The sequence below is a fragment of the Sutterella wadsworthensis genome (assembly GCF_003315195.1).
Taxonomy (GTDB): domain Bacteria; phylum Pseudomonadota; class Gammaproteobacteria; order Burkholderiales; family Burkholderiaceae_F; genus Sutterella; species Sutterella wadsworthensis.
Genome location: NZ_QNRV01000003.1, coordinates 1 through 115,343, shown reverse-complemented (window position 1 = coordinate 115,343; position 115,343 = coordinate 1). Strand labels below are relative to the sequence as shown.

The window sequence follows — 115,343 nt, the reverse complement described above, 5'->3', positions numbered from 1 at the left end:
CAGACGATGGAAGCGTACGGCGAGGCCAAAGGACTTCTTTTTGCTTGGCCGGGTCTGAAGGCTGCCGTGTTGAATGCCTCGGATGCCTGGAGCCGGAAGTACGCTGATGCTGCTCAAAAGAACGGCTCCGAGATCTGGGTGACTGGATTGGAGGGTGAGGCAGCCTCTTTCGGGCAGGCATTCGGCGCTGCTCACGTGCTTGAAGCTAAGCAGATTGAGCCGTCGCACCGCGGCATGCGTTTCACGCTGGTCTGTGACAAGCGCGAATTTCCTGTTGAGCTGCATGCGCTCGGCACTTTCAATGTTGATAATGCGCTTGAAGCGGCTGCGGCTGCAGCCGCTTGCGGCCATCCCATCGAAAAAGTCGTGCGGGCTTTGGAAGCCCTCACTCCGCCTCCAGGCCGCATGCAGATTTTTGAGTCCGATGGAATGCCGCTCGGAGTTGTGGATTTCGGCCACACGCCGGATGCGTTGGAAAAGGCCATTGAGTGCCTCATTCCCAATGCGCGTGCTCGGGGCGGACGGCTATGGACGGTTTTCGGCTGCGGCGGTGACCGCGATGCCGGCAAGCGGCCGATCATGGGCGAAATTGCCGCACGGCTTTCCGATCAAGTCATCGTTACGAGTGACAATCCTCGGACGGAAAATCCTCAGGCGATTGTCGATGCGATCATGCAGGGCGTACAGGCTGTACCGGGTGCTGATCAGCGGACAATGGCCGTTGTTGACCGCCGCGAGGCGATTCATCGTGCCGTTTTTGCCGCTGACGCTAAAGACATCATCCTCGTTGCCGGCAAAGGGCATGAATGCGAACAGATCCTCAATGACGGGCCGCACCATTTCGTTGACGGAGAGGTGCTTCGCGAGGCTTTTAATGAATGCCGCGCAGTCCGCAGCCGGAAGTAAAAAGAAATACCCAATTGATTGCAAAGGCGTTCTGGCCTAAAGGTCAGTCAGACACTTTGCTTCTTGATGACAAACAATAGAAACCATGCAGGCAGAAACCGAAGTAATCCCGTCCGAACACGAGTCCTTTAAGTGGCTTCTTGAAGCCTTGTGCGACGAATTGGTTGAAGTTCACGGAGATCCCGCGAATGAAGACGCATCGTGGATCCGTGTCGTTACCGACAGCCGCATCGTCCGAGCGGGCGATGTTTTTGTCGCGCTCTCTGGAGAGCGCACCGACGGGCACCGCTATCTTTTACAGGCTGCCGAGTCAGGCGCATTCTGCTTGGTGGTCGAACACGTAGAGACTGGACTGAACGTTCCTCAGCTTGTGGTGGAAAACAGCCGTCGGGCTTACGGACTGATTGCGCGGGCTTGGCGCCGCCGTTTCGGTATTGCGCTCACAGCGGTGGGCGGCAGCAACGGCAAAACAACGACCACGCAGATGATGAAGGCGATTCTCGCAGCTCATTGGGGTGTGCAAAACATCCATGCTACGGAAGGCAATTTCAACAACGACGTCGGCGTGCCGCATACGCTGCTCGGTCTTCATTGCGGCTGTCGGGCTGCCGTTGTGGAAGCCGGGATGAATCACCGCGGTGAAATGGCCCGGCTGGCTGACTGGATTCGCCCGACGGTCGTGCTGATGACTAATGCGCAGCGCGAGCATCAGGCGTATTTAGAAACTGTGGCTGAAGCGGCTTTTGAAAACGGCCTTTTAATTGCTGCGCTCCCGAACGACGGGGTTGCAGTGTATCCCGCTGACGATCCCTGTGCCGACGTCTGGGCTTCCTATGCGCTTGCCCGCGGTGTGCGTACGCTTACCTACGCTACCGCTGAAGGGGTGGCGGCCGATGTCCGCGGCGAACTGGTGCCGGGCAAGGGGCTGCGGCTTCTTGCCTACGGCATTGACCGTGTCATCGGGCTGCAGGTTCAAGGCGCGCACAACATTCACAACGCCGTAGGCGCAGCTGCTGCTGCACTGGCGCAGCAAATTGATGTCGACGCCATCGCCGAAGGTCTGGCCGCCTTTAAGGCGCTCCCCGGGCGAGGAGCCCGCATGGCGTCTCCTGCGGGCTTCACGCTGATTGATGATGCATACAACTGCAATCCCGACAGTGCTATCGCGTCGATCGCGATGCTCGCAGAGGAAAAGCCCGCACGCATTTTCCTTTTTGGCGACATGGGTGAGCTAGGTCGTGATGCTGAGCTTTGGCATGCTGAAGTGGGCGGTGCCGCGAAGACGCTGGGCATCGACTATTTCTGGGCGGCAGGACCGCTCTCTAAGCACGCGGCAGAAGCGTTCGGCATTGACGGCGTCAGAGGACGGTGGTTTGCCGATCGAGATGAATTGATTGCGCATCTGCCTGAACTGCCGCTCAAAGGGGCAACGGTGGCCGTCAAAGCAAGCCACTCGTCAGGCTTTGGGAAGGTTGTTGAGACGCTGAAGCATTTCCCAGCGTTCTGATTTTTCTTTTTTTCTTTTTTTTCACGAGCTTCTGCCCGACTTTTCGCATCATGCTCAACTTCCTTTTTTCTTCTCCTGCCGATTCGCTGGCGCTGCGCGCACTTTTGGCGTTTTTGACAGCACTCGTGATTGGACTGGCCTGCGGTCCAGCCCTCATTAGAGAACTAAAGAAGCTTCATTTCGGTCAGGCCGTTCGCACGGACGGTCCTAAAACGCATCTGGCCAAGGACGGTACGCCGACAATGGGCGGGGCACTGATTCTTGCTGCCATCACCCTTTCAACGCTTTGCTGGGCAGATCTTGGGAATCGCTTTATTTGGGTGGTGCTTTTTGTTACGTTGGGCTACGGCGCCATTGGCTGGATCGATGATTACCGCAAGATCGTGCACCACGATCCACACGGTATGAGCGCTCGTGAAAAGTTCTCCTGGCAGTCCGTGATTGGTTTGGCGGCAGCTTTTTATCTTGCCTTGGCGCTTGCCGTTGAGCCAGGCGGAACATTTGCTGAAGCGATTGGCGCTTGGTACGACGCTCGTTTTCCGCTGGACGTAACGGCCAATATTCACCTCTACTTGCCGCTTTGGACTGACTGGGCTTTCCCGCTGGGGCTGATCGGCTTCATTGTCTTCGTCTACATCGTGATCGTCGGATCGAGCAATGCGGTGAACCTCACCGATGGGTTGGATGGCCTGGCCATTCTGCCCACGGTGCTGGTCGGCTCTGCGCTCGGGCTCTATGCCTATGCGGCGGGTAATCCTGATTTTGCCGGCGCTGCCTATGCAGCGGCTGCGCCTCATATTCCTGGCGCTGAAGAGCTTGCAGTTCTCGCGGCGGCTTTGGCTGGCGCGGGACTGGCCTTTCTGTGGTTCAACGCTCATCCGGCACAAGTTTTTATGGGCGACGTGGGAGCTCTTGCGCTTGGCGGCTGTTTGGGCACGATGGCGGTTGTCGCGCGGGTGGAGCTTATCCTCGCCGTTATGGGCGGTATTTTCGTGGTGGAGACGCTTTCCGTCATGATTCAGACGACCTATTTCCGTTTTTCTCACGGCAAGCGAATTTTTCTGATGGCGCCCATTCATCATCACTTTGAACTCAAGGGGTGGCAGGAAACTCAGGTCGTGGTTCGATTCTGGATCATTACTTTTATTCTGACAGCGCTTGGTCTTTCGGTGCTTGCGCTTCACTGAGTGAGACGTTCACTGAAAAACAGCGGTTTTCGCAGGTTAGTCAAAAAATGCTTGAAGCTGAAGACAAATCCTTCATTACATTGAATGCCGCCGAAGGGGCTGGCCGCAGTGCCTGGGTACTCGGGCTTGGCGCTTCTGGACGTGCTGCCGCTCAATACCTCAATGACCATGGTTGGCGCGTTCATGCTTTTGATACGCGTGAGGCGCCTGCGGGCCTTGACGCTTTTTGCAAGGCGGTTCCGGGCTGCGAGATGACGCTGGGCGGCTTTCCTGAAACGACGGCGCCCGGCGTAGAACTTGTGGTGATGTCGCCGGGCGTTTCGCCTTACTTTGGTGCGGCAGCCTCCGTCTGTGCTTCAGCGCGCAAAGCGGGCATTCCTATCGTCGGCGAGATTGAGCTTTTTGCGCAGGAGCTCGCCTATCTGAAGCGTACGCAGGGATATGCTCCCAAAGTCATCGGCATTACCGGCACAAACGGCAAAACGACGACGACAACGCTTACCACCAAAATGGCTGCGGCAGCAGGACTGTACGCAGTTGCTGCGGGCAACATCGGACCTAATGCCGTCGCGGAGCTCAGTAAAGCCGAAGCGGCCGGAGCGCTCCCTGACATTTGGGTGCTTGAGCTCTCGAGCTTTCAGCTGGAAACAACGCATACGCTCAACTGTACGTCAGCTGCCCTTTTGAACATCACCGAGGATCACCTTGACTGGCACGGTTCTATAGAGGCCTATGCGCACGCCAAAGGGCGTATTTTTGCACCCGATACCGTACGCGTCGTCAATCGTGAAGATCCGCTCGTCATGGCTGAACTTGAAAAAGTGGATGATCGTGAGCACTCAGCGGCTCGATGCTTCTCATTCGGCGCGACGAAGCCGCAGAAAGAGGGTGAACTTGGTCTGATGATGGCGGCCCATGCCTCACAGGGCTACTGGCTGGGACTTCGCGATCAGATGGAGGTCGACGTGCTGTTTCTGCCGGAATTCGAGCTCCTCATCCGCGGCCGGCACAATGCCATGAACGCACTCGCAGCTTTGGGACTTATTACAGGCGCCGGCATTGAAACTCGGCCTGCGATTGGCGTGCTCCGTACTTATCGAGGGGAGCCGCATCGTGTGGAACTCGTACGCACGATTGAAGGCCGCGATTTCATTGACGATTCCAAGGGGACCAATGTCGGCGCAGTGGCTGCCGCCGTGTGCGGACTTGCTGCTCAGGGACGCCGAATTCTGATTTTGATGGGCGGCGACGGCAAAGGGCAGGACTTCACGCCGCTTGCCAAAGAGCTTAAAGGGCGAGTGGCGTTTGCGGCCTTGATTGGGCGTGATGCAGCCAAAATCCGCGAAGCCGTTTCGCCCGCCGGTGTTGCAACAGAAACTTTTAAGACGCTTGAGGCCGCGGAGGACTGGCTTTGGGAAAAGAGCCGTCCGGGTGATCAGATACTTTTGTCACCGGCTTGCGCTTCATGGGATATGTTCCGTGACTATGCCGAACGCAGTGAACGATTCAAGGCTGAGGCCGCCAAAATCGCGGATCATGTTGTTCCGAAGGCCGATGAAGCCGTACAGGGCTGATGGCGTAAGAGAGGTTTTCTGTGAGGCGTTTAGATTCCGACTGGGGTGCAGATCAACGTTCATCGCCCGGCCTTAACTGGGAAGTGATCATCTGTACCACCGCGCTCGTCTGTTTTGGAACGGTCATGGTCTTTTCGGCCACGTCCTCCATGGGCGCGGGCGGGTTGGGAGATTCTGCCAATTTCGGCGAAGTCAAGCGCCACTTGATGAGCATTCTCCTTGCGCTATGCGCCGCAGCGGTGGTTTACCGCGTGCCGATGAACTTTTGGTATCGTCACTCCACCTGGCTGCTGCCGGTCGGTTTGCTGCTCCTTGCCAGTGTGTTTCTTCCCGTTATCGGCAAGAGCGTCAACGGCGCTCGCCGATGGCTGCAGCTCGGGCCCCTTTCGATTCAGGCTTCGGAAATGGTGAAGCTCTGCGCTCTGATTTATGCCGCAGCCTTTACCGTGAAGCGTCAGGAGTACATGCACTCCTTTTCAAAGGGGTTCTTCCCCATGGCGATTGTCATGGTGATCATCGCCTTCATGCTGATGCAGCAGCCCGACCTAGGGGCGACGGTGGTGGTATCGGTAGTCATCATGGGCGTGCTCTTTCTGGGCGGTCTGTCGATGAAGATCTTTCTTGCCGTCGGCACGGTGATCGTCGCTTTCGTGGCACTGATGATTTTTATGACGCCGTGGCGCCTCTCGCGCGTATTGGCGTATTTGGATCCATGGTCCGATGAGTATGTTCTGGGGCAGGCCTACCAGCTTTCACATTCGCTCATCGCCTTCGGCCGCGGTGAACTCTTCGGCGTAGGGCTCGGCGGTTCCGTCGAGAAGCTCAACTACCTGCCCGAGGCTCATACCGACTTCATCATGGCTGTAGTGGCGGAGGAAACCGGACTGGTCGGTGTTATCCTCATCCTCTTTATTTTTTACTGGCTCATTCGCCGCACATTCGAAATCGGTCGGCAGGCGATCAAGCTGGAGCGCTTTTTCCCGGGCTTGCTGGCGCAAGGTGTGGGACTTTGGTTCGGAGTTCAGGCGATTATCAATATTGGCGTAGCTTCCGGGGCGTTTCCGACGAAAGGGCTCACGCTTCCGTTTGTGAGCTTTGGGGGATCCTCCATGCTCTCATCCATGATCGCCATTGGACTGCTTTTAAGAGTAGACCGAGAAAACAAAATTTTGATGCGAGGAGGTCAGGTGTGACCGCTGACAACAAACAACAAACTGCGGCCGACGGCCGCACGCTCGTCATCGCCGCTGCAGGGACTGGCGGACATGTGATGCCTGGTCTGGCCGTCGCTCGCGTAATGGCCGATCGAGGATGGAAGATCGTTTGGATTGGCACGACCACCGGCATGGAAAAAGGGCTTGTAGAGCGTCAGGGGATCGAATTCCATCCGCTTAACTTCCAAGGCATGCGCGGACGCGGCATTACAGGGATGATTACGGGCGGCATCAAGATGCTCAAGGCTATCTGGGATGCCCGCAAGCTGCTTAAAAAACTTCGTCCGACGGCAGTGTTTTCCACGGGCGGCTACATCGCTGTGCCGGTATGCTTTGCGGCGCAGAATCTCAAGCGTCCCATTGTGCTGATGAATTGCGACGCTGACCTCTTGATGTCCACCAATACTGTGCTGCCTTTTTGCGATGCGCTGGCCTGCGGGTTTGCGGGCGGTGCCCGCACGTTTGCAGGCATCAAAGGGCATACGACAGGGAATCCCGTGCGCGCCGAAATCGCGGCGCTGCCGGCGCCCGCAGAGCGTTTTGCCGGGCGTACGGGGCCGCTAAAACTCTTTATTTTCGGCGGTTCGCTGGGCGCTCAGGTACTCAACGACGTGCTGCCGCAGGCTTTGGCAATGATTCCTGAGAGTGAGCGTCCTATTGTCCTTCATCAGACTGGGCGCGATCGTGATGCGGCTGTGCGCGAAGCGTATGCCAAGGCAGGCGTTGCGGCTGAAGTCGTGCCTTTCATTGACGATATGGCAGCGCGCTACCGCGAAAGTGACCTGGTGCTGTGCCGATCGGGTGCAACGAGCTGTTCGGAATTGTGCGCAGCGGGCGCCGCTGCAGTGTTGGTGCCTTTTATTGCCAAAACCACTAAGCACCAGCTCGGCAATGCCAAATATCTTGCGGATCGGGGGGCGGCCTGGTTGGTGAATCAAGCGGACTTTACCCCGCAGGCTGTGGCCAAGCTCATTTCAGGCATGACGCGTGAGTCGCTGCTCGAGCATGCTCAAGCAGCACGCGCCATTGCCGCGCCGGATGCGGCGGCTAAAGTCGCTGACTTGATTGAAGAAGTCGTCGCACGTCGGGCGCCGAAGATCCCGAAGGCCTGACGCTCGCACGCGAATATTTGCCCCTTTTACGGAGAACCACCTTGAAGTTTCTGGTCAATCATCTGCATTTCGTCGGGATCGGCGGTGCTGGCATGAGCGGCATCGCCGAAGTGCTCCTCAATTTAGGTTATGTCGTCAGCGGCTCGGATATCGCTGCGTCGCCCGTGACTGAACGTCTGCAGTCTTTGGGGGCGCGCATTTCGCTCGGACACGACAAGAAGAACATCCGCGGCGCGGATGCAGTGATCGTTTCTTCGGCCGTAAAGGCTGACAACCCAGAAGTTACCGCTGCTCGTGAACTCGATATTCCAGTCGTCCCGCGCGCGGTGATGCTTGCTGAATTAATGCGGCTGCGCCGCGGCATTGCAATTGCAGGCGCTCATGGGAAAACGACGACCACCTCGCTTACCGCATCACTGCTCGCCGCAGGCGGACTGGATCCGACTTTTGTCATCGGCGGAAAACTCAATAGCGCAGGCGCGAATGCTCGCTTGGGAACGGGCGAATTTCTGGTGGCCGAAGCCGATGAATCTGATGCGTCGTTTCTGAATCTCACGCCGGTTATTGCTGCCGTTACCAACATTGACGAAGACCACATGGATACCTATGGGCACGACTTTGAGAAACTAAAGAGTGCTTTTGTGGACTTTCTCGGACGTCTGCCTTTTTACGGCGTAGCCGTGCTCTGCATGGACGACGATAACGTTCGCTCGATTCGTCCGCGCGTAACGAAACCCGTGATTGGGTACGGTCTTTCTCATGACGCTACCGTTCGCGCAATTGATGTGACGGCCGATGGCACGCGCATGCGTTTTACGGTTCTTCGCCCTGATCATCCGCCGCTGCCCGTCGTACTGAACCTGCCGGGCGTACATAATGTGCGCAATGCCTTGGCGGCGGTCGCAATCGCGACCTTGGCGGGCGTTAAGGACGAAGACATCAAGCGCGGCTTGGCAGAATTTAAGGGCGTAGGCCGGCGCTTTGCACAGTGGGGTGATATTCCTATTCAGGATGCGGATGGCCGCATCACGGGAACCTTCACACTGATTGATGACTATGGTCATCATCCGCACGAAATGGCGGCAACCCTCGCGGCAGTACGCGGTGCGTGGCCCGGCCGCCGCATTGTCGTTGCTTTCCAGCCGCACCGCTACACTCGTACGCGCGACTGCTTCAATGATTTTGTGAAGGTCCTTGAGGATGTCGACGGCGTCGTGTTGGCCAATGTTTATCCTGCGGGGGAAGCCCCCATCCCCGGTGCAGACAGTCACCATCTTGCCGAGGCCATCAAAGCCTCTGGCCGCAGTGAACCCGTTGTGGTGGATGTTGATCAAGTGCCCGATGCCGTGCGCTCGCTCGTAGAGCCCGGTGACGTTGTCGTAACGATGGGTGCGGGCTCAATTGGCCGTGCGGCGCCGAAACTCGCCGGTCGTCTCTGATGGAATAAAAAATAGGAGTCTGCAAATGACCCAAGCAGAAGAACCGCGTCTTGAACGCGTTGTAGTGCTCGAGGGAGGCATTTCCTCTGAGCGTGAGGTTTCGCTTCTATCGGGGCGCGGCGTAAAGGAGGCGTTGGCTTCAAAGGGCCTGGAGGTTGAAAGCTGGGATCCGGCTGTTGACAGCGTGGGCGGTCTGGAAGAGGGCGCATATGATGCCGCCTTTATTGCGCTTCACGGGACCTTGGGCGAGGACGGCTCCGTACAGGGACTCCTCAATTGCATAGGTCTTCCCTATACCGGTCCTGGCGTGACGGCTTCGGCGATTGCGATGGATAAGGAGCTTACGAAGAACATTTGGCGTGCCAACGGCATTTCCGTGCCTGCGGGCGTGCGTTTGACGGCAGCCGCATCGGATGCTGAGCTCGAGCGTGCCATTGCCGAGTTTGGTGCTGACGGCGTTGTCGTTAAGCCCGGTCATGACGGCTCCTCGATTGGTGTTACCAAGCTCGATCGCGATGCGCTTTCCCTTCATTCGCTGCGAGCTGCGCTCAATGCAGCTGCTGAGCGTGATGCCGCAGAGGTGTTGGTGGAGGAGTACATTCACGGGCGCGAGTTTACGGTGGCCATTCTGGATGGCAAGGCGCTCCCCGTGATTGAGATCTGTGCTCCTGAAGGCAGTTACGATTTTCAGAATAAGTACTACACGGATGTGGTGCGCTACGAGTGTCCGGCAAAGCTTCCAGAGGCTTCGGCGAAAGCGCTTGCTGCTGCTTGCGAGAAAGCCTTCGCAGTGCTCGGCTGCCGCGGATGGTCGAGAGTCGACGCGCTTGAACGTGCTGACGGAACATTTGCACTGCTCGAAATCAATACGTCGCCGGGCATGACCCCGCACTCGCTCGTGCCGATGGCGGCTCGTGCTGTAGGGCTGTCCTATGCCGACCTCTGCCTCAGAGTGCTCGGACTCGCCCGCACGGACATTGCTTGATCTGATCTGCGCTTTGACCGAAGATGGACGTACCGCAAACTGAACGGACCGACGCTGCCGGCAATCCTTTGCGACAGATCCCCCTGCCTCAGGACAGTCTGGGGCGGCAGGAGCCGACGCTTGCTGCCAGAGGAAAGCGGGCAGCTGCGGACAATCTGCATGTAGGGAGCCGCACGCCTGAATTTGCGGATGAACTTCCTCCTGTGCCGCGCGAACGTCTCGGTGCGGCCGAACGCATGCGTTACGGTCTTCGGCGATGGGGGCTTCCTGCGGCGCGAGTGGCGGGACTCCTGACTGTGCTCATACTGGGCGCGCTTGTCGTGCGAGAGGCCGCTGATGGGCGGATCTTCATGCTTCAGCGGCTGGAGATGACCGGGGACGTCCAGAAGGTGCCGTTGGCGAGGTTAAAGGAAGCAGTGGAGCCCGCTGCTGCAGGTAAAACCTTTTTTACGGTTGATTTGAAGGCCGTCAGAGATGCCGCCGAAACGGTGCCCTGGGTGCAGTACGCCGCAGTGCGCCGTGTTTGGCCCGACGCGCTGATGATTGATGTGACGGTATACGAAGCCGCGGCTGTCTATGAAGACGGCCGGCTCGTCAGCGGTGAAGGTCAGCTTTTTTCGGCCAATCCTGATGAAGGATCGGAAACGGCCGGGGCTCCAACGTTTCGCGGGGAGGCTCAGGCCGTACCGGAAATGCTTCGCCGCTGGCGCCGATTCAGCGGACTGACGGAACATATTCCCGCCAAGATTACCGAACTGGAGCTTTCAGACCGAGGCAGCTGGACGCTTACGATAGAAAGTCCGACGATTCCCCCCACAAAGATTGAACTCGGACGCGATGCTAACGGCGCAGCCGTTGAGGAGCGTCTGCGTCAGGTGGTGGAAGCGTATCCGCGAATTGTGGAAATTATGGGCGGACCGCCGGCTTCGCTCGATGCCCGCTATCGTCGGGCGATTGCAGCCGGCAAGGTCAATCGCGAACAGGTGGCGGAATATCTGGCATCCGTGCAGGCCGCGTCCGCTCAGAGCAGTGCTCGTCCATCGCTTGGGGATGCCGATGGCGCGGCGGATGCGGCGGCAGAAGCGGAAGCGTCATCAAGCAAAGACTCAGTGGACGATATTGAGGCAGCATCGGCTGCGGATGATGCCGCGGATGCGGCATCGAGCGAGTCGCATGAGACTGAAGGCGGTGCAGCTGCCCGCTAAATGCTCACTGCGTCATATGACGTCCTACAATATCCTTCTTTCGAATCCTTCCTTTCCCATCCATTGCTCTCATGAAGTCTCAGGATCACGGCCGCGAGTTCTTTGCCGCCCTCGACATCGGCACGGATAAAGTGCTTTGCATCGTCGCGCGACCTGGCGCAGAACCGGGTTCCATGCGGGTGATCGGCATGGGGAATGCACGCTCTTCGGGCGTACAGGAAGGGTGCGTCGTTGATGTACAAGAAGCTGTTCAATCGATTCGCAAGGCTGTGCAGGAAGCGCAGTACACGGCTGAAGTTCAGCTTTCCGGTGTGTGGGCGGCCATCGGCGGCAAGTACCTGCAGAGCGCCAACTGTGTTGGACAAACGGTGCTTCGCGGGCAAGAAGTTTCTCGGGAAGACGTTGAACAGGCCGAATCAAATGCTCGGCTCGCCGCCATGCGAGAAGGCAAAGGCAGCACTGTCATCAAACTGATTCCGCAGGGGTTCCGCTGCGGCGACGTGATGACTGCCCGTCCCATCGGATTGGTGGGGCCTAAGCTTGAGGCTTATGTGCATGCACTTTACGGCTCCAAAACCAATGCCGACAATCTGAAGCGCTGTATTCAGCGCGCCGGAGTGGAGGTCATCAACTATGAGCCGCATCCCTGGGCAGCGGCTCAGGCCGTTCTCTCCGAAACCGAAAAAACATGCGGCGCAGCGGTAATCGATATCGGTGCGCAGACGACATCGATCATTGTGATGGCTGAGGGACGCGTACAGTTCACTGACGTGCGTCCTTGGGGCGCTGAAATTTTCACCCGCGATTTGGCTATGGTTCTCGGCATCAGTCTTGAGGAAGCCGAGGAACTAAAGCGCAATTCGGGGGAGTGCCGTCTGTCGCAGGTTATTGCCGGTGAAGTTGTACAGTTTGAATCTCACGGTGCGCTTTCACGCCTTTATTCCCGGGATCTGCTCGTGAAGACCCTTGCGGCGCGCGCACAAGAATATTTCCATCTCTACCGACAGCTGCTTATTGATGCAAGAGCTTTTGACCATGTCGAACTCGTGGTGCTCACCGGCGGCGGAGCCATGCTCCCGGGCATCGCTGATGCGGCTGCGGCGGAAATGGGCAAACGTGTGCGTATTGGACTGCCCCGGCGCGCAGAAGGCGAGTCGGCGCTGCTGCAGCGGCCTGATTCGGTAGTGGCTGCTGGCTTAGTGCAGTGTGCTATCGACGCCGGTGCGCTCGGTGTAGAGAATGCATGGGGCGTCAGGCGTCGGCAGGGATTCCGTGAGCGCCTGAAGACATTCTTCATTGGCGACTATTGACGTGTCCAACGCTTTCTCTGTCCGCAGAATGGCCAAAAAGAACGGATAATTCACCAATTCCATTAACGAGGTTGACATGCCTTTTGAAGTTCTTCCTGAATTTGACCCGCTCAAAACCGTGATCAAGGTGATCGGCGTGGGCGGCGGCGGCGGAAATGCCGTCGAGCACATGATTACCCACGGCGCCAAGAGCATTGAGTTCATCGCTGCCAATACGGACCATCAGGCACTGCAGCGCTCCAAGGCTCACGTCAACATCCAGCTCGGCAGCACCGGACTGGGTGCGGGAGCGCGTCCGGAAATCGGTGCGGCTGCCGCACAGGAAAAGCGCGAACAGGTGGCGGAAGCGATCCGCGGAGCCAATCTGCTCTTTATTACGGCCGGCATGGGCGGCGGTACGGGAACGGGCGCTGCGCCGGTGATTGCTGAGATTGCGAAGGAATTGGGCATTCTCACGGTGGCCGTGGTGACGAAGCCCTTCAGTTTTGAAGGCGCTCGCCGTATGCGTACGGCCGAACAAGGCATTGAAAATCTCAAGAGCAAAGTCGATTCGATGATCGTCATTCTGAACGAGAAGCTCGAAGAAGAATGCCCGCCGAACGCCACGATGAAAGAATGCTTTGAAACCTCCAACGAAGTGCTCTACAAAGCCTGCGTCGGCATCGCGGAAATCATTCATACGCCCGGCACGATCAATGTCGACTTTGAAGATTTGAAGACCGTCATGAGCGAGCGCGGCAGCGCCATCATCGGCCTGGCGACGGCATCCGGTCCCGATCGTGCCCGCAAAGCTGCGGAAGCGGCCATCGCTTGTCCGCTGCTCGAAGGAGCCAACCTTCAGGGGGCGCGCGGCATGCTTGTTTACTTCACTGGCAATGAAAGTCTCACGCTCGCGGAAATTCGCGAGGCGATGGGCGTACTCAATACCTTTGTCACCAAACAGGCCAACGTCATCTTTGGCTCGGCTATGTCTGAGGAAATGGGGGATGAAGTGCGTGTTACGGTAGTCGCAACCGGTCTCGATCGCCCGATTGATCCGACGACGACCGTTGACACAACGTCACCCGCCGCTGCGCCGGCAATTGGTCAGCCCGCATCTGCTGCTGAAGCTTCGCAGCCTTCGTCTGACGAACCGCCGACGATCTTTGGCACGCCGAAGACGGAGAAGAAGACCGATGAGGAAGCCGCGCAGACAGGGGCGCCGAAATTCAGCATTCCGAAGTATTTGAGCTGAGGCGTATTGAGTCATGTTCTGCCAGTGCACGCTCGCCGAGTCTGTAGCCGCTGTCGGCATCGGTCTGCACAGCGGCCGCAAAATCCGTCTGGTGCTTCATCCGGCACCAGAAGATTCCGGTATTGTCTTTCGCCGCGTTGACCTTAATCCGCCTGTCGATATTCCTGCTGCGCCCATGAATGTGAACGACACGCGCATGGCAACGACCGTGAACGTCGGGCGTGCGGCGGTGGCGACGATTGAACATTTGATGAGTGCTTTCTCGGGACTTGGCGTGGACAATTGTCTCGTTGAAGTCAATGCGCCGGAAATCCCCGTCATGGATGGATCCGGAGCAGCCTTCGTCTATCTCATTCACAGCGCCGGGCTTGTTGAGCAGAAGGCGCCGCGGCGCTTCGTGCGTATTCTGAAGCCCGTTGAGGTGCGCGAAGGCAGCAAACTGGCTCGGCTGGAACCTCACGAAGGCTTCCGGCTGTCGTTTCGCATTGCCTTCGGTCATCCGGCGATCGACGCTACGGATCAATATGCTGACATTGACTTTTCCAAAGTCAACTATGAACAGGCCGTATCGCGGTGCCGGACATTCGGGTTCGTTCAGGATGTGGAAATGCTTCGCAAAATTGGTCTTGCGCAAGGCGGCTCACTGTCCAACGCCATCGTCATGGATGAATTCCGGGTGCTCAATCCCGGAGGGTTGCGCGAACAAGGTGAATTTGTGAAGCATAAGATCCTGGACGCAATGGGGGATCTTTATGTGCTCGGCGCGCCGCTGCTTGCGCATTACATTGCAGAAAAATCGGGGCATGGCCTCAACAACCAGCTGCTGCGTGCACTTTTAGCGGATCCTTCAGCCTTTGAAACCGTAACATTCGAACATGCTAAGGACTGTCCGGTTGATTTTTGGCCTCAGCCTGCCGCGGTTCGTCCTGAAGCGCCCGATGACGGGAAGCTGCCGTTCTAACTGTGCATTTTCCGACGGAAAACGCAAAGCCGCGGGCTGTATGACGCTGCCTGCGGCTTTTTATTTGCCAAGGTCTGCCGAAAAACGGTCGGCGTCACGCATCAGTGCGGCAGCATAACGGCCCGTTTCGGCAGCGTCGGCGAGAGGATTGCCCAGGCGTTCGCGCAGCTTAAGCGCAGCTTCGTGCAGACTGCTGAGACGTGCCTGCAGATCTTCACGGCGACTGCGCCGGCTGAGCATACGGCTTCGCAGTTCAGAGAGCTGCGGATTGCCGGCGCACTCTGCTTCATTCGGGATGAGTTTGGGGTCCGGCATGCGCGGCAGACGGTCGGCCCATATTGGAATAATGGTTAGCAGCTCCTCGAGCTTGGTGCGAAGTTCCAGCTGTTCGGCCTCCTCTGCCTCGGCCGCTGCCTGTACGGCATCTTCCGCCGATCGAGCGGTTTGACTGGCGTGCGGGGCGGCAGACTCCGATTTTTCGTCGGCCGGTATAGGCGCGCCGAAAAGATCGGGCAGCTCAAGGGGCTTGGCGTCGGGGTCTATGGCAGCACGAGCTGCTTCGAAACGTTCGACCACTTCTGCGGCCGCCCGCTCGAGCATAGCGGCGAGTTCTGGGGACAATCCCTCTCCGCGCGGCGCGGTGAGCACTCGATCAACAGCGGCTGCCGACTGCTCGGCGGCGGCAAGGAGTGCGGCACGGTTATCCCAGGTTTTAAGCCGCGCGAGTTGACGCGCGCGGATGGCGGCGAGCTGTGGGTCTGCTTCGGCCTCTGCTTCCGAGGGAATGATGGATTCATTGAGACGTCCGCCAAGGACAGCTTCCAGACTGCGCAGACGGGCAAAAACGATTTTGAGCGATTCAAGAAGCGCACCTTCCAAGGGGTTGATGCCGCTCAGGGCGTCGTCAGGGAGATCTCCGCGGAGAATTTCGACTTTTTCTGCCAATGTCTCAATCTCTGCGGACATGCTTGAGAGTGCCTCTTCTTCATTGATCAGCCGTCGATCGATTTTCCGCAGCGTTTCCATTGCCTCAGGACGCTCGTCGGCGTATTTGGACCGAGGCGCGAGCAGCCAAGGCCGGTCGGCCAGAAAACGCTTGGACATGGCTGCCAGAGTTTGCTCGAGCGTGTCGAGTCGGCTTTTCACTTCCAGACGCGACTCCCACGAGAGGAGTTTGCGGGAGCTTTCTGCCGAGAGCGCAACAGCCAAAGCCTGCGAGTCGCCTTTTTCGCGTGCTCGTGCGAGATCTGCGGCTTCCTGGGCCAGCCGACTGTCGGCGGCGAGAATATCGGGCAGCTCGGGCATGCGCACGCCGATATGTCTTATCTGCGAAAGCGTTTCGGAGAGTTTGCTTTGCAGGACTTTTATTTTTCGCTTGAGCTCGCTGCGAAGCACTGCCGGCGAAAGCTCCTCCGGCGTTCCGGCGTTCGGAAGTGAGGGGCTGGCGGCGGCTGGCGGTGTTCCCTTGGCGGCAAGCGTTTGTACGGCTTCTTCCAGAGGCAGTGTGAGGCGATCCTCCACTTGGTTGAGTCTTGCCGTCCATCCTGCGATCTTAAGTGCGGCGCTGACGGCGCTTTGGCCGGCATCGTCGAGTACTTTGGAAGAAAGTTCGAACGGCAGCTCCGCTGCGGCCTCCTCTGCTGCGGGCGGCATCAATTTTTCACGTGCAGTCTTCAGCAGCGTCAGCGCTTGCCGGGCTTCTTCGGCGATCTGATTCGTTTCGGTTTCTGCGAGCGTACGCCGAGCGAGCCGTGCGCGCTGACGTGAGCGAACGGCGGCCAGTACGGGGTTCGCCTTGGCAGAGGCTTCATCGGGAATCAGTTTGGCGTCCGGAGCACTCGGCAGCAGTGTTTTGATTCGATCGGTACGCCCGATCAGTCGATCAATGCGTTCAATCGTGCCTTCCAAGGCCGTTTCAACGGCCAGCGGCATTTCTTCGGGCCGAGGGCGAAGCACTGCTGCGAGTGCGAGTATCTGGTGTTTGAGGTCAGGATTGATCAGCCGGGCTGCAGAGGATTCAAGTTCTGCAGCGGCAATGAGTGAAGGGGTTCGGATCGGCTCAGGTTTTTCAGCTTCATTGAGTGTGGAGCGGCGTCCGCGGTTACGGAAGTCAACCGCCACAACAGGGACGCCTGCCGTAACGAGATTTTCAAGAATTCGTTTGGAAAGATTTCTTAACCGACTTTGCTGAGCAGCGCTGTCAGTGATGAAGGTAATGGTGCCTTGAGTGTTTATCCGGACACCGCGTCCGGATGAAAAGTCGAGCGGCAGCCGCAGCTGGTCAATAAGCGGCATGATGGCTTTGCCGGCGCGGCAGGCCAGTTCGTATTCGGCAAGAAGCTTTCCGCTGGCACTCGATTCGGCGAGTGACTTTTCCGGAGAGCGGAAGCCGCGGTTTCTGAGCGTAAAGCCGGCAGGAAGCGAGCGAAGCCTAGGCACGAAAAGGGTCTCCGGACAATCTGCAGCGGAAAGCATTATTCCGCAATGAATTCGGGCTCAGTGGCGGCATTGCAGGATCGCAAAAATGCGATAATCCTTCAATTGTGCTCGGCTCTCTGGGGAATATGGCCGTCTTGGACGGTTTTTCCATCAGCATGCCGGAGCGCCTAGCCCTTCTTGGAGAAGTCTACTCGAGATGGTGCCCGATGCTTTATGGGTTGAGGCGCATGGATGCGTTTTCTGCCTTAAGCAGGATGTAATGCAGCAGTCTTATTGATAAGACTTCCGCTTTTTTTGACGGCTCTATTCTCGAGGCAGACCTAAAACCCAAGCAGACGCCTGCCGTGACAGCAGACGCCGCGACGCAGAATTCCAGCGAAAACATGTTTGACGAACTTTTAACCAAGATTTTTGGCAGCCGCAACGAGCGGCTCATTAAGCAGTACCGCCGCCAAGTGGCTGCGATCAACAAGCTCGAACCCGCCATGGAGGCGCTTTCGGACGCCGAACTGCAGGCCAAGACTCAGGAATTCCGCGACCGTATTGCCAAGGGTGCGACCACGGACGAATTGCTGACGGAAGCCTTCGCGGTTGTGCGCGAAGCCTCTAAGCGCGTGCTCGGTATGCGCCACTTCGATGTGCAGCTGATTGGCGGCATGGTGCTCAATGACGGCAAGATTGCTGAAATGCGCACTGGTGAAGGCAAAACCCTTACCGCCACGCTTGCCGTCTATTTAAATGCTTTGGCCGGCAAAGGCGTGCATGTCGTGACCGTAAACGACTATCTGGCTTCGCGCGATGCGGACTGGATGGGGCGGCTTTACCACTGGCTCGGGCTTTCCGTCGGCAAGATTCTTTCGCAGCAGGACACTGCGGTTAAGAAAGAAGCCTATGCGGCCGATATTACGTACGGCACGAATAATGAGTTCGGCTTTGACTATCTGCGCGACAACATGGAGTACGACGTCTCCGCGCGCCGTCAGCGCGGTCTTTACTTTGCGATTGTCGACGAAGTGGACTCCATTCTGATTGACGAGGCGCGTACGCCGCTCATCATTTCGGGGCCGGCCGATGACAATACGGATCTTTACCTCCGAATCAACGAAATTCCGCCGCTCCTCACGCGCCAGCAGGAGGAAAAGGGCGAAGGCGACTATTGGGTCGACGAAAAAGCCCATCAGGTCTATATCTCCGAGTCCGGCCATGTGAAGCTCGAAAAGATCCTCGCAGAACGCGGTCTTGTCGGTCCCGGCGAATCGCTTTACTCGCCGAAGAACATCATTTTGATGCATCACCTGATGGCCTCCCTGAAGGCCCATACGCTCTTCAAGCGCGATCAGCAGTATGTGGTGCAGGACGGTGAAATCGTCATCGTGGACGAATTTACGGGCCGTTTGATGCCGGGGCGTCGCTGGAGCGAAGGTATTCACCAGGCCGTCGAAGCTAAGGAAGGCGTGCGCATTCAGCACGAAAATCAGACGATGGCGTCGATTACCTTCCAGAACTACTTCCGCATGTACGAGAAGCTCTCAGGCATGACGGGTACGGCGGATACTGAGGCATACGAATTCCAGGACATTTATGGTCTTGAAACTGTCGTTATTCCGACACATCGCAAGATGATACGAATCGACGAGCAAGACAAGGTCTACCGTACGGTGACGGAGAAATATCAGGCCATCGTTGAGGACGTCAAGGCATGTCACGCGAAGGGACAGCCGGTTTTGCTCGGCACGACCTCGATTGAAAACTCCGAACTGCTCTCGCAGCTGCTCACGAAAGAGGGCATTGAACACAATGTGCTCAACGCCAAGCAGCATGAACGCGAAGCGCAGATCGTGCTGGATGCCGGTCGTCCCGGCATGGTGACGATCGCCACCAATATGGCTGGCCGCGGTACCGACATTGTGCTCGGCGGCGGCATCAACAAGGCTGTAGGTGCGATTGAAGCTGACGAAACGCTTTCCGCAGAAGAAAAAGCGCAGCGCATCGCTGAGGTGAAGTCGCAGTGGCAAAAGCTCCATGACGAGGTCGTGGCAGCCGGCGGCCTGCGCATCATCGGCAGCGAACGTCATGAATCCCGCCGTATCGATAATCAGCTGCGCGGCCGCGCAGGCCGTCAGGGTGACCCGGGTTCATCGTGCTTTTATCTGTCGATGGAAGATCAGCTGCTGCGCATTTTCGGCGGCGACCGTATGCGCGCCATCGCCGATCGGCTCAAGCTTGAGCCGGGCGTTGCGATTGAGTCGAAGATGCTGACTCGCATGATCGAATCCGCACAGCGCAAAGTGGAAGGCCGCAACTACGACATCCGCAAGCAGCTTCTGGAGTTTGACGATGTCCAGAACGATCAGCGCCATGAGATCTACGGCTTACGCAATGAGATTCTTGAAGCGACCGACTGCAGTGAGCTCATCAAGAATCTGCGTGAGGGTTATTTCACCGATTTGTTCCGCAGCTTTGTGCCGGCGGATACCGTTGAAGAGCAGTGGGATCTCGATGCATTGAACGACAAACTCAAGAGCGGGTTTGGCATTGAAATCGACTTCAAGAAGATGCTCGACGCGGACACTGCGACGACGGATGAAGATCTTCTGAAGGCGCTTATTGACCGTGCCAACGAGATCTATGAAGCTAAGGAAACGCTGGTTGGCCATGACGCTTTCGCTGCTTTTGGCCGTTCGGTGCTCCTGCAGGTGATCGACCAGCTCTGGCGCCAGCACATTGCCGCTTTGGACGCCTTGCGTCAGGGCATCTACCTGCGCGGTTACGCTCAGAAGCAGCCTAAGCAGGAATATAAGCGCGAGGCCTTCACGATGTTTGAGCAGCTGCTCGACTCGATCCGTGAAACGACGACCACGGTACTCATGCGCGTTGAGATCAAACAGCCTGAAGAAGCGCAGGCTGCTGCGCAAGACAATCTTGCCCGCGGCGAGGCTCGTGCCGATGCATCGCATCTCGCTGACGCCGGCGCTTCACAGGGACTCAATGCGCCGAATGATCAGGGCAGTTCTCTGGATCAGCTGAGCGCGGACGAGAACGCTCGCTTGCAGGCGGCTTTCCGTCATTGCGGCCGCAACGATCCGTGCCCCTGCGGTTCCGGGAAGAAGTTCAAGGACTGCCACGGCCGTTTGCGTTGATTGCTTTCTGAACCTTGATGACCGCGGCCTTCTCTTGAGGGGGCGGCGGAGTTCACCGCCCGGAACGGTTTTTCGATAGAAAAGCTGCCGGGCGGTATGCTTTGGGTGAACGTTTCTTTTTCCAAATTGGCATGAACTCTGCTGCATCCCATCATCAACTGCCGCGCTTTGCGCTTCCCGGAGCGGTCTGGCGAAGTGCCGGAAATTTTTGGTGCGCAGAATTTACGCCGCCGGCACGATGGACAGTCGCGACTGGCGCAATGCTCGGCTCTGCCTATCCGGATGACGGCGCCGCAGAAAGACTTGTACAAGCCGCTCAAAAAGTTTGGACTGGTGCAGGGTCCAGACTGCTGATTACGGCGGGCTCGGGCTGCGCAGGCCGCGGAGATCTTTCAACAGCAGCCGCGCAGGGGTTTGCACATGCGGCTGCGGAGCGGCTGGGCATTGCCGAATCTAATCTCCTATTTGCGTCGGCAGGCCCCGTCTTTATGCATTTCCCTGTGGGAGAAGAGCTCCGTCGGCTTGAACGAGCAATGTCCGCTCAAAAAACGAGCTCGCCGGAGGGCCCGGGTGCTGATTCCGTCTCCATCCCGTTTCGTTTGACGGACGGGGCGGTTGCAGTCTCTGCGGCGCGCTTTTTTGCGCCGAACCCAGGATTTGGCAGCATGGTGTGGATTGCCGGCATTGACGCGGATGTTGGCCGCCCCGTACTCGAAGATATGGCCAGACCGCTTTGGCTCGCGGGACCTGAAGCACTTCGCGCTCGTACGGGACCAGTACCAGGTGACGTGCTGCTGCTTTTTTCGACGGCTGCCCATCATGACAATCCTGTCATGCGCTGGGAGGATCCGCGGCGAGCGCCCTTAGAGGCGGCTCTCTCAGCTGCATTAGGGGCTCTGGCCCGTCGAGCCGGTGCCGCGATAGGAGCGCTGCCCTGCGTGCTCGAAGGTGCTGATTCTGCCCAGGAGGCGGCGCATGCTGCGCGACGACTTGCTCCGGCATTGGTTGTTTTTCGTCGTGAATTGTTGGAGCTTGCCGAAAGTGATCGGCCGCGAGTCCTGAGCGAATTTCTTCGTTCGGTGCTCCTCACAACAGGCATAGCGGGTTTTGAACGTACGCCTGTTTCGGTGCGGATTGCCAATGCACTTCTTTATGAGGGTCTGCGTCAGCCCGAGCAGTCAGGTGCCAATATTGAAGCGGTTCACGCTTGGCTGGAGGGTTCAGAAGAGCTCTCCATCCATTTAGGGCGCGGTCGTTTGGGATTTCGCTTTTGGGCATGAAATTGCTCGACGCAATGAGAGCGGCTTCATCTGATTTTTAGGCAGAATCAGCAGATACGCGGATCCGTGGCGTTGTCAGAATGTATGCATTGCATTTGATGCTTCATTCAAACATCCCAATGGAGGCGGAAATGACGAACTTTTCCCGCAGGCAAGTGCTTTCGCTGCCGATGGCGGCTTCTGTCGTCGGAGCCGGCGCTGCCGGTGCGGCATATGCAGCGGATTCAAATTCAAAGGTAAACGCGCCCGACTTTGATGCGATTGAAGACCGTATGACGCTTCTGACGAAGCGCGGTGCTTCACTTTCAATCCGACAGAAGCATTTGGCTGTGTTGTCTGTCGCCGCCGGTTTGGGGTTTGAGGATCTTGGCGAGCGCACTGCGGCAGCCGCACTCGCCGATGGATTGGCGCCCGGCGACATTGAGGAGGCGGTCTTTCATGCTTCTCCCTATGCCGGCATGGCGCGAACTCGAGCAGTGTTGGCCGGCGTTCATGCTGCCATGACGGCGGCGGGTATTGCGCTGCCGCTTGAAAGTCGGACTGTCGTCAGTGATGAGAATCGTCTGCAAAAGGGGATTGCAGTACAGACGGAAATTTTTGGTGAGCAAATTACCCGCATGCATCAGACGACGCCGGCAGAGCGCCGCAGTCTGATGATTGATGATCTTTCCGGTTGGTGTTTCGGCGATTTCTATACCCGCAAAGGTCTTTCGATTGCCGAACGCGAACTGGCTACTTTTTGCACGATTGCGGCGCTCGGAGGCTGTGAGGCACAGCTTAGTGCTCATGCTGCGGCAAATCTTCGCTGCGGGAACACGAAGGACAATCTGATCGATGCACTTCAGTGCGCTGTTGTCTACCTTGGCTTCCCGCGAACACTCAATGCCTGTGCAGTGGTTGATAAGGTGAACCCATAAAAAAATATCGCTGTCTACGGATTTTCGCTGAGACAGGCGCGATCTGCTCAGCGATCCTGTTCGGCAGTCAAGCATAAATCGGCGTGATGGAGGACAATTAACAAGTTGCGTGCGCGGGAACCGCGCGCGAACTATTGGAGATTTTCTGTGAGCGACAACATTGTTGAAGTGGCCGTCGGCGTGCTTATTCGTGAAGACGGCAGGATGCTGTTGAGTTCCCGCCCCGAAGGCAAGCCCTATGCGGGTTACTGGGAATTCCCGGGCGGCAAGCTTGAAAAGGGTGAAACCGTTCATCAGGCGCTCGCGCGCGAACTCAATGAAGAACTCGGTCTGGCGGTTTCTTACTCGACGCCGTGGTTTGTGAAGGAGCACCGCTATCCTCATGCGCATGTGCGTCTGCACTTTCGCCGCTCGCATGACTTTGCCGGCACGCCGGTGCCTAAGGAAGGTCAGCAGTGCGGGTTTTATGCGGCTGACGAACGCACGCCGGGTTTGATGCTCCCGGTGGATCAGGTTATTGTGAATCGTGTCGAACTGCCGGAAGTGTTTGAGGAGTCTGATGATCTCTTAACACTGACGCGTGAGGCATTGGCCGCAACAGTCGTTCGTGACCGCCGCTATCGTTGGGTAGGTGCCCGCGCGGAAACCATGGATGAGGTGCTTAAGTGTGTCGCCATGGACTACGACTTCGTGATCGTGCCGCCCGAGAAGTTTGAGAGTCTTCTGCTTAACGGAGAACCGCGTCTGCCGATGTATGTCGACGGCGCTGCCGCGGCCGATCTTGAGACGTGGCAGGCCAAGGGGGCTCACGGCGTGAAACCGTTGATTTAAAAAACGGTGAAGCTCGAACCGCTTTGCATGCGGATCCAGCATATTGCGTATCTCAACGGCGCCTGCGGGCGCCGTTGGTTTTGGCGGAGCGCTGACGCTCCTCGAGTTCGCGCGCACGATCGGCGGCGTCGTCGAGTTCTTCTGGGCTCATGCGATCAGCAGAACCCGGTTCCCCCTCAATTCGGTAGCCGTCATTAGCCCATTCGCCGAGGTCAATCATTTTGCAGCGCTCGCTGCAAAACGGCCGCCAGGGATTGGCTGAGGAATATTCAGTAAGCGTGTGGCAGACCGGACAGGGAACTTTCATGATGCGTTAATGCCGGCGACGGCAAAGTGCCGGCCGGCCGAATATAGAGATGGGGGCGGTGTGAAGCTGCTCTTAAATACAGAGCCCAAGACGGAAGGATAGCGTTTCATGCACCGCATGGAGGCGGTGTTTGGCGTCAGGCGTTGAAAAACGCAGCCAGAGCGTATGACGGTTTGCACTCATGTCAGGAATGCATTGACTTTCCTGAGGCATCCAGATGCGTGCGAGTTGATAGGGACTGCCTGACGTGGGAATCTGCATTGTCCCGTGCTCGGCCACGGCATCAGAAATGATGGTCTGCGCCCGCAGATGGCCGAGAATGAGCTGAGCCGCGTTGGTAATCGGCAAAAGGGTCTGCGCGAGTGACAGGAGTTCTTGGCGACGAATTTCAGCCGGCTGAGAGAGCCAATAGTGAAGCTGAGGAAGGTCAAATTCACAGGTGCCGCCGGGCAGGCGCTGGCGGTTTCGAATGAGCTGCAGCCACTCGTTGTCACGCAGGATTTGGCTGGTGCGGCCCACCGCTGCCGAGACGGAATTAGCGGCTTCAGATACAAGGGCCAGTACCGTTTTAGCCGGCTGACCATCTACCGTTGCATTGGCGGGAAGCGCTTCAATATCGCGGCGCTGCTGCAAGAGCGCTTTAAGGAGTTCGTTTTTCAGGTCCGATCGGGCGGCAACGTCCGAAAGATCGAAAAGTGCGTTGATTGCCGCTTGGTGAGCAGCTTTGCCATCGAGCGCCAGGAACCAGTCCAGACGCTGCTTGAGCGCTTCCAGCCGCAGGTAAAAGCGAATCTTCTCGCTGCAGGGGAACTCATAGAGAATCAGTCCAGTGTCAGGCATGCTCGAGTTGGCGAATTAGACGTTCCTGAAAAGACGCAGCCTCGAAAGACTGCGCACACCTTCTGATCTTATCCGACGCAGTTCTTTACGAAAAGAGGTAAAAGCGACAAGAGGTTTCAGAGATGGTGTTTCTCAGCGGCTTCCAAGAGACGCAAGGCGTAATGACGGACACGGCGGGCGAAATCCTCGCGTGTTCCGGCATTGACAAGCACATCGTCCGCCGCTTGCAGACGATTGCGGCGGGAAGTCTGCGCACGAATGAGGCGAAGCGCTGCATCCGGCGCTAGTCCGGAGCGGGTTCCAAGACGCTCAACTTGCAGGTATTCAGGCACATCAATGACCAAGATGCGGTCAACGCGGGCTCGTGCTTGAGGACTTTCGATTAAAAGCGGGCAGTCATAAACCGCGAATGGGGCGCCGGAGCGTTTGGCGCAAGCAAACTCATCATCGAGCACCTGCTTCATGGCGCTATGGACAATGGCCTCGAGTTTTTTGCGGGCTTCAGGGTCTCGAAAGACGAGTTCACGCATGCGGGCCCTGTTCATGGCGCCGGAGATTTCAATCATCTCTGGGCCGAAGGCTTGGCGTATGGCGGGCCCAGCAGCGCCCCCGGCGGCAGTTACAGCACGCGAAATGCGGTCCGCATCAATGATGGGGAGCCCTAGTTCACGAAAGATGTCTGCAGCGGTGCTCTTTCCGGAGCCAGCTCCGCCCGTTAAGCCCAAAATCCAGCACATTTGCATCTCTAAGGTTTGATTGCCTGTTGGCCGAAAGGATAAAGAAAAAGGCGCCGTCCTTGATGGAACAGCGCCTTTCAAAATCCTGGTCGGGGTGAGAGGATTCGAACCTCCGACTCCTACGTCCCGAACGTAGTACTCTACCAGGCTGAGCTACACCCCGAGGTCTTTACCGATTTGACGTTATCGATCACGTCTAACAGTGAAGGACAGTAATTCTAGCAGACTTTCGTTGAAAATGGAAGGGGGAAGTTTTGCAAGAGCCTGACGGCCTCTCTCTAACTCGGCTTCCGCTCGAAGACTGCATCGGTCAAGAGCCCCGCAGTCTACTACAAGCTTTGTAATTTTGTCAAAGGGGCCATCGCCTTTCCGAACGGCCTCGTCGATGAGAGCTCGGCCTTCGGGCGTTGTGAGTTCACGCGTATAGATGAGCGGGAGCGTCATTTTCCCTTCGCGAAGATCTGCGCCGAGGTTCTTGCCAATATCGGCGGCAACGCCCGTGTAGTCGAGGATGTCATCGGCAATCTGGAAAGCGTTGCCGAGCGCCAGAGCATATTGCGCAACGGCTTCTTCCTGCTCTTTGCTGCACTCGGCAATGGCAGCAGCCATTCGGGCGCCGGCCTCAAAGAGACAGGCCGTCTTGCGTTCAATCACTCGGAAGTATCGTGTTTCGTCAACCGACGGATCATGAGCATTGACCATCTGCACAACCTCACCCTCGGAGAGGCGGTTGGCGGCATCGGCGAGCGCCTGCATGACGCGAAGATTGCCCGCCCGCACCATCATTTGGAAGGAGCGGGTATAGAGGAAGTCGCCGACAAGAACGGCTGCGCCGTTGCCCCATCGGGCATTGGCAGTAGGGCGGCCTCGGCGAAGATTGCTTTCATCAACCACATCGTCATGCATCAGTGTGGCGGTATGCAGGAGCTCAATGGTTGCGCCAAGATAGCAGCAGAGGTCGCCCTTATACCCCAGCGCTCGGCTGATGAGAATAAGGAGCGCAGGACGCATGCGCTTTCCGCCGGCGCTGGTGATGTATTCGCTGATTTCATGCATGCGGCTCACGTCGCTTGCAAGCTCAGCGCGGATATAGTCGTCAACCGCCTTCATGTCGTCCGCAATAGGGGCGAGCAGGCGCTGGACAAGCACCTTGGGGTCGGTTGAGGATGCGGTCTGGGTCATATAGCCTCAGGAAGAAAAATGCGAACTGCGGGATGCATGACATCCGCGGGCAAAAAGAATTGTGAGCAAAGTATATCGAGCCTGCGGCAGCAGACCGCGCGGCAAGTGCGCAATGCTGAGTGTGTTTGCCTGAGTTTCGCAAGAAATCCAAGCTTTTCGCTTGACGAAGAAGTTTCCGCAATGAAATAATGCGCACCTTTCCACGCAATGGACGCACTTATCGGGCGGCATTCGGAATTCTCCGGGCGTTCGAGGTTCGTCGAGTACAAAAAGGTTTCGCGCAGGTTTGCTGCAAGCAGACTGAAGCGGGACGGCGAGGTTTTATTACATGTACGCGATCATCAAGACGGGCGGTAAGCAGTACCGCGTCAACGTCGGCGACACGCTCAAGGTCGAGCTCCTCGGCCAGGACGCCGGCTCTCAGGTTACTTTCAGCGAAGTTCTCGCTGTCTCCGGCGAAGAAGGCCTCAAGGTCGGCGCTCCCCTCGTTGAGGGCGCTACCGTGACGGGCACCATCGTTGCGCTCGGCCGCCACGACAAGGTCCGCATCTTCAAGTTCCGTCGTCGTAAGCACTCCATGAAGTCCGGCGGCCATCGCCAGCACTTCGCCGAAGTGCGTATCGACGCGATCAACGCTTGATTTATCCTTCAACCCAGTTTTTCAGCAGAGCATAGAAAATGGCACACAAGAAAGGCGGCGGCTCCACCCGCAACGGTCGTGACTCCAAGGCGAAGCGTCTTGGCGTGAAGGTTTTCGGCAATGCAGCCATCAACGCTGGCAGCATCATCGTTCGTCAGCGCGGCACGCAGTTCCACGCCGGCAACAACGTCGGCACGGGCAAGGACTACACGCTCTACGCCCTCGTTGACGGCACCGTCAAGTTCGAAGTGAAGGGCGCCTTCGGCCGCCACTACGTTCACGTCGAACCGACCGCTCTCTGATCCTAAATTAGAGATCAGCGAGGCCGGCAGCACCAGAGGCTTCCCGCCAAGGGAAGCTTCCGGTCCGGTTAAAACAAAGCCCAGCGCGGATCTCCCGGCTGGGCTTTTGTTATTCTGTTTGTTTGATTTTTTACCCCGACTTTTTTCGAGGTTCAACGTGAAATTCGTCGACGAAGCCAATATCGAAGTTCAGGGCGGCAAAGGCGGCAATGGTGCCGCTAGCTTCCGCCGCGAGAAGTTCATTCCGAAGGGCGGTCCTGACGGCGGCGACGGCGGCCGCGGCGGCTCGGTCTGGGCTGAAGCCGACCGCAACATCAATACGCTGGTGGATTATCAGTACACTCGTAAGTTTTTTGCGCCTAACGGTGAAAACGGCCGAGGGGCGGACTGCTACGGTGCGGGCGGCAAGGACGTTGTCCTGCGCATGCCGGTGGGTACCATCATCCGCGATACCGATACGGGTGAGATTGTGGCCGACCTTAACGTGCATGGCGCACGTCAGCTCCTCGCCGCAGGCGGCAAAGGTGGACTCGGCAATCTTCACTTCAAGAGTTCGGTGAATCGTGCGCCGCGTCAATTTACGCCGGGAGAACCGGGTCAGTACCGTTCGCTCGAACTGGAGCTGAAGGTGCTCGCGGATGTAGGCCTCCTCGGTATGCCTAATGCCGGCAAGTCCACGCTCATTACAGCGGTCTCCAATGCTCGGCCTAAGATCGCCGACTATCCCTTTACCACGCTGCACCCCCATCTGGGCGTCGTTCGTGTGGGGCCCGAGCAGAGCTTTGTATTGGCCGACGTTCCCGGGCTGATCGAAGGCGCTGCGGAGGGTGCCGGTCTCGGACATTTGTTCCTGCGCCACCTTTCCCGCACGAAAGTGCTGCTGCACGTCATCGATGCCGCGCCTTTGGACGATACGGTCGATCCCTTCGAACAGGCGCATGCACTCGTGGCTGAACTCGAAAAGTACGATCCGGAACTTGCCGCCAAGCCTCGCTGGGTAGTGCTCAACAAGATGGATCTCGTGCCCGAGGAAGAGCGCGACGCATTGGTTGAGAAGTTCCGCTCGGCCTTCGCCCGTGAAGGCGAACCGGTGTTTGCGGTGTCAGCTGCAACACGTGAAGGTTTGACCACACTCCTCAATGCGCTTGCTCAGAAGATCGACGAAGATCGCCGCGCCGAACGCGCGTTTCTCGACGATGAGCGTTTTGATGAAGAGCGGGAGAACGCCGAACCGTACGATCCGGCAGCGCATTGATTTGAAACATCAGTTTTAAGCCCGAAAGCCGCTTCGAATCCCGTGTGAGCGGCTTTCCTGTCGTGCAATTTCCATAGGAGAAGACGCCATGGTCGGTCAGGAATCGCTTCTTAAAGAGGCGCGTCGCATTGTTGTCAAGGTTGGGAGCGCATTGGTTACCAATGACGGACGCGGTCTTGATGTTCGTGCGATCGAGCGCTGGGCCGGTCAAATTGCCGCGCTCCGCGCGATGGGCCGCGAAGTGCTCCTGGTGAGCTCTGGCGCTATTGCCGAGGGCGTGCTTCGTATCGGCTGGGAAACTCGACCGACTCGCGTCTGTGAGCTTCAGGCTGCCGCCGCGGTGGGACAGATGGGGCTTGCGCAGGCCTATGAAGAACATTTCGGCTGTCACGGCATCAAGACCGCTCAGGTGCTCCTTACCCACGCCAATCTGGCGGACCGAGAGCAGTATTTGAATGCCCGCATGACGCTCATTGAACTGCTGGGACTCGGCATCGTTCCCGTTATCAATGAGAATGACACCGTGGTGACCGAAGAAATCAAAGTGGGCGACAACGATACGCTGGGCGCTTTGGTGACGAACCTTGTGGAAGCTGATGTGCTCGTGATTCTGACGGATCAGCGAGGTCTTTTCACGGCGGATCCCCGATCCAATCCGGATGCGGAGTTCGTCCAATTTGCTCAAGCCGGTGATCCGGCTTTGGAAAAGATGGCTGGGGGCGCAGCAAGCACGCTCTCCAAGGGCGGCATGATCACGAAGATTCTGGCCGCCAAACGCGCAGCACGTTCGGGCGCCGGCACCATCATTGCTTCCGGCCGAGAAGAAAACGTGCTCGTACGGCTCGCCCAGGGCGAAGCGATCGGCACGCACCTGAGCCCCGCTTCTTCAGTGCTCCATGCCAAGAAGCAGTGGATTGCCGACCATCTGCGGGCGGCTGGCAGACTCGTTCTGGATTCGGGTGCTGTCAGAGCGCTTAAGCGAGATCACACGTCACTCCTTCCGGTCGGCGTGAAAGCCGTGGAGGGCGAATTCAAGCGCGGAGAAATGGTGGTGTGCGTTGACGAAGCCGGCTGCGAGATTGCTCGCGGTCTGGTGGGGTACTCAAGCACTGAAGCCCGCCGCATCTGCCGTGCCCATACCGATGAGGTTATGCAGATTTTGGGCAGCATGGATGCGCCCGAAATGATCCATCGCGACAACTTGGTCGTCCTCTGAAGGTGCGAAAAAGTACAATAACGCGTTGATCCTCAGCCGCTCCCCGCGTTTTGAAATTCCGGAGCGGCATTCCTTTTTTTTAAGCACCCTGGCGGAAGACGCCGCGGCGGGTGCCTCCATTTGATATGCGAGCCCGTTCCTTTTTCATTTCGACTCTCAAAGAAGCGCCGGCCGATGCCGACGTCATCAGCCAGCAGTACATGATTCGCTCCGGCATGATCAAGAAGCTTGCCGCCGGCGTATATACCTACATGCCGCTTGGCCTTCGCGTCATCCGCAAAATTGAAAACATTATCCGCGACGAAATGGTTCGTGCCGGATCGATTGAATTGCTGATGCCGATGGTGCAGCCTGCAGAACTCTGGCAGGAAACCGGACGCTGGGAGAAGTACGGTCCCGAACTCCTGCGCATCAAAGATCGTCATATGCGCGACTTCGTGCTGCAGCCGACGTCCGAAGAGGTCATCACCGATGTCGCCCGTCAGGAAATCAAGAGCTGGCGTCAGCTGCCGGTGAATTTCTTCCACATTCAGACGAAATTCCGCGACGAGCGCCGTCCGCGTTTCGGGGTGATGCGCGGTCGTGAATTCACGATGAAGGACGCCTATTCGTTTGACCGTGATGAAGCCGGTGCTGGCCTTTCTTACGACAAGATGTATGCGGCCTATCAGCGCATCTTTACCCGTATTGGTCTCGGTTTCCGTGCTGTTCGCGCCGATACGGGCTCCATCGGCGGCTCGCGTTCGCATGAATTCCAGGTGATCGCCAATGCCGGTGAGGACGTCATTGCCTACTGCCCGGATTCGGACTACGCCGCCAACATTGAACTTGCCGACGCATCATCCGTCCTTGACGGCCGCAAAGCGCCGACTGCCGCTTTGGAAAAGCGCGCTACGCCGGGCAAGGAAAAATGCGAGCTCGTGGCGGAATATCTGGGCCTGCCGTTCCTCAGCTGCGTCAAGAGCGTCGTGCTTGCTGCGGACCGTACCAATGAAAAGGGCGAATCGATTCCGGCGAAGATTGTGCTTGTGCTGCTTCGTGCTGACCACGAACTCAACGAAGTGAAGGCTGGCCATATTCCGGAGCTTAAGGACGGCTTCCGGTTTGCCACTGATGCGGAAATTCTTGCCGCATTTGGCTCCAAGCCGGGTTACCTTGGGCCGGTCGGCGTGAAGAGCGATATCGCTGTTTATGCCGATAAGACGGCTGCCGACATGTCTGATTTCTGCTGCGGTGCGAACGAAGAAGGGTTCCACTATTCGGGCGTCAACTTTGGGCGAGATCTGCCCGAGCCTGTCGTCATGGATCTGCGCAATGTGGTCGAAGGCGACAAGTCTCCCGACGGCAAGGGCGTTCTGCGTCTGCAGCGCGGCATTGAAGTCGGTCATGTGTTCTTCCTCGGCACGCGCTACAGCGAACCGATGCACGCCACTTTCCTCGATGAAAACGGCCAGCCGAAGCCCATGCAGATGGGCTGCTACGGCATCGGCGTTACCCGCGTGGCGGGGGCGGCGATCGAGCAGCGCCATGACGACAAAGGCATCCAGTGGCCCGACGCCATCGCGCCGTTTGAAGTGGTCATCTGTCCGATGAACTACGCCAAGAGTGAAGATGTCCGCAAGGCGGCTGATGCGCTTTACGAAGACCTGAAGGCGCGCGGTGTTGACGTGATTCTCGATGACCGTGACATGCGTCCGGGCGTAATGTTTGCGGAATGGGAGCTCATCGGCGTGCCGCACCGCGTGGTGATCGGTGACCGCGGTCTGAAGAACGGCGAAATCGAATACGCTGAGCGTACGAATTTGGCCGAAAAGACGATGGTCCCGGTTGCCGATGCGGCAGCCTACATTGTCGGCCGTATCAAGCGCGACTAAAACGCAGGGATGATGCGCCGATGAGATCGGCGCATACTGAGCCAGCAGCCAATAAATCGGCCTGCAGATTTGGATTCTGCAGGCCGATTTATTTTAGGCGCAGCAAACGGGCCGCCGTCACTTGCCGGCAGTATCGTCCACCGGATCGAACGTAATGGTCAGCACGCTTGGAATAGCTTCGCCGCCAGTGGGCTGTGGGAACGGATTACACAAGCGAATGGCACGCAGGACATTGGTATCGTAAGCGGAGAGCCCAGAGCTCTTTTTGAGTTCGGGCGAGCCGATTTGTTTGCCGTCGGATTGCAGGCGCACTTGATATTCCGCGACATAACGTCCGCGAGGCGTATTGACCGGAACGTCGAACAAGATGTTCGGGCGGATGCAGGCACGCACTCTGTTGGACCAGGTGGCCAGTGCGGAGCCGGTGAGGCTTCGGCGGAAGTTGCGCTGATCACCTCGAGTGGTGCCCGAGCGCTGCGCATTCGGGTCAATCTTGGCTGCAAGACGAGCGAGTTCGCGTTCACGCGCTTGCTGAGCAATGCGGCGTTTGGCTTGTTCGGCTTCTCGAGCCTGACGTTCCGCCGCAGCCTTTTGAGCGGCTTCCTGTGCTTGGCGTTCGGCTTCTTCGCGCTTTAACTCTTCAGCGATTCGCTTCGCTTCGGCTTCAGCGGCAAGGCGCTCTTCTTCGGCCTTTTTGGCTTCCTCAGCTTTACGTGCTTCTTCGGCCAGACGCGCGGCTTCCTGACGACGGGCTTCTTCGGCCTGACGTTCCTCTTCCGCTCGTTTTGCCTGCTCGGCAAGACGTTCCTGAGCGATGCGCTCTTCTTCTTCCCGGCGAGCCTCTTCGGCTAGACGGCGCTGCTCGGCCTCGATAGCTTCTTGACGCATGCGCTCAATCTCTTCGGCGCGGGCGCGCTCCTGCGCAATACGTTCGGCTTCTTGGCGGCGAGCTTCAAGTTCCTCCTGAGCTGCACGGGCGATCTGCTCCTCTTCAATGCGCTGAGCTTCTTGGGCTTTCTCGCGAGCGATGTCTTCAGGAGTGGGCTGGGCGGGTTCGGGCTGGGCCGCGGGCGGAGGCTCTGCGGGCGGGTTGGGTTCTGGAGCAGCCGCTTTCTGCTCCTGCTGCTCTTCGGTGTCTTTGCTCTTAACTTCCGGAAGCTTTTCAGCGACGCCGGACGGATCGTTGCCGCCGGAAATTTCTTCCGGCGCCCAAAGTTCCGCATAAACGGCCTCCTCGGACGTATTCCATTGGAACGCAGTAAAGAGACCCACAAAGAGCGCGCCGTGCACGGCAACCGAAAGGAGTGCGGCGGGAAACATGTCCCGGCGATCCGCCTGATGCTCTCGATTAAAACCGCTGATGGGTGGCTTGATGCTCATAGAAAAGATCCTTCAATGGGCATCAGCGGGCGGCCGTAGGGCGCTCAACCTTGAGCGAAAGTCCGACGCGCTCAACTTCTGCGCTCTGCAAAAGTTTCATGACGTTCACGACATCTTCGTACCGCACATCTTTATCGGCGGCAATCACCACTGGAACTTTTACATCCCCGGCCTGCGCAGAACGAACGGCGGCAACCAGTCCAGGCATGTCAGTCGGCTGCATTTCCTTGCCTGCGCGAAGCGACAGACGGCCGTCGGGATAAACGACGACTTCGACCACTTTTTCAGGTGCTTTCGACGCTTTGTTGACGGATGGCAGGTTGACGACGCTCGGATTCACAAAGGGGGCGGCAACCATCAGGATGACGACGAGCACGAGCATCACGTCGATGTAGGGAACGACGTTGATCTCGGCCATCAGGCCGCGGCGGCGGCTTTTGCTGCTGAGAGCCATTGAGAGTTCCTCCGGAATCAGCGCGATTGGCGCTCGAGAATGTTGAGGAATTCTTCGCTGAAGCCGTCAACGCGGTTGGAGAGACGGCCAACGCGGTTGTTGTAGTAGTTGTAAGCGGCGACTGCAGGAATGGCGGCAAAGAGGCCGATGGCAGTGGCTACCAGCGCCTCGGCAATGCCCGGCGCAACAACGGCGAGACTTGCGTTTTCAAGGCTCGAGAGCCCCGTGAAAGCGTTCATGATGCCCCAAACCGTGCCGAAAAGACCGATGTAGGGTGAAGTGGAACCGATGGAGGCAAGCATCGGCAGACCGTTTTCAAGCCGGTCCATCTCACGGGTAAAGACTGCCCGCATAGCGCGGGAGACGCTGTTGACCGTATCGGCAGCTCCGGCCGTTTGACGCTGTTTCATGAATTCGTTCATGCCGGCGGCAAAGATGCGCTCTTCCATGCCGGAAGTGTCGCGGGAGCGGTTGGCCGTGTCGAGCAGTTTCGTGAGTTCCGTGCCGCTCCAAAAACGCGACTCGAAATCGTCAGTTTGACGCATGGCGCGGCGCACGACGAAGAATTTCTGGAAGATGACCGTCCAGCTGGCAAGCGAAAGCACGATCAGAATAGCGAGAACGGCCTTCACGACCAGACTCGCGTTGGCGATGAGCGTGAGGATCGAAAGATCGGCAGTGGTGTTCATAATGGAAAGCTTTGTCGGATTGAATGAACTGGAATTTATTCGGCAAGGTCGAGCAGCGCGCGGATTTTTTCGTAGAGCGACTCCGGCATTGCAGCCGGCGCCATCGTGCGGCGGCTCACAGCGCCGACGCGCACTTCGCCTTCAGTAATGAGTTCGCTGCCTCGATAAACATTTTGCTCAAAGACGATCGAGGCGCGCCGCAGTGTCTTGATGCGCGTGCGCACGGTCAGGTGGTCTTCGAGCTTGGCGGCTCGACGGTAGCGGATGGCCACGCTTACGGCAACAAAAAGGACGCCGTCGGGATCGGTGAGCGAATTCGCCTGCGCGACTTTGAGCTCCTTGAGGAGGTTCGAGCGGGCGCGCTCCATGAATTTGAGGTAGTTGCTGTGATAGACGATGCCGCCGGCATCGGTGTCTTCCCAGTAAACCTCAACAGGGAATTCGGCTGTGAATTCTGGCATGAGGAGAAATGCGTTTCGAAGGCTCCAGTCTGGCAGAAGGCATTTGCGGGCATTCGGACTGCTGGAGCGGAAAATTTGGATTCGAAGACCATACGAGCAGCATCAGCGGAAGCGCTTCAAATCGTGTTCCACAGTGCATTTATCCCGCCGTCGTTCGAGTGATCCCGTAGTATAGGTGCTCTTCAGCAGCTGTTGACCTGTAGGAGCGTCGACGGCAAAAAATCGCAAAAGATTGCTGTACTGAAGCAGGTCTGCGAAAGTCTGTTTCAGATGGATAGGAGAACACAAATTGACCCAAGGCCGGAGATCGATAAGCGATTATGCGTCCGCGTTGACGGCTAAGACCGATCCTGCGCACAGTCTTTTCAGTCGACGTGCCGTTTGGGCGGCTGCTGCCGCAGTGCTCGTGTTTGCGGCGTTGCTTTTTACGCTTCCGGATGTTACCAACAATCCGCGGCCGCTTGCTGAGTACGGCGAAAAGACGCTTTTTACAGCTTTTGGCGGCAGAAGTCCGCGGACGCTTGATCCGCAGCGGTCATATTCGAGTGATGAAACGGCCTATACCTATTCCATCTATGAGCCGCCTTACCAGTACGCCTATCTGAAGCGGCCCTATGAGCTCGAGCCCCGCACGGTTGAAAAGGTGGCCGAGCCAAAGTACTTCGACAAAAGCGGAAAGGAGCTGCCGGCGGATGCCGATCCGGAAGCGGTGGCGGAGTCCCGCTATGTGCTTAAGATCCGCCGAGGCATTTTTTATGCGCCGCATCCGGCCTTTGCCAAAGATGAAAAGGGCGCTTTTCGCTACCACCATCTGGATGCGGACTTGGCAGCCCGCGTGCGCAGTCCTTTTGATCTGCCTGAAGCGGGCACACGAGAGCTCACGGCTGCAGACTACGCCAACGGCATTCGCCGTATTGCAAGTCCTCAGGTGGTGAGCCCGATTTACGGCACGATGAGTTCACGCATTGTGGGTTTTCCCGATTTTAAAAAGCGGCTTGACGCCAAGTGGCGGGCCATGCGTGAGGCCGGCGCCTCTGAAGAGACATTTTTTGATCTGATGGCAGAACCCCTTGAGGGGGTACAGGTCATTGACGACCATACATTGGAAATCCGCATTCACGGTAAAGACCCCCAATTTGCCTATTGGCTCGCAATGACCTTTTTCGCGCCGATGCCGCAGGAAGCAGAGCGCTTTTATGCACAGGCGGGATTGCGAGCCAACAACGTATCGCTCGATACCTGGCCTGTCGGCACCGGAGCCTTTCGTATGCAGACCTTCCGCGAAAATCGCCTGCATGTGCTCGAACGGAATCCGCTTTATAAGCACGGTTTTTATCCCTGCACGGGGGAACCCGACGATGAGAAAAAAGGCCTCCTAAAGGACTGCGGCAAACCTCTGCCGCTCGTTGACCGCGTGGTTTTTGAAGTGGAAAAAGAAGCCATGCCGCTGCAGTCGAAATTTTTGGCGGGGTATTACGACAGTCCGTTTATCGATCGTGTCGATACGGGGCTCGGCTATTTGGTCGCAATGGATGACGATCCGGACAAGGCGGCGCTTTACGGCGGTCGCGGACTGAAGTTTCCTAAAACCGTGATGGCTGGACTTTGGTATCTAGGATTTAATTGGCTCGATCCCGTTGTGGGCGGCGGATCAACCCCGGAAGAAGCTGAGCGGCATCGCGCGCTGCGCCAGGCGATTTCAATCGCGGTCGATTGGGAGGAAAATATTGCCATCTTCCAGAAAAACCAAGGCATGCCGGCACATGGACCGATTCCGCCCGGTCTCTTTGGCTGGCGGGCTGACGGTCCGGAAGCTTTTAATCCTGTGGTGTATGAAAAGCACAATCAGCAGGTGATCAGAAAGCCGATTGAACGGGCCAAAGAGCTGCTTGCCAAAGCCGGGTGGCCTGACGGGCGCAATGCTCAGACGGGTGAGCCTTTAGTGCTCTTTTTTGACTATCAGAATGCCGCGCAGGGGTCGAGCGCCTATCTGGAGTGGTACCAGCGGCAGTTTAAAAAACTCGGTATTCAGCTTGAGATCCGTGCCACCGATTACAACCGCTTCCAAGAAAAAATGAGCAAGGGGGCCGCGCAAATCTTCTTCTGGGGATGGAACGCCGATTATCCGGATGCGGAAAATTTCCTTTTTCTCTTTTACGGTCCCAATGGCAAGGTGGCGCATGAGGGAGAGAATGCGGCCAACTATGAGAATCCGGCATTTGACCAGGCTTTCCGTGAAATGCGGCTCTTAGAAGACGGGCCGCAGAAGGCTGCGCTCATCGACCGAATGGTTGAGATTCTGCAGCAGGATGCCCCCATTCTCTTTGGCTATTTCCCGCCGGCCGCAGCGGCTTATCAGTCCTGGGTTGAAAATGCCAAGCCTTCCGGATTGGTACAGAACGCGCTGCAGTACTACGACGTTGATGCAGATCTTCGGCTGGCGAAAATTCGGGAATGGAATCGTCCTGTGCTTTGGCCGCTTGCCGTTCTTGCGCTTGGGATCGGACTCCTCGTTTGGGGAGCTCTTGCAGTGCTCGCTCGCCGACAAGCCAGGCGCCTGCGGCCGCTGAAGTCGAATGGAAGGAGCCGCTGATGATCAACTATTTGCTTCGCCGCGTGGTCTACGGCATTTTGATTCTGCTTGGCGTCAATCTCATCACGTTCGTGCTCTTTTTTGCCGTCAATACGCCCGACGACATGGCGCGGCTCAATTTGGGCGGCCGCCGCGTGACGGCTGATGCCATTGAGGCTTGGAAAGCGGCGCGCGGTCTCGACAAACCGCTCTTCATCAACACAGCGGCCGAGGGTGTGCAAAAAATAACGGACACGGTTTTCTTTGAGCGAAGCGTGCCGCTCCTTTTCTTTGATTTCGGCCGCAGCGACTCGGGCCGCGATATCGGCTACGAAATTTCAACCCGCATGTGGCCCTCTCTGGCGCTTGCCGTACCGACTTTTCTGCTCGGCCTCATCGTGATGGTGGCCTGGTCGCTTTTGGTGGTGCTTTTTCGCCGAACGAGGGTGGAGGCGGCAGCCATTGGGCTCTCTGTCTTTCTGATGTCCATTTCCTCGCTCTTTTACATCATTGTGGGCCAGTGGCTCTTTTCAAAGCTGATGCGGCTTTTCCCCATTTCAGGATGGGCGGACGGCTGGGGATGCACGGCATTCTTGGTGCTGCCGGTGCTGATTGCGCTCTTTTCGCGTTTGGGCAGCGATACGCTCCTTTATCGAGCGATGTTTCTCGAGGAAATCGGCCGCGACTATGTTCGTACGGCACGCGCCAAGGGGTTATCTGAAGGCGCAGTACTGCGGCGTCATGTGCTCCGAAATGCTGCGCTTCCCATCATCACCTCGTCGGTAGCGGTGATTCCAATGCTTTTTATGGGAAGCCTCATTATGGAAAGCTTCTTCGGCATTCCCGGTCTGGGGAGCTATACGATCGACGCTTTGGGGGCACAGGACTTTTCCGTCGTACGCACGATGGTTTTTCTCGGCACCTTCGCCTACATCATCGGCTTGATTGCTACCGATATCGTTTATGCCTGGGTGGATCCGCGCATCCGACTCGCTTGATGCGCTCAAGGCTCTCTCAGGACTCGTCAGAACACCGCTCAATTCGTCATGCTTCCTGTTTTCCTTCCGACTGACTTTGTTGCGTGGGGGCTTTTCGTCCTCCTCATATTGGCCGTCCGTCATGTTCGCCGATCGCCGGAATTGGCACGCCGCTGGCGCATGGTTTTTGCGAGGCCTTCTGCAGCAGCCTCGGCTGCCGTACTGGCGATTTTTCTGCTGACGGCGCTCATGGACTCCATTCATTGGCGCGACGCACTGCCGCCGGCGGATGCCTCAGACGCCGCAAGTGCCGTGCAGGCGTACTCTCCGGAGGTGAAGTCCCTTTTGGATGTTGTGATACTGGAGCGCCTTAAAGCGGCAGGGGATGAGCGCAGCTATTCCATGCCTTTTGCGCTTCGCGAATTCGACAAGACGACGGTTTTTAAAGACGGACATGCCGTACGTGATTTCCAGCCGCTCAAAAATGCGGGGAAACTCTTTGGGCACCGTACAAGGACATTTGAATTGGTAAAGGGAACGCTGATTGCCGCAATCGCGGGCGGTGTTACAGCCTTTCTCGCGTGGATTTTCACGGCTTTGGCGATAGCCCGCCGGCGAAACGCGACCTTCACGCAGACCTTGATGGTGATGCGGAACCGAGACGGGCGTTTCCCATGGAGACCGGCCATGCTTGTTTTTACAGTCGCTTGGCTGCTGATGGTCTGGCTTATCCTGATTTGGCCCAACTGGCACGTTTTCGGTACGGATGCGGTTGGCAACGACGTGCTTTATGAAGCGGTCAAAAGTGTTCGAACGGCGGTGGTGATCGGTTCGCTCGCAACGCTCGCGACGCTGCCGTTTGCGCTGACGCTCGGAATTGCCGCAGGCTATTTCCGCGGGTGGGTGGACGATGTCATTCAGTATGTTTATACGACGATCTCCTCTATTCCAAGCGTGCTCCTCATCGCGGCATCCGTACTGATGGTGCAGGTGTTCCTCGATAAGCACCCAGAGCTCTATCAAACCAGTCTCGAACGCGCGGATCTGCGGCTGATGCTGCTCGCGGTCATCATCGGCATGACTGGCTGGGCTACGCTCGCGCGGCTTTTGCGGGCTGAAACGATGAAACTCTCCACGCTCGACTTCGTGTCAGCGGCTAAAGCCTTGGGCGTGAAGCCTTTTGCGGTGATGCGGCGCCATATTCTGCCCAATGTGATGCACATCGTTCTGATCGTTACGGTGCTCGACTTTTCGGGCATTGTGCTCTATGAGGCCGTGCTTTCTTATGTCGGCGTCGGGGTGGATCCCACCATGCATTCCTTCGGCACCATGATTAATTCAGCCCGCAGCGAACTGTCGCGCTCTCCCATGATTTGGTGGAATCTTCTCGCCAGCTTTCTCTTCCTTGTGACGCTGGTGCTCTCGGCCAATATTTTTGCTTCTGCCGTTCGAGATGCCTTTGATCCTCGTGCCGCGGGCCGTGGCCGCGCTTGATGGAGGGGTGCTGATGAATATCCAAAGTGAACCGTCGCTGTTATCGGTCGACCGCCTGACGATAGATCTGCCGCTCTCGGGCGGCGTGCTTCACCCTGTGCGCGGCGTGAGTTTCACCGTACGCCGCGGTGAAGCGCTGGCGCTTGTGGGGGAATCGGGCTGCGGCAAAAGCCTTACTGCGATGGCGCTGATGCGGCTGCTGCCCGAGGATGCTCAAGTGCCTTCGGGGACGGTGACGCTCGAGGGACGAGAGCTCTTGTCACTCACCGAGAAAGAAATGGAGCGCGTTCGCGGGGCAGGCATTGCCGTGATTTTTCAGGAACCGGCAACGAGCTTTAACCCCGTGATGACGGTGGGCGATCAGGTGGCGGAAATGATCCGCACGCATTCGACGTGCGGACGCACGGAGGCAAGAGCGCGTGCCGTCGAGTGGCTGCGCCGAGTCGGCATTCCTCGCCCGGAAGAAGCCTATGACGCTTATCCGCATGAGTTGTCGGGCGGTCTGAAGCAGCGCGCGATGATCGCCATGGCACTCTCGGCAGATCCCAAAGTGGTGGTGGCGGATGAGCCGACCACGGCTTTGGATGTCACTGTAGCGCGTCAGGTTCTCGAGCTTCTCAATGACTTGAAGCGCGAACGCGGTTTGACGCTCATTTTCATCACTCATGACCTTGCGCTGCTGCCAGGGATCGCTGATCGCGTTGCACTGATGTATGCGGGTGAAATTGTCGAAATGGCGCCGACAGAAGCATTTCTTGCCCATCCGGAGCATCCTTATGCGCAGGCGCTCCTGGGTGCGCTGCCGCGGCCGGACGGTGCTCCGCTCCAGCCGGTGGAAGGCTCGGTGCCGAATCTTTGGGGGCCGCTCAAGGGCTGCGCTTTTGCGCCGCGCTGTGCACGGGCCAAGTCAAAGTGCTTTGGACATGCGCCTGCTCCTCAGTCTCGGCGCGATGGGCTGGGCACTGTGCGGTGCATCTTCGCGGGCGACAAGACGACCGCCGAATGCAGGACGTTCGCTGCGCCCGAAGCGGCGGCCATAGACGGAGAGCCCGTGCTGGAACTCCAACATGCGGCAGTACGTACGGCACCCAAAGGCTTTACGCAGTCGCTCGCGGCTTTTGTCGGCCGTGCGGTCGGCCGCACTATTTTGCCGGACTGCACGCTCGCGCTTCATCGCGCAGAGACGCTTGCGCTCGTCGGTGAATCGGGAAGCGGCAAGACGACGGCCGCCTTGACTGCTTTAGGGCTTTTAGGAAACGGACTGCTCGCAGAGGGTACTGTGCGCTGCGGCGGCATTTCAATGCCGGTTGCAGGGCCTCGCAGCCCGGCTTTCAGAAGAAAGGTACAGATTGTTTTTCAGGATCCCTTTTCTTCGCTTGATCCGCGCATGACAGTGGGGCAGATTTTGGAAGAGGCGCTCGTTTCGCTCAGACCGGAGTTGACGCCTGCAGAGCGACTTCTCCGCATGCAGGCGCTTTTGAAGGAGACTGGACTCGATTCCGAAAGTCTGGAGCGTCTGCCGCATGAATTTTCGGGCGGTCAGCGTCAACGCATTGCCATTGCCCGAGCACTCTCGGTTGAGCCTGAAGTGATTGTGCTCGATGAACCAACTTCCGCTTTGGACGTTTCCGTACAGGCGCAAATTCTTAATTTGCTCGGCAGTCTGCAGCGCGAGCGCGGTTTGGCTTATCTGCTCATCACGCATAACTTTGCCGTGGTGGAGCACGCTGCCCACCGCGTGGCGGTTATGCAGGGCGGACGAATCGTTGAAGAAGGTGCTGCGGCAGCGGTGCTGACGCACCCCAAGGCGCCTTATACGAAGCGGCTGCTGGCCAGTGTGCCGCGGCTCTTGCAACCATACAATTCTGTCGGTCGGCACTGATTGACTTGTGGAGCCCGTAAGCGTCGGTCACTATCGAGGTGGCGTTCGGCGCAAGCTTCAGGGATTTTTGCTTGATTTCCTCTTTAGTTCTGGGCTTTAAAGTATTGAAAATGATGATTGGACCCTTTCCGAAAAGTCCGATCTCTGGCGCGGGTAAAAAAGTATGTTCGACGATCGACTTTCATTGCGAAAGCTGGAAGTGTTTCTGGCCTTCTTGCGTACTGAAAATATTGCGAAGACGGCAGAAGACCTGGGAACTGCGGCGGTGAGCGTCCATAGGGCGCTTCATACGCTTGAAGAAACGATTCAATGTCCGCTTTTTACACGCAAAGGACGACAGCTTCAGCCGTTGCCCACCGCAAGAGAGTTTGCAAAATATGCTCAAGATTTAATTGCGAGAATGCACGAGGCCGTGGAAGAGACGAGGCGTGTCGGCGGTTTTGAACAAAAGCGCATGCGTCTCGGAAGTCTTTACTCGCTTTCGGTCCGCACCGTGCCGAACCTCATTCTCGGCATGAAGTACCGTAGGCCAGAGCTTGAATTTGAGCTTGTGATGGGAAGCAACAAGTCACTTTTAGCGAAACTTGAAGAGAACAAGCTTGACGCTATCGTGATTGCGACGAGCGGAGAGGAGATTGACGAGCGAAAGAACATTGTCATCAAACTCTTTGATGATGATCTTTTCTTGGCCGCGCCATCGGACTACAAGGGACGCAAGAAAGATGCAGATCTAAAGGATCTCCATTTTGCTAAATGGGTCACGCTGCAGGAAGGCTTTGCAACGTTCGACGGCTTTGTTGATGCATTTCGGCAGACTGGAAAGACGCCGGAGATTGTGGCGAAGGTGAACGACATTTTCTCAATGGTGAGCTTCGTTCAGGCGGGCCTCGGTTTTGCCTTGTTGCCAGGCCGGATGCAACCGGTCTTTGAGTCAACCGTCAAACTCATTACGTTGGCAGAACCCTATCGAATCCGGCAGACTGTTGGGATTGTCTTCAAAAAGACGCATGAGCACGAAGCCAATTTCCTCGCGCTTGCCGCAGAAGCTCGCATGTACGGCCGCAGCCGGTCCGGTACGCCGTTGCCTTTGCCGCTACCTCATTGAAGTCTTCCAATTCTCTCAATGATTTCTTCTGCGGGCGTTGTCGATGACGAGATGACGAGGCCGTCCGCAAAAGTTGTTTTTGCCAGTGAGCCGAGGATGCCGCCGGGCGGCATTTCAATAAGGACATCGATGCCTCGTTCTTTAGCGGCTTGTGCGGCATCAAGCCAAGAGGTGCGCCTAGCCATGTTAAAGGCCAGATCGTCTACAAGCTTGGTAGGGTCCCAAATCACACGGCCCGAGTTGACGGAAAGATAAGGCACTTTCGGGCGCTTGACCTCAACTTTTTGGAATGCTTCCATTAATACCTTGGCTGGACACATGAGAAGCGGGCAGTGGGAAGGAACAGTAACTTGAATGCGCTTTGCGTAAAGGGCGCCGCGGTCCTTTGCACGCTTTGCCGCAATGTTCAAAGACGATAATGGTCCGGATAGAACAATTTGCTGTTCGGAGTTGATATTGGAAACATAGATGTCGTCAACGGCATTCGTTATGTCTTCCGCTGTATTGAGGTTCAATCCGCCGATTGCCATCATGCCATATCCCGAAGGATAGGCACCCTGCATCAAGCGGCCGCGAAGTAGCACCAAACGAGCAGCATCCGTAAGCGACAAGGCGTGAGCCGCGACTGCAGCACCGAAAGCTCCGATCGAGAGTCCTGCAACGAGTGAAGGCTGAATACCGGCGGCTTCTAGCTCTCGGCATTTCCCAATTCCCGCACAGAGAAGTGCGAGCTGTACGTTTTCTGTGCGTTCGAACGCTTCAGCAGAATCGAGCGTCAGGAGATCCAAGCCGATGGCATTGCTCATTTCTTCAAGGACGCTTAGCCCAAAAGTGTTTAAGCCGTGAAGTATGCCGGGACGTTGAGTACCCTGGCCCGGAAATACAAAGAAGACTCTCATGACAAGTCCCCCCAGGGTTTATCAGTCAGTACGGGACCGGAACTGGTTTTTAGAAGCACGGCGTCCCGCAGAAGCCATTCGCGAAGTGCAAATCCGCCTGATGGCGTTGAAATCTGAACGTCTATCCCCACCAAGAGGTTCCTGAAGCTTTGAAGCCAATCACGCATTTCGTCTTTGTCCAAGGGTAAGGACGCATTCACAACCAAGTCCAAATCGCTTGACGCCCGCATGACAGAGCAACCCCATGCGAGCGAAAACCCACAGCTTCCCGTGATCCCCCATTTGGCCGGAGCAGGGCGAAGCAGGAGCTTCAGGGCTGCTTGTACGGCAGGCCAATCCCGTAAAGGCGAATGATCGAGGATGGAGCTGGACGCCAGATCTTCAGGTGTTAGTACACGCAGCACATCTCCTTTTTTCGCCCAATTTGCTTGTCTGTCCTGTCGGTTCGGACCGCGAAGACCAATCGGTATCCAATCAGCATTGTGCGCATCACGCCTTACAACCACGGGCATGGAGGCAGGTTGCCAAAAGCCGTCAATTAAAGGGGCAAGGCTGTCTCGTAAAGACGCCTTACCGGTCAGGAATAGAAGATCGTGAGGACGAATGAGCATGTCGCTTCAGTTTCAATAAGGAAGAGGGACTTGCAATCCTTAAGGGGAAGCATAAGAGAAGGAGTACTTAGCAAACCATTTCGGTTTTAGTAATGAACGTACGGAAAATGTGATTGATCCGATCGGTTTAAGTGAACAAACTTAGTGCTGACAAATGCTTCGACCGCATCAAGTTGCGGCAGGTCGAAATTAAGGAGAAAGCCTTATGGTAGTAGGCTCAAGCACTCGCCGGTGGGATGTCCGGCGAAGAGCAAAGCATGCCCGACTCGAGGGAACAAGGAAGGCGCTTGGTTTATCTGGGAAGGTGATCCCAACGAACAAAATCGGAATGGCAATCGACACCCTGGTTATGCCGGGCGACCGTGTTGTGCTCGAAGGGAACAACCAGAAGCAGGCGGATTTTCTTTCGCGTGCGCTTGTGAATGTTGATTCCGAAAGGATTCACGGCTTGCATATGATCATGCCAAGTGTGAGCCTCCCAGAGCACATGGATCTTTTCGAAAAAGGGATTGCAAAGCGCCTCGATTTTTCGTACGCGGGATCGCAAAGCTTGCGCATTGCGCAGCTCCTTGAAGACGGCCAGCTCGAAATAGGTGCGATTCACACCTACGTTGAGCTTTACTCACGGCTCTACGTTGATTTGATTCCGAACGTCGTGCTCGTTGCCGCATATGCGGCGGACCGAGAAGGGAACCTTTATACGGGTCCAAGCACGGAAGATACACCAGCGCTTCTCGAGGCCGCCGCGTTCCATGACGGTGTCGTGATTGCACAGGTAAACGAGATTGTTGACGATCCGAAAGATCTAAAGCGTGTTGATATTCCTGGTTCCTGGGTGGATTACGTTGTAAAGGCTGACCGGCCGTTCTTTATCGAACCGCTCTTTACGCGCGATCCGCGCCAGATCAAGGACGCACACATCCTGATGGCCATGATGGCTTTGAAGGGGATCTACGCACCGCACGAAGTCGAATCTTTGAATCACGGCATCGGCTTCAACACTGCTGCCGTCGAATTGCTTCTTCCAACATTCGGCGAAGAGCTCGGCATCAAAGGCAAGGTATGCCGTCATTGGTGTTTGAATCCGCATCCGACGCTGATTCCCGCCATTGAATCGGGTTGGGTCAAAAGTGTTCACTGCTTTGGCGGTGAATTGGGGATGGAAGACTACATTGCTGCGCGCCCGGACGTGTTCTTTACGGGGCCGGACGGTTCCATGCGTTCGAACCGCGCTTTCTGCCAAATGGCAGGGCAATACGCCGTTGACATGTTCGTGGGCTCAACTCTCCAGATGGATCCGCTTGGCAATTCATCAACCGTTACGCGCGGCCGCTTGGCTGGCTTCGGCGGAGCTCCCAACATGGGGCACGACCCGCATGGCCGTCGGCACCCAACGAAAGCCTGGCTTGAAATGATCCCGAAGCCCGATCCGGTTGCTCGCGGCAAGAAGCTCGTGGTTCAAATGGTGGAAACCTTTCAGGCAGGTCCGAAGCCTACGTTCGTTGAAACGCTCGATGCAGTGCCAGTTGCCCAGAAGGCTGGTTTACCGCTCGCGCCCGTAATGATCTACGGCGACGATGTGACGCACGTTGTGACCGAAGAAGGTATCGCGTGTCTCTATCGTGCAGAATCCTTGGAAGAGCGAAAAGCACTTGTGGCATCCGTAGCGGGGATTACGGACATCGGCATGGCCGCAGATCCTGCAGTAGTGAAGAAGTTGCGATTTGAAAAGAAGCTTCTTCGCTCGGAAGACCTTGAGATCAATCCGGCAAAGGCAAATCGTTCGCTTCTTGCCGCTAAGAGTATTGCCGATCTCGTCGAATGGTCGGGCGGTCTCTACAACCCTCCAGCGAAGTTCCGGAGCTGGTAGCCATGTGTCGTGCCGTTCGCTTTGATGAGTCGCTTGAGCGTCTTCCAACGGCGGAAGAACTGGCGCTCCTTGCAACCGCAAGCTTGAAGGATGAGGCGAATCTCTTCCCAAAACCGGGGCTTGTTAATTGGCGCAGTTCCGGGTCGCATACGGACATGACGATCGAGATGATGCATGCGTCCGTGGACGCCATTAGCTCGAGTTTCAAGGCAATGGCCGGTGCAGCGAAGAAAGCCGATCGAAATAATCCGGAGTCTCTCTCAGCACTTCGAATGACAGTCGGCGCTATTGGGCGTGCGGCGGAGGTCGCAATGCTCAAGGCAACGGGCGGCGTTAATACGCACCGTGGCGCAATTTATGCGCAAGGGCTGTTGACTGTGGCAGCAGGGCTTGCTGAGGAGCGAAGCGCTCTAGCTGCAGAGCGTGTTGCAGCACTTGCGGGCCACATTGCTTCGATTCCGGACCCGGGGTTCGAGGCACCCGCAACAAGCCACGGTCTTGTCGTCCGAAAGCGCTTAGGACTTCCTGGAGCCAGGGAAGAGGCGCAAAGCGGTTTTGAGCATGTCCGCTTATTTGCGCTCCCTGCGCTCCTGAAGTCCCGCAAGGCTGGGCTCTCTGAAGCCGCTTCTCAGATCAATGCGTTGCTTGCGCTCATGGCAACCCTTCCGGATACCTGCATCGCCCATCGCGGCGGACTCGCTGGACTCCAAGCAGTACAGAGCGGTGCAAAACAGGTGCTTGACCTTGGAGGTGTCGGCCTTCCTGAGGGCAGTGCGGCATATGAGGCACTGTGCCGCCAAATGGAGGAACAAAAGCTCTCACCGGGTGGCTCCGCCGATCTTCTCGCTGCGACGCTTTTCTTGGACCGCTTATTGGCTTTCTGGGTCGAAGAAAGAAATCACTCATTGGGGAAATTTATGGAATCGCTTGAATTAAAGATACCGGCCGGCCAACCGATCAAGGACGCTCAAGTCCAGATGGGCGTGGTTGCATCGGGTGACATGGAAGTGCTCTACGACGGTGTGAGTGACAAGAGGGATCTCACCGTCAAGATCACTTCATCTGTGGACAACAGCGCAGCTCGATGGAGCGCCATTTTTGAACGCTTGTCGGTGATGCAGGGTTTGCCTGCCGGGATCATGGTCATTCATGACTTCGGCGCAACGCCAGGTGTTGCACGCATCCGGATTGAACAGGCCATTGAAGCCGCAAAAGAACAGGAGGCGTAGTCATGCTGATTAAAAAGAGCTTCATTGAACTGCGTGCTCGTGAACGCGCAAAGGCGCTTCTTGACAGCGGAAGCTTCCGCGAGCTCTTGGGACCGTTTGACTTCATTGAGTCTCCGTGGCTTGAAAAACAGAACATCGTTCCACAGGCCGATGACGGCATGGTGATTGCTAAGGGGACTTTCGGCGGTAAAGCTTGCTGTGTGGCTGCCATTGAAGGGGCTTTCCAGGGCGGAAGCATGGGTGAAGTGTCAGGCGCCAAGATGGCGGCGATGCTTGAGCTTGCCCTCGAAGACGCTGAGGCAGGGAATCCGCCTCTTGTGATCCTTTGCCTCGAAACGGGCGGTGTGCGTCTTCAGGAAGCAAATCTTGGGCTGGCAGCCATTGCCGATATTCATTCAGCCATTGCCAAGCTGCGCCGTCATACGCCAGTTGTTGGCCTCATCACGGGAACGGTCGGTTGCTTCGGCGGCATGTCGATTGCTGCAGGGCTTTGCTCCTACTTGGTCGTGACTAAAGAAGCTCGTCTGGGCCTCAATGGTCCGCAGGTGATTGAGCAGGAGGCGGGCATCACAGAATATGACTCCAAAGATAAGCCTTTTATTTGGTCGATGACGGGCGGAGAAATCCGCTATGAGACCGGATTTGCCGATGAGCTTGCAGTCGATGACGTAGATGCCGTTCGAACGGCAATTGCCAAATGCTTTGCTCAAGGCAGCCCAGAATCTTTTCGCACAGACCGTGTGGGCTTCTACCTTCCGAGACTTGCCGGTTTTGATGCTTCTCAGCAGGTGTTTCCCGAAATTACCAAAGCCCTTTTCTCCCAAGGAGATCGCAAATGAATCGCGTTGAAACGACGAAGAGCCTCGCGGCTGCGAGCAGGGGTGCTGTTTGGCTCAAGGCGCTCGATCCGGAGGCCAAGCTTTTGGGGGAGCTGATCCCGAGCGTTGCCGCGGCTGACGGCGAAATCGATGGTAGGGCTGTTCGCTTCATGGCCGTACTTCCGGATCCTAAGAATCGTTATCCACGCGCTCGGAAAGGTGAAGTAGGTCTTCTCGAAGGTTGGGCTGTTGCGACGTCCGTTTTGGATTTCGTCCAAGCCGAGTCCAGCCAAGAAGAAAAGACGCCGCTTGTGCTCGTCATTGATGTTGCGAGTCAGGCCTATGGCAGGCGGGAAGAGGCGTTCGGCATTCACCAGGCGCTTGCAGCATCTTCTGCCGCTTTCATTAAAGCGCGCGAAGTCGGACATCCTGTTGTGGGTTTCATTGTCGGCAAGGCGATGTCAGGCGCATTTCTTGCTTTTGGCTACCAAGCCGACTACCTGATTGCACTCAACGATCCGGAGGTTATGGTTCATGCGATGAGCAAGGAATCAGCTGCCCGCATCACGCTAAGAACCGTTGAAGCACTAGATCATTTCGCATCCGAGATTCCGCCTATGGCATATGACGTAAGACATTTCTCGCAGCTCGGGATTTTGGGTGAGCTTCTTGACATTTCCGATCCTGATCTGCCCGCAACTGACGATGTGAAAAAGGCTCGTGCAGCTATCTTGAAAGGCATTCGGTTTGCCAAAGCCGAAAACCTTCCAGAACGACGTCTGCATGCGCCACTGCGTCAAGCATCTGCAATGGTTCGCGCGCGTATGAGAGCCGTTTGGCATTAATTCCATTTGGATTCCTAAGACTACCTCTAGCAGGAAAAAAAGGAGACAACCATGACAATGATCCTCTCGGCAGTCGTCATTCTGGCGATGTGCTGGGCGCTCGTTAAAAAGTACGAGACCCGACTGGTACTTATCGCAGGCGGCTTGATTCTCGCTTGCATGGCCGGCGACCCGCTTGCCCCCCTCGTGTCCTTCTCGAAGTCGATGAAGCAGGCGAATGTCTTTGAAGTCATCATCGCTTCGATGGGTTTTGCAGCTGTCGTCAAGATGACAGGTCTTCATACCCATTTGATTGCTGTCTTCCTGAAGCTGCTGAAGAAGGCCGGCCCGTTTGTCATCATTGGCGTATCGCTCGCGACGACCATCGTGAATAGCGCTATCCCGTCTGCGGCCGGTACTTCCGCCGCTGTGGGCACAATCTTCATTCCGCTGCTTCTTTCCGCAGGTGTTCCTGCACCGCTCGCGGCCGCGGCTGTGATGGCCGGCCTCTATGGCGGTAATTTGAATCCGGGCCACGTGCATCCGACGATCGTCGCCGATCTTGCACAGCGTCCCTCAATCGAATTCGTCCAGATGGTTGCAGGTCCGATTCTGGGCTCGGTAGTGATTTCGTCCGCACTGATGGTCTTGATAGCCTTCTATATGAAGAAGCGTGGCTGGCGTCCTGATGAAGTGAAGCTAGAAGCTGACGGCGAAGGTATCCCGCCCGATTTCAAGATTAACTACCTCTATTCCATCATTCCGCTTCTCCCGCTCATCATTTTGCTCCTTGGAAACTTTGGCATCGTGTCGGCGCTCAAGATGCCGGTCTCACACGCCATGATCATCGGTGCAGTTGTGGCATTGATTGCCGTTCGTCCGAATCCTGGCACGTTCGTCAAGACCTTTTTTAAGGGCATGGGTGACAGCTTCGGGAACATCTTCGGCATCATCGTTGCGGCCAATATCTTCGTGGCCGGCATGAAGAGCGTAGGTCTGATCCAGGCCCTGATCGAGTTTATGAGTTCGTCGCCTGTCATTGCAAAGGGTGCTTCGATTGTTGGTCCGTTTGTCATCGCTGTGCTCTGCGGTTCAGGCGAAGCAGCTTCGATCGCCTTCAACAATGCTGTGAGCGCGCATGCTCCGCAATTTGGCCTTGACATTATGAATATGGGTGCCATGACGGTGCTCTCGGGTGGTATTGGTCGTTCAATCTCGCCTGTAGCCGGTGCCATGATTATCTGCGCCGGGATCGCGAAGGTTTCGCCGATGACTGTGGCGAAGTTCCAGATCATCCCGATGTCTGGCGCACTCATCTTCGTGACGCTGATGCTCTACGTCTTCTAATTCATAAAAGAAAAGGAGAACGTTATGTCTGAAGCATCCATGCTTAAGGAATTTTTGGAACTTATCCAAATCCCAGTCCAGAGCCGGGACGAACGCAAAATTGCCGACGTCGTCAAGCAGAAGCTCCTTGATCTCGGGCTGACAGTTGAAGAAGACAAAGCAGGTGAAAAGCTTGGCGGCAATACTGGCAATTTAATTGGTCGCCTCGCCGGCGCCTCGGATGTGCCTTCAATTCTTCTCTCTGCCCATTTGGATCGCGTGAGGAATTCCGGGGCTATTCATCCTGTTGTGAATGAAGCCGAGGACTTGATTAAGAGCGACGGTACATCAATTCTTGCTGCCGACGACGTGTCTGGCCTATGTGCCGTTCTGGACGGACTTCGTCGTGTCAAAGAAAGCGGAAAGCCTCACGGCCCCGTAGAAGTGGTTTTCTCGGTCTGTGAAGAGATCGGCGTTCAAGGCTCTGGTCAGCTTGACTTTTCTAAGCTTAAAAGCAAGCAGGCTTTCGTCTTTGACGCGCCTGGCCGCATAGGCCGCATCATCAATCAAGCGCCGACCAAGTGCAAGATCGAGATCAAGGTTCACGGCATCAAGGCCCATGCCGGTAATGAGCCAGAGAAGGGACTCTCTGCCATCCGTGTTGCTGCAGACGCGATTATGCATCTTCAGGAAGGCCGCATCACGCCCACGGTAGTTTCGAATATTGGCGTCATCAAGGGAGGAACCGGTACCAATGTTGTTCCGGATCTCTGCGAAATGACAGCTGAGGCTCGAAGCACCGACGATACCGCGCTTGAAAAGTATCTCGAAGGCTTCAAGGCGACTTTCGCCGAGACGGCGAAGCGCTGGAACACCCCGATCGACGTGAATATCAAGACGCTTTACCACACGTTCTTTGTCGATCTGCAGTCTGAAATCGTTTCGACAGCAATGGACGCATTGAAGACTGTGGGAGTTGAAGGTTGGTGTGAACGCGGCGGTGGCGGAATGGACGGCAATCACTTCAACTGGAACGGCATCCAGGCGATTGGTCTTGCCTTGGGCTACAGCAAGAACCACACCAATGCCGAACAGATCTATATGACTGATCTCTTCAAGGGTGGCCAAGTGGCTGCAGAAATCATTCACCGCACCTATGAAAAAGCTAAGGGCACAAGAGGCTAAGTTTCAGGGTTCCGTGCGCTTCTTCTCTCTCCAGGCGGTGGAAGCGCACGGGGCTCGAGCTTGCAGCTTGGAGAACCAAAAAAAGGGAGATTTCCTATGAAGACGACATTCATTGCGTCGGGCGACAGCTTCATTACCCGCCGCATTCCAAATGATGGCTATGAAGGTTTCGACGAACTGAAGTGCTTGATTGAGGCTCATGATGTTCGCTTTGCCAACCTTGAATCTACTTTTCATGACCAAGAAGGCGCCCCGGCGGCGACATCGGGCGGTACGTGGGCAATGAGCGACCCTGTTCTCCTCGACGATATGAACCGCTATGGTTTCAATCTCTTTAATACGGCGAACAATCACTCCGGCGACTTTGGACAGGGCGGGATTGTTGCCACAATCAAGCATCTCAAAGAGCGCGGCATGATTTTTGCTGGCACCGGCATGACGCTTCAGGAAGCCTCTGGCGCGGCATACCTCGAAACTAAGCATGCCCGCGTTGCCATGATCGGCATTACGTCTACGCTTGATCCGGCTGCTGCCGCTGGCGGACAAGGTTTCACCATGAAGGGACGTCCGGGTTTGAATCCGCTTCGTTTCCGTACTGTCCATCATGTGAATCAAAAGCACTTCGATATGGCAAAGGAGCTTTCCGACATCACGGAGATCAATGCCCGCACGTTCAATCTAATTTCCCGCGGCTACCGTCTGCCGTTCCCCGAAGGCACACTGCCGCTCGGAAGCATGAATTTTGTCCTCACTGATGGCCCGGAACGCAATGAAACAGCGCCCAACAAGAAGGATTTAAAGCGGACACTCGATGAAATTGCTGAAGCTCGCCGGCAGGCTGACATTGTCATCGTCTCAGTCCACCATCACGAAATGCGCGGCGGCGACACGATGAAGTCACCTGAATTCATTGAAACCTTCAGCAAAGCCTGCATTGACGCGGGTGCGAGCGTTGTGATCGGTCATGGTCCGCATCAGCTTCGCGGTATTGAATGCTGGAAGGGCGGCGTAATCTTCTACTCTCTTGGAAACTTCATCTTTCAAGCTGAAACTGTCGCACGCCAGCCCTATGACGCTTTTGATGGCAAGAACCTGCCGCAGGAAATGAGCGTCGGTGCTTATATGGATTTCCGCAGCAAGAACGGTACGAAGGGCGACGTCGTTAACCCTGAAATCTGGCGCGCTGTTTTGCCTTCATGGACGATCGAAGACGGGAAGCTCACCGAAGTGAAGCTTTATCCAATCGACTTGGGTCAGAAAAATCCGCGTCCGCATCGTGGCTCGCCTAAGCTTTCCCAGAGTGTAGAGACGCTTGAGCACCTAAAACAGCTCTCTGCTGATCTCGGCACAACCATTGAAATTGAGAATGGTGTTGGCAAGGTCATTCTGCCGCAGTAATCCACCCAAATGGAGGAAACTATGATTAAGAAGACCGCTATTGCCTTTGCGACAAGTATTCTTTTGGGTGCAGGCGCCAGCCTTACGGCTCTCCCTGCTGCTGCGGCTGATGCGCCCGTTAAGGCAGAACAAGTCAAGTCGCTCCCCAATATTGCGATTCTAGCTACCGGCGGTACGATCGCGAGCCGCGGTTCCGGCTCGCTTTCGCTTACGGATTATGGTGTTGGTTCCGGCCACAAACCAGTCGGTATTGAAGTTCTGACGGACGCCGTGCCGGAAATCAAAAATTTCGCCAACATCACTGGCGAGCAGATCTTCAACGTCGGGAGTTCTAAGCTTTCGGTCGCTAACGAACTGACGCTCGCAAAGCGAATCAATGAATTTCTGGCAAAGAAAGACGTGGACGGCATTGTCGTCACGCACGGCACCGATACGCTTGAGGAAACAGCCTATTTCTTAAATCTGGTTGTCAAAAGCGACAAGCCTGTTGTACTGGTTGGCTCTATGCGTCCCGCTACAGGTCTCAGCGCTGATGGTCCGCTTAATCTTGTCAATGCCGTCGCCTTGGCGGCTTCGCCCGAAGCGAAGGGCAAGGGCGTTATGGTCAGCATGAACGACAAGATCGGGTCGGCGTTTGGCGTGACGAAAACCAATACGACCAACGTTGCCACATTCCAGTGCCCGGATACCGGATGCTTGGGCATCATGCAGAACAACAAGCCGTTCTTCTTCAACATCAACACGAAGCGCCATACAACCAATAGTGAGTTTGATATCTCGAAGTTAAATGCGCTTCCACGCGTTGAAATCAACTACGCCTCACTCGGCCAAGACGGCAGTCTCATTCGCTCCATGATCAAGATGGGCGTTAAAGGCATCGTAAGTGCAGGTCTTGGTCACGGGAATGTTCCTGATGATGTGATGGAGGCCTTGAAGGAAGCAAAGAAAGCAGGCATCAAGGTAGTGATTGCCTCGCGCGTTCCGACTGGCATGATCACGCCTGTAGGCAAGTTCACGCGCGAAGGCTTCCAAAGTGCAATGCTGCACAATCCGCAGAAGGCTCGCATCCTTCTAATGATGGCGCTGACGGAGACAGATAACGACGCTGACATCCAGCGCATGTTCGACCAATACTAATTTTTTTTCTCTCTCCAAGAAGTAGCCTTCTCTTGCTCTCAAAGTGAGGGAAGGCTTTTTCTTAATTGGCGAACAATGCCCACCGCGTGTCAGAGGTTGACGTCAATACTCTCAGATAACTGATCCCTAACTTTCCAGCATCCGGGATGAATTTCCCAAGCTAAGTAGCGCGAGCATCTCGCGTTTTTTTTCGTTATGGCGCGATTCACCCATGCATCGGCAGTGTGGCGCTTATGGGTTTAGATCTGCTTCACAATTGTGAAGCAGACAATCGATGGAACGATTGGGGATTTAGCGATTACCTTGCTCTTGATCGTATGCTTCTTGATAGCCATCATGTGACGAAAGGTCACTATTGGCCGAAGGAATGTGCATCAAGGCAAAAACGCCGCGCGGCCGCAAGAAAAGCTTTCGCTTGGGCAGGATGATTTAGAGCTTCCAATCGCCCTTAAACGCGATAGAGGCGCTTAGCAAAAATCCAGACCATCCGCATAGCGGGGAACGTTGTGGACCGCTTGTCCTTGGAGCAGATGAAGCAAAGCTTCGCAGACGGTTAAGAACGCAAAGGTCTGGCGGAACTTATGCTTGAGCGATGCGGCTTAAAAGAGCGTGGCGTCGCGCATGACTGCGCCGCCTTGATTCGCCGGCGGCGTGAGCTTGAAATGCTCCCAGGCACGGTGCGCAGCCATGCGGCCGCGCGGCGTGCGCTGCAGGAATCCTTGCTGAATGAGGTAGGGCTCCACTACGTCCTCGAGCGTGTCTCGGTCTTCACCGATAGCGGCGGCCAGATTGTCAATGCCGACAGGCCCGCCGGAAAATTTTTCAAGGATAGTGAGCAGAAAGCGCCGGTCGATGAAATCGAGACCGACAGGGTCTACGTCAAGCATGGTTAATGCGGCGGAGGCAACTTCCCGGGTAATGGTGCCGTCGTGGCGAACTTCTGCATAGTCGCGTACGCGTCGCAGCAGTCGGTTGGCCACGCGAGGCGTGCCCCGGCTTCTGCTCGCAATTTCTGCTGCGCCTTCGGGATCGATGGAGACGCCGAGCAGTCTGGCCGAACGGCGCACGATCGTGATCAGCTCCTCCGTGGTGTAGAACTGGAGCTGATTGACGATGCCAAAGCGGGCACGCAGCGGGTTGGTTAGGGAACCCGCTCGCGTAGTCGCGCCGATGAGTGTGAAGGGCGGCAGATCAAGCTTGATGGAGCGCGCTGCCGGACCCTCACCGATCATGATGTCGATCTGATAGTCCTCGAGCGCCGGGTAAAGAATCTCTTCCACGACGGGCGAAAGCCGGTGAATTTCATCGATGAAGAGCACATCGTTCTTTTCGAGATTCGTCAGGATGGCAGCGAGGTCCCCCGGGCGCTCCAGTACGGGGCCCGAGGTTTGACGCAGGTTCACGCCCATTTCCTCTGCGACGATGTGCGCGAGCGTGGTTTTGCCTAAACCGGGCGGCCCGAAAAGGAGCAGATGGTCGAGCGGATCGCCTCGGCGCCGCGCAGCTTCAATGAAGATCTGCAGCTGTTCGCGCACCGCTTTTTGCCCGACATAGTCGGCAAGCCGCGTCGGCCGCAGTGCGCGGTCGACGTTCTCTTCATTGGGATTGGCGCAGCCGCCGGCAATCAGGCGGTCGGAGGAGTCTTCGGACATCTTGGAGAAAATGAAAATGCTGTCGTGAGGATGAGCATAGCGCAGCGGCGCGGTGCACTTACTCCGGTAAGACTTAATGCGTGAGTGACTTGAGTGCCAGACGCAGGCCGTCGTTCACCGTGCAGTCCTCGGGGAGCTTCTTCGTCGCGGCAGCGGCTTCGCGTTCGGAATACCCCAAGGCGATGAGCGCGGCCGCAACGTCGGCACGTGCGCCGGAGGTCGGCACTGCCGCTGCCGCTGTCGCTGCGCCGGTGCCTGCGAGCTTACCTTTGAGCTCCAACACCAATCGTTCTGCAGTCTTTTTGCCGATGCCGGGGACTTTGGTAAGGAGTCCGGTCTCTCCCCGATCGACAGCGTCTTTAAGCTGATCGACCGTGATGCCCGAAAGGAGTGCCAGCGCAATTTTTGGACCGACGCCGGAAATCTTGATGAGCGCACGGAACACAGCGCGTTCGGCGAGTGTGGCAAAGCCGTAAAGAAGCTGAGCATCTTCACGCACGACGAAGTGCGTGTGGAGCGTGAGCTCTCCGCCGACTTCCGGGAGATTGCAAAATGTTGACATTGGGACGTCGACTTCGTAGCCGACGCCGGAAACGTCAATCAGAATTTGCGGCGGATTTTTTTCAAGCAGTTTGCCGTGCAGTCGTCCGATCATTTTTTAGGATCCTTTTTTTCAACCAAGGCTGTCCAGGCGCTTCGAGCCCCTCGGCCGTAACTGCCGAGGCCGCGTCTTGCCGTGGCGTAGGTTCGGTTCGTGCCGCCGGACTTTTCCAGCGCCCGGAGTTTTAAGGAACTGGCCAGACAAAGTGCACAGGCGAGAGCATCAGCCTCGTCAGTACGCGGATGATGCGGCATGGGAAGGAGACGCTCCACCATGGCTTGGATCATTTTTTTGTCGGCGCTGCCCGATCCCGTAACGGCCTGTTTGATTTCGCTTGGCGTAAATTCTTCAACCGCAAGACCGGCGAGACTGGCCGCGCAGATTGCAGCGCCTCGGGCGTGTCCAAGAAGCAATGTGCTTTGAGGGTTGACATTCACGAACACACGCTCGCAGGCGGCAACTGTCGGCAGATGTGTCTTGATGACCGCTTCGATTTCGCGGGCGATATGCGCCAATCTCGCTGCAGTCTCACCCTTGGGGATGTCAAAGACGCCCGACGCAACCCAAATGGATTTGGCGCCCGTCGTGTCAATGATGCCCCAGCCGGTGTGATTGAGACCGGGGTCGAGTCCGAGAATGCGCACTGCGGCAGCCATGCGTTGCCAAAACCTTCAGTCGGTTGAATCAGCGAGGCATGCCGGGGAAACCGCCCGGGGGGAAGCCGCCCGGAAAGCCGCCGCCCATGCCAGGAAGCTTCATGCCGCCGAGCATGCGCATCATCTTGGAGAGGCCGCCGCGCTTCATGCGCTTCATCATGTCCTGCGTCTGTTCAAACTGTTTGAGCAGACGGTTGACCTCCTGCACAGGTACGCCCGCACCGGCGGCGATGCGTTTTTTGCGGCTCGCTTTAATGAGCTCAGGCTTGCGGCGTTCCTGCAGCGTCATCGAATCGATGATGCCCAGCGTGCGGCGCAGATTCTTCTGCACGTCCTCGTCGCTCACTTTACTCGCAGCTTGCTGAAGCTGTGCGGGCATTTTTTCCATGAGCGAGGAGAAGCTCCCAAAGCCGGCCATCTGCTGAAGCTGTGCTCGGAAGTCCGTCAAGTCGAATTTGTCCCCGGTACGGATTTTTTCAGCGAGCTTGGCCGCTTCGGCCATGTCGATGGACTTCGTGACGTCCTTCACTAGGCCGACAATGTCGCCCATGCCGAGAATGCGCGAAGCCATGGCTTCGGGATCAAAGGGCTCAAAGCCGCCCAGTTTTTCACCCGTACCGATGAATTTGATCGGCTTGCCTGTCACATAGCGAACCGAGAGCGATGCGCCGCCTCGGCTGTCGCCATCGGCTTTGGTGAGCACAATGCCGGTAAGCGGCAGCCGATCGTTGAAAGCTTTGGCCGTATTGACCGCATCCTGACCGAGCATCGCGTCAATCACGAAGAGTGTTTCGGCGGGCTTGAGGAAGGTGTTAAGGTCGGCAACTTCCTGCATCATCACTTCGTCGATGGCAAGACGACCGGCCGTGTCGACGATCAGCACATCATAAAAACGACGACGAGCTTCGCTCACTGCGGCGGCAGCGATGTCAAGCGGCTTTTCGCCAGTATGACTGGGAAACCAATCCGCGCCGGCCTGTTCGGTGACGGCTTTGAGCTGATCAATAGCCGCCGGACGGTACACGTCGCAGGAAACGGTAAGTACTTTCTTCTTTTCGTCGTGGACCAGCCAGCGGGCGAGTTTGCCGGCAGTGGTTGTTTTGCCGGCGCCCTGCAGACCGGCAAGCAGAATCACTGCCGGAGGCTGCACACGGAAATTGAGGCTGCGCTCTTCAGGGGGCAAGTCGCCGCCGATGATAGCGGTGAGTTCGCGCTGCACCACACCGACGAGCGCCTGACCGGGGTTGAGATTCCCGACCACTTCCTCGCCCATCGCCTTTTCTTTAATGCGGCTGAGGACCTCTTTCACTACGGGAAGTGCAACGTCGGCTTCCAGAAGCGCAAGGCGCACTTCGCGCAGCATCTCTTTGGTGTTGGCTTCCGTGAGGCGCGCTTGGCCGCGCATGGTCTTGACGATTTTCGAGAGACGCTGGCTGAGATTGTCGAGCATGAGCTATGAGCCTGAGGAACCGGCTTGGCGCGGGCGTCCGTCGATGCGGACCAGAGGCAGCGGGTTCGGGTTGTTCAGCACCTAGTAAGAAGGCGCGACTATACAATGAGATTCACGACGGCCGCGGAAATGGCCGGCCGGATTTCTCGTTGAAGCATTGCTTCAACAGAGAAGTGCGGCTGCAGACTGCGGACGTGAATCCATTATTTTAACCAAAGCCGTTGCCGGGATAGTTTCTCCAAAGAAGAAGCCAGTCTCGGGCGTCCATTTCCAATGTCAGTTCTCCTCATCTCCACCGGATTTGCTGCGCTCCTCTACCTTGTGAGCGGCATCGCCATCATGAGCGCGATGAAGAAGGGGGCGGAAGCCAAGGCTTCCAGCCTTCTGCGCTGGCCCGTGCTTCTCGGTCTCGTTCTTCACGGGTATGCCGTCGGACAGGAGATGTTCACGGCCGAAGCCGTGCACTTCGGGTTCGGGTATGCCGTCTCCGTGATGTTCTTCTTTGCGGTCGTGACACTCTTGATTGAATCTTGGGTGCACCGCATTCATGCCCTTTTCGGCATCATCCTGATTGCCGCAGCCTTTGGCGCTCTTTTTCCGGTTTTCTTCCAGGGACAAGTGGTGCCGGCCGCCGACTGGACGCTTGCCTTCCGCTGGCATCTTGTCTTCGCGCTGGCCGCCTACAGCTTCATGATGATTGCCTTTGTGCAGGCTGTTTTGATGATGCTGCAGAATACGCGTCTGCGAGCCAAGGGGCTTTCGGCCAATGACGACTTGCTCGATTCGCTCCCCGGCTTGGTCGTGATGGAGCGCGTCTTTTTCCGCATTGTCGCTACGGGCTTTTTCTGCCTGACGCTGGTGCTGATTCTGGGGGCGGTTGTCACGAAGGAGCTTCAGGGCGTCTACTTCCTTTTCGACCACAAAGCAGTCCTCACCTGGATTTCTTGGCTGGTGTTCGGTGTTTTGCTCCTCGGCCGTACGGTTTGGGGCTGGCGCGCCAAGACGGCTCTGCGTCTTTTCTGGGCGGGATTTGTTGTCTTTGCGGTTGCCTATTTTGTCTACAGCTTCGTTCTTGAAGTGTTTTGAGGCCTTTCGATGAGCCGCATTCTTTTCTTTCTCGGCATATTCATCGTCATTGCGGTGGCTTGGTCAATCAGCCGCCGACGGTCTGAACTCACCATTAAAGAGCGCGACGAACTCGAGGAGCTTCGCCGCACACAAAAAGGGCGCACGCCCGCTGCGGTGGGAGAGCCGATGGAGCGCTGCGCACACTGCGGGACGTATTTCCCTAAGCGCGATGCCGTGCATCGGGGCGGAAAGTCATACTGTTCGGCCGAATGCCGAGATGCAGACAAATCGTGAGCGAAGACACTTTCATCACGCAGGAGGGACGTCTGAAGGGCGTCCCTTCTTCGCCTCTTTATTCGTCGTCCTTTCACCCGAGTCCGTATTGGGATGAGCGGCCGCAGTTGACGAAGTCGGGTGCCGCCGGAGATCCGGTAGACCTGATTGTGCTGCACTTTATTTCGCTCCCTGCCGGAACATTCGGCGGCGACGCCGTCGATCGGCTCTTTATGGGCACGCTCGATCCCGATCGCCGAGATTGGCCTCAAGATCCTGCTTGGGAGCCCTTGAAAGCGCTCAAGGGGCTGCACGTTTCTACCCATTTCTTTATTCGCCGCACCGGTGAGGTGATTCAGTATGTTCCGACGGTGAAACGGGCATGGCACGCGGGACTTTCAAACTTCCGCGGACGCAACGCCTGCAATGATTTTTCGGTCGGGATTGAACTCGAAGGAACCGGTGAGGTGCCTTTTGCAGCGGCACAGTACCAAGCGTTGGGCGAGCTTCTCCCGGCTATCTGCCGTCGGCATCCGGTGAAGTGGGTGACAGGGCACGAATTCATTGCACCTGGACGAAAAAGTGATCCGGGTCCTTTCTTTGATTGGGGCCGTACCGCGCAGCTGCTGCCGGCCGGTGTTGCTTTAGCCATTGATGAAACCGACTGCGACCGTGAAGCGCTCGCTCGCCGAATGGCTGAACACTCCAACTGAAACGAACCGGAACGCCTCAAACGTAAAGAGAGGCGAGACGCAGACGCATGAGGTTGGCATAATGAGCGCAGATATTTTTGAGGCCGCTCATGCTCCATCTTCTGCAATACATTCTTGGGATCATCTTCAGCTGCTTTGGGGCCATCCTGCTTTTGCGGGCTTGGCTGCACTATTGGGCGCTTTCGCCCCGGCATCCCTTGTGTGAGTTCGTGCGCCGCATAACCGATTGGCTGGTCGTCCCCATCAGCCGCGTCGTTCCCACAAGGGGCGGTGTACATTGGTCGGCGCTGCTTTCCGCCCTGGCCGTCGCAGTGGTGGCCGTCTTGGTGCATCGCACGATCGGGCATCTGCCGGCGACCCCGATTGGCCTCATCATTGCTCCCTTTGCAATGATGGCCCGTTGGGCGCTTGAAATGATTTCTTGGGGCGCCATCATCTGGGCCGTGCTTTCCTGGGTGAATCGCGAGAGCCCTATGACTTATACGCTCGCAGTGCTTCTGGATCCGTTTATGCGCCCCATCCGCCGAGTGCTGCCTACGTTCCGTGGCATTGATTTTTCGCCGTTGGTGCTGATTCTGATCACGAATCTTCTGCTCATCGTCATTGTGCCGTTCTCGCGAGGATTCATCATTTTGTGAGCAAACGCGTTATTTTCGCGGTTGTTTCCCAAACCATTGATCAAAATCGAGCTGAGCAGCCTGCGGTGTGAGTTCGTAGTCCTGAGCGCCTGCGCCGGCCACTTTTCGGCCGGCAGCTACAGCCCCCCATTGCGCGGCTTCAACGGGTGAAAAACCGCGCTCAAGTGCATAAAGAAAGCCGCCGCGGAAGGCGTCTCCCGCTCCGACGGGGCTGCGAACCTTTTGAATCGGCATGGTTGGTACGAAAGCCGCATGACGCTCGCCGGGGAGCCAGACTCGTGCGCCGCGGCTTCCGAGCGTACGGACGACGATGAGTCCGCTCTCGGCGAGGTCGGCATCACTTTGTTGGGTTTTTTGCTCAAAAGCCTCTGCCTCAGAGTCTGAATAGATGATCCCGACGGCATGGTGCGCAAGGTCAAGGAGTTCTTCAGCCGAAAAGAGCGGAAGCTCCTGACCGACGTCGAAGAAATAGGGTATTTCGCGAGCTCTGCAGGCTTGAGCTGCAAAAAGCGTCGTTTCGCGTCCGCCGGGCGAAAGGATCGCGATGGCGGGCTGTGCTTCTTTTCCATCCGCATCTGTGGGCCAGCGGACCTCCGGTGTACGCTCAGCCGCCCCGGGATGAAAGGCTGCAATTTGAGCTCCCGTGTGATCCGTGATGATCAGACACTGTGCGGTATAAGCATTGCTGAAAACGCCGATGCCGTCGGTGCGAATGCCTTCTCTGCCGAAATGTTCAAGGTAATCGCCGCCGTCGCGGCCGACAGCGCCCCAAATCAGCGGTTCGCCGCCCATGCGCTTCATGGCGACGGCGATGTTGCCGGCACAGCCGCCGAAATCTCGGCGCATGGCGCGTGTGAGAAATGTGGTGTTGAACCCTGGCTCAACAGGGCGCGTTATTTGCTCGCCGAAGGCTCCGGCGAAGGAGAAGACTGCGTCGTAGGCGATGGAGCCGGTGATGAGAACACTCATGGGGTTGGTTTTTTGGGGTTTGAAGCCGAAATTTAAGAAAAAGCCCGAAGCTTCTGGCGAACGCTTCGGGCTGGCGGCAGGTGAGGCTCGTCTTAGCGGCCGGCATCTACAACAGGTTTAACCTGTGCAGCCGTGGCGGCAAAGGAGAGCGTTCCTTCCATCTTGATTTGAGCGGTAAGCGATTCACCGGCCGGCAGTATGGCCGGTTTTTGCGGGAAGCCGTAGTCGGCAGGTTCCAATACGCGCTGCAGGAGCGTGCTGCCCGCCGGATCAAGATACTTGAGTTCGATCACGGGAAGCATCTGCGGGTACTCGGACGTATTGGTGAGTTCAACAACTGCCGTGGGCTTAGCGAGCCCCAAAGTTTCATCAGGCGCAAGCGTTGCCTTTGCCTTGAAGGCCGAAGCATCTGCCCAGACAAAGCCCGGACATGGGAGACTGCGGCAAACCTTTTCATAGACAGGGCGAACGTAGGGGGCTTGAGAGAGCACAAACTGATGCATCATCAGAAATGCACAGGCGGCGCCGACCGCAGCACAGAGCAGAATGCAGACAAAGAGGAGGAAGCTCCCTAAGCCAGACTTCTTCGTGCGGTAGATGGCCGGCATCGGAGCGCCTCGGCCAGCTTCTTTTTCATCAAATTGTGCGGGCGGTTCAGTTTTTTCAGCCGTCGTCGGGGTATTGAGCTCCTGGGCGACTTTGGTAGCAAAGCGCGGTTCAGTCATCGGCTGCCGAGGAGCTGCCTGCGCGGCCTCAGACTTTTTTGCCTTTAATTCTGCAAGAGCGGCGTCAAGCGCTTGGTCGTCGACCTCTACGGTTTGCGCTGAAGCGGCGGAGAATTCGCGGCCGCAGGCGCTGCAGAGATAATTTTCTTCAGCAGCTCCCTCAAGGCGCCAGAGCGCCCCGCAGCTGGGACAGCGAATAATGCGGGCCATGGTGATCAGTCCTTTGGGCAGATTGTTGTGGAATACGAAACATCAGGCGCGGCGGCCAGCCAGGCACACCCAGCCGTCCTCTTCACGCCAGACCGAGAGTACAAGCGTCGGATCGGCGGCCTTATAGACGGCGATCACTTCGTCGGCTTGACGGGCAAGCACCCCTGAGAGCACCAATGCGCCGTGCGCCGCTACGCGGCCGAGCAGCGCAGGCGCCAAAAGCTTCAGCGGATTGGCCAGAATGTTGGCGACCACGATTGAGAATGTGCCTTCAGGCATGTCGGCCGGCAGCCAGAACTGAGCTTCGACATCATTTCGAATGGCGTTGTCGCGGGCCGCCTCAACGGCCTGAGGGTCAATGTCGGTGCCGCAGACTTCAGCTGCACCGAGCTTCTTGGCTCCGATAGCCAGAATGCCGGTGCCGCACCCGTAATCAAGAACGCGATCGGCGGACTTGATGTTTTCGTCAAGCCAATTGAGGCATAAGCGCGTAGTGGGATGAGAACCCGTGCCGAAGGCTACGCCCGGATCCAGGCGAACATTCAAGGCGTCGGCCACAGGGGGTTCACTCCATGACGGCACAATCCAGAGCCGGGGCGAGACATGCGAAGGCTGGAACTGCGCCTGCGTGATGCGTACCCAGTCCTGATCTTCAACGTCGCTCACCGAAAGCAATTCTGGCGCTTCGCAGCCCAGTTCTTTGACGCAGTCATCAAGCAGGTTTTTGAAGTGACAGTCGTCGGCGGTGAGTACCGAGATGATGGAACGCGGCCAGGCGCAGGTTTCGGGTTCCAATCCCGGTTCGCCGTAAAGCGGTGCTTCGTCGGTACTGTCGGCATCGGCATCTTCAAGAGAGGCAGCAAGCGCTCCCTTCTCGAGGAAGAGATCGCTTAGATCTTCAGCACTGCGTTCGTCGGCGAGGATTCGGTATTCACGCATGGTGGCGGCAAAAAGGAAAAGGTAGAGAAAAAAGAAGAAGCGGGACTCCGTTTTTGAGTTCCGCTTCCTGTGGATTGTAGCCGTTGGGAGGAGTTTGATTAGTTCACACCCGAGGATGAATGCGAATGGAGCTTTTCCTCAAGGTAGTGAATGCTCGTGCCGCCGCGTGCGAACCGCTCGTCAGAGAGAAGCAGGCGATGGAGCTTGACGTTAGTCTTGATGCCTTCGCAGGCGAATTCAGAAAGCGCTACGCGCATGCGGGCAAGCGCCTGTTCGCGCGTGTCACCGTAGGCGATGAGCTTACCGATCATACTGTCGTAATAGGGCGGAACCGTATAGCCCGCAAAAACGTGCGAATCGATGCGGATGCCGGGGCCGCCCGGCAGATGCCAAGCAGTCACTTTGCCCGGACAAGGCACAAAGGTGAAGGGATCCTCTGCATTGATGCGGCATTCAATGGCGTGACCGCGGATTTCGATATCGCGCTGCTTGAAGGAAAGACGCTCGCCGGCCGCGATGCGGATCTGTTCGGCCACGATATCAACCCCGGTGATGAATTCTGTCACCGGATGCTCGACCTGTACGCGGGTGTTCATTTCAATGAAGTAGAACTCACCGTTTTCGTAGAGGAATTCGAACGTGCCGGCACCGCGGTAGCCGATTCGGCGGCATGCTTCCACGCAGCGGCTGCCAAGCTTCTCAATGGCCCGGCGCGGAATGCCGAAAGCCGGGGCCTCTTCAATGACTTTCTGATTGCGGCGCTGCATCGAGCAGTCACGCTCGCCCAAATACACCGCATTCTGGAAGTTGTCGGAGAGCACCTGAATTTCAATGTGGCGCGGGTTCTCGAGGAACTTCTCCATGTAGACGGTCGGATTGCCAAAGGCAACGCGTGCCTCTTCACGGGTCATATTGACAGACGTGAGGAGCGCCGCTTCGGTGCGTACCACACGCATGCCGCGGCCGCCGCCGCCGCCGGAAGCTTTGATGATAATCGGGTAACCAATCTTACGGGCTGTCTGGATGATTTCCTGCGGGTCTTCGGAGAGTGCTCCGTCAGAGCCGGGCACGCAAGGGACGCCCGCGTCGCGCATGGCCTGCTTGGCGCTCACCTTGTCGCCCATCAGACGGATGCTCTCGGGGCGCGGCCCAATGAAAGCGAAGCCCGAGCTTTCCACCTGTTCGGCGAAATCGGCATTTTCCGAAAGGAAGCCGTAGCCCGGGTGAATCGCTTCAGCATCCGTTACTTCCGCAGCTGAAATGATGGCTGGAATATTGAGGTAGGAGTGAGACGAGGCGGCAGGCCCAATGCACACGCTTTCATCGGCCAGACGCACGTACTTAGCATCGGCGTCCGCCGTGGAATGCACGACCACTGTTTTAATGCCGAGCTCGCGGCAGGCGCGCTGAATGCGCAGTGCAATTTCGCCTCGGTTGGCGATGAGGACTTTTCCGAACATGAAGGTTCCTGAGTTGGGCTCAACCAAGAATGACGAGCGGCTGACCGTATTCGACGGGCTGGCCGTTTTCCGCGGCAAAGGCCTGAACGACGCCGTCCTTGTCAGCTTCAACTTCGTTGAGGAGCTTCATGGCTTCGATAATGCCGATCACCTGCCCTTTCTTCACGGTGTCTCCCACCTCAATGAAAGGCGCTGCGCCGGGCGACGGCGCACGGTAAAAAGTGCCCACCATCGGGCTCGTGATGGTTGGCAGGGCGGCCTGAGCAGCATCCTGAGCGGGAGCCGGGGCCGCCGCGGGTGCGGCAGCCGGAGCAGGCGCTGCCTGCGGCACGGCCGCAACGGTTACCGCAGCGGGCGCTTGCACGACGGGGGCTGCAGAAACGGTCGGGCGGTTGACGATGCGAACGTGGTCTTCGCCTTCCGTGATTTCAAGTTCGGCAACGCCGCTTTCGCTCACGAGGTCGATCAATGTCTTGAGTTTGCGAAGGTCCATTTTGTTTCAGCAATGAATGTGTCAAAGTGGGCTCCTGACGTCTGGGCCGCAGGTGCAGGGGAGCCGCACGGCGTGGACGGCACAGAGAGCCGCAAAGGCTGCTTAGGAGCGTCATTTTCTTTAAAAGAGCACTGAAAAGCAGATAACTCAGCGCAATTTTGCGCATTCTGCCTATTTCTTGTCAAAGAAAATCTGCCTCAACACTAGGGTATTCCCTAGGTATTGGCGTAAAACGACGCTCTGAAGGCCATTGCAAATAAACTGCAGAGTGTAGAGAGCAGCCGATGCCCTCGGTATGCCCTCAACGGGGTAGCCCAATACGGCAGACGGATGATGCTGGTTATGGCTGCGGTTTAGAGGGTGTCTGAGAGAACTTGGGCGAGTGCATCCGAAGGGAGTGCCCCGGCCGCTTCCCACTCGGCTTGAAATTCGTCGGGCCGGGTGAGTGCCGGGAGCGGCGTGTGCTCGGGAACGATTCGCACAAGAACGGGTTCGCCGCGCACGTCAAGCAGCAGAGAGTCCAAACATTTTTCGCCGACGCGGCGGGCAAAGGCGGTGGGGTAGGGAGCATCGAGCGGTTCGGGCAAAAACCCGGCATTGAGCAGCGCAAGAAAGGCTTCTTTTTCACCCGTGCCGATGGCGACAAGTTCTGCCGGGGAAGCCTCGACAGCCGCGCCGGACAGGACAACGCCGATCAGGCGGCAGTTGAGTTCCGGGACGCTGCGCATAACGTGGAGTGCAGCATGCCGTTTGGCCGCGAGCAGCGCCTGATGTTCATGAGGCGCAAAGAGTGCAAACCACCGGCGAATCTCACTCGCAGTGAGATTGGGGTCGGGGCGGATCCCCACCGAGCGCTGGGCATCGTGAAAGGCGCGTGCCCAAGTGCGGCCTTCGGCGGCGATCAGCTTGGCGGCGACGGCGGCGGCTTCTTGTTCCTGTCGTGTGTACTCGCGCATGCTGCGCCTCCCAGAGAAGAAAAATGCATCTGAAGAATTCTAGAGCGGCCGAGATGTCAGCAGTTTTGCGACAATTTCGGTCAATGAAATCCCAAGCGCCGCGATGCGCTCCTGGGGCTCCTACCCAATGCGAGGAATCTTTCGATGCATATCCATATTCTCGGCATCTGCGGCACTTTCATGGGCGGCATCGCTCAGATCGCCCGCGAAGCCGGCCACCAGGTGACCGGGTGTGACAAAAACGTCTATCCCCCGATGAGCGATGCGCTGCGCGCCAACGGTATAACCATCACTGAAGGGTACGGTGCCGAGCAGCTTGCTGTCGCTCCTGATCTTTGGGTGATCGGCAATGCCGTCTCCCGCGGCAATCCGCTTTTGGAGGCCATTCTCAATGCCGGCCTTCCTTATACCTCGGGCCCGCAATGGCTGAGTGAAAACATTCTTACCGGGAAGAAGGCTCGGACGGTGCTTGCTGTTGCAGGAACGCACGGCAAGACGACCACTACTTCCATGCTCACTTGGATCCTGCGCGAAGCTGGACTCCATCCTGGATTTCTGATCGGCGGCGTCCCTTGTTGGGGGGAGCAGTCGGCTGCTTTGGGCGATCCTCAGGCGCCTTTTGTGATTGAAGCTGACGAATATGACACCGCGTTTTTCGATAAGCGCAGTAAGTTTGTCCACTATCGTCCGCGCATCGCGATTTTGAATAATCTAGAGTACGACCACGCGGATATTTTTGAAAATCTCCAGGCCATAGAAACGCAGTTTCACCATCTTGTGCGGACGATGCCTTCGGAAGGAACCATCATCGCCAATGCCAAAGCGCCGGCGCTGGACCGTGTGTTGGCACGCGGCTGTTGGTCAAAGCTTGAGCGATTTGACACGCCCTTTGGCACGCCGGACGGATGGACGCTTGCCGAAGACGGTTCGGCATCGCTCGGCGCAGAGGTCTTCGGTGCGGTAAAGATTCATATGCCTGGACGCTACAACGAGCTCAATGCTCTGGCAGCGGTTGCCGCTGCGCGAGCGGCGGGCGTCCTTCCTCAGGCAGCTCTGAAGGCGCTCGAAAGTTTCCCCGGCGTTCATCGTCGGCAGGAAGTGAAAGGCGAAGCCGACGGGTGCCTCGTCATTGATGATTTTGCGCATCACCCCACGGCCATTCATGAAACGATCGACGGCGTGCGCGGCCGCTGGCCGGGACGTCGGCTGCTGGCGGTGCTTGAACCGCGCAGCAATACGATGAAGCTCGGCACGATGAAGGATCGGCTGGCCGGCGCACTGGCTGATGCCGATGCGGTCTTTTGTTATGCCGGCCCGGGTGTTGCCTGGTCGCCCGAAGAGGCTCTGAAGGCTCTGGGCAGTCACGCTTGGGCAACGCATGACTTTGATGCTTTGGTGACGCAGGTCGTGAATGCTGCTCGTCCGGGTGACGTTATCCTCTGCATGAGCAACGGGGGGTTCGGCGGCATTCATGGGAAGCTCTTAGCCGGACTCAAGGCCAAGGCTGAGTCCCGTGCGGGAGCTTAAGCATGGTGCCGTCCGCTGTTGACCGTGTCGTTTACCTGCACGGCTTTCGTTCCTCACCGGCTTCGGCAAAAGGCCGCGAGCTCGCTGCGGCCGCAGCAGAATGGAATGCCGATTTTTCTGCGCCGGATCTGAACCTTTCGCCGCGGGAAGCCGATGCGATCGTAGGCAGTCTGCTCTCGCCGCTCTCTGTCCAAGCACGACGGTGCACGCTTCTGGTGGGGTCAAGTCTGGGCGGCTTTTACGCACTTCGTGCGGCGCGGGCATACGGCTGTCCGACGGCGGTCGTCAATCCCTGCCTGATGCCTTGGGATTTTGTGCCGCAGCAAGTGGGACTCCAAACTATTTTTGGCACCAATCGAACGATTATGGTGAAGCCTGGGTTTGCTGACGAATTTCGCGAACTTGCTGCCGAAATGCCGGCAGCACCGCTGGATCCCGCCGATGCGTTGGTGCTGCTTTCAACGGCAGACGAGACGCTTGACTGGCATATTGCGGATCGAGCGCTGCGCGACTCTCCCAAAGTGCTTTCCACCGAGGATGATCATCGAATGCAGCGCTTTGCTGAGTGCTTGCCCGCCGTACGCGGATTTTTTATGCGGCGCAAGATTGTGCCTGCATTCGACGCGCGATAGTGCAAAATAGCGGCCTTGAGGAAAACACCGAACAACCATCGGACAGTTCGCGCTTTGCGCGAACGCAGTTGAAGCAGAACGCGATGTATCTATATTTCGAAGACGACGGAGCCTTCAAGGCGGGAACAGTGCTTTCGCAGGCTGGGAGCGCCTATCAGGTAGAGCTGACTACGGGGCGGCGGAGCAAAATCAAGGCCTCTCATGTCTTTTTTCCCTTTGAGACACCGAGCGCTTCAGAACTTATCGCGCGTATTCCGGAGGCTGCTGCAGAGCTTGATCCGGCTTTTCTTTGGGAAGCCGCGCCGGCAGAGGAATTTTCCTTTAAGGATCTCGCCCAGGAATACTGGGGTGAGAAGCCTTCGCCCGTAGAGCTCGCGGCACTGCTGACGGTACTGCATGCCAATCCGGTTTACTTCTACCGTAAAGGCCGAGGCGTCTACCGCAAAGCGCCGGCGGAAATCCTCTCCAAAGCGCTGGAAGCGCTTGAGCGCAAGCGCCGCATGGAAGAGCAAAAGAAGGCCTGGACGGCTGAAATGGTTGAAGGGAAGCTCCCTGAGGCGATCGGCCGTCAGGCCCTGACGCTTCTGCTTTCGCCCGATAAGAACGGAATCGAATGGAAGGCGCTCTCGGATGCTGCTGCGGAAACGCGGCAGACGCCGCTGCGTCTGATGCTCGCATTGGGCGGCATTGCTTCGCCTTGGCGCTGGCATGTTGACAGCTTCTATACGGCGAATTTCCCGCATGGCCGCGGTTTCCCTGCCGGCCTCCCGGAGCCCCCGGCTGACACGTGGGAGGAGCTCCCCATTGCCGACGTTGACGCCTTCTCGATTGACGATTCAACGACGACGGAAGTTGACGATGCGGCGAGCATCGAGCATCTTGAGGGCGGCATCACCCGCGTAGGCATCCACATTGCCGCACCGGCGCTGATGATCCAGAAGGATTCGCCGCTCGACACGGTAGCCAAGACGCGCATGAGCACGGTTTATGCTCCGGGTCTGAAGACGACGATGCTGCCGGAAAACTGGATTAAAGCTTCGTCGCTCGATGAAGGGCACCTCGTCCCCTGCATTTCACTTTATGTGTGGGTAAAGGACGACACATTTGCCGTCGAGCGCACTGAGACACGTCTGGAGCGGATCGCACTGAAGGCAAATCTGCGCTACGACAAAATCGATGATCTGGTCACCGAGGAAGCGATTGCGGCCGATGCACTCACCATCCCGTATGCGCACGAAATCGCTTGGCTGTGGCATTTTGCCAAACGTCTGCAGCACGGCCGTGAAGAGGTGCGCGGACGTCCCGAACCGACGGGACGTGTGGATTGGTATTTTGCGCTTGAGGGCGATGGCGAGGATGCGGTTATTCACGTCAAAGGCCGCCGCCGCGGCGCGCCGCTCGATCTGCTGGTTGCTGAACTGATGATTTTCGCCAACAGCACTTGGGGCCTTTGGCTCGAAGAGCATGGCACTCCGGGCATTTATCGTTCGCAGCGCATGGGGCGTGTGCGCATGAGTACGTCACCGGGACCGCATGATGGTTTGGGTGTGGAGCGCTATGCCTGGAGCACGTCGCCGCTGCGCCGTTATGTGGACCTCGTGAATCAGCGTCAGATGATTGCAGTGCTTCGCGGGGAAACTGCGCCTTATGGCCGCACCGATGTCGACCTTTTCACGATTGTGAGTCAGTTTGAAGCGATTTACGGTCTCTATTCCGACTTCCAGACTCGAATGGAGCGTTACTGGTCGCTGCGCTGGATTCTGCAGGAAAAACTCACGTCCATTGAGGCGATTGTCGTCAAGGGCGATCTCGTTCGCATCGACGGACTGCCTTTCATGCAGCGGGTGCCGGGACTCACCGAAGATCTTCCGCGCGGACGCAAAGTGGAGCTCCGTATTCTGGGGTGCGACCTCGTCGATCTTGTCATGGATGCAAGACTCGTCAAGGTGCTTGACGAGGCGATTACGCCCGAAGAGGAAGCCGCGCTTGAAGAGTCCCTCAACGAAGCGTCTGAAGTTGCGGAGGCAGCCGAAGAGGTGAAGGAGGCCAAAGCGGCTGAACATGCCGCACAGGCCGATGCTGCTCAAGTTCTGAGTGCACCCAATTAATTTTAAAACATCAAACATGGGAAAAGGTCGATTCGCTTGGGCGAAATCGACCGCATGTTTGGGATGTTCGCTGCCGCTTCTTTTCCTGATCCGGCACTCTTGAAGAAGCGGACGGTCTTAAATCGTGCTAGCCTCACGGGCGATTGCGGCTGAAGGTTTTTATTTGCAGCAGCCGCAGAGCTTCGTCCGGGAGGAAATTTTTTCCTTCTGTTCCGTCTAATCCTTGAGCTGAGAGAGGTACTGCGCCGTGAACCGCGAGGACCAAACAGAAGCGCCCAACGAGGAGATCGCAGGCGCTCCGACGCTCGATTCGGACGAAGCCAGCCGCGCGCTTGCGCGGGTGCAGCAGGTTCTCGATTCCGATGAGGATCGGGCTCGAGCTTTGGAAAAAGCTCGTGAAAAGGCCGAAAAAGCCGCTCGCGCAAAATCGGGGGGCAGTGAAAAGCCCGATGAGGACGACAAGGATGACGAAGCGCGTCCGCTGACGCCGGAAGCCGCGCAGCAGCTGCGTGACATTCTGGAGCCCCTCCATCCTGCCGACATTGCTTGGGTACTCGAAGCCCTGCCGCTTGACGACCGTCTTGCTGTCTGGAATCAAGTCCAGAGTGAGTCTGACGGCGATATTCTGCTCGAAGTCAACGAGGGCGTTCGTGAGACCCTGATCGAAGCGATGGACCGCGACGAACTCGTCGACGCGGTTGAAACGCTCGATACCGACCAGATCGCTGACTTGGTCGATGACCTGCCGCCAGATGTGATGGCGGAGGTTCAGGAAGGCCTTTCGCACGAAGAGCGTGCTCAGCTGCGCGCGGCCATGTCGTACCCTGAAGACTCGGTCGGTGCGCGCATGGACTTTGAAATGGTGTCGATCCGCGAGGAAGTGACGATCGACATGGTGCTCAGATACCTGCGCCGCTTCAAAGAGCTCCCTGATCATATGGACCAGATCTTTGTCGTTGATCGACTGGGGCGCTTAAAGGGAGCGCTTGCTGTCGCTCAGATTCTGACGTCCGATCCAGCCAAACAGGTGCGGCGCATCATGCAGACCGAGACCTTCACGCTCAACCCGCTCGATGATGCGAGTGATGCGGCACAGGCCTTCGAGCGCTACGACTTGGTGAGTGCGGCAGTCGTTGATGAGGCTGGTCGATTAGTGGGCCGTCTGACAGTCAATGAAGTGGTTGACGTCATTCGAGAGGAAAGCGACGAAGACGCTTTCAGTGCAGTAGGTCTGGATGACGAACAGGACTTGTTCGGCAGCGTTTGGGGAGCGGCCAAAAGCCGCTGGCTCTGGCTGGGCGTCAACCTCTGTACGGCTTTCTTTGCTTCGCGCGTGATTTCAGCCTTTGACGGCACCATTGAGCGCGTGGTGGCACTTGCGGCTTTGATGCCCATCGTAGCGGGCATGGCCGGCAATTCCGGCAATCAAACGCTGACGCTTTTGGTGCGCTCGCTTGCCACCGGACAGGTGACGCTGGCCAATACTATCGATATTTGGAAGAAGGAACTTGCCGTAGCGGTTGTCAACGGCCTTCTCTGGGGCGCCATTGCCGGCCTCTGTGCTTGGGCGCTTTATTGGGATTCGCCGCAGGGGCATACGCTCGGTCTGGTCATGGCGCTTGCGATGTTCCTCAACATCGTCCAGGGAGCGGCTGTCGGACTTGCTGTGCCGCTCATTCTGAATAAGATGGGGCGCGATCCGGCCATGGGCGGTTCTGTGCTGCTGACCTTTACGACCGATTCGGGCGGGTTCCTGATCTTCCTCGGGCTCGCGACCATTTTCTTCCGCTGACGAGAGAAAAAAAGACCGCCCGTGTTCACCGGGCGGCCTTATTCCATCTGATAGGTGCGATTAGCGACGGCTAAAGATCACCGAAGAGACGCTTCAGGTCGTCAATAGATTTCTTGGCTGCGGGCTTCTCCTCGTCGCTTTCCTTGGCGGAAATTTCACGCACGGTGTAGACATCTTCGATTTCTTCTTTCCAGTATTCGTGCGGCGCGCTGGAATGAAGAAAACGGTCCGCAATTTCTGACCCCACATTTTCGGCACGCAGCACCCGTTTGGTGTCGAACTCCACATCAAGCCAGCGGCGGGTGCGGTCATAGCCGGCGGAAGTGATGCCGCCGCGGTGGATAGGAATGCGCTTCATCTGAATGCCTCTTTTTAAAGCTTCAACAGCGTTCTGAAGATGATTTTTTAGAAAGTTGCCGGCGGAACTAGGCGCACGACAAATGATGGTTAGATTCTACCTATCGCGATGGCGGACAGATTGCATTTAACAAACGTGGCCAAGAGGTCGGCTGAGTTGAATACTGACGCAATAGTGAGATGGTTTCACTGCAATTTTTTTGAAACAAAGCAAAAACAAAAGCAAAATTTTATTGTCTTCAAGCGTTTTCGCAATGAGCGGGTACTCGCATCCTGATGGAAGATCTGTTAATCTGCAAACCAATCAATAGCCGAATGTGCGCGTTAACCCTAAAGCTTTAACGCTGTCGGTCCAGAAAACATCAAATTTTAAATTACAGCCGCAGCAGCAGCTCAGACAACCCTAGCAGGGCTTGTTTGATTTCGGGACGGCTTGTGCTCGTTTCAATGCATCTTCAAGACGTCGATATTTCTGCCCCTACCGTATCGCCCCTGACGCCTTCAAAGACTCCCGGGAAGCTTCTTGCAAGCATTACAAACGGGAGATTCTGGCCCATGGGTGCAGTGGGCTCGGCAGCAGTGGCTGCTGCAGTATGGCTTACTGCTGTTGGTTTGGCGGGGCCGGCCGGCGTCCAAGCGGCTACGCAGACAGAAATTGTCGCGATTGAAGAGGCCGATGTACATGAGTCGCTCAATCGGTTTTTGGAAGAGAAAGAAGCGAACGCTGTAGCGTTGGTCGAGGATTGGGAACGCAAGTCTCCAGCTTCGGAGGCGAGCTTGAGTGAGGCGGGCGATGCTTCAGAGGAGTCCGTGGCGGCTTATATCAACCGCAGCTACCGCGTTCCGCTCGAAGAGGCCAGACAGCTGACGGCATGGGCGTTGGAAATCGGGCAGGGCTTTGATGTTGATCCGCTGCTTATTCTTTCGGTAGCGGCTACCGAATCGAGTTTTAATCCTAAGGCCAAAAACGGCTCTGGCGCAGAAGGGCTCATGCAGGTCATGACCAGCGTGCATACAGAGAAATTCAAAGCCTTCGGCGGTGCAAAGGCCGCAATGGAACCCTATCCCAACATGGTGGTGGGCGCTTCCATTCTCGCGCGTCTCATTGACCGAACAGGCAGCGTTTCGCAGGGCCTCAAGCATTACTACGGCGCGGGCAATCAGTCGAGCGACAACGGTTACGCCGCTAAGGTGTTTAAAGAACGCAGCCGTCTGCAGGTCGCTGCAGCCGGTGACTCGGACCGTGCGGTGGAGCTCTCGCGAGCTAATCGGACGGGGCCCGCATACAACGCGAAACATCGTCCCCGCAATCTTGGCTACGGTGAATGGATGCAGCTCTTGGAAACGCGTGCGCAGCAGGGCGGCAGTGTGAAACGCCTCGCGCCCGAGAGCGATGCAGTGGCGGAAAACCGCCGGTCGTCAGATTCAGCTGAAGGCAGCAGTACTGAAAGCTAAGCTTTTATCGGCTGATATTGAAACGAAGAAGAGCGTGTCTGCAGCAGAATGCGGCGCTCTTTTTTCCTGATGGGCCTCAGCAGGCACGAGGAAGATCACCGACAAGTGTCTGAGCCCAAATAGCCGCGGCCAGTCCTGCGGTTTCCGTGCGCAGAACACGCGGCCCCAGAAGCTGAGGCCGCCAGCCGTGAGCGGCGGCGAGCTCGATTTCGCGAGCAGAGAACCCGCCCTCGGGTCCGACGGCAAAGGCGACGGAGAGGAGTCCCGGCAGCATGCTCGAAGCCGCAGAGGCATCGGCACCGGGCGCCAGAACAAATTTGACGTCTCCAGAAACAGTCTTAAAGCCGGCTTCAAGAGAGGGGACTGCCCGAACGAGGGGCACGACATTGCGGCCGCACTGTTCAGCCGCCGAGCGGGCAATGTCGGTGAGACGGGCCAGACGTTTTTCCAAGCGTTCCCCGGCAAGCTTCGTCACGCTGCGTTCGGCCGGCATGAAGATAATTTCAGAGATGCCGGCTTCAACAGCTTTTTCGACGATCCAGTCCGCTTTTTCCGGTGCAACGAGGCTTTGAAGGAGCGTTATCGCCAGGGGAGACTCTGCTGTGCGGTCCGTGCGGTGCTCTAGCTCCACCCAGGCCGAGGCGTCCGAAAAACCGACGGGCCCCGACCAGGCAGCTCCCGTACCGTTAAAGAGTTCAACGATCTCACCCGCGGCCAGTCTGAGCGATCGACCGGCATGACGAGCGGTTTTGGGAGGCAGTTCAAAGCGTCCGCCCAGTTGGAAGGCGTCAGTAGGGGCGTCGATGAAAAAGCGCGGCGTCGGCATGGGGGAGTACAGCGGAAGGAACGAGGGAAATGGACGGTCCGACACGGAGTCAGATGGTTTGAGCCGGATTGGCTTCGGTCGTCATGTTTGTTTTAAGCATCGAATCGACCACCCTTAAATGATAAAATCTTTAGTTTCAGCAGGGGCTCCTTAAAGACGGAGTATTCCCCGCTCAAGCTCTCACCTTCTCTCTTCCGCAAAAGCAAGACACATGTCACAGGTCTCCCCCCAGACGATGGCGAACGCGATCCGCGCGCTCGCGATGGATGCTGTTCAAAAAGCGAAGTCCGGCCACCCCGGCATGCCGATGGGCATGGCAGACATCGCCACGGCGCTCTGGACGCGTCATCTGCGCTTCAATCCGCAGGATCCCAAGTGGTCGGGCCGCGACCGCTTTATTTTGTCCAACGGCCACGGTTCGATGCTGCAGTACGCACTGCTTCATCTGACGGGCTTTGATCTGTCAATGGATGATCTGAAGGCTTTCCGCCAGCTTGGCAGCCGCACGCCGGGACATCCGGAAGTGGATATCACGCCGGGGGTGGAAACGACGACCGGCCCGCTCGGACAAGGTATCGCCAACGGTGTCGGCATGGCGCTCGCAGAGAAACTGTTGGCCGCTGAATTCAATCGAGATGGCTTCCCGGTCGTCGACAATCGTACGTATGTGTTTTTGGGCGACGGCTGCCTGATGGAAGGCATCAGCCATGAGGTCTGCTCACTGGCGGGCGTCTGGAAGCTCAATAAGCTCATCGCGCTTTACGATGACAATGGTATTTCGATTGACGGTGATGTACGCGGCTGGTTCCGCGATGACACCCGCGGCCGATTCGAGGCCTATGGCTGGAATGTGATTGGTCCGGTCGACGGACACGACATCAACGCCGTTGATCAGGCGATCGCTCAAGCGAAGGAATCCGCAGAGAAACCGACGCTTATCATCTGCCGCACGACAATCGGCAAGGGTTCTCCCAACCGTCAAGGCACGGCCAAGGTGCATGGCGAAGCGCTCGGCGACGAAGAGATCGCCGCGACGAAGGCCGCTCTCGGCTGGACTTACGGTCCTTTTGAGATTCCGCAGGATGTTTATGCAGCATGGGATCATCGCGCTGAAGGGGCGAAGGTCGAAAAAGAATGGCAGCAGACGTATGCGGGTTATAAAGCCGCTTACCCGGAACTGGCCAAGGAACTCGAGCGCCGGCTGGCGGGCGATCTTCCTGACCAATGGGATGCCGCCGTCATGGATGCTGTTTGTCAGGCTGCAGAGGCGGCCGAAACGGTGGCCACCCGCAAGGCCAGTCAAAAGGCGCTTAATGCGCTGGCCCCTGTCCTTCCGGAGCTCCTTGGCGGTTCGGCTGATTTGACCGGGTCAAACCTGACCAACTGGTCGGGCTCGACGAGCCTGAATACGGGCGACTTCCATGCACGTCACATCAGCTACGGCGTGCGCGAATTTGGCATGTCGGCCATTCTGAACGGCATTGCGCTTTACGGCGGATTCATTCCCTACGGCGCGACGTTCCTTACTTTCTCGGATTATTCGCGCAATGCCCTGCGCATGTCCGCGCTGATGAATCTGCGCGCCATCAACGTCTTCACGCACGATTCCATCGGGCTCGGTGAAGACGGTCCGACACATCAGTCGGTTGAACACATTCCCTCGCTGCGTCTTATCCCGGGCATGGATGTCTGGCGTCCCTGCGATACGGTTGAGTCCGTTGTGGCTTGGGCGAGTGCCATCGAGCGCCGAGACGGCGCTTCCTGCCTGATTTTCTCGCGTCAGAACGCAGCTTTCATCGACCGTGACGAAGTAGATGCGGATGCGATCGCTATGGGCGGCTATGTCGTCGCCGAAGCCCCCTTGGGTGAAGGCGAAGCGCAGGTCGTGCTGCTCGCGACCGGTACGGAGGTGGGGCTTGCGATGGATGCGCGCGCTAAACTCGCCGCGCTCAACATCAATGCCCGTGTGGTATCGATGCCTTGCACGAGCCGTTTTGACCGCCAGTCGACGGAGTATCGTCAGTCGGTGCTCCCACCGGGACTGCCGGTGCTCGCCATTGAAGCATCAAAGACTGATCTTTGGTGGAAGTACTTTACGGGGCGCGGCGACGTGCTTGGCGTCGACAGCTTCGGTGAGAGCGCGCCGGCCAAGGATCTTTGGATCAAGTTCGGCTTTACGGTCGACAATGTCGTCTCCAAGGTTGAGGCGCTCCTCCAGTAAATCCCTTTGTTTTTTACCCATCCCTTTCTTCAATATCTAGGAAGTTTCCGACATGACCATCCGTGTTGCCATCAATGGGTTCGGCCGCATCGGCCGCAACGTGCTCCGCGCTCATTACGAGTATGCCAAGCAGCACGACGTTGAAATCGTCGCCATCAATTCTCCGGGCGACCTTGCAGTGAACGCCCATCTCCTGAAGTACGACACGGTGCACGGCCGCTTCACTACGCCCGTTGAAACGGACGGCAAAGACATGATTGTCGGCGGGGATCGCATTCACGTCTTCAAGACGCGAGATCCCCGTGAACTGCCCTGGGCCGACCTCGGTGTCGATCTGGTGATGGAGTGCACGGGAGCCTTCAATTCAAAAGAAGCCTCGATGGTGCATATCGAATCCGGTGCGAAGAAAGTGCTGCTTTCGGCCCCTGGCAAGACCGCGGACGCGACGGTGGTCTACGGCGTTAATCAAGATGTGCTTAAGGCCACAGATCTCGTGGTGTCGAACGCCTCCTGCACGACCAACGGTTTGGCGCCGCTCGTCAAGCCCCTGCAGGACAAAATTGGCATCGAGCACGGTTTGATGACGACGATTCATTCGTACACGAACGACCAGGTGCTCACCGACGTCTACCACAAGGATCTGCGCCGAGCCCGCGCTGCGACGCACTCGATGATCCCGACGAAGACGGGCGCAGCCAAGGCCGTGGGACTGGTGCTGCCGCAGCTGAAGGGCCGTCTGGACGGCTTTGCGGTCCGCGTGCCGACGATTAATGTGAGCTTTGTCGACCTGACGTTCATGGCAGAACGCGCGACCTCGATCGAAGAAATCAATGCGATCCTGAAAGAGGCGAGCGAGGGCGAACTCAAGGGCATTCTCGGCTACAACGATGAGCCGCTGGTGTCGATTGATTTCAACCATGATCCGCGCAGCTCTATCTACGATTCGACGCTCACGAAGATGTCTGGCGACCGCCTTGTCAAGGTTATGGCCTGGTACGACAATGAGTGGGGCTTCTCCTGCCGAATGCTCGACACGGCCTGCGCGATGATGGCCGCCAAGTAAGCTCTGAAAAATCAGACGTAAAGTGAAGCCCAATTTCATTGGCTGAAGCAATATCTGCCGCCCGCGGAAGCGTCCGAATGCCGGATGCTCCCGCGAGGCGGTTTTTTCTTTGGACTTACGGTCTAAAGAAGATCCAACGTATTTTTAATGCAAAGGAGCAGTTTCCATGCAAGTGAAGACTCTGGATTCCCTGGCCGCCTCGGGCGTTTTGAAGGATAAGCGTGTTCTGATCCGCAGTGATCTGAATGTGCCCCGCAATGATGAAGGCGCGATCACCAATGACGCTCGCATTGTGGCGAGTCTTCCGGCCATTAAGACCGCGCTGCTCGCGGGTGCGGCCGTGATGGTGACGAGTCATCTGGGCCGTCCTAAGGAAGGTGTTTTGCGCCCGGAAGATTCTCTGCAGGTCGTTGCCGATCGCTTGGGGGAACTGCTTGGCCGAGAAGTACCGGTTGTTCAGGATTGGATCGACGGTGTTGAGGTGAAGCCCGGTGAGCTGGTGGTGCTGGAAAACTGCCGCTGCAATGTGGGTGAAAAGAAGTGCGATGAGGCGCTTTCAAAGAAATACGCTGCGCTTTGTGACGTTTATGTCAATGATGCCTTCGGTACGGCTCACCGCGCAGAGGCGACAACGGTCGGCGTGGCGAAGTACGCTCCGATTGCTTGTGCGGGTCCCTTGATGGCCAAGGAAATCGAAGCACTCTCCAAGGCGCTCGGCAGCCCCTCTCGCCCGCTCGCCGCGATTGTTGCCGGCTCAAAGGTGTCGACCAAGCTCACGATTCTCTCGAATCTCGCCGAGAAAGTGGATCGCCTTATCGTGGGCGGCGGCATCCTCAATACGTTCTTGCTCGCAGCTGGCCGTCCGATCGGCCAGTCGCTCGCTGAACCGGATCTGGTGGACGAATGCCGCAAGGTGCTCGAGATTCTTGAAAAGAAGGGTGCAAAGCTGCCGATGCCCGTCGATGTCGTGGCGGCCAAGGCTTTTGCGACTGATGCTCCGTACCGCGTTTGCAGTGTTGATGAAGTGGCCGATGACGAGATGATCCTGGATGTGGGTCCGAAGACCGCAGAACATCTCGCACACGAACTGCGCTCTGCCGGAACGATCGTTTGGAATGGTCCGGTGGGTGTCTTTGAGATGAAGCCCTTTGCCAAGGGAACGGAAGCGCTGGCCTATGCGATTGCCGAGGCGACCGATAAGGGGGCCTTCTCCATCGCTGGCGGCGGTGATACGGTCTCGGCCGTCAACGCCTTCGGTGTGGAAGACCGCATTTCCTATATCTCCACGGGCGGCGGTGCTTTCCTCGAGTTCCTGGAAGGCAAGACGCTCCCGGCCATCGCCGTTCTCGAAGAACGAGCAGACCAATAATTCGCTCGGCGCCCCGCTGCTCAGCTCCGACTCCCCTTGATGCCAAGACAAACCATTGGCGGGTTTGACGAGGCTCCGGAGCTGAGAAGCGGGTTGTTGATGCGGCAGAAAAAATGTGCAGGACCAACAGCAGAAGTGAGGACCCTATGATTAATCGTGCAAACGAATTGCTCGAGCGCTTTATGCGCTACGCAGCCGTTACAACCCAGAGCGAAGCGGGGGCAAAAACTGTGCCGAGCACGGCGGGACAGCGCGTGCTCGCACAGATGCTTGCCGAAGAACTTAAAGCGCTCGGGCTCTCGGATGTCGAAGTTTCCGAATATGCTGTCGTCACCGGCCGGCTGCCCTCCAATCTTCCCGCAGGGGCCCAAGCGCCTAAGGTGGGTTGGTGCGCACATCTGGATACGGTCGACGCCGGACTTTCCCCGGACATTCATCCGCAGGTTGTGAAGAACTATCAAGGGGGCGACATCTGCCTTAATGCAGAGAAGAACCTTTGGCTTCGCGTGGCTGAACATCCTGAAGTGGAACGCTACGTAGGCGACGATCTGCTTCTTTCCGACGGCACGTCAGTGCTCGGCGCAGACAATAAGTCTGCCATTGCCAACATTATGACGGCACTGCACATCATCGTTGAGGAAGGTCGTCCTCACGGTGATATTTATGTTGCTTTTGTGCCGGATGAAGAAATTGGTCTTTGCGGCGCGAAGAAAATTGACTTTTCAAAGTTCCCGGTCGATTTTGCCTACACGATTGACAGCTGCGAACTCGGTGAAATCGTTTGGCAGACCTTCAATGCCGGCAGTGCCTGGGTGGATATTCAGGGCATTACCGCACATCCGATGTCTTCGAAGGGACAGCTTTTGAATCCGATTCTGGTCGCGCACGACTTCATCGGCATGCTTGACCGCGGTCAGACGCCGGAATTTACCGAGAAGACTGAAGGGTTTGTATGGGTGAACGGCATTCAGGGCGGTCCCGCCAAATGCCGCGTGTCGCTTAAGCTCCGAGATCACAGCCTCAAGCGCTATGAAGAAAAAAAGACACTTATCCGCGCCATCGTCGACTGCCTGCGCGTGCGCTATCCGCGCGCGAAGATCAATCTGACGATCGAGGATGTCTACGGCAACATTGCCGACGCTATCAAACCCGAGAACAGTGCATGCATTGACATGCTGCGCCGCGCGATGGAAATTGAACATGTGACGGTAAAGGACATTGCCATGCGCGGAGGCACGGATGGTTCCTTCATTTCCACGCAGGGTATTCCGACGCCGAATTACTTCACGGGCGCACACAACTTCCACAGTGCCTGTGAGTTCATGCCCATGTCTTCGTGGCTGAAGAGCCTTGCGGTGACACTGAGGCTTGTTGAACTCGCCGCTGGTGTGACGAAGTAATTGACCGTTTCGCTTCAAAAGAACGGGCGGCTTGATTTGCTCAGGCCGCCCGCTCTATTTTTTATGACGCGCTATTCCACTCGTCCGTAGTGCTTGGCAAGCACTTCCTGCGAGTCCACAGCTTTTCCGTGTCTGGGCGGAGCGAGCCGCACATAAGTGCCGTCACTCTGGAGCTTCCAGCTCTGCACATTGTCGGCAAGCTGCAGGTCAAGTGTGGCCTTGATGCGGCTGCGGATGGCGGGATCGAGCACTGGGACGAGCACTTCAATGCGGCCGTCGAGATTGCGCGGCATCAGGTCGGCTGAGCCGATGAGCAGGAACGGATCATCGTTGTTGCGGAACCAGTAGGCTCGAGCATGCTCCAAGAAGCGCCCGACGATGCTGACGACTTGAATATTGTCGCTGATGCCCGGAATATTGGGGCGCAGGCAGCAGATGCCGCGGACGATCAGAGAAATCTTCACGCCGGCTTGACTTGCTGCATAGAGCGCCTGAATGACGGCGCGGTCAACGAGCTGATTGCACTTAAAGATGATTTCGCCCTTGCCGGTTTTCTGGTGTTCTGCCGCCTCGCGCTCAATCGCAGCAACAATGGAACTGCGGGTACTGTGAGGCGAAACGACTAGACGGCGGTACGTCGTCTGATCCGAGTAGCCCGTCATCACGTTGAAGAGGTCGGAGACGTCAGCGCAGATGGCCGCATTGGCCGTAAAGAGCGCATAGTCTGTATAAATCTTCGCGGTGGAAGGGTTGTAGTTGCCCGTTGAGATGTGAACGTACCGAGTCATGCCGTCGGCCTCGCGGCGCACGACAAGGCAGAGTTTGGCGTGAATCTTGAGGCCGGCAAAGCCGTAGACGATGTTGACGCCGGCCTTTTCCATTTCCTCGGCCCAGTTGATGTTGCGTTCTTCATCAAAGCGGGCTTTGAGTTCAACGACGGCCGTCACTTGTTTGCCGCGGCGTCGTGCATCGATCAGTGCGGCGACAATCGGACTGTTGCTGCCGCATCGATAGAGCGTCTGCTTGATGGCGACCACCTGAGGATCCGCAGCGGCGCGACGAATAAAGTCGAGTACGCCGCTGAAGCTTTCATAGGGATGGTAGAGGAACACGTCTCGGGTTTTGATGGTGCCGAAGATGTCGCCCTCGGAAAAGAGCAGCGGTTCAAGTCCCTTATATGGCGCATCCTTCAGGGCAGGACGATCGAGACCGCTCAAAGCCATGAATTCCGACATGGCCATTGGGCCTTTGATGCGAAAAAGCTGGAAAGGCAAAAGTTCGAGCTTATCCATCAGGAAGTTGGTCAGCGCAGCATCGGTGCCGGCTTCAATTTCAAGACGGATCACATCGCCGAAGCGGCGTTGGTCAACGAAGTCCTTGACGGCGGCTAAGAGGTCGTCAGCTTCATCCTCTTCAATTTCGATGTCGGTATTGCGGGTGATGCGGAAAACGCCCGACTTGACGACTTTGTGTCCGGGGAAGAGCTTGCCGAGATGTTCGCGGATTAAGTCTTCGAGCAGAATGATGTCGTCATCGCGCCCGGAGGAGTTGAAGCCCAGTTCAGCATAGGCAGATTCTTTCGTGCGGGGCACGAAGATGAAGCGCGGCATGTTGTTGGGGCACTTGAGGCGCGCATAACGCATGCTGCTGTCAACGGCTTCGAGCTCGACAATAAAGTTGAGCGACAGGTTGGAAATGGTCGGGAACGGATGCCCCGCATCGATGGCCTGCGGCGTGAGAATGGGATAAATCTCGTTGTCAAAGTACCCTTCAAGGAAGGTCTTCTGCTTTGCCGAGAGATTCTTCCACCGCCGGATGGCGATGTCTTTTTTAGCAAGCTCTGGCGCAAGCTTGTTTTTCCAGTGGTTCTGCGCTCTCGCGAGCATTCCGAGCACGCGGCGCCGAATTTCGGCGAGCTGCTTCACGGGCGGCAGGCCGTCAGCCGAAGTCGACGCCGCTCCCATCTTGTACTGACGAATAATGTTGGCCACGCGGACCATGAAGAATTCGTCAAGATTGTTGTGGAAAATGGCGAGGAACTTGAGCTGTTCAAGCAGCGGCACGCTCAGATCGCAGGCTTCTTCGAGCACCTTGCGGTCGAATTCAATCCAATTGAGCTCACGGTTAATGTAGAGCAGCGGATCGGAGAGGTCTGGCACGCCTTCTACGGGCGGGAGCGGCGGCGGCGCAGATTCGAGCGAAGCCGTACTGGAAGCGGAAACTTTGACCGCTTTGACTGTTTTTACGCTTTTCGCGCTTTTGACCGTCTTCGTGATTGTCTTTTTAGACGCCGTGCTGCGGCGGACTGCGGTCTTTTTGACTGCAGTGTGTTCGCTTTTCACTTCAGCTTCGGCAGGTTTGGCGTCTATTCCTGCGGGCTGGACAGCTGCAGGCTTGTCGGTCCTTGCTGTCGACTCTTTGGCTGCGGTTTCTGCACCCTCGGTCTGGAGTGCGGAAGCAGCTTTGCGGCTAAGGGTTGGTTTGTCTGACATCGAATGTTTTCACCGGGAATGAAAGCAGGTCTCATCTATTCTAAGCGCGCACCATTTCAAAACGATGAACCTGCAGTCTCTGACATATCTTGAGAAGACCGGCAGTGCGTCCGAGAGGGAGGGAAAGACCTCATTAAACGCTTTGGCCAATAAGCACATGGGAGCGCTGGCAGCGCTCCCATGACGGCTTTTGAAGATCGGTGAGGTCAGTGTCTCAGAATTTGTGTTCGCGCTTTTCGTGCATCTTCTGATACGTCTTCCAGACGTAGCCCACAAGAATGGGGCCCATAGCGGCAGCAACGACTCCGAGAATGAGGATTTTCGAAAGATTCTGCTGAATGAAAGGGATGTTGCCGAAAAGGTAGCCTGCACCAACGATCGATACCGCCCAGAGAATGGCGCCGAAGCCGCTGAAGAGTTCAAAGCGCAGACCATCCATGCGGGCTGCGCCGGCCACGAGCGGCGCGAAAGCGCGCACGATGGGGACGAATCGGGCAAGAACTACTGTTTTCCCGCCGTGTGAGAGATAGAAGCTGTGGGCGTGCTCAAGCTTCTTGGCATCAATCCAGTGAATACTGCCGTCATAAATTCGGTTGCCGAGCCATTTGCCAGTCGCATAACCTAGGGAATTCCCGAAGATTGCCCCCAAAATCACTGCCAGCATGATGAGCCATGGGCTGGCTGTGCCGGCTGCCGCAACGGTGCCTGCCACAAAAAGAAGCGAATCTCCCGGCAGAAACGACATGACAACGATGCCGGTCTCCAGGAAAAAGATCACGAACATTGCGATGTAGATAAGCGTGCCGTAGTCAGTGGCGATTGACACTAGAAAATGGTCGGCGTTGGTAAAGAGCTCGACGATGAGTCCGAAGAGGTCCATGATCTTGAAAGTACAATTTTGTTTTATGCGAAAGAGTCGAAGGGACTCGATGCTGTCTGCGGAGGCGGCTTAAGGGGAGTTGAACCGCAGCGATTCGAGCAGATCAGAAGCAGGGAGACAATGATAGCTGTTTGCTTCAACTAACTCTGATAGGCTGATGTCTCTTTGAATATCGCAGACTTCTGCCGTTCTGACCAAGACGGCAATACTTGCATACGTTTTTCTCATGCAGCCTAATCGTCCAATTGCAGAACTTTCGAGTCAGCTCATCAGTCAAATCGCCGCGGGCGAGGTGATTGAACGGCCGGCGTCCGTCGTCAAGGAACTTGTTGAAAATGCAGTGGACGCCGGAGCAGATCGCATTGAAGTGCGCATCGACGGGGGCGGGCTTTCACGGATTCTGGTGAGCGACAACGGCTGCGGTATTCCTAAAGCGGAATTGCCGCTGGCGGTGAAACGCCACGCGACGAGCAAAGTGGCCACGCTCGCTGATCTGGAAGCAGCAACGACGCTGGGTTTCCGCGGGGAAGCACTGGCATCGGTCGACTCCGTTGCGGAACTCATCATTGAGTCCAAAGCCGCGGGTGCGGGCGAAGCCTGGCGCATTCAGCGCGGAGCCGTCGAGCCGGCCGGCGGGATGACCGGCGGAACGCGCGTAGAAGTGACGGATCTTTTTTATAAGACCCCTGCGCGGCGCAAATTCATGAAGTCCGAAAGTACGGAAACGGCGCATGTGACGGCGCAGATGGAGCGCATCGCGCTAGCCAATCCGCAGGCCGCTTTTTCGCTTTATGCCAATGGGCGGCGAGCCATGCAGCTTGAGGCCGAGTCTGCGGAAGACCGCATCAAGGCGCTGATGCCCAAGGATTTCAAAGAGGCCTGTCGTCCAGTATCGGCTGAGTCGGACGGTTGGAAGCTCACGGGATTGGTGGGGCTTCCCACCATTTCTCGTACGCGCGCGGACGGTCAATACCTATTTGTCAACGGCCGCTTCATTCGCGATCGAGTGATGAACCATGCGGTGCGGGCAGCCTATGCTGATGTGCTTCATGGTCAGGCTCAGCCGCTTTACTGCCTTTTTCTGACCATTCCGCCCGAAGAGGTGGATTCAAACGTGCATCCGACAAAAACAGAGGTGCGCTTTCGGGATTCGAGCCGCGTGCACAGCTTCATTCTGCATGCGGTTGAGGCGGCGCTTGCACCGCCCCTCGCACAGGCGGCCGGCGGGGCAGCCGTTGTCCCGCTCGCCGATGCGTCTCTGGGCTCAGTTCCAGCGCGCCGTGAAGCAGCGCTTTTTGGCCGTTCCTCACTCGCCGAACCGCAAGAAGCCATTGCGGCAAAAGTACCTGCGGACCATCCCAATGCGCTTTGGGGTGCTCCGCCAACCGGCACGGGATTTGAACGTGCTGATTCTGAGCGTCCGGCGTCGGCCGCTTCCGGCAAACCGGTGCTGCAGCGCTTTCCCGCCGCTTATGGAGAGCGTCCCAAAGCCCCTTCGCCCGTTGCCGTAGCGGCAGCCATGAAGTTTTATGACCCCAATTCGTCTTCAGGGGAAGCGGGCGAACCGAAATCTTTGGAGCCCCAGAAACTGCCGCAAATGGAGCAGGAGGAGCATCCAGCGCTTTTTACGCCGCTTCAGGCACAGTCTGACGGCAGGGGATTCCTTGGGCGTGCATTGGCGCAGGTAGCCGGTGTTTATATCTTGGCCGAAAATGCTTCTGGTCTTGTCATCGTGGACATGCATGCGGCTGCCGAACGCGTGCTTTATGAACGAATGAAGCGGGTCATGGCGGAGTCAAAGCTTGCGGTACAGGAGCTGCTGATGCCGCTGGTTGTGCGGGTGACGCCGGCACAGTACGCGGCATTTGAGGAATTTGAAAAGGGAGAAGTTTTTGCGGCTCTGGGCCTTATCTGCACGGGCGCAGATGAAGGTGCTGTGGCGCTTCGCGGCGTGCCGGCCATGATCGCTGAGGCACCGTTGGGCGAACTGGAAGCACTCCTTCGAGAGGTACTCGACGATCTCGCAGAATTTGGTGCTTCAGAAGCGATGGATGTGCTGAAAAACCGCATTCTCTCCACCATGGCTTGTCACAATGCTTTCCGGGCCAACCGCAAACTTTCGCTGCCGGAAATGGATGCGCTTTTGCGCGACATGGAAAAAACGGAGCGCGCAGATCAATGCAATCACGGCAGGCCGACATGGACAACGCTTTCCATGACGGATCTCGATCGACTGTTTATGCGGGGCCGCTGATGACTGATCAGCCAATGAACATGGGTCAAGCAGCTCAACCCCAGGCACTCTTGCTTTTGGGGCCGACGGCTTCGGGGAAGTCCGCGCTCGCACTTCAACTTGCCCGTTTGCTCCCGGTGGAAATCATTTCAATCGATTCTGCGCTGGTTTATCGGGGCATGGATATTGGGAGTGCAAAGCCGACATCCGCAGAGCTTCAAGCCGCGCCGCACCATTTGATCGATATTCGCGCAATCAACGAACCTTACAGCGCCGCAGATTTTGTGGCGGATGCTTCCCGACTTGTTCGGGAAATTCGTGCTCGCGGCCGATTGCCGCTGATTGTGGGCGGCACAATGCTCTACGCCAAGGCCATTCGTGAGGGTATTGACGAAATGCCGTCTACCTCTCCAGAGGTTCGCAGCGCCGTCGCTGCAGAAGGTGCTGCCAAGGGGTGGCCTGCGATGCACGCGGAGCTCGCCAAGATTGATCCGGCCGCTGCAGAACGATTGGCTCCAAATGATAAACAGCGGATCGGCCGCGCTTTGGAAGTCTTTCGCATGACGGGGAAGCCCCTTTCACAGTTTCATCGCAAAACGCCGCATCCCGCATTCCCGATGCTTACTGCGGCATTGGTGCCTGAAGATCGGGCTGCGCTGCATGAGCGCATTGAAGAGCGGTTTGACGCAATGCTCGCCGCAGGACTGCTCGATGAAGTGAGGCAGCTGATGGCGGAGCCGGGGTTTGATGCCAATTCCCCTGCCATGCGGGCTGTGGGGTACCGACAGGCTGTTGAGTTTTTGGAAGGCCGCACGAACTATGCGGCATTTCGTTTGGCCGGCATCGCCGCTACGCGTCAGCTCGCTAAACGCCAGCTGACTTGGCTGCGTTCAATGCCCGACGTCATCAAAATTGAACCCTTTGCACCGGACGCTTTCGAGACGCTCCTAAGGCTCGCGCAGCCGCTGGTGCCGGCGGGCTGATCGCCCATCAACCAAAAAGCGCTCCGACTGTAAAGGTCGGAGCGCTTTTTGAAACGCATACCGTTCAGAGGTGCGGCCGATCAGAGCACGACGCAGGGGGCTTCGCCCGCCGGAAGCGTCGAGATTTCACCGATGCGGAATACCTTTTCACCTTCGGCTTTGAAGGCTTCCATAGCGCGGTCAGCGTCTTCAGCGGAAACGATGACGACGAGACCGATGCCGTTATTGAAGACGCGGTACATCTCGTGACTGTCAATCTGACCTTTTTCTTCAAGCCACTCGAAGATCGCCGGGCGGGTCCAAGAGCTGCCGTCAATGCGGCACTGAACGCCTTCAGGAAGAACACGGGGCACGTTTTCAATCAGGCCGCCGCCGGTGATGTGGGCCATGCCCTTAATTTGCACCTTCTTCATGACAGAGAGCACTTGCTTGACGTAGATGCGGGTGGGTTCCATCGCACGGTCGGCAAGGGTCGCACCGTCAAAGGGCATCGACCAGTCGGCTCCGGCAACTTCCACGACCTTGCGCAGCAGCGAGAAGCCGTTGCTGTGCGGGCCGCTTGAAGCAAGACCGAGCACAACGTCGCCCGGTTTAATCGTCGTGCCGTCGATGATTTCGTCCTTTTCAACAACGCCCACTGCAAAGCCGGCGAGATCGTATTCGCCTTCGGGATACATGCCCGGCATTTCGGCAGTTTCGCCGCCGATCAGTGCGCATCCCGCGAGTTCGCAGCCCTTGGCCACACCTTTGACGACTCGTTCGGCGACATCCACGTCGAGCTTGCCGCAGGCATAGTAGTCGAGGAAGAAGAGGCTCTTGGCACCCTGCACGAGAATGTCATTTACGCTCATTGCTACGAGGTCCTGACCGACAGTGTCGTGACGGCCAAGTTGAAAGGCGAGCATGAGCTTCGTGCCGACGCCGTCGGTGCCGGTGACGAGAACCGGGTTGCGGTAGTCACGGCTTACTTCGAAAAGGGCGCCGAAGCCGCCGATCGATCCGAGCACGCCGGGGATCAGCGTGCGTTTGGCAGCGGGCTTGATGCGTTCAACGAGTTCATCGCCAGCGTCGATTGAAACGCCGGCAGCCGCGTAGGAGAGTTGGCTCATGAGGGCTCATCCAAAAGGAAAAACGCTCGTGCGCAAAGCAGGTCGGCCGGGAAGCCGAAAAGCACTGCAGGCTCCGGGGAAACGAAGGGCGCAGGAGCAGGTGAAAAACGTTGGGCGTGAGTATAAGACAAGCGCCTTCTTGAATACCTATCAGAAGCCTTATGAAGTTGCGCTGACGCACAAAGATATGGATGCATTGAAACCGACGAACGGCTCGAGAATGCTGACGAAAAACATTAAACTTCCATCCGCCCCGAATTTCCCCCGCCCCTTTACTCATCAGCTGACGCGTTTTCTTCACTCGTGCAACCGATCGCTCAAAATCCCGATCAATACCTTCTCGATCTGCCGGAACTGCAGGGACGGGATCGGCCGACCTTCGAAAACTTCGTGGTTGGCAGCAACAGCGAAGCTGCCGCTGCGCTCGCACGCATGGCGGCTGATGAGGGACCGAAGTTCCTGTATCTGTATGGTCCTCGCGGCGCAGGACTTTCGCATCTCCTGGAGGCCTATCTGCCGGGAACGGCCGCGGCGCTCTATCCCGTACCGATTTACCAGCCGGGCGTAAAACGTTATGCAGTGGACGACATTGACGCCTTAGACGAAGGCTATGCGCGGCAGCTGCTGCAGCTGCAAAACGCTGTCTATGTTGATCCTGACGCACGTCTGGTTTGTGCCGGCAGGCTGCCCCCGAAGGAGCTTAAGCTTCCTGCCGGCGTCATCAACCGCCTTTTGGGCGGTCTCTGCTATGCGGTAGAGCCGCTCAATGAGGAAGATCGCATTCGGGAGCTGGCTCGACAAGCGGCGCTTCGCGGCATACTGCTCACGCCCGACATCGGGCAGTGGATTTCTGCGCATCTGCCGCGCGATATGCGTTCACTCACCCGGGTAATGGATGTTGCCAATCAGATTGCACTGCATGCACAGCGCAAGGTGACGCTGCAGGTGATCCGGGAAGCTGCCCGTGCGGCCGGTATGGCTGAGGATGAAAGCATTGCGCAGCAGGGTGAAGCGCCGACTGCGCTCTTCGGTACAGGTCATTGATGACGTAATGAAGCTTGCTGTTTTTGATTTGGACCATACGCTTTTGCCGATTGATTCCGGCGATGCCTGGTCGCATTGGCTGGTGCGGAAAGCCGGTCTGGATGAAGAGAAGATCGGTGCTCAGATTGAGGCTTATGCGCAAGCGTATCGAACGGGTCATTTTGTTCCGCTGAGCTTCATTCGCTTTCAGTTTGGACTGCTCGCCGCACAAAAGCGCCAAGATTTGGAAGCCTGGCGGGCATCCTTTATTGACGAAGTGATTCGTCCCGCGGTGCGTCCGGAAGCGTTGCAACTTGTTGCTCAGCGGCGACTGGCAGGATACGAGGTGGTGCTCGCTACCGGAACACATCGTTTCGTTACGGCGCCTATTGCAGCGCTCTTTGGCATTGAGCATCTTATTGCCGCAACACCGGAGATTGGCTCTGACGGTGAATTCACGGGTGAACTCGTGGGGCTCGACAGCTATGGCGAAGGCAAACTTGCGCTGATCAAAAACTGGATGGCGAACCATGCGCCGAGCGGCGGTTTTGAGGCATTTGAAGGATGGAGTGATTCCATCAACGACAAGCCTCTTTTAGAATTCGCCGCGGGCTTTCAGCCGCACGGCCGGGCCGTTGCCGCAAATCCTGATCCGCAGCTCGCGCGTTTGGCGCTGGAGCGCGGATGGGAGGTGGCTTCGGTGTTTCGAAAATAAGAAAAAAGGAATCCCCATGTTTGATTCAATCGTTAGCCGCGTCCGCTCTTTTTTAGGTACTTCGGCCAACGTGGAGCCGCAGCGCGAACCGCGCATCATCCCTAAGGAAGTTCATGGGATTGATCCGGAACTTGTCGCCTGGCAGGCCAAACGCTGCTGTGAAGCGCTGCAGCGGCGCGGTTACCGCGCCTACATTGTGGGCGGAGCAGTGCGTGACTTGCTTCTCGGCGTGGCGCCGAAAGACTTTGATGTGGCCACCGATGCCACCCCGGAAGAAGTTAAACGTGCGCAAAAGCGCGCCATTATCATCGGCCGACGCTTTCGTCTCGTGCATGTGATTTTCGGGCAGGAAATCATTGAGTGCTCGACCTTTCGAGCGCTCGAAGGCGCCGGGGTGCGCAAAGACAGCAGCGGCAGAGTGATTTCCGACAACGTCTTCGGCGAAATGTGGGAGGATGCGGCTCGCCGCGACTTCACGATTAATGCGCTTTACTACGATCCTGCCACCGAAGAGATCTATGACTACCACCATGGTTTTGAGGATCTCGGCAAGAAACGGCTCCGTATGATCGGCAATCCCGAAGAACGCTACCGCGAAGATCCCGTTCGTATGATTCGCGCCGTGCGTATTTCGGCAAAACTGGGCTTTGCCATTGAACCGGCTACTGAACGTCCCATTGCTCGGATGGCAAAGCTTCTTTCAAATGTGCCTTCAGCGAGACTGGTCGATGAGGCGCTTAAGCTTCTGACCTGCGGACATGCTGTTGAATGCGTGTCGCGCTTGCGTAAGGAAGGGCTCGCCGAAGCCGTGCTGCCGACGCTCAACCGACTTTTAGCGACGCCGGACGGAGAGGCTTTCCTGATGCTCGCGCTTCGTCGTACCGACGAGCGTCTGGCCATTGGAAAGCGGATTTCACCTTTTTTCCTTTTCGCGACGCTGCTCTGGCCTCAGGTACGACTGCGCTGGCAGCATAACGAAGAGGTGCGGGGACTGCCTCGGCTGGCTGCACTCCACGACGCAGCCGTCGAAGTGCTCGAAACGGAATCTCATTCGCTCGCGATTCAGCGTCGTTTTCAGAGCGACATGCATGACCTGTGGGTTCTGCAGGCGCGTCTTGAAAGACGTACAGGCAAGTCTCCCTATTCTGTTATCAATCATCCGCGCTACCGCGCGGGCTACGATTTTCTGCTTTTGCGCGCGCAGATGGGAGAGGTGCCTGAGGCGCTTCCGGCGTGGTGGGATCATTTTGTGCAGGCCGACAGCGACGAACGCGCTGAAATGGTAAAGGCCGCCCAGATTGAAGCTCGTCAGACCGGAGAGGATGCTCGCCGCGGCCGCTGTGCCGCGCTGCAGGCCGGCAATGATGCCCCGGCAGGTGAGGAGCGAGAACGCCGTCGACCGCGTCGTCGTCCTCGTCGTTCGCGAAGCCGTCGTCCTGTGGACCATGTCGGCAGCGGGAGTTCTGAATAATGCCTCGTGCCTGGATCAGTCTTGGCGCGAATCTCGGTCGCCCCCAAGCAACACTGACCGCTGCGGCCAAAGCACTTGAGCAGAGCGAAGGCATTGCTCATCTGAGGCTCTCGAGCTTTTACAGCACATCCCCGGTGGATTCCTCCGGACCGGACTACGTGAATGCCGCGGCAGCAGTGGACACGAATTGTTCGCCCGAGGCACTTCTGAAGCTTTTGCAGCGCATTGAATATGCTCATGGCCGCGTTCGGCCTGCGGGCGTACGCAATGCACCGCGAACGCTCGATTTGGATCTGCTCGCCTATGAGGGTGAGGTACGATCGACTGACGGGCTCACGCTTCCGCATCCCCGGATGAATGAGCGGCTCTTTGTGCTGGTGCCGCTCGCTGAAATTGAACCCAACTGGCGCAGCCCTGCCGGCCTTCCCATTGCAGAACTTATCGAGCAGGTCATCCGTAAAGATTCCACTCAACACATCCGCAAAATTTCCTAACTTGTGGCATACTTTCTTTCCTCCCCGGGTGGCGGAATGGTAGACGCAGCGGATTCAAAATCCGCCGGGTAAAACCGTGCGAGTTCGAGTCTCGCCCTGGGGACCAAATGATGATCCCGAGCTGTTTTTGACGGCTCGGGATTTTTTTATATTTCAAGGATTTGGATGAGAGCTTCGTTTACGGGAGTTCGTATGAGTTCGCCTGCTTGCGCTCTTGGTGAGTACGCTCATGAGTCCTTTTTTGTTGATGTGTGCTTATTTCGTTCCGCGGGGTACTAAAAAAACTGGAAAGAATGCAGAACCAGACGCCCTTTGCGACCGCTGGCGCATGGCTAAGACCGACGCCCGAAGGCGGTGCAGTCAAGAGCTAAATGCCGGGAGGAATGAATTGTTGTACGTATACAACATGATTCCATATAGCTCTTTTATTTGAAGATTACCGCTCTTTGACTGACGCACAGTAAAAATCGTCGATTTTTAGTTATTGGCGGAATACGAGAAATCTCGATTTGCCGAAATAAAGTGTGTTTTCACCTATGATTGGCGGACTGTTGACGTGTCAACAGGCAAAAAATCAAACCAAAGGGACTTTCTCATGCAAATTCGCGTAATTTTTGCGGCCGTTGCTGCTGTGGCCATTCTTGCTGGCTGCGCCGCCGGGAATGATCGACTTCGCAATTTGAACTCTCAGCAGATTGCTGAGCAAATTGTGGATACCCAGACGAATCGTCAGGATGTCGTGGCACTGCTTGGTGAACCGAATACCACGCAGCAGGAAGCCGACGGCACCAAAGTGCTTGAATACACTTGGGTTCGTTCGCGTCCTTCGGCCAAGAACTTCATTCCGCTTAATCCGATTGATGAATTCCCGACGACCAAGAAAAGCCTGCGCGTTTGGATCGATGACAACGATCGCGTTGTGAAGCATGAATATTCAGGCGTCTTTTATGTTTACCGCAAGCCGCTGATCGGTTCGAATTCCACGCACAGCATGCGCCCGCTCACACAGGAAGAGCTCGACGGTCTTGCGGATCCGACGGAAGAAGCTGCCGCTGACAAGGAATAACTCATGCAGCGACGTACATTCATGACGGCTGCTTTGGCGACGGCAGTACTTTCGCTCGCCGGCTGTGCAGCACAGACACGGGCGGACACGGATATGCCCGCCGAAGCTTTTACGCCCGAGGGTGCCAGACGGTATTTGGCAAAGTGCCGAACCGCTCGAGAAGCTATTCAGGTTTATGGCGATCCCGAACGCACGATGAAGAGCAATACTCGCCCGTCGCAAAAGGGGTTTGTCTGGGAGTGGGTTGGCGTTCGTCCGAGTTTTCTCGCAGACAAAGATCTACGGAGCTCCCGTACGCCGACGGTAAAGCGGGAACTTCATGTCTGGTGCGGTTCTGGCGGTGAGATCGTTGACATCGAAGTCGTCGGCTTCTTCTACACGCAGGTGAAGCTGCCGGCGTTATCGCCGATTTTTGCCGAGCTTCGTGCCTTGAATGCCGATGAGCTGCAGTCGCTCAAAGTGCCCGTTGCTTCGGGTGAGGTACTCGAGGAATACAACGCTTACTACGCAGGCCAATAGTTCGTTCGATTGCCGTATAAAAGGCGAAAGCCCGAAGGTTTGCACATTCCTTCGGGCTTTCGTTTGTTCGGCGATGCTTTATGCGTGCTGCGCAATCGAATTAAGGAATGCCGCGATATCGCGCATTTCATCCGCACAGACTTCATGATCCATGGGATAAGTGCGCGTTATGAGCGTGGAGTCGATTTGCGCAATGACTTCAGCACTGCGTTCAGCCATGACGGCCGGCACCACGGAGTCGAAGTCGCCGTGCGCAATAAAGATCGGCGTGCGGCGAGCTGCCGGGGTAGCTTCGGAGAAGAGCCGGCCGGCAAGCGGCAGGTAACCCGAGAGCGCACAAATGCCGCCGATGGGTCTGGCCAGCCGCAGTCCCGTAAAGAGTGAGATCGCTGCGCCTTGGGAGAAGCCGCCGAGCACAATAGTATGGCGTGGGACACCTTCCGCCTCCAGTTCGTCAATCAATTGTGCAACACGAGCGGAGGACGCTCGAATGCCGAACTCATCCTCGGCATCGTCGATGTTTCGGCCGGGAATATCGTACCAGGCACGCAGCGGCGGATAGTCAGGACTGCGAGAGAGCGTGCGCATCGGAGCATTGGGGAGTACAAAGCGGCAGGCAGGACCGCCGACATGCTCGATTTCGTCGGCAAAAGGCGCAAAGTCACTGTTGTCAACCCCCATGCCGTGAAGCCAGACGCAGGTGAGGCGCGGACGAGCCCCCGAGCGCGGCATTACAGTCAGAATGTCTTTTGGCGCAAAAGCAGGCGTTTTGGGCTGCGGCTGGGGCGCAGGTTGGGGTGCAGACTGAGGCGCGGCAGCGGTTGCCGGCTTGTGTTCAGCCTTTGGCTCTGCTTTGGGAGCTGCCGCAGCGGCCTCTTTGACGGAGTCGGCTGACTGAGAGACCGTACGACGGGCGCTCTTCGGCCGGAAGGCTTTTACGACGTCTTCATTGGTTTCAATGTAAGGACCGCCGATCAGATCAATGCAGTAGGGAACGGCAGCAAAGATGCCGTTGACGAGACTTTTTCCGGATTCGTCCTTCAGACCTTCGAGCGTTTCAGCAATCGCTTTGGGCTGGCCGGGAAGGTTGAGAATCAGTGCTGCATGATCGGGTGTTTCGCGAAGGACGCCGACTTGGCGCGAAAGAATTGCCGTCGGAACAAAGTGACCGGAAATGGCGCGCATTTGTTCGCCAAAGCCAGGCATTTCGCGGGTAGCAACCGCGAGGGTCGCTTCGGGCGTGACGTCGCGTCGAGCCGGTCCCGTGCCGCCCGTCGTCAGGATGAGGTCGCAGCCGACGATGTCGACGAGTTCGCGCAGCGTCTTTTCGATGTCAAAACGCTCATCGGCAATGAGACGCTTATGGATCTTGACAGGCGTTTTGACGGCTTTGCGGCACCATGCCTCGAGAGCCGGGATGCCCTTGTCTTCATAAATGCCCTGACTCGCTCGGTCCGAGACCGAAACGAGGCCAAGGATGAGTTCGTTGTCAGCACTGCGCGGTGGCTTCATCAAAGACCTCACAAAAATAAAATTTGGAAATCAGTTTTCTTCGACTTCAATTTCTTCGGCCATCATCAGGTCGAGCGGTTCATCGAAATAGGCATAGAGCAGACGATAAAGTTCGCGAGCACTCTTTGGGGGCTTAGCCTGCTCGCGTTCGCGGCGGGCGCTGCGCACGAGTTCGCGCAGCCGCCGAATATCGATGTCGGTATGTTCGTCAATAAAGTTTTTGACGGCTTCGTCGTCAGCGAGGAAGCGGTCTCGGAGCGCTTCACAGCGATGCTGGAGTGCTACTGCTGCGCGGGATTCGCCGGTTGCTCGCGCAATGGCTTCACGTACGGCGGCCGGATCCATGTCGCGCATTTTCTTGCCGATCAGCTGAAGCTGACGACGCTGAGCACCGAAATTACGCATACGGCGGTATTCGATGATTTCGTCGTAGACAGCTTCCGGGAGTCCAATCTTCTTGAGCGTTTCGTCGCCCATGCCGGTCATGACGCGGCCAAGCTCCTGGAGCTCGTTCTGCACACGCTTCAAGTGCGATTTTGATGGGCCGCGGAACTCTTCTTCTTCGTCGTCTTCAATCTGGTTGGGGCGCATAAGGACCTCGTCTTCAAGAGAACTCACAATGATAACGACATGGGACGCTGCGAACTCCGTTAGAATGCCGGCTCTTTTGTTTTTTTATCCGCTTTGTGGCCAGTAAAGCCATGCAAGAACAACATCTTTCAGATTTCGATTTCGAGCTTCCGCCGGAACTCATTGCCCAGTATCCGCTGGCAGATCGCGCCGCTTCGAGGCTGCTTCATATTACCGAAGAGGTCATTGAAGACTGTACTTTTCGGGATATCGAAAAATTCCTTCGCCCCGGCGATCTCCTCGTTGCCAACAATACCCGCGTGATTAAGGCGCGGCTTCTCGGCGCCAAGGCTACGGGAGGAGCTGTCGAGGCGCTCATTGAGCGTGTGACAGGTGAATTCACCGCCATCGCTATGGTTCGCGCAAGCAAGAGCCCGAAGCCGGGCTCGAAACTCTTCTTTGCCGCCCCCGGCACTGACCTCAAAGCTGAAGTCGAGGTCACGGGTCGGGCCGGTGAATTTTTTGAGCTGAAGTTTGCCGAACCTGTTCTGCAGGTGCTTGAAGCTTTCGGCCGTGTGCCGCTGCCTCCTTATATCGAACATGCGCCGGAAAAAGCCGATGAAAGCCGCTACCAGACGGTCTATGCACGTCATCCCGGTGCCGTGGCGGCGCCTACGGCTGGGCTTCACTTTACCGATGATCTCCTGAATCGTCTGAAGGCCAAGGGCGTGGATATTGAATACGTGACGCTCCATGTGGGAGCGGGCACTTTTCAGCCCGTGCGTGTGGAAAACTTGTCCGAGCACCACATGCATTCGGAGTGGTTCAGCATGCCCGAAGATGTGGCTGCCCGCATCAATGAGGCGAAGGCTCAGGGCCGCCGCGTCATTGCGGTGGGGACGACCTCACTGCGCACGCTCGAGAGCGCTGCGGATCGCATCGGTCATGTTGAGGCTGGCGCGCGCGATACCCGTTTGTTCATCATGCCGGGCTACAAGTTCCGCATCGTCGATGCGCTCGTGACAAACTTCCATCTGCCCAAATCCACTCTTGTCATGCTCGTGTCGGCATTGGTCGGCCGCGAGCGAATTCTCGAGGCGTATGCCCATGCCGTGCGTGAGCATTATCGGTTCTTCAGCTACGGCGACGCCTGCTTCATTGAAAAGGCCCGCGGGGCCTGACCGCACTCCTGGAGTTAAACGCAATGGCATTCAGCTTTACGGTCAAGACGCGGTGCGGCAAAGCCCGCCGCGGTACGCTTGAACTCAACCACGGTATCGTCGAGACTCCGATCTTCATGCCGGTCGGCACTTACGGCGCTGTCAAATCTATGGCGCCCTATGAGCTCAAGGAGGTCGGTGCGCAGATCATTCTCGGCAACACTTTCCATCTGTGGCTTCGCCCCGGACTCGAAGTGATCGGCGCTCACGGCGGCCTTCACGGGTTCGGCCGGTGGGATAAGCCCATCCTCACGGATTCGGGCGGATTTCAGGTTTTCAGTCTCGGCGAACTGCGTAAGATCACCGAGGAAGGCGTTCGCTTTGCTAATCCCATCAACGGCAGCAAACTTTTCCTGACGCCTGAGATCTCGATGCAGATTCAGCACACGCTCAACAGCGACGTGACGATGGTGCTCGACGAATGTACGCCCTATAAGATTGGCGACCGTCCGGCGACAGAAGCCGAAGCCGCCGCTTCCATGCGGATGAGTCTGCGCTGGGCCAAGCGTTCGAAGGATGAATTCGACCGCTTGGAAAATCCCAATACGCTTTTTGGCATTGTGCAGGGCGGTATGTTTAACCACCTGCGTGAAGAGTCGCTCGAAGGCCTGAAAGACATCGGCTTCCACGGCTATGCGTTGGGCGGCCTGTCAGTGGGTGAACCCAAGGAAGAGATGCTTCGCATTCTCGACGAAGTCGCCTACAAGCTTCCCGAAGACCATCCGCGCTATCTGATGGGGGTGGGGACGCCTGAGGATTTGGTTGACGGCGTCTCTAGCGGCATCGATATGTTTGACTGTGTCATGCCGACCCGCAACGCGAGAAACGGCTGGCTCTTCACGCGCTTTGGCGACCTGAAGCTAAAGAACAGCCGCTATCGCAATGACTTGCGGCCGCTTGATCCGTCGTGCACGTGCTACACCTGCCGCAACTTCAGCCGTGCATATCTTCATCACCTGCACAAGGTGGGGGAAATCCTCGGTGCGCGGCTCAACACGATCCATAACCTTCACTACTATTTAACACTTATGGGTGAAATTCGCGCCGCCATTGAAAACGGCACGTTTGAAGCCTGGAAAGTGCAATTTCGTACGGATCGTGCGCGCGGCATTGAATAAGACAATAAGACGTTCTCGATGTCTTAAGGTCATGCCGCTCAACGCTTCCTTATAATCACAACCTTCCAAAGTGGGTCTTGAATTCCCGAACGTTTTCTTGATCCGTTCTTATTTGATTGGAGTCTTCATGTTGTTCCCTATCAGCGATGCCCTGGCAGCGGGCGAAGCCGCTTCCGCCGGCGGGATGGAAAGCTTCCTCGTTCAGGTTGTCCCGCTCATCGTCATTTTCGTGGTGTTCTGGTTCTTCCTGATCCGTCCGCAGCAGAAGCGTCAAAAGGAGCACGCCAAGATGTGCGACGCGCTCGCCAAGGGTGATGAAGTGATGACCATGGGCGGCATCTCCGGCCGCATTGAGAGCGTTGACGAACAGTCGATGGCTCTGCAGGTCGCTTCCGTGGACGGCAAGCCCGTCGTTATCCGCATGCAGCGCTCCGCGGTGCAGATGGTTCTGCCGAAGGGCTCGGTTAAGTTCTAATTGAACGCCGTATTTCCGGTCCGGTTCACCGGTCGGAATCGGCTCTCTTGGAGGCCCGGCGCCGCTTTTTCAGCGGCATCGGGCCTGCGCTTGCTGAGGGGCCGCCTTGACGCAGCTCATCTCATCCGCAAGTGCGGAGACCACCCTTCAAAACTGGCAATTGGAGACAGCGAACGATGAATCGCTATCCTCTCTGGAAATACATTCTGATCGGCATCGTGCTCATTATTGGGCTCGTCTATACGCTGCCGAACTTTTACGGTGAGTCGCCTGCGGTGCAGGTTACCTCCGGCAAGGCAACGGTGAAGGTCACCGAGCAGACGCTCTCGCAGGTAGAGACTGCGCTCGCGAACGCGAACCTCAAGCCCAACGGGCTCTTCTTTGAACAAGGCGCACAGCAAAATACCATCCGCGTGCGTTTTGATCCGACTCAGACTGAAGAGCAGCTTCGTGCGCGCGAAGTGATTGAGAAGACGCTCAATTCCGATCCGAAGGATCCGAGCCATATCGTGGCTTTGAATTTGGTGCCGAATACGCCTCGATGGCTTCTTTCGATCAATGCTCTGCCGATGTATCTGGGTCTTGACCTGCGCGGCGGTGTGCACTTCCTGTTGCAGGTTGACATGCGTGCGGCGCTCACCAAGCGTGCAGACGCCATTGCTGCCGATCTGCGTACGCAGCTTCGCGACAAGCGCATCCGTCACACCGGCATCAGCCGTATCGGCAACGATGTTGAAGTCAGTTTTGCGACGGCCGAAGAACGCGATCGCGCAAACGATCTCCTGCGCAACACGCAGCCTGATTTGCTGCTCACGCTGCCCGAAGCCTCCAAGGCTCCTTATGTGATCCACGCGGAGCTTTCGCAGAAGGCTATTCAGAACGTACAGAATTACGCGCTGAAGCAGAATATCTCGACGCTTCACAATCGAATCAATGAACTCGGTGTGGCCGAACCGGTCATTGCGCAGCAGGGTGCCGACCGCATCGTGGTGCAGCTCCCGGGTGTGCAGGATACGGCTAAGGCCAAGGACATTCTCGGCCGCACGGCGACGCTTGAAGTGCGCCTTGTTGACGATTCTCCCGAAGCCTTGGCTCAGCTCGCGCAGGGCACGGTGCCTTTTGGCGACGAACGCTTCACTGACCGTGACGGACGTCCGATTCTGGTCAAGCGCCGCGTGATCCTTACGGGTGAAAATCTCAACGATGCGCAGCCGGGCTTTGACAGTCAGACGCAGGAACCGACCGTCAACCTTGAGCTTGATAACCGCGGTGCCCGTATCTTCCAGGAAGTCACCCGCGAAAACGTTGGTCGCCGCATGGCCATCCTGCTCTTTGAAAAGGGCAAAGGCGAGGTCGTGACGGCTCCGGTTATTCGTCAGGAAATTGGCGGCGGCCGCGTGCAGATTTCCGGTCAGATGACGACCATGGAGGCGACTGATACAGCGCTGGTGCTTCGTGCGGGTTCGCTTGCCGCACCGATGGAAATCGTTGAGGAACGCCTGATCGGCCCGAGCCTCGGTGAAGCCAACATTGAGGCGGGCTTCCGCTCAACGCTTTACGGCTTCATTGTGATTGCTGTTTTCATGGCGCTTTACTATCAGGTCTTCGGTGTGGTGAGTGCCATATCGCTGATCTGCAACGTCATGATGCTGATTGCGATTCTGTCGATGCTGCAGGCAACGCTCACGCTGCCGGGTATTGCGGCTATCGCGCTTACGCTCGGTATGGCCGTTGACTCGAATGTGCTGATTAACGAACGTGTTCGTGAAGAACTGCGCATCGGACGACAGCCTCAGACCGCTATCAGTGAGGGCTATGAACGCGCTTTTGCCACGATTCTGGACTCGAACGTAACGAGCTTGATCGCCGGTTTGGCGCTCTTGATCTTTGGTTCCGGCCCGGTTCGCGGCTTTGCTGTGGTGCACTGCTTGGGCATTGGGACTTCGATTTTCACTTCCGTCATCGTTTCCCGCGCCCTGATCAACTTGATCTACGGCCGCCAGAAGAAGCTTACGAGCGTCCATATCGGCCAAATCTGGCGTCCGGACCCCGCGAAGGTTCAGGCGAAGTAAGCGAGGAGAGACAAGAAAATGGAATTCTTCCGCATTCATCGAACCATTCCGTTCATGCACTATCGCCATGTGCTGAACGCGATTTCGTTCGTCAGCTTCATCGTCGCTGTGTATTGGATTTTCACGCACGGTTTGGCGCTTTCAATCGAGTTCACTGGCGGCACTCAGCTTGAGGTTAAGTATCCGTCAGCGGCCAACACTGAACAGATCCGCGAGGATCTCGGGCAGGTTTCCAAGGAAGTGCTCGTGCAGACTTTCGGCACGGCGAGCGACGTGGTGATTCGCGTCCCGACCAAGGAAGGACAGACGTCCGGCCAGGTTGCCGCTGAAGTGATGAAGGTGCTGCAGGCGAAAACTCCTGATGTGCAGTTAAAGAGTACGGAGTTTGTCGGCCCTCAGGTGGGCGATGAGCTCGCTCGCGACGGCGGTACGGCGCTTGCCTTGGTGGTGGTGGGCATCATGATCTACTTAGCCTTCCGCTTTGAGTGGAAGTTCTCAGTGGCAGCCATCATCGCCAACCTCCACGATATTGTGATCGTGGTGGGCATCTTCTCAGTCATGCACTGGGAGTTCACGCTGCCGGTATTGGCGGCGGTGCTCGCTGTCTTGGGTTACTCGGTGAACGAGTCGGTGATTATTTTCGACCGCGTACGAGAGCACTTTCGCACGATGCGTCGTGCTGACAGCATGGAAGTTGTGAATTCGGCCATTACGGCGACGATTTCTCGTACGGTCATTACCCATACGTCCACGCTCTGCATGACGCTCTCGATGTTCTTCTTCGGCGGTCCAGCGCTTCACTACTTCTCACTTGCTCTGACGATCGGCATTTTGCTGGGCGTTTATTCCTCCGTCTTCGTGGCGGCGGCGATCGCCCTCTATCTCGGCGTCAAGCGCGAGGATCTCGTTAAGCAGCGTAAGCGCGACGAAGTTGAGGAAATGGTGCCGTAACGTTGAATCTAAAAAGAGTTAGTTAATTAAAGGGTGTTACAAAAGCCATAGACTGGCTGGCGTAACACCCTTTTTTTCTGGTCGATTGATCTAGTTGACCTAATTCAAAGCACAATTTTTATAAAATAATTCTTACTATTGTTTGTGCAATGATGGTTCTATGAAATTTATTGTTCATTACGATGGATTGTTCTGATGCAGTGGTGCAGAGATAGCCTTTTTTAGGCCTTGATGATGCGTTAATTTAATGGGTTTGTTAATGTTGAAAGTGGCTTCTGATCGGTGGGTTGAAAAGTGTATCAATTCATTGGTATTCGTGATTTCATCTACGTTTGTACTTAGTCTAATCCGTATATTCTTCTTTCATCACTACAAGTCTCCCGATTTAGTGTGGAGTGATTTTTACCCGGCCTTAATAATGGGGATGAGAGTTGATGCTAAATGGCTATTAATATTTATAGCGGCGGCATGGGTATTATTATTGCTGAGTTATTGGCGGCCTTATTTTTGGCGATATACGATCGCTGTTGGTGTTGTTGGTCAAGCGATTATGGTTGGTCTTTCGCTTGGTAATTATGGGTTTTATGGTTTTTATGGAACGCCATTTAGCCCGCTAGTCTTTGGGTTATTTCAGGATGATACGGAAGCTATCCTAGTAACGCTGTGGAAAGATTGGCCTATTTTTTCATATTTAATCGCTTGGGTGTTGTTGACGATCATTCCTATTATTATTGTTTTTTCTGTTAGAAAAATAATTTCAAGTGCGGCGTCATTTGGCGTTGGGTGTGTTCAGAAAAAAGATTCGTTGTTTATTTATATTGTTATTGCACTTATCGGAACGATTTCTGTGGTAGGTGTTATTCGTGGTGGTTTAGGTAAGTTTCCTCTTCGGCAGCAGGATTTTTCGGTTTCTACGAATGCCTTTATAAATGCTACTGTCCCCGGAGGTGCGGCTGCATTTTATGAGGCATGGAAAGGTCAGAATGCCATAAAATTTAATGGCGGATCTCAAATGGCTTTGGTGGAAATGGGATTTAAAAATAAGGGCGAAGCAGAAGCGGCTATATCAAAAATTCGAATCACAGGTTCGGTAATTGAAGAAAAGCGTCATTCTGCAGATCATGTTGTAGTCGTTATAATGGAGTCAATGGGGCGTGATATTTTTGATACTCAAAATTTGCCGAAGAATGATGTTTTAGGGGAGTTGGCTAATCAATTAGAGCGAGCAGTTGTTTTTAGAAATGGAGTAAGTATTAATAATGGTACATTCCCGTCGTTAGAGGGAATACTTTTTGATACTTCAATCTCACCTTTGACTCAAAGTCGTTATGGTAAAAAACGATTCCCATTTTCAAATTATCTGCCATTCAAAGAAGCAGGTTACAAAATGGTATTCTTGACGTCAGGTTCGGAAGCTTGGCGTATGATTAATGACAATTTTCCAATTCAAGGCTTTGATGAGATCGTTGGTTCTGTAGCTTTATCTAAAGAATTCCCCGAAGCAGAGGTGGGCACTTGGGGTATTGGTGATAAATGGATGTTTGATAAAGCAGTGGATATTTTGAAAGAGGCTGATGAAAAAAGAGAAAAAATATGTTTAGTCATATTGTCTACTACTAATCATCCACCGTTCAAAGTTCCTGATGGAATTTTGGTAAATCCCGTCGACCCAAATTTATTGCCTTCATTTGTCAAGGATGAACGCTCTAAATGTATACCTTCATTTGAAACTTATCAGTATGCGGCAAATGCTTTGGGTGTTTTTGTAAAATCGATCTATTCAGAAGGTTTATCTAATAATACTGTTGTTGTAGCTACTGGCGATCATAATGCACGTTTGCAATATGATTCGATTGATTATTTGCCTCATATGCGAGGCGTCCCCTTACTGTTCTGGTTGCCAGATTCTTGGGATGATGTGAGGGCTAAGGCTGATACAACCCGTTGGGTTTCTCATCGGGATATATTCCCGTCGATTCTTGGTATGGTATTGGGAGTGCCGCCTAAAATTCATGAAGGCCGGGACCTGTTTTCTAATGAAACGTTCGATTTGGCACTTTCTTTTACAACGTTTGGCGATAAGGGTTTTGCCATTGGTTCTTGGGGAGCTGTTGGTTTAAATAATGGTGGGCAAGTTACTTGTATGCGATGGAATGGTGATCGGCTGGACTTGCTTGATGTTTGTACAGGAGAGTTTAAGCTTATGGCTGATGCAGCTAGAGCTCAGCGTGCCATTTCGGATTATCAAGTACGAGAGGGAGTTTTGGCTGCTCCAAAATGATTTGATTCAAGACGTTTAATATTCGTCTGAAGGATAGAGTGTTTTAAAGATATTTTTGATAATGTGATCTATAGCATTTATCAAAGTGCTAATAGAGGTATCAATATCTTCTGTGCGAAGAGGTTCAAAGGAGAATTTTTCTTCCTGAATAGCGCGAAGCGCTGCATCCTTCCAAAACTCTGGAGATTCACTTTCCTTCCAATCTCCTCGGCCACGACCATAGTGTGCTACTGCGAGATAGAGCAGCACAGTTTCAAGAAGAAATCCGGTCAACGCTTTTTCACTCCAAAAAAGCTCAGCGCCGGATTTTTTCTTTTGAAGATTCCAAGCATGCGCGGCCCCCATGCCGCTCACGGCTCCAATGAGCCCGCCAACCAGTGTTGAAAGTCCCATCGTAAGGCCGGCGGCAGAGAGGTCAATCGCAAGCCCAGCCGCGGCTCCGGAAGCCGCTCCAATACTGGTGCCGACGGCCGCCGCGCTCTGCGGATCGACGGAATAGACAGCCAAATCCCAGTCCGTCTTCATGCGCTGGAAGATTTCCTTGGAAACACCTGTGCCGGAAAGACCATTGTCGGCGATGAGTTTGGACGTTAAGGCATAAAAACTGTCGGCGGCTTGAGATGCCATGGCTGCTTGAGCGTCGGCAATCACATCTCGCTCGTCTCTAAAGAGTCCTAAACGCCGTCCCACACTTACCGCTCGTTCCCTCAGCGTAGGTGTTGGCAGTGAAACATGTGCTGACACGGCTTGCTGCAGATGCCTGGCCATAGCTTCGATGGAATTGGCATAAGCGGCTTGGCGGCCTCGGCGCCAAACAGACTGCAGTACTTTGTAAGCGGCCTCATCCTCAGCAGGAAGAACGTCACCGATGGCATTGAAAAGCATTTCTTCCTGTACCCAGCAACGGGCAAAAGCATCCATCGCCAGCACTTTTTTGACAAACGGCCAAGGTTTGAGCGCTGTCTTCCAAGCCTCCACCTGCGCATGTTCAATGTCCGGCGCCTGCGGTTTTCCCATTTGGTTGAGAAGCACAATGACCGGTTTGCCGATCCAGCTGAGAATTTGCATCTCTGCCTGAATGTAGGGCGTTTTGTCCGGTGTTTCCGCGATATTGACGAGGTAGAGAACGACACTTGAAATATCGCGGATGTGTCTCACTGCTTTCTGGTCAAGCCAAAAAGATTTGTTGGTGAAGCGATCCCACACTTCAGAGAGGAACCATCCGAGCGGGTTGGAGCGGCCTTCAAGGCGTTTAGCCAGAGCGACGGAATTGCCAAAGCCCGGCGTATCCCAGAGGATGAGCTCGCTGCCATCCTGACCGCGGGCGAGAAGGTAGTCATCCGTTGTTTCTGTAACATGAGCACGGTCGGCAATCTCACCCACGTCACGCATGAGCAGTGTTCGGGCGAGCGTTGTTTTGCCGATGTTCGTGTGGCTCACAAGGCTCAGGTGAATGCGCAGGGAATCTTGCTGGTCGGCCATGGTGAAAGCATTGATCAATCCAATAGCTTCATTATCGCCCGAGGTGAATGATCTCAACGGAGCCCATTCACTTCAAGCGGTATGTCATGCTGTGCGGCAAAGTGTTCCCAAAGCGCTCGGCGGCTTTGGATGCGTTCGGGCACGTCCGCAAAGCGCGTTTGGAGTTCGGAGAAATCGAGATGGAGGACCGTATTTGCGCAACGCTTTCGAATGGCGTCAATCAATAGTCCGTGCACATCTTCTTCGGGGGTAGCTGAGGGATCCAACTCCAGTACGGTGCGGTCCCCTGCTTGCGGGGTAAAGGCAGCAAGCTCTGGAAAATCAGGGGCACTCCATGGATTGACTGACAGGAGAGGCGTTCCTTGGTTTGCTGCTGGGTGATTAGATCCGTTGAGAAGCCAAGTCTTGACAGAATGGTTTGCGGCCGTCTGCAGAAGCTGCTCAGTTCGCGAGCTGTCTATGGGAACGATGAGCGTTTGTGCTGCTCGAGCAGCACAGAACATGGAAATGGCAGCCAAAACGGCGCGCGGGACGATGATGAGGCTGACAATGCTCCAGATCATGCGGGCAAGCCACGGCGCTCCGGCAGAAAGCGCTGCCGCACTTGGGGCAGAGCCGTCAACTCGCAGCGCAGAGAGTGCAGAAGCGTCCGGCAGCGGTGAGAGGCCAGGGAGGAAATCCGGCAGCCAACCGTACAGTCCTTGAAGAATGGCAGCAACAACATCGGGCTTGTCGGCAAACCATGTACTTTCCCAGACAGCCCAATAGGCGGTTCCAATGCCGCGCACAAGGAGGCTCGCCGCCAATCCGATGCCGAAGGCCAGTGCTGCCCAATGCAGAACCGCGCGGAATCGCCAGGCGGTTTGAGGCAGGAGAAGCGGCAGGAGTTTATTGAAGTAGGTCTTGTCGGTAGGTTTGCCGATGGCAACGAAGCGCATGACATGCGCGGCAGATCCAAGGATTCTGGCAAGTGCGGACGAAAGACCGGCAGGGCTGGTGCTGCGTCGGAAGCTGATAACCAGTCCTGCAATGGCGGCAAGCATCGCGAGGATGTTCCAGGCGAACACAGTCAGAAGCGGCGGAGAGAGGAGGTTAAGTTGCGCGCCAGCACTGGTGAGCTGATCCGTCACAGCCCCAGAAAAAAAGCCGAGAAAAATGATGCCTAAGGAAATGCTTTTTATAAGCCACCCTGTCTGCGGCAGCCGAGGCCGCTTCAGGCTGGGGTCATGCTTCGTCATGCGCGAAAGCACCAGTTTGGCACGGGTGAGGAGAAATGCCTGAATGTCACTTTTGCCGGCGACGGCCAGTGCGTCGCGTGAAGCGGCATCACTTTCTGCTGCGCTCCATCCCTTCGGCGGGTGTGCTTCAAGCGCTTCTGCTTGAAGCAGTTCCTCGGCTTCAGGAAGAGAGACTTTCAGTACGGGGGGAGTGGCTTCCTTCATGGGGTGTCTGATGACGGCATCTGCGGATCTTGGATAGGTAAATGAGGCTTCATCCAACTATAGTCGTCGGCAATGAGGACTTGCCGAGGATCTTCGCCTTTCCAGTTGATACCAGCAAGCTCAAGCATGAGCGGACTTAAAAAATCAGCGCGGAACGGACGATTTTCATATGGATTGAAGCTTCGCTCGGAGCTCCAGATCAGAAACGGAATGCGGTAGCTTGATGGCGCTGTTTGTGAGTGACCCGCCCGGTTTGCTGTATCTCCCAGCTCCTGACCGTGGTCGGATAGAAAAATCCAGTCTAACGGAGACTTGGCTGAGGCCTGAGCATTTTTAGAGAGGTGAAAGAGTTCCGACAGCACCTCGTCCTGATAGCGCATAGCCCAGTCATATTGATTGCGGGCGGCAACCACCCATGGGGATCGGTCGAGATGATTCAGATTCTGCATCACCTGGTCGTGTCCCCAGTCAATTTCGTCTGAATCGCGGAACCTCAGCGCGTAGTGTGGATGCGCTCCGATCAGATGGACAACGATCAGTTTCCTCGGAGCCGGATCAGCAAGTGCCTGTTTAAAGGTTGGCAAAACATTCAGATCCATCGATGCGCTTGAACGTCCGGTCATGCGGTTGATGAACTGCGCTTCAGAGGCAAAGACGGCATATTGCGTTTGAATGGCTATGTCGTCCTGATTACTGATCCAATGCACTGTCCATCCAGCGGCGCTAAAGAGCGCAAAGAGATTGATGCGGCCGTCACCCGCAGACTGCGGAACAGGAAAGGTGAACATGGAACGGAAGGCTGCGATGGTCGAGGTGTCTACGGACCAAGCCTGCCTGAAGGTGCCTAAATTTGAATCTGTTGATTCGAGGGCTTTAAGCTTCGGCGTGGTATCACGTGAGTACCCATAAAGACTCCAGTCGTCCCGAGTAGTGCTTTCGCCGATGACCAAGACGATTGTGCGTGGAGCTGATGAAGCATCCAGCAAAACCGATCTGGCTTCGGTAATTTCTGCGGCTTCATGTTGGTCGGCTTTCATCCAGATCGATTGCATCCCAGCGACGGATTCCATCCATTTAGACCAAAAAATAGGGGGATAGTGAATTCGCCAGGAGGGTTTGGCCCAGCTGAGGATACAGACGGACGCAAAAAGCAGCATCCAGAATCGCCAAAGCCACTGCCCCCAACCGGAAGCCATCGCGTTGTCTGAAGACGTCTTGCTCGCCAAATACATGACGAATAGGGCGGCAGTTAACGCGGCGAGACAGAGTAACGTCCCCAAGAGCGCCCCGGTCCATTCGGTAGCCAAAAAGCCTAGAGCTTCGTCAAGATTGGTATTGGCTGCTGATTCCAATACGAAAGTCGACATGGGTTCGGCCGAGTACGTTTGATAGAGGAATGCCCGTAGAGCAGCGTCGATAAAAGTAAGCAGCAGTCCGACAACGGCTGCAGCGAGACACACTTTTTGCCAGCCGCTTCGTGACTTGTTGCTTCGGGCGGGCAAAGATAGCAGCCAGAGCGCAATAAACGGAACGATAAAGACGGCATGCTGCAGGGCGCGTTTAGCATTGACGCCGCAGAAGTAAGCACTCGCTGTCAGCAAAAAAAGAAACAGTGCAGTCCATGCGGCAGCTCGATGAGGTGTCCACAAGGACCCGAAGACAGAGGGGAATGGCATTACGGTCTCTTTAAGACTGTTTGCGGTTGCTCTGGAATGCTTTCAAGAGACTGACGGAAGCTGCATAGGGATCTGGCTGACCACAAATAGCTGAAATAACAGCAATGCCGTCAACGCCAGCTGCGCCGACTTGCGCAGCATTGTTGATGTGAATGCCGCCAATGGCCACTGAAGGCTTCTGCGCCTTGGCAGCGATAGATTGCAGTGCGGTGAGACCAATGGCCGCGCCCGCATCCGGTTTGGATTGCGTAACGAAAATCGGTCCGATGCCGACGTAGTCCACAAGAGCGAGTTCGTCAGGGCGGCAATCCTCAAGCGAACCTAAAGACAGTCCCAGAATGCGATTGCTGCCGATCAGCTGTCGGGCATCTGCCGGGGTCAGATCCTGCTGCCCAACGTGCAGACCGTCGGCATTCGCAGCGAGCATTACATCGGCGTGGTCATCAATGATGAGCGGTACATGGAAAGGTGTAAGCGCAGATTTGAGTGCGCGAGCGCATTCCGTCATACGGCGCTTTTTCCAGGTTGGTGCCCGCAGCTGCACAATGCCCGCACCAGCTTGCACCGCTGCCAATGCTGTTTCAACAATGCCGACAGATTGGCTGCAAAGATCTGGATCCAGAACAAGGTAGAGCGCAAGATTAAGCGGCTTATCGGTCATGCCGCATCTCCGACAGTGAGCGCTTCAGGCTGGGCGAGGTAGAGTGCATCAAGATATTCATCATGGAAGCTCCCCGGCCCTTTGGCCTGTTTTGCGGCAGTGCCGGCTGCGTATTTCGCGAGTGCACAAGCGGAAATGGCGGCATCAACGGGATCTTTTTCCACTGCTGCAAAAGCTGCGCAGAGCGCCGAGAGTGAGCATCCGGTGCCCACCACAAGCGTCGTCATGACGTTGCCTCCGGCGATGGAGAGTGTTCGCTTACCGTCAGTCGCATAATCAACCGGGCCTGTAACACAAACTACAGTTCCTGTTTCTTCGGCAAGCCGCTGAGCGGCAGATAGGGCGGTTCGGCTGTCGTCTGTGCTGTCGACGCCCTTGCCGCCCTTTCCGGCACCGGCCAGTGCAAGAATCTCACTGGCGTTGCCGCGAAGAATGGTTGGTTTAAGTGCAAGGAGCTCCCGAATGGCTTGTGTTCGCCAAGGGGTTGCGCCAGCGGCTACTGGGTCAAGTACCCAGGGAACGCCATGGTCATTGGCAGCTTGAGCACAGGCTTTCATTACCGCGACACGCTCTGGGTACGGTGTGCCGGTGTTGATGAGCAGAGCTCCCGAGATGGCCGTAAAGACAGGTGCTTCTTCCATCGCGACAACCATTGCGGGGGACGCACCGGCGGCGAGCAGTACGTTTGCAGTGATTTCCTGAACTACTTCGTTGGTGAGGCAGTGTACGAGCGGCCGATTGGCACGAAGTGCGGTGAGCGCATGAGCTACGGTAGTTGAAGAAACAGTCTGTACCGACATGAAAGGCGGCTCCTTTAGGGTTCTGTATGGAGGTCGAGTGTTCTGCTGCATTGTGAAAATCGCTTTCAGAGCGACGACACACACTATCTCACGAGTCCAAGTACGTCAATGAAGTCTTCGTGAATAACCGCATCGTTAGAATGAGCGCTCTTATAAAAAAGTTGCAGTGGTTGCCGCATGCTGATTCATCCGCAGTTTGATCCCATCGCGTTCTCTATCGGTCCTTTGGGAGTGCATTGGTACGGTTTGATGTACCTTTTGGGTTTTCTCGCTTTCTGGCTCCTCGGTCGTCGACGAGCGCAGGATGATTGGAGGGGCGTGACGCCCGACGATGTTGAGAACCTTCTTTTCTGGGGCGTTTTTGGCGTTGTGCTGGGCGGCAGGCTGGGCTACTGTCTTTTTTATCAGCCTGCGTGGTACTTGACTCATCCCCTTCAGATCTTCTCGGTTTGGCAGGGCGGAATGAGTGCGCATGGCGGTCTGTTGGGAGTGCTTATCGTGATGGCGCTCTATGTTCGCAGACATGGCATGCAGTTTTGGCAGCTGACGGATTTTGTGGCTCCGCTCGTACCTTTGGGACTTTTTTTCGGCCGCATCGGGAACTTTATCAATGGCGAGCTTTGGGGCAGGCCAGCTTCGCCGGACCTTTCGTGGGCCATGATTTTTCCTCAGGCGCAGGATGGCGGTATCCCTCGTCATCCTTCCCAGCTTTATGAAGCAGGTCTGGAAGGGCTGGCCCTTTTTGTGGTGCTTTGGCTTTATTCCCGCAAGCCGAGACCGGTCGGCAGAACAGCCGCTTTGTTTGCCTTGGGTTATGGGGCAGCGCGGTTTGTGAGCGAATACTTCCGAGAACCCGATGCGTTTCTTGGATTGCAGGCATTGGGGCTTTCGCGCGGACAGTGGCTTACGCTGCCGTTGATTCTCGCTGGGCTGACGCTTTGGGTCTGGGCGGGACGCCGGCGTATCTGACTTTTCAGTGGAAAAAGTGAAAAAACGAGCTTGGCTCCGGGAATGAAGCCAAGTTCATTTTTTATCAAACAATCTGCTTTGAAAAGCTGCTTAGAAGGCGCTGATTGCCTTATAGAGCATGTAAGTTGCAAGCAGGAAAAGCACGCTGGCGAAGATACGCTTTAAAGGCTTCGTATCAATCGAGTGTGCGACCTTTGCGCCGAACGGCGCAAAAAAGATGCTCGTTGCGGCGACACAGACAAGGGCCGGCAGATGAATATAACCGATTGTGTAGGGCCAGCCGGGCAGTCCCGTCAAATGCCAGCCGCTGATGATATAGCCAATGGTGCCGGCAAACGCGATGGGGAAGCCAAAGGCGGCGGATGTGCCGACGGCGTTATGCATCTTGACGTTGCACCAGGTCATGAAAGGCACGGAAATAAAACCGCCGCCAGCTCCCACCAGCGCGGAAATCACGCCGATAACCGTACCGGCACCAAACATGCCTGCAGGTCCGGGCAGATGACGCGAAGGCGTGGGTTTGGCATTGAGGAACATTTTTGCGGCAGAAGTGTAGACAAACACGGCAAAAATGAGCGCAACCCAGAAGGTCGGCAGCGCGCCGGAAACTTGAGCCCCCACGACAGCACCGACGAGAATGCCTGGGGCCATCGAAAACACAACATTCCAGAGAACCGCGCCGCGCTTGGCGTGTGCACGCACGGAGGAGAGCGACGTGAAAAGGATCGTGCCCATTGAGGTGGCGATGGCTACGTGCACGATGTGCTCAATCGGAATGCCTGCATAGCCGAGAAGCAGCGTGAGGAAAGGTGTTAGCACCATGCCGCCGCCGATGCCGAGCAGTCCGGCAAGGAATCCGGTGCAGCATCCGAGCGCCGCTAGAGCGAGGATGATTTGAATCTCCATTGGGTGAATCTCCGAGGTGATCTAGGTTTGTTGTTTATGACTGAGGTTTGGCAAGATGCTCGACGATGAATAGGAAATCTTTCTTTTCAACCGGAGTAATAGACAAACGGTTGCCTCGTCGAAGAATGAGCATGTCGGCAAGTTCTGGCTGAGCTCTCAAAATGCTGACAGGAATGACTGGAAATTTGACGAGTGCTTCAACATCCACCGCCACCCAACGCGGTGCATCCTTTGTGGATTTGGGATCGAAATAGTCACTTTTTTCGTCGAACTGGCAGGTATCAGGATATGGTTTCGAGGCGATGCGCGCGATGCCGACGATGCCGGGGTTGGGGCAGCTTGAATGGTAAAAGAGCACGGCGTCTCCAACCTTCATTTGGTCTCGCATAAAGTTACGCGCCTGATAATTGCGTACGCCGAACCATGAGACGGCGTGATTGGTTGCTGCGAAGGCGTCGTCAATCGAACACTCCGACGGTTCCGTCTTCATCAGCCAAAATCCGGATGCTTCGGCGCATACGGCAGCTGTTTTGGGGTCTATGGCCATCACGCGGTCCAATCCTGAAAGTAGGAAAGGGCAGTCTCTCAGCGAAAGACTGCCCTTGAAAATCAAGAACCTGCAGCGGGGCGGGGCTACGTATCCTGAACCGGGAGTTCAGGGCGGTCGGCTCCGGAGCGGAACGGGCTGGACACCGCGTGACCGGCACTCAATCGGCTCTCGAGTAGGCCAACCTATTGCAGGATGCATTGGTTCTAGGTACCTTGGAGCCCGGATGCTTGCCGCTGCAGGACTTAAGTTCATTCTACCTGGAATCACACTTCGCGCAAGTGATCAAAAACCACTGCCGCATAAAACTTGATCCAAGAGAAATAGGAAGCCCCGCATTTGCGGGGCTTCCTGCTGATCACCTTAGAAGAGCGATCCCATCTTTGCGTCTCGGAAGAGTGCCTCTTCGCAGAGACTGCAAAGCGAATGAATTTCTGCAAAGAGCGCTGAATCAGCCTCATTTGGGGTTGATGCCGCTGTCGGTACAGCTGCCGCAGGAGTTTGCTGCTGAACCGGCTGCGGAGGCGCAGCCGCGGTTTTCTTAGCGTCATGCTCGCGCTTCTTGGCGTCATAAGCCAACTCGAGCGCAGTAAGAACTGCAATCTGATCAATTGCAATAACGCGGCCGGCGGCACGTACGGCGAGCATTTGTTCATTGACCTGGCGCGCACAGTCTTCAAGCATCTTTTCCTCGCCGGTGGTAACGGCAAGGCGGTAGTTGCGATCAAAAATTGTGACGTTGACTTCGGACATGGTGGTCTCCGCGAAGGAAAACGGTCAGGACGCAGAACCAGCGTCACGAAATTGCGACAGCATCTCGTCGACTTTCTTCTTCATTTCATGAAGTTGCTGGCGAGCGCGTTTGAGTTCAGCGTCGCGAACTTCAAGCTGGTGGGCGAGTTGCTGACGCTGATCGCGTTCGTTCTGCAGGCGGTTGATGAGCTGCGTCACGAGACTGCGAAGTCTCTCGACTTCCTGCTGGATGGTAGGCATGCGTTACTCGGCAGAGGATGGGGACGGTTCGGTCGAAGTCTTAGGGGCGGCCGCCGGAATATCGGTCTTAGGCAGACGAGGTTCAAACGTATCGATCGTCCCCAGAATCAATTGGTCGGCCTGCTGTTCATCCGGGAGCGGATCAGATGTCCAGTGATCTACCCGACGGTCTTCATTAAAGAAAACAGTGAGAGAACGAACCTGCTCTTCACCGTTGCCGCGCCGCAGATAGTAGGTATAGTCCCAGCGGTTTTCGTGGAACGGATCCTTAATGAGCGGTACGCCGAGCAGAAACTGTACTTGAGCGTCAGTCATGCCCTTCTCAAGCTGCAGCGCCATCTCGCTCGTTACGAGGTTCCCTTGATGTACGTCGGCACGGTAGGGCTTCAAAATGTAGGGCACGTAGGACGTGGCGGTGTCCATCACGTTCGATACGGTAGAGCACCCGCTCAGGCCGATTGCGCATGCAGCCGCCGTCGTAAATGAAAGGATGTGTCGTTTGAGCATAAACCGAATAGAATTGGAATTTCAGTGCAAGATCTCGTCGCGAGCTCTTCAACTGCGTATCATAAAGACTCTATTGAACAAAGACAGGATGGTTAGGTCGTGAAGGAAAACCAACAGCAGCAGTCGGCCGATCTGAAGACCATGGGCCTTAAGGTTACAGTGCCGCGCCTCAAGATTCTAGATTTGTTTCAGAAGCTTTCAGAGTCTCACGAAGCTGGTAAGCGCCATCTGTCAGCTGAAGAAGTGTACAAGCTTCTTCTAGAGGAAAACAGCGACATTGGCCTGGCGACGGTTTATCGTGTGCTCACTCAGTTTGAAAATGCAGGCATTCTTGTGCGCCGTCATTTCGACGAAGGGCGAGCGACCTACGAGCTTCAGGAAGGTCGGCACCATGACCATCTCGTTTGCGTGCGTTGCGGCAATGTTGAAGAATTCGTTGACCCGGAAATTGAGCGCGCTCAGCGTCAGGTTGCCGCACGAAAGGGATACGAGCTCACCGATCATTCACTGGTGTTGTACGGCATCTGCGGCGATTGCCGCAAGAAGGAACAGAAAAACGACGAGATCTGATGAAATCGGATCGTTGACGCTGTTCTCCAAAGGACTTTCGAGCGGTATGGCTTCCTGAACTACGGGTTACCTGCTCTACATTTCGAATCGCCGCGGTGGTTCAGAAAGCTGGAGCAATTCAAAACAGCGCCGACGCGAGGCAGGAATA

General features: G+C 56.5%; 100 protein-coding genes, 2 tRNA genes and 3 pseudogenes (1 of these 105 running past the window's edge). 65 read left to right on the top strand and 40 right to left on the bottom strand.

From position 1 onward, the window contains the following. From DES29_RS02725 to lpxC, 12 genes are all read left to right on the top strand, one after another. A protein-coding gene (locus DES29_RS02725; protein ID WP_021994830.1) for a UDP-N-acetylmuramoyl-L-alanyl-D-glutamate--2,6-diaminopimelate ligase crosses the window boundary here: on the top strand, positions 1-906 show its 3' portion. It extends 627 nt beyond the left edge of the window; the window shows 906 of its 1,533 coding nt (coding positions 628-1,533); its start codon lies beyond the left edge, outside the window; it ends in the stop codon at positions 904-906. An 85-nt stretch (positions 907-991) separates the two neighbouring features. Further along, on the top strand, positions 992-2,413 hold the full coding sequence (locus DES29_RS02720) for a UDP-N-acetylmuramoyl-tripeptide--D-alanyl-D-alanine ligase (protein ID WP_005430972.1): 1,422 nt from the start codon (positions 992-994) through the stop codon (positions 2,411-2,413). 50 nt (positions 2,414-2,463) lie between these two features. Continuing rightward, complete coding sequence (mraY, locus tag DES29_RS02715) at positions 2,464-3,600, top strand: phospho-N-acetylmuramoyl-pentapeptide-transferase (RefSeq protein ID WP_005430970.1); 1,137 nt, start codon at positions 2,464-2,466, stop codon at positions 3,598-3,600. A 47-nt stretch (positions 3,601-3,647) separates the two neighbouring features. Then, positions 3,648-5,174: a UDP-N-acetylmuramoyl-L-alanine--D-glutamate ligase gene (murD, locus tag DES29_RS02710; RefSeq protein ID WP_021994831.1), complete on the top strand. Its 1,527-nt coding sequence runs from the start codon at positions 3,648-3,650 to the stop codon at positions 5,172-5,174. A gap of 20 nt (positions 5,175-5,194) precedes the next feature. Then, positions 5,195-6,367 carry a putative lipid II flippase FtsW gene (gene ftsW, locus DES29_RS02705; RefSeq protein ID WP_005430966.1) on the top strand — a complete coding sequence of 391 codons (1,173 nt, stop codon included), beginning with the start codon at positions 5,195-5,197 and terminating at the stop codon, positions 6,365-6,367. Further along, positions 6,364-7,500, top strand: a complete 1,137-nt coding sequence (gene murG, locus DES29_RS02700) for an undecaprenyldiphospho-muramoylpentapeptide beta-N-acetylglucosaminyltransferase (protein WP_005430964.1) — start codon at positions 6,364-6,366, stop codon at positions 7,498-7,500. The genes ftsW and murG overlap by 4 nt, the downstream gene beginning before the upstream one ends. A gap of 41 nt (positions 7,501-7,541) precedes the next feature. Beyond that, positions 7,542-8,939: a UDP-N-acetylmuramate--L-alanine ligase gene (murC, locus tag DES29_RS02695; protein ID WP_005430962.1), complete on the top strand. Its 1,398-nt coding sequence runs from the start codon at positions 7,542-7,544 to the stop codon at positions 8,937-8,939. A gap of 25 nt (positions 8,940-8,964) precedes the next feature. After that, positions 8,965-9,924, top strand: coding sequence for a D-alanine--D-alanine ligase (locus DES29_RS02690; protein ID WP_005430961.1), 960 nt, complete (start codon positions 8,965-8,967; stop codon positions 9,922-9,924). Positions 9,925-9,947: 23 nt separating this feature from the next. Next, positions 9,948-11,129 (top strand): cell division protein FtsQ/DivIB, encoded by a 1,182-nt coding sequence (locus DES29_RS02685; protein ID WP_021994832.1) that lies wholly within the window; start codon positions 9,948-9,950, stop codon positions 11,127-11,129. A gap of 71 nt (positions 11,130-11,200) precedes the next feature. Beyond that, a complete protein-coding gene (ftsA, locus tag DES29_RS02680; protein WP_005430958.1) occupies positions 11,201-12,439 on the top strand; it encodes a cell division protein FtsA in 1,239 nt (412 codons plus the stop codon). Positions 12,440-12,515: 76 nt separating this feature from the next. After that, positions 12,516-13,673 carry a cell division protein FtsZ gene (gene ftsZ, locus DES29_RS02675; RefSeq protein ID WP_005430957.1) on the top strand — a complete coding sequence of 386 codons (1,158 nt, stop codon included), beginning with the start codon at positions 12,516-12,518 and terminating at the stop codon, positions 13,671-13,673. Between the two features lie 13 nt (positions 13,674-13,686). Further along, positions 13,687-14,634, top strand: coding sequence for a UDP-3-O-acyl-N-acetylglucosamine deacetylase (lpxC, locus tag DES29_RS02670; RefSeq protein ID WP_005430956.1), 948 nt, complete (start codon positions 13,687-13,689; stop codon positions 14,632-14,634). A 60-nt stretch (positions 14,635-14,694) separates the two neighbouring features. Here lpxC and DES29_RS02665 read toward each other — a convergent pair whose 3' ends face one another. After that, complete coding sequence (locus DES29_RS02665) at positions 14,695-17,073, bottom strand: coiled-coil domain-containing protein (protein ID WP_021994834.1); 2,379 nt, start codon at positions 17,071-17,073, stop codon at positions 14,695-14,697. Positions 17,074-17,456: 383 nt separating this feature from the next. Here DES29_RS02665 and secA point away from each other — a divergent pair, with 383 nt between their 5' ends. The 4 genes from secA (at position 17,457) to DES29_RS12665 (ending at position 23,241) form a co-directional block, all read left to right on the top strand. Beyond that, entirely contained in the window at positions 17,457-20,213 is a 2,757-nt protein-coding gene (gene secA, locus DES29_RS02660; RefSeq protein ID WP_113854417.1) for a preprotein translocase subunit SecA, read from the top strand. A gap of 131 nt (positions 20,214-20,344) precedes the next feature. After that, positions 20,345-21,493 carry a sugar ABC transporter permease gene (locus tag DES29_RS02655; RefSeq protein WP_236578859.1) on the top strand — a complete coding sequence of 383 codons (1,149 nt, stop codon included), beginning with the start codon at positions 20,345-20,347 and terminating at the stop codon, positions 21,491-21,493. Between the two features lie 131 nt (positions 21,494-21,624). Beyond that, entirely contained in the window at positions 21,625-22,410 is a 786-nt protein-coding gene (locus DES29_RS02650; RefSeq protein ID WP_021994837.1) for a carboxymuconolactone decarboxylase family protein, read from the top strand. 147 nt (positions 22,411-22,557) lie between these two features. Then, positions 22,558-23,241 carry an NUDIX domain-containing protein gene (locus DES29_RS12665; RefSeq protein WP_021994838.1) on the top strand — a complete coding sequence of 228 codons (684 nt, stop codon included), beginning with the start codon at positions 22,558-22,560 and terminating at the stop codon, positions 23,239-23,241. Positions 23,242-23,293: 52 nt separating this feature from the next. Here DES29_RS12665 and DES29_RS02640 read toward each other — a convergent pair whose 3' ends face one another. The 5 genes from DES29_RS02640 to DES29_RS02620 all read right to left on the bottom strand — a co-directional run bounded on the left by DES29_RS02640 (position 23,294) and on the right by DES29_RS02620 (position 26,307). Next, positions 23,294-23,548: a DNA gyrase inhibitor YacG gene (locus DES29_RS02640; RefSeq protein ID WP_021994839.1), complete on the bottom strand. Its 255-nt coding sequence runs from the start codon at positions 23,546-23,548 to the stop codon at positions 23,294-23,296. Positions 23,549-23,620: 72 nt separating this feature from the next. Continuing rightward, entirely contained in the window at positions 23,621-24,388 is a 768-nt protein-coding gene (zapD, locus tag DES29_RS02635; protein ID WP_021994840.1) for a cell division protein ZapD, read from the bottom strand. A gap of 116 nt (positions 24,389-24,504) precedes the next feature. After that, a complete protein-coding gene (gene coaE / locus DES29_RS02630) occupies positions 24,505-25,125 on the bottom strand; it encodes a dephospho-CoA kinase (RefSeq protein ID WP_016473565.1) in 621 nt (206 codons plus the stop codon). 86 nt (positions 25,126-25,211) lie between these two features. Then, positions 25,212-25,288: transfer RNA gene (locus DES29_RS02625), tRNA-Pro, on the bottom strand. Between the two features lie 20 nt (positions 25,289-25,308). Then, the gene (locus tag DES29_RS02620; protein WP_005430947.1) at positions 25,309-26,307 is read right to left on the bottom strand and encodes a polyprenyl synthetase family protein; all 999 of its coding nucleotides are present in this window, start codon (positions 26,305-26,307) and stop codon (positions 25,309-25,311) included. A 328-nt stretch (positions 26,308-26,635) separates the two neighbouring features. Between DES29_RS02620 and rplU the strand changes: the two genes are divergently transcribed. The 5 genes from rplU to DES29_RS02590 all read left to right on the top strand — a co-directional run bounded on the left by rplU (position 26,636) and on the right by DES29_RS02590 (position 31,594). After that, the gene (gene rplU, locus DES29_RS02610; protein WP_005430946.1) at positions 26,636-26,947 is read left to right on the top strand and encodes a 50S ribosomal protein L21; all 312 of its coding nucleotides are present in this window, start codon (positions 26,636-26,638) and stop codon (positions 26,945-26,947) included. A 38-nt stretch (positions 26,948-26,985) separates the two neighbouring features. Continuing rightward, positions 26,986-27,249, top strand: a complete 264-nt coding sequence (gene rpmA / locus DES29_RS02605; RefSeq protein WP_005430945.1) for a 50S ribosomal protein L27 — start codon at positions 26,986-26,988, stop codon at positions 27,247-27,249. Positions 27,250-27,406: 157 nt separating this feature from the next. Next, the gene (cgtA, locus tag DES29_RS02600; RefSeq protein ID WP_021994841.1) at positions 27,407-28,504 is read left to right on the top strand and encodes an Obg family GTPase CgtA; all 1,098 of its coding nucleotides are present in this window, start codon (positions 27,407-27,409) and stop codon (positions 28,502-28,504) included. Positions 28,505-28,592: 88 nt separating this feature from the next. Further along, positions 28,593-29,720, top strand: a complete 1,128-nt coding sequence (gene proB, locus DES29_RS02595) for a glutamate 5-kinase (protein ID WP_021994842.1) — start codon at positions 28,593-28,595, stop codon at positions 29,718-29,720. A 125-nt stretch (positions 29,721-29,845) separates the two neighbouring features. Then, positions 29,846-31,594 (top strand): proline--tRNA ligase, encoded by a 1,749-nt coding sequence (locus DES29_RS02590; protein ID WP_113854404.1) that lies wholly within the window; start codon positions 29,846-29,848, stop codon positions 31,592-31,594. A gap of 117 nt (positions 31,595-31,711) precedes the next feature. Here the strand turns inward: DES29_RS02590 and tolA are convergent, their stop codons facing one another. From tolA to ybgC, 4 genes are read right to left on the bottom strand one after another with little or no spacing between them, the layout of a single operon-like run. Further along, the gene (gene tolA, locus DES29_RS02585) at positions 31,712-32,974 is read right to left on the bottom strand and encodes a cell envelope integrity protein TolA (RefSeq protein ID WP_021994845.1); all 1,263 of its coding nucleotides are present in this window, start codon (positions 32,972-32,974) and stop codon (positions 31,712-31,714) included. 22 nt (positions 32,975-32,996) lie between these two features. Beyond that, positions 32,997-33,428, bottom strand: coding sequence for a biopolymer transporter ExbD (locus tag DES29_RS02580; protein ID WP_021994846.1), 432 nt, complete (start codon positions 33,426-33,428; stop codon positions 32,997-32,999). A 17-nt stretch (positions 33,429-33,445) separates the two neighbouring features. Then, on the bottom strand, positions 33,446-34,117 hold the full coding sequence (gene tolQ, locus DES29_RS02575; RefSeq protein WP_005430939.1) for a protein TolQ: 672 nt from the start codon (positions 34,115-34,117) through the stop codon (positions 33,446-33,448). A gap of 35 nt (positions 34,118-34,152) precedes the next feature. Next, positions 34,153-34,578: a tol-pal system-associated acyl-CoA thioesterase gene (gene ybgC / locus DES29_RS02570; protein ID WP_021994847.1), complete on the bottom strand. Its 426-nt coding sequence runs from the start codon at positions 34,576-34,578 to the stop codon at positions 34,153-34,155. 331 nt (positions 34,579-34,909) lie between these two features. Between ybgC and DES29_RS02565 the strand changes: the two genes are divergently transcribed. The 6 genes and pseudogenes from DES29_RS02565 to DES29_RS02545 all read left to right on the top strand — a co-directional run bounded on the left by DES29_RS02565 (position 34,910) and on the right by DES29_RS02545 (position 42,608). Next, on the top strand, positions 34,910-37,171 hold the full coding sequence (locus DES29_RS02565) for an ABC transporter substrate-binding protein (RefSeq protein ID WP_005430937.1): 2,262 nt from the start codon (positions 34,910-34,912) through the stop codon (positions 37,169-37,171). After that, positions 37,171-38,148 carry an ABC transporter permease gene (locus DES29_RS02560; RefSeq protein WP_005430935.1) on the top strand — a complete coding sequence of 326 codons (978 nt, stop codon included), beginning with the start codon at positions 37,171-37,173 and terminating at the stop codon, positions 38,146-38,148. Before DES29_RS02565 ends, DES29_RS02560 begins: the two co-directional genes overlap by 1 nt. Before the next feature lie 48 nt (positions 38,149-38,196). Continuing rightward, complete coding sequence (locus tag DES29_RS02555; RefSeq protein WP_016473569.1) at positions 38,197-39,621, top strand: ABC transporter permease; 1,425 nt, start codon at positions 38,197-38,199, stop codon at positions 39,619-39,621. A 13-nt stretch (positions 39,622-39,634) separates the two neighbouring features. Then, positions 39,635-41,503 (top strand): dipeptide ABC transporter ATP-binding protein, encoded by a 1,869-nt coding sequence (locus tag DES29_RS02550; RefSeq protein ID WP_113854415.1) that lies wholly within the window; start codon positions 39,635-39,637, stop codon positions 41,501-41,503. A gap of 163 nt (positions 41,504-41,666) precedes the next feature. Beyond that, positions 41,667-41,846: pseudogene (locus tag DES29_RS12725) on the top strand (helix-turn-helix domain-containing protein); the annotation flags it as partial. Positions 41,847-41,915: 69 nt separating this feature from the next. Next, entirely contained in the window at positions 41,916-42,608 is a 693-nt protein-coding gene (locus DES29_RS02545) for a LysR substrate-binding domain-containing protein (RefSeq protein WP_240907197.1), read from the top strand. Here DES29_RS02545 and DES29_RS02540 read toward each other — a convergent pair. Together DES29_RS02540 and DES29_RS02535 are read right to left on the bottom strand one after the other, a co-directional pair. Then, entirely contained in the window at positions 42,602-43,507 is a 906-nt protein-coding gene (locus DES29_RS02540; RefSeq protein ID WP_113854399.1) for an ACP S-malonyltransferase, read from the bottom strand. The two genes, DES29_RS02545 and DES29_RS02540, sit on opposite strands and share 7 nt — an antisense overlap. Further along, complete coding sequence (locus DES29_RS02535) at positions 43,504-44,118, bottom strand: malonate decarboxylase holo-ACP synthase (RefSeq protein WP_016473573.1); 615 nt, start codon at positions 44,116-44,118, stop codon at positions 43,504-43,506. Before DES29_RS02535 ends, DES29_RS02540 begins: the two co-directional genes overlap by 4 nt. A 205-nt stretch (positions 44,119-44,323) precedes the next feature. On the opposite strand from DES29_RS02535, the gene mdcA reads away from it, so the two are divergent. From mdcA to DES29_RS02495, 8 genes are all read left to right on the top strand, one after another. Continuing rightward, a complete protein-coding gene (mdcA, locus tag DES29_RS02530; RefSeq protein ID WP_016473574.1) occupies positions 44,324-45,988 on the top strand; it encodes a malonate decarboxylase subunit alpha in 1,665 nt (554 codons plus the stop codon). A gap of 2 nt (positions 45,989-45,990) precedes the next feature. Next, on the top strand, positions 45,991-47,217 hold the full coding sequence (locus tag DES29_RS02525; RefSeq protein ID WP_113854397.1) for a triphosphoribosyl-dephospho-CoA synthase: 1,227 nt from the start codon (positions 45,991-45,993) through the stop codon (positions 47,215-47,217). Between the two features lie 2 nt (positions 47,218-47,219). Further along, a complete protein-coding gene (locus DES29_RS02520; RefSeq protein WP_016473576.1) occupies positions 47,220-48,056 on the top strand; it encodes a biotin-independent malonate decarboxylase subunit beta in 837 nt (278 codons plus the stop codon). Continuing rightward, positions 48,053-48,880: a biotin-independent malonate decarboxylase subunit gamma gene (mdcE, locus tag DES29_RS02515; RefSeq protein ID WP_016473577.1), complete on the top strand. Its 828-nt coding sequence runs from the start codon at positions 48,053-48,055 to the stop codon at positions 48,878-48,880. The genes DES29_RS02520 and mdcE overlap by 4 nt, the downstream gene beginning before the upstream one ends. Before the next feature lie 51 nt (positions 48,881-48,931). Then, positions 48,932-50,206, top strand: a complete 1,275-nt coding sequence (gene dcuC, locus DES29_RS02510; RefSeq protein ID WP_016473578.1) for a C4-dicarboxylate transporter DcuC — start codon at positions 48,932-48,934, stop codon at positions 50,204-50,206. 24 nt (positions 50,207-50,230) lie between these two features. Beyond that, on the top strand, positions 50,231-51,370 hold the full coding sequence (locus tag DES29_RS02505; RefSeq protein ID WP_016473579.1) for a M20/M25/M40 family metallo-hydrolase: 1,140 nt from the start codon (positions 50,231-50,233) through the stop codon (positions 51,368-51,370). Positions 51,371-51,466: 96 nt separating this feature from the next. Beyond that, positions 51,467-52,768 carry a CapA family protein gene (locus DES29_RS02500; protein WP_016473580.1) on the top strand — a complete coding sequence of 434 codons (1,302 nt, stop codon included), beginning with the start codon at positions 51,467-51,469 and terminating at the stop codon, positions 52,766-52,768. 21 nt (positions 52,769-52,789) lie between these two features. Then, positions 52,790-53,905 carry an asparaginase gene (locus DES29_RS02495; protein WP_016473581.1) on the top strand — a complete coding sequence of 372 codons (1,116 nt, stop codon included), beginning with the start codon at positions 52,790-52,792 and terminating at the stop codon, positions 53,903-53,905. A 599-nt stretch (positions 53,906-54,504) separates the two neighbouring features. Here DES29_RS02495 and ruvB read toward each other — a convergent pair. The 4 genes from ruvB to ffh all read right to left on the bottom strand — a co-directional run bounded on the left by ruvB (position 54,505) and on the right by ffh (position 58,264). Further along, positions 54,505-55,557: a Holliday junction branch migration DNA helicase RuvB gene (gene ruvB / locus DES29_RS02490; protein ID WP_005430925.1), complete on the bottom strand. Its 1,053-nt coding sequence runs from the start codon at positions 55,555-55,557 to the stop codon at positions 54,505-54,507. 73 nt (positions 55,558-55,630) lie between these two features. After that, a complete protein-coding gene (gene ruvA, locus DES29_RS02485) occupies positions 55,631-56,212 on the bottom strand; it encodes a Holliday junction branch migration protein RuvA (RefSeq protein ID WP_005430924.1) in 582 nt (193 codons plus the stop codon). Continuing rightward, positions 56,209-56,814 carry a crossover junction endodeoxyribonuclease RuvC gene (gene ruvC / locus DES29_RS02480; protein WP_016473582.1) on the bottom strand — a complete coding sequence of 202 codons (606 nt, stop codon included), beginning with the start codon at positions 56,812-56,814 and terminating at the stop codon, positions 56,209-56,211. The genes ruvA and ruvC overlap by 4 nt, the downstream gene beginning before the upstream one ends. 28 nt (positions 56,815-56,842) lie before the next feature. After that, entirely contained in the window at positions 56,843-58,264 is a 1,422-nt protein-coding gene (gene ffh / locus DES29_RS02475; RefSeq protein ID WP_005430921.1) for a signal recognition particle protein, read from the bottom strand. Positions 58,265-58,537: 273 nt separating this feature from the next. Between ffh and DES29_RS02470 the strand changes: the two genes are divergently transcribed. From DES29_RS02470 to DES29_RS02455, 4 genes are all read left to right on the top strand, one after another. Beyond that, entirely contained in the window at positions 58,538-59,350 is an 813-nt protein-coding gene (locus DES29_RS02470) for a cytochrome C assembly family protein (protein ID WP_005430920.1), read from the top strand. A 9-nt stretch (positions 59,351-59,359) separates the two neighbouring features. After that, positions 59,360-59,626 carry a PP0621 family protein gene (locus DES29_RS02465; RefSeq protein WP_005430918.1) on the top strand — a complete coding sequence of 89 codons (267 nt, stop codon included), beginning with the start codon at positions 59,360-59,362 and terminating at the stop codon, positions 59,624-59,626. Next, positions 59,623-60,318, top strand: a complete 696-nt coding sequence (gene ampD, locus DES29_RS02460) for a 1,6-anhydro-N-acetylmuramyl-L-alanine amidase AmpD (protein WP_016473583.1) — start codon at positions 59,623-59,625, stop codon at positions 60,316-60,318. The genes DES29_RS02465 and ampD overlap by 4 nt, the downstream gene beginning before the upstream one ends. A gap of 89 nt (positions 60,319-60,407) precedes the next feature. Beyond that, positions 60,408-60,956 carry a YggT family protein gene (locus DES29_RS02455; protein ID WP_005430911.1) on the top strand — a complete coding sequence of 183 codons (549 nt, stop codon included), beginning with the start codon at positions 60,408-60,410 and terminating at the stop codon, positions 60,954-60,956. Positions 60,957-60,965: 9 nt separating this feature from the next. Here the strand turns inward: DES29_RS02455 and DES29_RS02450 are convergent, their stop codons facing one another. The 6 genes from DES29_RS02450 to DES29_RS02425 form a co-directional block, all read right to left on the bottom strand. Then, positions 60,966-61,925, bottom strand: coding sequence for a carbohydrate kinase family protein (locus DES29_RS02450; RefSeq protein ID WP_113854395.1), 960 nt, complete (start codon positions 61,923-61,925; stop codon positions 60,966-60,968). A 92-nt stretch (positions 61,926-62,017) separates the two neighbouring features. After that, positions 62,018-62,860, bottom strand: a complete 843-nt coding sequence (locus DES29_RS02445) for a DUF3426 domain-containing protein (protein ID WP_113854394.1) — start codon at positions 62,858-62,860, stop codon at positions 62,018-62,020. A 42-nt stretch (positions 62,861-62,902) separates the two neighbouring features. Then, entirely contained in the window at positions 62,903-63,799 is an 897-nt protein-coding gene (prmA, locus tag DES29_RS02440) for a 50S ribosomal protein L11 methyltransferase (RefSeq protein WP_005430907.1), read from the bottom strand. 98 nt (positions 63,800-63,897) lie between these two features. Then, positions 63,898-65,259, bottom strand: coding sequence for an acetyl-CoA carboxylase biotin carboxylase subunit (gene accC / locus DES29_RS02435; RefSeq protein ID WP_021994787.1), 1,362 nt, complete (start codon positions 65,257-65,259; stop codon positions 63,898-63,900). A 19-nt stretch (positions 65,260-65,278) separates the two neighbouring features. Beyond that, positions 65,279-65,752: an acetyl-CoA carboxylase biotin carboxyl carrier protein gene (gene accB, locus DES29_RS02430; protein ID WP_005430903.1), complete on the bottom strand. Its 474-nt coding sequence runs from the start codon at positions 65,750-65,752 to the stop codon at positions 65,279-65,281. A 353-nt stretch (positions 65,753-66,105) separates the two neighbouring features. Then, complete coding sequence (locus DES29_RS02425; protein ID WP_021994788.1) at positions 66,106-66,708, bottom strand: hypothetical protein; 603 nt, start codon at positions 66,706-66,708, stop codon at positions 66,106-66,108. Between the two features lie 144 nt (positions 66,709-66,852). Between DES29_RS02425 and mpl the strand changes: the two genes are divergently transcribed. The 4 genes from mpl to mgtE all read left to right on the top strand — a co-directional run bounded on the left by mpl (position 66,853) and on the right by mgtE (position 72,767). Further along, positions 66,853-68,235 (top strand): UDP-N-acetylmuramate:L-alanyl-gamma-D-glutamyl-meso-diaminopimelate ligase, encoded by a 1,383-nt coding sequence (mpl, locus tag DES29_RS02420; RefSeq protein WP_005430900.1) that lies wholly within the window; start codon positions 66,853-66,855, stop codon positions 68,233-68,235. A 2-nt stretch (positions 68,236-68,237) separates the two neighbouring features. Then, positions 68,238-68,867, top strand: a complete 630-nt coding sequence (locus DES29_RS02415) for a YqiA/YcfP family alpha/beta fold hydrolase (protein ID WP_021994789.1) — start codon at positions 68,238-68,240, stop codon at positions 68,865-68,867. Between the two features lie 83 nt (positions 68,868-68,950). Further along, the gene (locus DES29_RS02410; protein WP_113854392.1) at positions 68,951-70,975 is read left to right on the top strand and encodes a ribonuclease catalytic domain-containing protein; all 2,025 of its coding nucleotides are present in this window, start codon (positions 68,951-68,953) and stop codon (positions 70,973-70,975) included. Between the two features lie 247 nt (positions 70,976-71,222). Then, entirely contained in the window at positions 71,223-72,767 is a 1,545-nt protein-coding gene (gene mgtE, locus DES29_RS02405; RefSeq protein ID WP_005430897.1) for a magnesium transporter, read from the top strand. Between the two features lie 70 nt (positions 72,768-72,837). Here mgtE and DES29_RS02400 read toward each other — a convergent pair whose 3' ends face one another. Beyond that, the gene (locus DES29_RS02400; protein WP_005430896.1) at positions 72,838-73,125 is read right to left on the bottom strand and encodes a KTSC domain-containing protein; all 288 of its coding nucleotides are present in this window, start codon (positions 73,123-73,125) and stop codon (positions 72,838-72,840) included. A 554-nt stretch (positions 73,126-73,679) separates the two neighbouring features. Here DES29_RS02400 and DES29_RS02395 point away from each other — a divergent pair. Continuing rightward, positions 73,680-74,579 (top strand): lytic transglycosylase domain-containing protein, encoded by a 900-nt coding sequence (locus DES29_RS02395; protein WP_005430895.1) that lies wholly within the window; start codon positions 73,680-73,682, stop codon positions 74,577-74,579. Positions 74,580-74,655: 76 nt separating this feature from the next. Here the strand turns inward: DES29_RS02395 and DES29_RS02390 are convergent, their stop codons facing one another. Continuing rightward, complete coding sequence (locus tag DES29_RS02390) at positions 74,656-75,405, bottom strand: 16S rRNA (uracil(1498)-N(3))-methyltransferase (RefSeq protein ID WP_005430894.1); 750 nt, start codon at positions 75,403-75,405, stop codon at positions 74,656-74,658. Between the two features lie 211 nt (positions 75,406-75,616). Between DES29_RS02390 and tkt the strand changes: the two genes are divergently transcribed. From tkt to pepT, 4 genes are all read left to right on the top strand, one after another. Continuing rightward, the gene (tkt, locus tag DES29_RS02385; protein ID WP_113854391.1) at positions 75,617-77,626 is read left to right on the top strand and encodes a transketolase; all 2,010 of its coding nucleotides are present in this window, start codon (positions 75,617-75,619) and stop codon (positions 77,624-77,626) included. 52 nt (positions 77,627-77,678) lie between these two features. Beyond that, positions 77,679-78,689 carry a type I glyceraldehyde-3-phosphate dehydrogenase gene (gene gap, locus DES29_RS02380; RefSeq protein WP_016473592.1) on the top strand — a complete coding sequence of 337 codons (1,011 nt, stop codon included), beginning with the start codon at positions 77,679-77,681 and terminating at the stop codon, positions 78,687-78,689. A 166-nt stretch (positions 78,690-78,855) separates the two neighbouring features. Then, positions 78,856-80,058, top strand: coding sequence for a phosphoglycerate kinase (locus DES29_RS02375; RefSeq protein WP_021994793.1), 1,203 nt, complete (start codon positions 78,856-78,858; stop codon positions 80,056-80,058). A gap of 146 nt (positions 80,059-80,204) precedes the next feature. Beyond that, the gene (gene pepT, locus DES29_RS02370; protein WP_113854385.1) at positions 80,205-81,458 is read left to right on the top strand and encodes a peptidase T; all 1,254 of its coding nucleotides are present in this window, start codon (positions 80,205-80,207) and stop codon (positions 81,456-81,458) included. 71 nt (positions 81,459-81,529) lie between these two features. Here pepT and ppk1 read toward each other — a convergent pair whose 3' ends face one another. Together ppk1 and DES29_RS02360 are read right to left on the bottom strand one after the other, a co-directional pair. After that, positions 81,530-83,950: a polyphosphate kinase 1 gene (gene ppk1 / locus DES29_RS02365; protein WP_113854383.1), complete on the bottom strand. Its 2,421-nt coding sequence runs from the start codon at positions 83,948-83,950 to the stop codon at positions 81,530-81,532. A gap of 214 nt (positions 83,951-84,164) precedes the next feature. Continuing rightward, the gene (locus tag DES29_RS02360) at positions 84,165-84,830 is read right to left on the bottom strand and encodes a VTT domain-containing protein (protein WP_005430882.1); all 666 of its coding nucleotides are present in this window, start codon (positions 84,828-84,830) and stop codon (positions 84,165-84,167) included. Positions 84,831-85,056: 226 nt separating this feature from the next. Here DES29_RS02360 and mutL point away from each other — a divergent pair, with 226 nt between their 5' ends. Next, on the top strand, positions 85,057-87,084 hold the full coding sequence (gene mutL, locus DES29_RS02355; protein WP_021995657.1) for a DNA mismatch repair endonuclease MutL: 2,028 nt from the start codon (positions 85,057-85,059) through the stop codon (positions 87,082-87,084). 20 nt (positions 87,085-87,104) lie between these two features. Next, positions 87,105-88,046, top strand: a complete 942-nt coding sequence (miaA, locus tag DES29_RS02350; RefSeq protein ID WP_373112576.1) for a tRNA (adenosine(37)-N6)-dimethylallyltransferase MiaA — start codon at positions 87,105-87,107, stop codon at positions 88,044-88,046. Between the two features lie 80 nt (positions 88,047-88,126). Here miaA and purM read toward each other — a convergent pair whose 3' ends face one another. After that, complete coding sequence (purM, locus tag DES29_RS02345; protein WP_016473598.1) at positions 88,127-89,155, bottom strand: phosphoribosylformylglycinamidine cyclo-ligase; 1,029 nt, start codon at positions 89,153-89,155, stop codon at positions 88,127-88,129. 303 nt (positions 89,156-89,458) lie between these two features. Between purM and DES29_RS02340 the strand changes: the two genes are divergently transcribed. From DES29_RS02340 to DES29_RS02310, 7 genes are all read left to right on the top strand, one after another. Further along, positions 89,459-90,199, top strand: a complete 741-nt coding sequence (locus DES29_RS02340) for an HdaA/DnaA family protein (protein WP_005430861.1) — start codon at positions 89,459-89,461, stop codon at positions 90,197-90,199. A gap of 7 nt (positions 90,200-90,206) precedes the next feature. Beyond that, positions 90,207-90,893, top strand: a complete 687-nt coding sequence (locus DES29_RS02335; RefSeq protein WP_021995655.1) for an HAD family hydrolase — start codon at positions 90,207-90,209, stop codon at positions 90,891-90,893. 16 nt (positions 90,894-90,909) lie between these two features. Further along, positions 90,910-92,364, top strand: a complete 1,455-nt coding sequence (pcnB, locus tag DES29_RS02330) for a polynucleotide adenylyltransferase PcnB (protein ID WP_021995654.1) — start codon at positions 90,910-90,912, stop codon at positions 92,362-92,364. After that, entirely contained in the window at positions 92,364-92,858 is a 495-nt protein-coding gene (folK, locus tag DES29_RS02325) for a 2-amino-4-hydroxy-6-hydroxymethyldihydropteridine diphosphokinase (RefSeq protein WP_021995653.1), read from the top strand. Before pcnB ends, folK begins: the two co-directional genes overlap by 1 nt. A gap of 22 nt (positions 92,859-92,880) precedes the next feature. Beyond that, a tRNA-Leu gene (locus tag DES29_RS02320) sits at positions 92,881-92,964 on the top strand. A gap of 489 nt (positions 92,965-93,453) precedes the next feature. After that, the gene (locus tag DES29_RS02315; RefSeq protein ID WP_005430857.1) at positions 93,454-93,924 is read left to right on the top strand and encodes a hypothetical protein; all 471 of its coding nucleotides are present in this window, start codon (positions 93,454-93,456) and stop codon (positions 93,922-93,924) included. 3 nt (positions 93,925-93,927) lie between these two features. Next, entirely contained in the window at positions 93,928-94,443 is a 516-nt protein-coding gene (locus tag DES29_RS02310; RefSeq protein ID WP_021995652.1) for a hypothetical protein, read from the top strand. Positions 94,444-94,521: 78 nt separating this feature from the next. On the opposite strand, the pseudogene DES29_RS12700 reads toward DES29_RS02310, so the two are convergent. The 3 genes and pseudogenes from DES29_RS12700 to yjgA form a co-directional block, all read right to left on the bottom strand. Further along, a pseudogene (locus tag DES29_RS12700) lies at positions 94,522-95,142 on the bottom strand (alpha/beta hydrolase); the annotation flags it as partial. A 207-nt stretch (positions 95,143-95,349) separates the two neighbouring features. Beyond that, positions 95,350-95,955: pseudogene (gene mog, locus DES29_RS12695) on the bottom strand (molybdopterin adenylyltransferase); the annotation flags it as partial. Between the two features lie 30 nt (positions 95,956-95,985). After that, positions 95,986-96,546, bottom strand: a complete 561-nt coding sequence (gene yjgA, locus DES29_RS02300) for a ribosome biogenesis factor YjgA (protein ID WP_113854379.1) — start codon at positions 96,544-96,546, stop codon at positions 95,986-95,988. 110 nt (positions 96,547-96,656) lie between these two features. Here yjgA and queA point away from each other — a divergent pair, with 110 nt between their 5' ends. The 6 genes from queA to DES29_RS02270 all read left to right on the top strand — a co-directional run bounded on the left by queA (position 96,657) and on the right by DES29_RS02270 (position 104,642). Continuing rightward, a complete protein-coding gene (gene queA, locus DES29_RS02295; protein WP_021995649.1) occupies positions 96,657-97,706 on the top strand; it encodes a tRNA preQ1(34) S-adenosylmethionine ribosyltransferase-isomerase QueA in 1,050 nt (349 codons plus the stop codon). Between the two features lie 23 nt (positions 97,707-97,729). Next, complete coding sequence (tgt, locus tag DES29_RS02290; protein WP_016473605.1) at positions 97,730-98,863, top strand: tRNA guanosine(34) transglycosylase Tgt; 1,134 nt, start codon at positions 97,730-97,732, stop codon at positions 98,861-98,863. A gap of 127 nt (positions 98,864-98,990) precedes the next feature. Beyond that, positions 98,991-99,338 carry a preprotein translocase subunit YajC gene (yajC, locus tag DES29_RS02285; RefSeq protein WP_005430846.1) on the top strand — a complete coding sequence of 116 codons (348 nt, stop codon included), beginning with the start codon at positions 98,991-98,993 and terminating at the stop codon, positions 99,336-99,338. A gap of 176 nt (positions 99,339-99,514) precedes the next feature. Next, positions 99,515-101,410 (top strand): protein translocase subunit SecD, encoded by a 1,896-nt coding sequence (gene secD / locus DES29_RS02280; RefSeq protein ID WP_021995648.1) that lies wholly within the window; start codon positions 99,515-99,517, stop codon positions 101,408-101,410. 18 nt (positions 101,411-101,428) lie between these two features. Next, a complete protein-coding gene (gene secF, locus DES29_RS02275) occupies positions 101,429-102,361 on the top strand; it encodes a protein translocase subunit SecF (RefSeq protein WP_016473607.1) in 933 nt (310 codons plus the stop codon). Positions 102,362-102,785: 424 nt separating this feature from the next. Then, positions 102,786-104,642, top strand: a complete 1,857-nt coding sequence (locus DES29_RS02270; RefSeq protein WP_170126110.1) for an LTA synthase family protein — start codon at positions 102,786-102,788, stop codon at positions 104,640-104,642. Positions 104,643-104,657: 15 nt separating this feature from the next. On the opposite strand, the gene DES29_RS02265 is transcribed toward DES29_RS02270, so the two are convergent. From DES29_RS02265 to thiM, 5 genes are read right to left on the bottom strand one after another with little or no spacing between them, the layout of a single operon-like run. Beyond that, positions 104,658-106,124, bottom strand: coding sequence for a DUF3482 domain-containing protein (locus DES29_RS02265; RefSeq protein ID WP_046446654.1), 1,467 nt, complete (start codon positions 106,122-106,124; stop codon positions 104,658-104,660). A gap of 53 nt (positions 106,125-106,177) precedes the next feature. Further along, the gene (locus tag DES29_RS02260; protein WP_113854376.1) at positions 106,178-107,566 is read right to left on the bottom strand and encodes a DUF2868 domain-containing protein; all 1,389 of its coding nucleotides are present in this window, start codon (positions 107,564-107,566) and stop codon (positions 106,178-106,180) included. After that, on the bottom strand, positions 107,563-109,242 hold the full coding sequence (locus DES29_RS02255) for a phosphoethanolamine transferase (RefSeq protein ID WP_021995642.1): 1,680 nt from the start codon (positions 109,240-109,242) through the stop codon (positions 107,563-107,565). The genes DES29_RS02260 and DES29_RS02255 overlap by 4 nt, the downstream gene beginning before the upstream one ends. A 10-nt stretch (positions 109,243-109,252) precedes the next feature. Continuing rightward, positions 109,253-109,903 (bottom strand): thiamine phosphate synthase, encoded by a 651-nt coding sequence (gene thiE / locus DES29_RS02250; protein ID WP_021995641.1) that lies wholly within the window; start codon positions 109,901-109,903, stop codon positions 109,253-109,255. Further along, on the bottom strand, positions 109,900-110,703 hold the full coding sequence (gene thiM / locus DES29_RS02245; RefSeq protein WP_021995640.1) for a hydroxyethylthiazole kinase: 804 nt from the start codon (positions 110,701-110,703) through the stop codon (positions 109,900-109,902). Before thiM ends, thiE begins: the two co-directional genes overlap by 4 nt. Before the next feature lie 177 nt (positions 110,704-110,880). Between thiM and lgt the strand changes: the two genes are divergently transcribed. Then, positions 110,881-111,672: a prolipoprotein diacylglyceryl transferase gene (gene lgt, locus DES29_RS02240; protein WP_021995639.1), complete on the top strand. Its 792-nt coding sequence runs from the start codon at positions 110,881-110,883 to the stop codon at positions 111,670-111,672. 90 nt (positions 111,673-111,762) lie between these two features. Here the strand turns inward: lgt and DES29_RS02235 are convergent, their stop codons facing one another. The 5 genes from DES29_RS02235 to DES29_RS02215 form a co-directional block, all read right to left on the bottom strand. Continuing rightward, a complete protein-coding gene (locus tag DES29_RS02235) occupies positions 111,763-112,578 on the bottom strand; it encodes a sulfite exporter TauE/SafE family protein (protein WP_021995638.1) in 816 nt (271 codons plus the stop codon). A gap of 34 nt (positions 112,579-112,612) precedes the next feature. Beyond that, entirely contained in the window at positions 112,613-113,125 is a 513-nt protein-coding gene (locus DES29_RS02230; RefSeq protein WP_005430828.1) for an EVE domain-containing protein, read from the bottom strand. A 363-nt stretch (positions 113,126-113,488) separates the two neighbouring features. After that, positions 113,489-113,878 carry a cell division protein ZapA gene (locus tag DES29_RS02225; protein WP_005430826.1) on the bottom strand — a complete coding sequence of 130 codons (390 nt, stop codon included), beginning with the start codon at positions 113,876-113,878 and terminating at the stop codon, positions 113,489-113,491. 24 nt (positions 113,879-113,902) lie between these two features. Next, entirely contained in the window at positions 113,903-114,118 is a 216-nt protein-coding gene (locus DES29_RS02220) for a hypothetical protein (protein WP_016473618.1), read from the bottom strand. A gap of 3 nt (positions 114,119-114,121) precedes the next feature. Next, positions 114,122-114,625: an outer membrane protein assembly factor BamE gene (locus DES29_RS02215; RefSeq protein WP_005430824.1), complete on the bottom strand. Its 504-nt coding sequence runs from the start codon at positions 114,623-114,625 to the stop codon at positions 114,122-114,124. A 99-nt stretch (positions 114,626-114,724) separates the two neighbouring features. On the opposite strand from DES29_RS02215, the gene fur reads away from it, so the two are divergent. Continuing rightward, positions 114,725-115,195 carry a ferric iron uptake transcriptional regulator gene (gene fur, locus DES29_RS02210; RefSeq protein ID WP_005430823.1) on the top strand — a complete coding sequence of 157 codons (471 nt, stop codon included), beginning with the start codon at positions 114,725-114,727 and terminating at the stop codon, positions 115,193-115,195. Positions 115,196-115,343: the final 148 nt, after the last annotated feature.

Excerpts from the sequence above, each read along its gene's own strand:
- DES29_RS02720 (WP_005430972.1), top strand. The coding sequence starts at position 992 with ATGCAGGCAGAAACCGAAGTAATCCCGTCCGAACACGAGTCCTTTAAG.
- mraY (WP_005430970.1), top strand. The coding sequence starts at position 2,464 with ATGCTCAACTTCCTTTTTTCTTCTCCTGCCGATTCGCTGGCGCTGCGC.
- murD (WP_021994831.1), top strand. The coding sequence starts at position 3,648 with ATGCTTGAAGCTGAAGACAAATCCTTCATTACATTGAATGCCGCCGAA.
- DES29_RS02690 (WP_005430961.1), top strand. The coding sequence starts at position 8,965 with ATGACCCAAGCAGAAGAACCGCGTCTTGAACGCGTTGTAGTGCTCGAG.
- DES29_RS02685 (WP_021994832.1), top strand. The coding sequence starts at position 9,948 with ATGGACGTACCGCAAACTGAACGGACCGACGCTGCCGGCAATCCTTTG.
- ftsA (WP_005430958.1), top strand. The coding sequence starts at position 11,201 with ATGAAGTCTCAGGATCACGGCCGCGAGTTCTTTGCCGCCCTCGACATC.
- ftsZ (WP_005430957.1), top strand. The coding sequence starts at position 12,516 with ATGCCTTTTGAAGTTCTTCCTGAATTTGACCCGCTCAAAACCGTGATC.
- lpxC (WP_005430956.1), top strand. The coding sequence starts at position 13,687 with ATGTTCTGCCAGTGCACGCTCGCCGAGTCTGTAGCCGCTGTCGGCATC.
- secA (WP_113854417.1), top strand. The coding sequence starts at position 17,457 with ATGTTTGACGAACTTTTAACCAAGATTTTTGGCAGCCGCAACGAGCGG.
- DES29_RS02655 (WP_236578859.1), top strand. The coding sequence starts at position 20,345 with ATGAACTCTGCTGCATCCCATCATCAACTGCCGCGCTTTGCGCTTCCC.
- DES29_RS02650 (WP_021994837.1), top strand. The coding sequence starts at position 21,625 with ATGACGAACTTTTCCCGCAGGCAAGTGCTTTCGCTGCCGATGGCGGCT.
- DES29_RS02640 (WP_021994839.1), bottom strand. The coding sequence starts at position 23,548 with ATGAAAGTTCCCTGTCCGGTCTGCCACACGCTTACTGAATATTCCTCA.
- zapD (WP_021994840.1), bottom strand. The coding sequence starts at position 24,388 with ATGCCTGACACTGGACTGATTCTCTATGAGTTCCCCTGCAGCGAGAAG.
- coaE (WP_016473565.1), bottom strand. The coding sequence starts at position 25,125 with ATGTGCTGGATTTTGGGCTTAACGGGCGGAGCTGGCTCCGGAAAGAGC.
- DES29_RS02620 (WP_005430947.1), bottom strand. The coding sequence starts at position 26,307 with ATGACCCAGACCGCATCCTCAACCGACCCCAAGGTGCTTGTCCAGCGC.
- rplU (WP_005430946.1), top strand. The coding sequence starts at position 26,636 with ATGTACGCGATCATCAAGACGGGCGGTAAGCAGTACCGCGTCAACGTC.
- rpmA (WP_005430945.1), top strand. The coding sequence starts at position 26,986 with ATGGCACACAAGAAAGGCGGCGGCTCCACCCGCAACGGTCGTGACTCC.
- proB (WP_021994842.1), top strand. The coding sequence starts at position 28,593 with ATGGTCGGTCAGGAATCGCTTCTTAAAGAGGCGCGTCGCATTGTTGTC.
- DES29_RS02590 (WP_113854404.1), top strand. The coding sequence starts at position 29,846 with ATGCGAGCCCGTTCCTTTTTCATTTCGACTCTCAAAGAAGCGCCGGCC.
- tolA (WP_021994845.1), bottom strand. The coding sequence starts at position 32,974 with ATGAGCATCAAGCCACCCATCAGCGGTTTTAATCGAGAGCATCAGGCG.
- DES29_RS02580 (WP_021994846.1), bottom strand. The coding sequence starts at position 33,428 with ATGGCTCTCAGCAGCAAAAGCCGCCGCCGCGGCCTGATGGCCGAGATC.
- tolQ (WP_005430939.1), bottom strand. The coding sequence starts at position 34,117 with ATGAACACCACTGCCGATCTTTCGATCCTCACGCTCATCGCCAACGCG.
- ybgC (WP_021994847.1), bottom strand. The coding sequence starts at position 34,578 with ATGCCAGAATTCACAGCCGAATTCCCTGTTGAGGTTTACTGGGAAGAC.
- DES29_RS02560 (WP_005430935.1), top strand. The coding sequence starts at position 37,171 with ATGATCAACTATTTGCTTCGCCGCGTGGTCTACGGCATTTTGATTCTG.
- DES29_RS02555 (WP_016473569.1), top strand. The coding sequence starts at position 38,197 with ATGCTTCCTGTTTTCCTTCCGACTGACTTTGTTGCGTGGGGGCTTTTC.
- DES29_RS02550 (WP_113854415.1), top strand. The coding sequence starts at position 39,635 with ATGAATATCCAAAGTGAACCGTCGCTGTTATCGGTCGACCGCCTGACG.
- DES29_RS02540 (WP_113854399.1), bottom strand. The coding sequence starts at position 43,507 with ATGAGAGTCTTCTTTGTATTTCCGGGCCAGGGTACTCAACGTCCCGGC.
- DES29_RS02535 (WP_016473573.1), bottom strand. The coding sequence starts at position 44,118 with ATGCTCATTCGTCCTCACGATCTTCTATTCCTGACCGGTAAGGCGTCT.
- mdcA (WP_016473574.1), top strand. The coding sequence starts at position 44,324 with ATGGTAGTAGGCTCAAGCACTCGCCGGTGGGATGTCCGGCGAAGAGCA.
- DES29_RS02525 (WP_113854397.1), top strand. The coding sequence starts at position 45,991 with ATGTGTCGTGCCGTTCGCTTTGATGAGTCGCTTGAGCGTCTTCCAACG.
- DES29_RS02520 (WP_016473576.1), top strand. The coding sequence starts at position 47,220 with ATGCTGATTAAAAAGAGCTTCATTGAACTGCGTGCTCGTGAACGCGCA.
- mdcE (WP_016473577.1), top strand. The coding sequence starts at position 48,053 with ATGAATCGCGTTGAAACGACGAAGAGCCTCGCGGCTGCGAGCAGGGGT.
- dcuC (WP_016473578.1), top strand. The coding sequence starts at position 48,932 with ATGACAATGATCCTCTCGGCAGTCGTCATTCTGGCGATGTGCTGGGCG.
- DES29_RS02505 (WP_016473579.1), top strand. The coding sequence starts at position 50,231 with ATGTCTGAAGCATCCATGCTTAAGGAATTTTTGGAACTTATCCAAATC.
- DES29_RS02500 (WP_016473580.1), top strand. The coding sequence starts at position 51,467 with ATGAAGACGACATTCATTGCGTCGGGCGACAGCTTCATTACCCGCCGC.
- DES29_RS02495 (WP_016473581.1), top strand. The coding sequence starts at position 52,790 with ATGATTAAGAAGACCGCTATTGCCTTTGCGACAAGTATTCTTTTGGGT.
- ruvB (WP_005430925.1), bottom strand. The coding sequence starts at position 55,557 with ATGTCCGAAGACTCCTCCGACCGCCTGATTGCCGGCGGCTGCGCCAAT.
- ruvA (WP_005430924.1), bottom strand. The coding sequence starts at position 56,212 with ATGATCGGACGACTGCACGGCAAACTGCTTGAAAAAAATCCGCCGCAA.
- ruvC (WP_016473582.1), bottom strand. The coding sequence starts at position 56,814 with ATGGCTGCCGCAGTGCGCATTCTCGGACTCGACCCCGGTCTCAATCAC.
- ffh (WP_005430921.1), bottom strand. The coding sequence starts at position 58,264 with ATGCTCGACAATCTCAGCCAGCGTCTCTCGAAAATCGTCAAGACCATG.
- DES29_RS02470 (WP_005430920.1), top strand. The coding sequence starts at position 58,538 with ATGTCAGTTCTCCTCATCTCCACCGGATTTGCTGCGCTCCTCTACCTT.
- DES29_RS02465 (WP_005430918.1), top strand. The coding sequence starts at position 59,360 with ATGAGCCGCATTCTTTTCTTTCTCGGCATATTCATCGTCATTGCGGTG.
- DES29_RS02455 (WP_005430911.1), top strand. The coding sequence starts at position 60,408 with ATGCTCCATCTTCTGCAATACATTCTTGGGATCATCTTCAGCTGCTTT.
- DES29_RS02450 (WP_113854395.1), bottom strand. The coding sequence starts at position 61,925 with ATGAGTGTTCTCATCACCGGCTCCATCGCCTACGACGCAGTCTTCTCC.
- DES29_RS02445 (WP_113854394.1), bottom strand. The coding sequence starts at position 62,860 with ATGGCCCGCATTATTCGCTGTCCCAGCTGCGGGGCGCTCTGGCGCCTT.
- prmA (WP_005430907.1), bottom strand. The coding sequence starts at position 63,799 with ATGCGTGAATACCGAATCCTCGCCGACGAACGCAGTGCTGAAGATCTA.
- accC (WP_021994787.1), bottom strand. The coding sequence starts at position 65,259 with ATGTTCGGAAAAGTCCTCATCGCCAACCGAGGCGAAATTGCACTGCGC.
- accB (WP_005430903.1), bottom strand. The coding sequence starts at position 65,752 with ATGGACCTTCGCAAACTCAAGACATTGATCGACCTCGTGAGCGAAAGC.
- DES29_RS02425 (WP_021994788.1), bottom strand. The coding sequence starts at position 66,708 with ATGCGCGAGTACACACGACAGGAACAAGAAGCCGCCGCCGTCGCCGCC.
- mpl (WP_005430900.1), top strand. The coding sequence starts at position 66,853 with ATGCATATCCATATTCTCGGCATCTGCGGCACTTTCATGGGCGGCATC.
- DES29_RS02415 (WP_021994789.1), top strand. The coding sequence starts at position 68,238 with ATGGTGCCGTCCGCTGTTGACCGTGTCGTTTACCTGCACGGCTTTCGT.
- DES29_RS02410 (WP_113854392.1), top strand. The coding sequence starts at position 68,951 with ATGTATCTATATTTCGAAGACGACGGAGCCTTCAAGGCGGGAACAGTG.
- DES29_RS02400 (WP_005430896.1), bottom strand. The coding sequence starts at position 73,125 with ATGAAGCGCATTCCTATCCACCGCGGCGGCATCACTTCCGCCGGCTAT.
- DES29_RS02395 (WP_005430895.1), top strand. The coding sequence starts at position 73,680 with ATGGGTGCAGTGGGCTCGGCAGCAGTGGCTGCTGCAGTATGGCTTACT.
- DES29_RS02390 (WP_005430894.1), bottom strand. The coding sequence starts at position 75,405 with ATGCCGACGCCGCGCTTTTTCATCGACGCCCCTACTGACGCCTTCCAA.
- tkt (WP_113854391.1), top strand. The coding sequence starts at position 75,617 with ATGTCACAGGTCTCCCCCCAGACGATGGCGAACGCGATCCGCGCGCTC.
- gap (WP_016473592.1), top strand. The coding sequence starts at position 77,679 with ATGACCATCCGTGTTGCCATCAATGGGTTCGGCCGCATCGGCCGCAAC.
- DES29_RS02375 (WP_021994793.1), top strand. The coding sequence starts at position 78,856 with ATGCAAGTGAAGACTCTGGATTCCCTGGCCGCCTCGGGCGTTTTGAAG.
- pepT (WP_113854385.1), top strand. The coding sequence starts at position 80,205 with ATGATTAATCGTGCAAACGAATTGCTCGAGCGCTTTATGCGCTACGCA.
- ppk1 (WP_113854383.1), bottom strand. The coding sequence starts at position 83,950 with ATGTCAGACAAACCAACCCTTAGCCGCAAAGCTGCTTCCGCACTCCAG.
- DES29_RS02360 (WP_005430882.1), bottom strand. The coding sequence starts at position 84,830 with ATGGACCTCTTCGGACTCATCGTCGAGCTCTTTACCAACGCCGACCAT.
- mutL (WP_021995657.1), top strand. The coding sequence starts at position 85,057 with ATGCAGCCTAATCGTCCAATTGCAGAACTTTCGAGTCAGCTCATCAGT.
- miaA (WP_373112576.1), top strand. The coding sequence starts at position 87,105 with ATGGGTCAAGCAGCTCAACCCCAGGCACTCTTGCTTTTGGGGCCGACG.
- purM (WP_016473598.1), bottom strand. The coding sequence starts at position 89,155 with ATGAGCCAACTCTCCTACGCGGCTGCCGGCGTTTCAATCGACGCTGGC.
- DES29_RS02335 (WP_021995655.1), top strand. The coding sequence starts at position 90,207 with ATGAAGCTTGCTGTTTTTGATTTGGACCATACGCTTTTGCCGATTGAT.
- pcnB (WP_021995654.1), top strand. The coding sequence starts at position 90,910 with ATGTTTGATTCAATCGTTAGCCGCGTCCGCTCTTTTTTAGGTACTTCG.
- folK (WP_021995653.1), top strand. The coding sequence starts at position 92,364 with ATGCCTCGTGCCTGGATCAGTCTTGGCGCGAATCTCGGTCGCCCCCAA.
- DES29_RS02315 (WP_005430857.1), top strand. The coding sequence starts at position 93,454 with ATGCAAATTCGCGTAATTTTTGCGGCCGTTGCTGCTGTGGCCATTCTT.
- DES29_RS02310 (WP_021995652.1), top strand. The coding sequence starts at position 93,928 with ATGCAGCGACGTACATTCATGACGGCTGCTTTGGCGACGGCAGTACTT.
- yjgA (WP_113854379.1), bottom strand. The coding sequence starts at position 96,546 with ATGCGCCCCAACCAGATTGAAGACGACGAAGAAGAAGAGTTCCGCGGC.
- queA (WP_021995649.1), top strand. The coding sequence starts at position 96,657 with ATGCAAGAACAACATCTTTCAGATTTCGATTTCGAGCTTCCGCCGGAA.
- tgt (WP_016473605.1), top strand. The coding sequence starts at position 97,730 with ATGGCATTCAGCTTTACGGTCAAGACGCGGTGCGGCAAAGCCCGCCGC.
- yajC (WP_005430846.1), top strand. The coding sequence starts at position 98,991 with ATGTTGTTCCCTATCAGCGATGCCCTGGCAGCGGGCGAAGCCGCTTCC.
- secD (WP_021995648.1), top strand. The coding sequence starts at position 99,515 with ATGAATCGCTATCCTCTCTGGAAATACATTCTGATCGGCATCGTGCTC.
- secF (WP_016473607.1), top strand. The coding sequence starts at position 101,429 with ATGGAATTCTTCCGCATTCATCGAACCATTCCGTTCATGCACTATCGC.
- DES29_RS02270 (WP_170126110.1), top strand. The coding sequence starts at position 102,786 with ATGAGAGTTGATGCTAAATGGCTATTAATATTTATAGCGGCGGCATGG.
- DES29_RS02265 (WP_046446654.1), bottom strand. The coding sequence starts at position 106,124 with ATGGCCGACCAGCAAGATTCCCTGCGCATTCACCTGAGCCTTGTGAGC.
- DES29_RS02260 (WP_113854376.1), bottom strand. The coding sequence starts at position 107,566 with ATGAAGGAAGCCACTCCCCCCGTACTGAAAGTCTCTCTTCCTGAAGCC.
- DES29_RS02255 (WP_021995642.1), bottom strand. The coding sequence starts at position 109,242 with ATGCCATTCCCCTCTGTCTTCGGGTCCTTGTGGACACCTCATCGAGCT.
- thiE (WP_021995641.1), bottom strand. The coding sequence starts at position 109,903 with ATGACCGATAAGCCGCTTAATCTTGCGCTCTACCTTGTTCTGGATCCA.
- thiM (WP_021995640.1), bottom strand. The coding sequence starts at position 110,703 with ATGTCGGTACAGACTGTTTCTTCAACTACCGTAGCTCATGCGCTCACC.
- lgt (WP_021995639.1), top strand. The coding sequence starts at position 110,881 with ATGCTGATTCATCCGCAGTTTGATCCCATCGCGTTCTCTATCGGTCCT.
- DES29_RS02235 (WP_021995638.1), bottom strand. The coding sequence starts at position 112,578 with ATGGAGATTCAAATCATCCTCGCTCTAGCGGCGCTCGGATGCTGCACC.
- DES29_RS02230 (WP_005430828.1), bottom strand. The coding sequence starts at position 113,125 with ATGGCCATAGACCCCAAAACAGCTGCCGTATGCGCCGAAGCATCCGGA.
- DES29_RS02225 (WP_005430826.1), bottom strand. The coding sequence starts at position 113,878 with ATGTCCGAAGTCAACGTCACAATTTTTGATCGCAACTACCGCCTTGCC.
- DES29_RS02220 (WP_016473618.1), bottom strand. The coding sequence starts at position 114,118 with ATGCCTACCATCCAGCAGGAAGTCGAGAGACTTCGCAGTCTCGTGACG.
- DES29_RS02215 (WP_005430824.1), bottom strand. The coding sequence starts at position 114,625 with ATGCTCAAACGACACATCCTTTCATTTACGACGGCGGCTGCATGCGCA.